The 111510-nt window shown below is 63.7% G+C and carries 112 protein-coding genes, 1 pseudogene and 1 riboswitch (1 of these 114 only partly in view); of the genes and pseudogenes, 50 read left to right on the forward strand and 63 right to left on the reverse strand.

Features of this window, described 5'->3' with window-relative positions:
- The 4 genes and pseudogenes from NEK97_RS15490 to NEK97_RS15505 form a co-directional block, all read right to left on the reverse strand.
- Positions 1 to 603: pseudogene (locus NEK97_RS15490) on the reverse strand (HNH endonuclease); the annotation flags it as partial.
- A gap of 183 nt (positions 604 to 786) precedes the next feature.
- Positions 787 to 1656: a class II glutamine amidotransferase gene (locus tag NEK97_RS15495; protein WP_257370701.1), complete on the reverse strand. Its 870-nt coding sequence runs from the start codon at positions 1654 to 1656 to the stop codon at positions 787 to 789.
- 21 nt (positions 1657 to 1677) lie between these two features.
- Positions 1678 to 3078 (reverse strand): glutamate decarboxylase, encoded by a 1401-nt coding sequence (locus tag NEK97_RS15500; RefSeq protein WP_257370702.1) that lies wholly within the window; start codon positions 3076 to 3078, stop codon positions 1678 to 1680.
- A 242-nt stretch (positions 3079 to 3320) separates the two neighbouring features.
- Complete coding sequence (locus tag NEK97_RS15505) at positions 3321 to 3650, reverse strand: hypothetical protein (RefSeq protein WP_257370703.1); 330 nt, start codon at positions 3648 to 3650, stop codon at positions 3321 to 3323.
- A gap of 360 nt (positions 3651 to 4010) precedes the next feature.
- Here NEK97_RS15505 and NEK97_RS15510 point away from each other — a divergent pair, with 360 nt between their 5' ends.
- The gene (locus NEK97_RS15510) at positions 4011 to 4808 is read left to right on the forward strand and encodes a PRC and DUF2382 domain-containing protein (protein WP_257370704.1); all 798 of its coding nucleotides are present in this window, start codon (positions 4011 to 4013) and stop codon (positions 4806 to 4808) included.
- A gap of 293 nt (positions 4809 to 5101) precedes the next feature.
- Here NEK97_RS15510 and NEK97_RS15515 read toward each other — a convergent pair whose 3' ends face one another.
- Positions 5102 to 6961, reverse strand: a complete 1860-nt coding sequence (locus NEK97_RS15515; protein WP_257370705.1) for a glycoside hydrolase family 15 protein — start codon at positions 6959 to 6961, stop codon at positions 5102 to 5104.
- 119 nt (positions 6962 to 7080) lie between these two features.
- Between NEK97_RS15515 and NEK97_RS15520 the strand changes: the two genes are divergently transcribed.
- From NEK97_RS15520 to NEK97_RS15530, 3 genes are all read left to right on the forward strand, one after another.
- Positions 7081 to 7980: an SDR family oxidoreductase gene (locus tag NEK97_RS15520; protein WP_257370706.1), complete on the forward strand. Its 900-nt coding sequence runs from the start codon at positions 7081 to 7083 to the stop codon at positions 7978 to 7980.
- A gap of 108 nt (positions 7981 to 8088) precedes the next feature.
- Entirely contained in the window at positions 8089 to 8319 is a 231-nt protein-coding gene (locus tag NEK97_RS15525) for a DUF6458 family protein (protein ID WP_235521211.1), read from the forward strand.
- 123 nt (positions 8320 to 8442) lie between these two features.
- Positions 8443 to 8727 carry a hypothetical protein gene (locus NEK97_RS15530; protein WP_235521209.1) on the forward strand — a complete coding sequence of 95 codons (285 nt, stop codon included), beginning with the start codon at positions 8443 to 8445 and terminating at the stop codon, positions 8725 to 8727.
- A gap of 23 nt (positions 8728 to 8750) precedes the next feature.
- Here NEK97_RS15530 and NEK97_RS15535 read toward each other — a convergent pair whose 3' ends face one another.
- Both NEK97_RS15535 and NEK97_RS15540 read right to left on the reverse strand, forming a co-directional pair.
- Positions 8751 to 9344 carry a histidine phosphatase family protein gene (locus NEK97_RS15535; protein WP_257370707.1) on the reverse strand — a complete coding sequence of 198 codons (594 nt, stop codon included), beginning with the start codon at positions 9342 to 9344 and terminating at the stop codon, positions 8751 to 8753.
- A gap of 30 nt (positions 9345 to 9374) precedes the next feature.
- Positions 9375 to 10253: a helix-turn-helix transcriptional regulator gene (locus NEK97_RS15540; protein ID WP_257370708.1), complete on the reverse strand. Its 879-nt coding sequence runs from the start codon at positions 10251 to 10253 to the stop codon at positions 9375 to 9377.
- 158 nt (positions 10254 to 10411) lie between these two features.
- On the opposite strand from NEK97_RS15540, the gene NEK97_RS15545 reads away from it, so the two are divergent.
- Positions 10412 to 11296: an aldo/keto reductase gene (locus NEK97_RS15545; RefSeq protein ID WP_257370843.1), complete on the forward strand. Its 885-nt coding sequence runs from the start codon at positions 10412 to 10414 to the stop codon at positions 11294 to 11296.
- Between the two features lie 250 nt (positions 11297 to 11546).
- Positions 11547 to 12914 (forward strand): serine/threonine-protein kinase, encoded by a 1368-nt coding sequence (locus tag NEK97_RS15550; RefSeq protein ID WP_257370709.1) that lies wholly within the window; start codon positions 11547 to 11549, stop codon positions 12912 to 12914.
- 55 nt (positions 12915 to 12969) lie between these two features.
- Here the strand turns inward: NEK97_RS15550 and NEK97_RS15555 are convergent, their stop codons facing one another.
- On the reverse strand, positions 12970 to 14199 hold the full coding sequence (locus tag NEK97_RS15555; protein WP_257370710.1) for a GAF domain-containing sensor histidine kinase: 1230 nt from the start codon (positions 14197 to 14199) through the stop codon (positions 12970 to 12972).
- Between the two features lie 79 nt (positions 14200 to 14278).
- Between NEK97_RS15555 and NEK97_RS15560 the strand changes: the two genes are divergently transcribed.
- Positions 14279 to 15685: an MFS transporter gene (locus NEK97_RS15560; RefSeq protein ID WP_257370711.1), complete on the forward strand. Its 1407-nt coding sequence runs from the start codon at positions 14279 to 14281 to the stop codon at positions 15683 to 15685.
- A gap of 107 nt (positions 15686 to 15792) precedes the next feature.
- On the opposite strand, the gene NEK97_RS15565 is transcribed toward NEK97_RS15560, so the two are convergent.
- From NEK97_RS15565 to NEK97_RS15625, 13 genes are all read right to left on the reverse strand, one after another.
- A complete protein-coding gene (locus NEK97_RS15565) occupies positions 15793 to 16797 on the reverse strand; it encodes a hydroxyacid dehydrogenase (protein WP_257370712.1) in 1005 nt (334 codons plus the stop codon).
- Positions 16794 to 17705 (reverse strand): carbohydrate ABC transporter permease, encoded by a 912-nt coding sequence (locus tag NEK97_RS15570; protein WP_257370713.1) that lies wholly within the window; start codon positions 17703 to 17705, stop codon positions 16794 to 16796. The genes NEK97_RS15565 and NEK97_RS15570 overlap by 4 nt, the downstream gene beginning before the upstream one ends.
- On the reverse strand, positions 17702 to 18649 hold the full coding sequence (locus NEK97_RS15575; protein WP_257370714.1) for a carbohydrate ABC transporter permease: 948 nt from the start codon (positions 18647 to 18649) through the stop codon (positions 17702 to 17704). The genes NEK97_RS15570 and NEK97_RS15575 overlap by 4 nt, the downstream gene beginning before the upstream one ends.
- 59 nt (positions 18650 to 18708) lie before the next feature.
- Positions 18709 to 20022, reverse strand: coding sequence for a sugar ABC transporter substrate-binding protein (locus tag NEK97_RS15580; RefSeq protein ID WP_257370715.1), 1314 nt, complete (start codon positions 20020 to 20022; stop codon positions 18709 to 18711).
- A gap of 135 nt (positions 20023 to 20157) precedes the next feature.
- The gene (locus NEK97_RS15585; RefSeq protein WP_257370716.1) at positions 20158 to 21255 is read right to left on the reverse strand and encodes a substrate-binding domain-containing protein; all 1098 of its coding nucleotides are present in this window, start codon (positions 21253 to 21255) and stop codon (positions 20158 to 20160) included.
- Positions 21256 to 21338: 83 nt separating this feature from the next.
- Positions 21339 to 21689: a hypothetical protein gene (locus tag NEK97_RS15590; protein ID WP_257370717.1), complete on the reverse strand. Its 351-nt coding sequence runs from the start codon at positions 21687 to 21689 to the stop codon at positions 21339 to 21341.
- The gene (locus NEK97_RS15595) at positions 21686 to 22258 is read right to left on the reverse strand and encodes an Asp23/Gls24 family envelope stress response protein (protein ID WP_257370718.1); all 573 of its coding nucleotides are present in this window, start codon (positions 22256 to 22258) and stop codon (positions 21686 to 21688) included. The genes NEK97_RS15590 and NEK97_RS15595 overlap by 4 nt, the downstream gene beginning before the upstream one ends.
- Complete coding sequence (locus NEK97_RS15600) at positions 22255 to 22839, reverse strand: RNA polymerase sigma factor (protein ID WP_257370719.1); 585 nt, start codon at positions 22837 to 22839, stop codon at positions 22255 to 22257. Before NEK97_RS15600 ends, NEK97_RS15595 begins: the two co-directional genes overlap by 4 nt.
- 46 nt (positions 22840 to 22885) lie before the next feature.
- Positions 22886 to 23491, reverse strand: coding sequence for a hypothetical protein (locus NEK97_RS15605; protein ID WP_257370720.1), 606 nt, complete (start codon positions 23489 to 23491; stop codon positions 22886 to 22888).
- Positions 23488 to 24069, reverse strand: coding sequence for a hypothetical protein (locus NEK97_RS15610; protein ID WP_257370721.1), 582 nt, complete (start codon positions 24067 to 24069; stop codon positions 23488 to 23490). Before NEK97_RS15610 ends, NEK97_RS15605 begins: the two co-directional genes overlap by 4 nt.
- Complete coding sequence (locus tag NEK97_RS15615) at positions 24066 to 24443, reverse strand: hypothetical protein (RefSeq protein ID WP_257370722.1); 378 nt, start codon at positions 24441 to 24443, stop codon at positions 24066 to 24068. Before NEK97_RS15615 ends, NEK97_RS15610 begins: the two co-directional genes overlap by 4 nt.
- Positions 24440 to 24631, reverse strand: a complete 192-nt coding sequence (locus tag NEK97_RS15620) for a DUF2273 domain-containing protein (RefSeq protein WP_257370723.1) — start codon at positions 24629 to 24631, stop codon at positions 24440 to 24442. The genes NEK97_RS15615 and NEK97_RS15620 overlap by 4 nt, the downstream gene beginning before the upstream one ends.
- Positions 24628 to 25104: an Asp23/Gls24 family envelope stress response protein gene (locus NEK97_RS15625; protein WP_257370724.1), complete on the reverse strand. Its 477-nt coding sequence runs from the start codon at positions 25102 to 25104 to the stop codon at positions 24628 to 24630. The genes NEK97_RS15620 and NEK97_RS15625 overlap by 4 nt, the downstream gene beginning before the upstream one ends.
- Before the next feature lie 199 nt (positions 25105 to 25303).
- On the opposite strand from NEK97_RS15625, the gene NEK97_RS15630 reads away from it, so the two are divergent.
- The 3 genes from NEK97_RS15630 to NEK97_RS15640 all read left to right on the forward strand — a co-directional run bounded on the left by NEK97_RS15630 (position 25304) and on the right by NEK97_RS15640 (position 26866).
- Positions 25304 to 25624: a hypothetical protein gene (locus NEK97_RS15630; RefSeq protein ID WP_235521172.1), complete on the forward strand. Its 321-nt coding sequence runs from the start codon at positions 25304 to 25306 to the stop codon at positions 25622 to 25624.
- 100 nt (positions 25625 to 25724) lie between these two features.
- A complete protein-coding gene (locus NEK97_RS15635; protein ID WP_257370725.1) occupies positions 25725 to 25928 on the forward strand; it encodes a hypothetical protein in 204 nt (67 codons plus the stop codon).
- A gap of 134 nt (positions 25929 to 26062) precedes the next feature.
- Positions 26063 to 26866: a DUF1206 domain-containing protein gene (locus NEK97_RS15640; protein ID WP_257370726.1), complete on the forward strand. Its 804-nt coding sequence runs from the start codon at positions 26063 to 26065 to the stop codon at positions 26864 to 26866.
- Between the two features lie 110 nt (positions 26867 to 26976).
- Here the strand turns inward: NEK97_RS15640 and NEK97_RS15645 are convergent, their stop codons facing one another.
- On the reverse strand, positions 26977 to 27237 hold the full coding sequence (locus tag NEK97_RS15645; RefSeq protein ID WP_257370727.1) for a hypothetical protein: 261 nt from the start codon (positions 27235 to 27237) through the stop codon (positions 26977 to 26979).
- The gene (locus tag NEK97_RS15650; protein WP_235521163.1) at positions 27230 to 27499 is read right to left on the reverse strand and encodes a GlsB/YeaQ/YmgE family stress response membrane protein; all 270 of its coding nucleotides are present in this window, start codon (positions 27497 to 27499) and stop codon (positions 27230 to 27232) included. Before NEK97_RS15650 ends, NEK97_RS15645 begins: the two co-directional genes overlap by 8 nt.
- A gap of 594 nt (positions 27500 to 28093) precedes the next feature.
- Here NEK97_RS15650 and NEK97_RS15655 point away from each other — a divergent pair.
- Positions 28094 to 28516, forward strand: coding sequence for a hypothetical protein (locus NEK97_RS15655; RefSeq protein ID WP_257370728.1), 423 nt, complete (start codon positions 28094 to 28096; stop codon positions 28514 to 28516).
- Here the strand turns inward: NEK97_RS15655 and NEK97_RS15660 are convergent.
- The gene (locus NEK97_RS15660; protein WP_257370729.1) at positions 28513 to 29217 is read right to left on the reverse strand and encodes an alpha/beta fold hydrolase; all 705 of its coding nucleotides are present in this window, start codon (positions 29215 to 29217) and stop codon (positions 28513 to 28515) included. The two genes, NEK97_RS15655 and NEK97_RS15660, sit on opposite strands and share 4 nt — an antisense overlap.
- A 191-nt stretch (positions 29218 to 29408) precedes the next feature.
- Here NEK97_RS15660 and NEK97_RS15665 point away from each other — a divergent pair, with 191 nt between their 5' ends.
- Genes NEK97_RS15665 through NEK97_RS15690 form a run of 6 tightly spaced genes read left to right on the forward strand, consistent with a single transcriptional unit; the run spans position 29409 to position 35819 of the window.
- The gene (locus NEK97_RS15665) at positions 29409 to 30932 is read left to right on the forward strand and encodes a fumarylacetoacetate hydrolase family protein (protein ID WP_374111540.1); all 1524 of its coding nucleotides are present in this window, start codon (positions 29409 to 29411) and stop codon (positions 30930 to 30932) included.
- The gene (locus NEK97_RS15670; protein WP_257370731.1) at positions 30925 to 31584 is read left to right on the forward strand and encodes a GntR family transcriptional regulator; all 660 of its coding nucleotides are present in this window, start codon (positions 30925 to 30927) and stop codon (positions 31582 to 31584) included. Before NEK97_RS15665 ends, NEK97_RS15670 begins: the two co-directional genes overlap by 8 nt.
- An 11-nt stretch (positions 31585 to 31595) precedes the next feature.
- Entirely contained in the window at positions 31596 to 33107 is a 1512-nt protein-coding gene (gene hpaE / locus NEK97_RS15675) for a 5-carboxymethyl-2-hydroxymuconate semialdehyde dehydrogenase (RefSeq protein ID WP_257370732.1), read from the forward strand.
- A 37-nt stretch (positions 33108 to 33144) separates the two neighbouring features.
- Positions 33145 to 34242, forward strand: coding sequence for a 3,4-dihydroxyphenylacetate 2,3-dioxygenase (gene hpaD / locus NEK97_RS15680; protein ID WP_257370733.1), 1098 nt, complete (start codon positions 33145 to 33147; stop codon positions 34240 to 34242).
- A gap of 3 nt (positions 34243 to 34245) precedes the next feature.
- On the forward strand, positions 34246 to 35031 hold the full coding sequence (gene hpaH, locus NEK97_RS15685) for a 2-oxo-hept-4-ene-1,7-dioate hydratase (RefSeq protein ID WP_257370735.1): 786 nt from the start codon (positions 34246 to 34248) through the stop codon (positions 35029 to 35031).
- The gene (locus tag NEK97_RS15690) at positions 35016 to 35819 is read left to right on the forward strand and encodes an HpcH/HpaI aldolase/citrate lyase family protein (protein ID WP_235521148.1); all 804 of its coding nucleotides are present in this window, start codon (positions 35016 to 35018) and stop codon (positions 35817 to 35819) included. The genes hpaH and NEK97_RS15690 overlap by 16 nt, the downstream gene beginning before the upstream one ends.
- Before the next feature lie 5 nt (positions 35820 to 35824).
- Here the strand turns inward: NEK97_RS15690 and NEK97_RS15695 are convergent, their stop codons facing one another.
- The 5 genes from NEK97_RS15695 to purB form a co-directional block, all read right to left on the reverse strand.
- On the reverse strand, positions 35825 to 36181 hold the full coding sequence (locus NEK97_RS15695) for a nuclear transport factor 2 family protein (protein WP_235521146.1): 357 nt from the start codon (positions 36179 to 36181) through the stop codon (positions 35825 to 35827).
- A gap of 69 nt (positions 36182 to 36250) precedes the next feature.
- On the reverse strand, positions 36251 to 36685 hold the full coding sequence (locus NEK97_RS15700; RefSeq protein WP_159706417.1) for an acyl-CoA thioesterase: 435 nt from the start codon (positions 36683 to 36685) through the stop codon (positions 36251 to 36253).
- A gap of 61 nt (positions 36686 to 36746) precedes the next feature.
- Positions 36747 to 37250, reverse strand: a complete 504-nt coding sequence (locus NEK97_RS15705) for a GNAT family N-acetyltransferase (protein ID WP_211710764.1) — start codon at positions 37248 to 37250, stop codon at positions 36747 to 36749.
- A gap of 181 nt (positions 37251 to 37431) precedes the next feature.
- Positions 37432 to 38094, reverse strand: a complete 663-nt coding sequence (locus NEK97_RS15710; RefSeq protein ID WP_257370737.1) for a histidine phosphatase family protein — start codon at positions 38092 to 38094, stop codon at positions 37432 to 37434.
- Positions 38095 to 38368: 274 nt separating this feature from the next.
- A complete protein-coding gene (gene purB, locus NEK97_RS15715; protein ID WP_257370738.1) occupies positions 38369 to 39775 on the reverse strand; it encodes an adenylosuccinate lyase in 1407 nt (468 codons plus the stop codon).
- A gap of 168 nt (positions 39776 to 39943) precedes the next feature.
- Here purB and NEK97_RS15720 point away from each other — a divergent pair, with 168 nt between their 5' ends.
- Both NEK97_RS15720 and NEK97_RS15725 read left to right on the forward strand, forming a co-directional pair.
- Positions 39944 to 40255 (forward strand): hypothetical protein, encoded by a 312-nt coding sequence (locus NEK97_RS15720; protein WP_257370739.1) that lies wholly within the window; start codon positions 39944 to 39946, stop codon positions 40253 to 40255.
- A complete protein-coding gene (locus NEK97_RS15725) occupies positions 40255 to 41604 on the forward strand; it encodes a hypothetical protein (protein ID WP_257370740.1) in 1350 nt (449 codons plus the stop codon). The genes NEK97_RS15720 and NEK97_RS15725 overlap by 1 nt, the downstream gene beginning before the upstream one ends.
- Before the next feature lie 12 nt (positions 41605 to 41616).
- Here NEK97_RS15725 and NEK97_RS15730 read toward each other — a convergent pair whose 3' ends face one another.
- Entirely contained in the window at positions 41617 to 42045 is a 429-nt protein-coding gene (locus NEK97_RS15730) for a phage holin family protein (protein ID WP_257370741.1), read from the reverse strand.
- Positions 42046 to 42117: 72 nt separating this feature from the next.
- On the opposite strand from NEK97_RS15730, the gene NEK97_RS15735 reads away from it, so the two are divergent.
- From NEK97_RS15735 to NEK97_RS15755, 5 genes are all read left to right on the forward strand, one after another.
- Complete coding sequence (locus NEK97_RS15735) at positions 42118 to 43236, forward strand: histidinol-phosphate transaminase (protein WP_257370742.1); 1119 nt, start codon at positions 42118 to 42120, stop codon at positions 43234 to 43236.
- A gap of 151 nt (positions 43237 to 43387) precedes the next feature.
- Positions 43388 to 44581, forward strand: coding sequence for a pyruvate dehydrogenase (acetyl-transferring) E1 component subunit alpha (gene pdhA / locus NEK97_RS15740; RefSeq protein WP_257370743.1), 1194 nt, complete (start codon positions 43388 to 43390; stop codon positions 44579 to 44581).
- The gene (locus NEK97_RS15745) at positions 44581 to 45561 is read left to right on the forward strand and encodes an alpha-ketoacid dehydrogenase subunit beta (RefSeq protein WP_257370744.1); all 981 of its coding nucleotides are present in this window, start codon (positions 44581 to 44583) and stop codon (positions 45559 to 45561) included. The genes pdhA and NEK97_RS15745 overlap by 1 nt, the downstream gene beginning before the upstream one ends.
- 54 nt (positions 45562 to 45615) lie before the next feature.
- Positions 45616 to 47229, forward strand: coding sequence for a dihydrolipoamide acetyltransferase family protein (locus NEK97_RS15750; protein ID WP_257370745.1), 1614 nt, complete (start codon positions 45616 to 45618; stop codon positions 47227 to 47229).
- 79 nt (positions 47230 to 47308) lie between these two features.
- A complete protein-coding gene (locus tag NEK97_RS15755) occupies positions 47309 to 47905 on the forward strand; it encodes a phosphatase PAP2 family protein (RefSeq protein WP_235521228.1) in 597 nt (198 codons plus the stop codon).
- Here the strand turns inward: NEK97_RS15755 and NEK97_RS15760 are convergent.
- Complete coding sequence (locus tag NEK97_RS15760) at positions 47902 to 49002, reverse strand: amidohydrolase (protein ID WP_257370746.1); 1101 nt, start codon at positions 49000 to 49002, stop codon at positions 47902 to 47904. The genes NEK97_RS15755 and NEK97_RS15760 overlap by 4 nt on opposite strands.
- Before the next feature lie 224 nt (positions 49003 to 49226).
- Here NEK97_RS15760 and NEK97_RS15765 point away from each other — a divergent pair, with 224 nt between their 5' ends.
- Positions 49227 to 50711, forward strand: coding sequence for an APC family permease (locus NEK97_RS15765; RefSeq protein ID WP_257370748.1), 1485 nt, complete (start codon positions 49227 to 49229; stop codon positions 50709 to 50711).
- Here NEK97_RS15765 and NEK97_RS15770 read toward each other — a convergent pair.
- The 3 genes from NEK97_RS15770 to NEK97_RS15780 form a co-directional block, all read right to left on the reverse strand.
- On the reverse strand, positions 50708 to 51019 hold the full coding sequence (locus NEK97_RS15770) for a hypothetical protein (protein WP_235521227.1): 312 nt from the start codon (positions 51017 to 51019) through the stop codon (positions 50708 to 50710). The two genes, NEK97_RS15765 and NEK97_RS15770, sit on opposite strands and share 4 nt — an antisense overlap.
- A gap of 170 nt (positions 51020 to 51189) precedes the next feature.
- Entirely contained in the window at positions 51190 to 51618 is a 429-nt protein-coding gene (locus tag NEK97_RS15775) for a universal stress protein (RefSeq protein WP_235521129.1), read from the reverse strand.
- A complete protein-coding gene (locus NEK97_RS15780) occupies positions 51615 to 52922 on the reverse strand; it encodes a PLP-dependent aminotransferase family protein (RefSeq protein ID WP_257370749.1) in 1308 nt (435 codons plus the stop codon). The genes NEK97_RS15775 and NEK97_RS15780 overlap by 4 nt, the downstream gene beginning before the upstream one ends.
- Before the next feature lie 111 nt (positions 52923 to 53033).
- On the opposite strand from NEK97_RS15780, the gene NEK97_RS15785 reads away from it, so the two are divergent.
- From NEK97_RS15785 to NEK97_RS15795, 3 genes are all read left to right on the forward strand, one after another.
- Entirely contained in the window at positions 53034 to 53882 is an 849-nt protein-coding gene (locus NEK97_RS15785) for an isocitrate lyase/phosphoenolpyruvate mutase family protein (protein ID WP_257370750.1), read from the forward strand.
- A gap of 95 nt (positions 53883 to 53977) precedes the next feature.
- Positions 53978 to 55042: a hypothetical protein gene (locus NEK97_RS15790; protein ID WP_257370751.1), complete on the forward strand. Its 1065-nt coding sequence runs from the start codon at positions 53978 to 53980 to the stop codon at positions 55040 to 55042.
- Positions 55043 to 55097: 55 nt separating this feature from the next.
- A complete protein-coding gene (locus NEK97_RS15795) occupies positions 55098 to 55562 on the forward strand; it encodes a hypothetical protein (protein WP_257370752.1) in 465 nt (154 codons plus the stop codon).
- On the opposite strand, the gene NEK97_RS15800 is transcribed toward NEK97_RS15795, so the two are convergent.
- Positions 55559 to 56407, reverse strand: a complete 849-nt coding sequence (locus tag NEK97_RS15800; protein ID WP_257370753.1) for a GerMN domain-containing protein — start codon at positions 56405 to 56407, stop codon at positions 55559 to 55561. The two genes, NEK97_RS15795 and NEK97_RS15800, sit on opposite strands and share 4 nt — an antisense overlap.
- A 162-nt stretch (positions 56408 to 56569) precedes the next feature.
- Positions 56570 to 57136: an NAD(P)H-dependent oxidoreductase gene (locus NEK97_RS15805; RefSeq protein ID WP_257370754.1), complete on the reverse strand. Its 567-nt coding sequence runs from the start codon at positions 57134 to 57136 to the stop codon at positions 56570 to 56572.
- Between the two features lie 96 nt (positions 57137 to 57232).
- Between NEK97_RS15805 and NEK97_RS15810 the strand changes: the two genes are divergently transcribed.
- The 6 genes from NEK97_RS15810 to NEK97_RS15835 all read left to right on the forward strand — a co-directional run bounded on the left by NEK97_RS15810 (position 57233) and on the right by NEK97_RS15835 (position 65370).
- Complete coding sequence (locus NEK97_RS15810; RefSeq protein WP_235521115.1) at positions 57233 to 57838, forward strand: TetR/AcrR family transcriptional regulator; 606 nt, start codon at positions 57233 to 57235, stop codon at positions 57836 to 57838.
- 336 nt (positions 57839 to 58174) lie between these two features.
- Positions 58175 to 59158, forward strand: coding sequence for an ABC transporter permease (locus NEK97_RS15815; protein WP_257370756.1), 984 nt, complete (start codon positions 58175 to 58177; stop codon positions 59156 to 59158).
- Positions 59158 to 60129 (forward strand): ABC transporter permease, encoded by a 972-nt coding sequence (locus tag NEK97_RS15820; protein WP_257370757.1) that lies wholly within the window; start codon positions 59158 to 59160, stop codon positions 60127 to 60129. Before NEK97_RS15815 ends, NEK97_RS15820 begins: the two co-directional genes overlap by 1 nt.
- Positions 60126 to 62279 carry an ABC transporter ATP-binding protein gene (locus NEK97_RS15825; protein WP_257370758.1) on the forward strand — a complete coding sequence of 718 codons (2154 nt, stop codon included), beginning with the start codon at positions 60126 to 60128 and terminating at the stop codon, positions 62277 to 62279. Before NEK97_RS15820 ends, NEK97_RS15825 begins: the two co-directional genes overlap by 4 nt.
- Positions 62280 to 62357: 78 nt before the next feature.
- On the forward strand, positions 62358 to 64085 hold the full coding sequence (locus tag NEK97_RS15830; protein ID WP_257370759.1) for an ABC transporter family substrate-binding protein: 1728 nt from the start codon (positions 62358 to 62360) through the stop codon (positions 64083 to 64085).
- Positions 64086 to 64323: 238 nt separating this feature from the next.
- On the forward strand, positions 64324 to 65370 hold the full coding sequence (locus NEK97_RS15835; RefSeq protein ID WP_257370760.1) for a Gfo/Idh/MocA family oxidoreductase: 1047 nt from the start codon (positions 64324 to 64326) through the stop codon (positions 65368 to 65370).
- On the opposite strand, the gene NEK97_RS15840 is transcribed toward NEK97_RS15835, so the two are convergent.
- Positions 65336 to 65836, reverse strand: a complete 501-nt coding sequence (locus NEK97_RS15840; RefSeq protein WP_257370761.1) for a hypothetical protein — start codon at positions 65834 to 65836, stop codon at positions 65336 to 65338. The genes NEK97_RS15835 and NEK97_RS15840 overlap by 35 nt on opposite strands.
- Before the next feature lie 18 nt (positions 65837 to 65854).
- Complete coding sequence (locus tag NEK97_RS15845) at positions 65855 to 67048, reverse strand: WXG100 family type VII secretion target (RefSeq protein ID WP_257370762.1); 1194 nt, start codon at positions 67046 to 67048, stop codon at positions 65855 to 65857.
- 281 nt (positions 67049 to 67329) lie between these two features.
- On the opposite strand from NEK97_RS15845, the gene NEK97_RS15850 reads away from it, so the two are divergent.
- From NEK97_RS15850 to NEK97_RS15860, 3 genes are all read left to right on the forward strand, one after another.
- Positions 67330 to 68052 (forward strand): hypothetical protein, encoded by a 723-nt coding sequence (locus tag NEK97_RS15850; RefSeq protein ID WP_257370763.1) that lies wholly within the window; start codon positions 67330 to 67332, stop codon positions 68050 to 68052.
- An 87-nt stretch (positions 68053 to 68139) separates the two neighbouring features.
- The gene (locus NEK97_RS15855; protein WP_257370764.1) at positions 68140 to 68691 is read left to right on the forward strand and encodes a sigma-70 family RNA polymerase sigma factor; all 552 of its coding nucleotides are present in this window, start codon (positions 68140 to 68142) and stop codon (positions 68689 to 68691) included.
- Positions 68688 to 69485 (forward strand): hypothetical protein, encoded by a 798-nt coding sequence (locus NEK97_RS15860; protein ID WP_257370765.1) that lies wholly within the window; start codon positions 68688 to 68690, stop codon positions 69483 to 69485. Before NEK97_RS15855 ends, NEK97_RS15860 begins: the two co-directional genes overlap by 4 nt.
- 129 nt (positions 69486 to 69614) lie before the next feature.
- Here the strand turns inward: NEK97_RS15860 and ald are convergent, their stop codons facing one another.
- Complete coding sequence (gene ald, locus NEK97_RS15865) at positions 69615 to 70733, reverse strand: alanine dehydrogenase (protein WP_257370766.1); 1119 nt, start codon at positions 70731 to 70733, stop codon at positions 69615 to 69617.
- A 209-nt stretch (positions 70734 to 70942) separates the two neighbouring features.
- Between ald and NEK97_RS15870 the strand changes: the two genes are divergently transcribed.
- A complete protein-coding gene (locus NEK97_RS15870) occupies positions 70943 to 72157 on the forward strand; it encodes a CdaR family transcriptional regulator (protein WP_257370767.1) in 1215 nt (404 codons plus the stop codon).
- A gap of 159 nt (positions 72158 to 72316) precedes the next feature.
- Here the strand turns inward: NEK97_RS15870 and NEK97_RS15875 are convergent, their stop codons facing one another.
- Positions 72317 to 73468, reverse strand: a complete 1152-nt coding sequence (locus NEK97_RS15875; protein WP_257370768.1) for a hypothetical protein — start codon at positions 73466 to 73468, stop codon at positions 72317 to 72319.
- Positions 73469 to 73470: 2 nt separating this feature from the next.
- A riboswitch (cyclic di-AMP (ydaO/yuaA leader) is annotated at positions 73471 to 73614 on the reverse strand.
- Positions 73615 to 73877: 263 nt separating this feature from the next.
- Between NEK97_RS15875 and NEK97_RS15880 the strand changes: the two genes are divergently transcribed.
- Positions 73878 to 74942 (forward strand): ATP-dependent DNA ligase, encoded by a 1065-nt coding sequence (locus tag NEK97_RS15880; RefSeq protein ID WP_257370769.1) that lies wholly within the window; start codon positions 73878 to 73880, stop codon positions 74940 to 74942.
- A gap of 61 nt (positions 74943 to 75003) precedes the next feature.
- On the opposite strand, the gene NEK97_RS15885 is transcribed toward NEK97_RS15880, so the two are convergent.
- The 5 genes from NEK97_RS15885 to ptsP form a co-directional block, all read right to left on the reverse strand.
- Positions 75004 to 75267 (reverse strand): DUF6480 family protein, encoded by a 264-nt coding sequence (locus NEK97_RS15885; protein WP_235521087.1) that lies wholly within the window; start codon positions 75265 to 75267, stop codon positions 75004 to 75006.
- A 132-nt stretch (positions 75268 to 75399) separates the two neighbouring features.
- Positions 75400 to 76203: an alpha/beta fold hydrolase gene (locus NEK97_RS15890; RefSeq protein WP_257370770.1), complete on the reverse strand. Its 804-nt coding sequence runs from the start codon at positions 76201 to 76203 to the stop codon at positions 75400 to 75402.
- Positions 76184 to 76582, reverse strand: a complete 399-nt coding sequence (locus NEK97_RS15895) for a helix-turn-helix domain-containing protein (protein WP_257370771.1) — start codon at positions 76580 to 76582, stop codon at positions 76184 to 76186. Before NEK97_RS15895 ends, NEK97_RS15890 begins: the two co-directional genes overlap by 20 nt.
- Before the next feature lie 24 nt (positions 76583 to 76606).
- Positions 76607 to 76885 (reverse strand): HPr family phosphocarrier protein, encoded by a 279-nt coding sequence (locus tag NEK97_RS15900; RefSeq protein ID WP_235521081.1) that lies wholly within the window; start codon positions 76883 to 76885, stop codon positions 76607 to 76609.
- Between the two features lie 32 nt (positions 76886 to 76917).
- Entirely contained in the window at positions 76918 to 78603 is a 1686-nt protein-coding gene (gene ptsP / locus NEK97_RS15905; RefSeq protein WP_257370772.1) for a phosphoenolpyruvate--protein phosphotransferase, read from the reverse strand.
- Between the two features lie 117 nt (positions 78604 to 78720).
- Between ptsP and NEK97_RS15910 the strand changes: the two genes are divergently transcribed.
- The 3 genes from NEK97_RS15910 to NEK97_RS15920 all read left to right on the forward strand — a co-directional run bounded on the left by NEK97_RS15910 (position 78721) and on the right by NEK97_RS15920 (position 82693).
- Positions 78721 to 79443: a TetR/AcrR family transcriptional regulator gene (locus NEK97_RS15910; RefSeq protein WP_235521078.1), complete on the forward strand. Its 723-nt coding sequence runs from the start codon at positions 78721 to 78723 to the stop codon at positions 79441 to 79443.
- A 65-nt stretch (positions 79444 to 79508) separates the two neighbouring features.
- The gene (locus NEK97_RS15915) at positions 79509 to 81545 is read left to right on the forward strand and encodes a PTS mannitol transporter subunit IICBA (protein WP_257370773.1); all 2037 of its coding nucleotides are present in this window, start codon (positions 79509 to 79511) and stop codon (positions 81543 to 81545) included.
- Positions 81545 to 82693, forward strand: a complete 1149-nt coding sequence (locus NEK97_RS15920; RefSeq protein WP_257370774.1) for a mannitol-1-phosphate 5-dehydrogenase — start codon at positions 81545 to 81547, stop codon at positions 82691 to 82693. Before NEK97_RS15915 ends, NEK97_RS15920 begins: the two co-directional genes overlap by 1 nt.
- A gap of 284 nt (positions 82694 to 82977) precedes the next feature.
- On the opposite strand, the gene cycA is transcribed toward NEK97_RS15920, so the two are convergent.
- The 5 genes from cycA to NEK97_RS15945 form a co-directional block, all read right to left on the reverse strand.
- Entirely contained in the window at positions 82978 to 84438 is a 1461-nt protein-coding gene (gene cycA / locus NEK97_RS15925) for a D-serine/D-alanine/glycine transporter (RefSeq protein ID WP_257370775.1), read from the reverse strand.
- Positions 84439 to 84599: 161 nt separating this feature from the next.
- Complete coding sequence (locus NEK97_RS15930) at positions 84600 to 85361, reverse strand: ABC transporter permease (RefSeq protein ID WP_257370776.1); 762 nt, start codon at positions 85359 to 85361, stop codon at positions 84600 to 84602.
- A complete protein-coding gene (locus NEK97_RS15935) occupies positions 85358 to 86137 on the reverse strand; it encodes an ABC transporter ATP-binding protein (protein WP_257370777.1) in 780 nt (259 codons plus the stop codon). Before NEK97_RS15935 ends, NEK97_RS15930 begins: the two co-directional genes overlap by 4 nt.
- Positions 86134 to 86499 (reverse strand): DUF1048 domain-containing protein, encoded by a 366-nt coding sequence (locus tag NEK97_RS15940; RefSeq protein ID WP_257370778.1) that lies wholly within the window; start codon positions 86497 to 86499, stop codon positions 86134 to 86136. Before NEK97_RS15940 ends, NEK97_RS15935 begins: the two co-directional genes overlap by 4 nt.
- 1 nt (position 86500) lies before the next feature.
- A complete protein-coding gene (locus tag NEK97_RS15945) occupies positions 86501 to 86830 on the reverse strand; it encodes a PadR family transcriptional regulator (protein WP_257370779.1) in 330 nt (109 codons plus the stop codon).
- 140 nt (positions 86831 to 86970) lie between these two features.
- Between NEK97_RS15945 and NEK97_RS15950 the strand changes: the two genes are divergently transcribed.
- Genes NEK97_RS15950 through NEK97_RS15960 form a run of 3 tightly spaced genes read left to right on the forward strand, consistent with a single transcriptional unit; the run spans position 86971 to position 89198 of the window.
- Positions 86971 to 87441, forward strand: a complete 471-nt coding sequence (locus tag NEK97_RS15950) for a GNAT family N-acetyltransferase (RefSeq protein WP_257370844.1) — start codon at positions 86971 to 86973, stop codon at positions 87439 to 87441.
- 42 nt (positions 87442 to 87483) lie between these two features.
- Positions 87484 to 87927, forward strand: coding sequence for a MarR family winged helix-turn-helix transcriptional regulator (locus NEK97_RS15955; RefSeq protein WP_257370780.1), 444 nt, complete (start codon positions 87484 to 87486; stop codon positions 87925 to 87927).
- A gap of 32 nt (positions 87928 to 87959) precedes the next feature.
- The gene (locus tag NEK97_RS15960; protein ID WP_257370781.1) at positions 87960 to 89198 is read left to right on the forward strand and encodes an MFS transporter; all 1239 of its coding nucleotides are present in this window, start codon (positions 87960 to 87962) and stop codon (positions 89196 to 89198) included.
- Positions 89199 to 89252: 54 nt separating this feature from the next.
- Here the strand turns inward: NEK97_RS15960 and NEK97_RS15965 are convergent, their stop codons facing one another.
- From NEK97_RS15965 to rraA, 3 genes are all read right to left on the reverse strand, one after another.
- The gene (locus tag NEK97_RS15965; protein ID WP_257370782.1) at positions 89253 to 90722 is read right to left on the reverse strand and encodes a sugar porter family MFS transporter; all 1470 of its coding nucleotides are present in this window, start codon (positions 90720 to 90722) and stop codon (positions 89253 to 89255) included.
- A gap of 326 nt (positions 90723 to 91048) precedes the next feature.
- A complete protein-coding gene (locus NEK97_RS15970; RefSeq protein WP_257370783.1) occupies positions 91049 to 92701 on the reverse strand; it encodes an MDR family MFS transporter in 1653 nt (550 codons plus the stop codon).
- A gap of 130 nt (positions 92702 to 92831) precedes the next feature.
- Positions 92832 to 93305, reverse strand: coding sequence for a ribonuclease E activity regulator RraA (rraA, locus tag NEK97_RS15975; protein WP_257370784.1), 474 nt, complete (start codon positions 93303 to 93305; stop codon positions 92832 to 92834).
- Between the two features lie 157 nt (positions 93306 to 93462).
- Here rraA and NEK97_RS15980 point away from each other — a divergent pair, with 157 nt between their 5' ends.
- The gene (locus NEK97_RS15980) at positions 93463 to 94767 is read left to right on the forward strand and encodes an MFS transporter (protein WP_257370785.1); all 1305 of its coding nucleotides are present in this window, start codon (positions 93463 to 93465) and stop codon (positions 94765 to 94767) included.
- Positions 94768 to 94824: 57 nt separating this feature from the next.
- Here NEK97_RS15980 and NEK97_RS15985 read toward each other — a convergent pair whose 3' ends face one another.
- Positions 94825 to 95970 carry a VCBS repeat-containing protein gene (locus tag NEK97_RS15985; RefSeq protein ID WP_257370786.1) on the reverse strand — a complete coding sequence of 382 codons (1146 nt, stop codon included), beginning with the start codon at positions 95968 to 95970 and terminating at the stop codon, positions 94825 to 94827.
- Positions 95971 to 96022: 52 nt separating this feature from the next.
- On the reverse strand, positions 96023 to 97147 hold the full coding sequence (locus NEK97_RS15990) for a VCBS repeat-containing protein (protein ID WP_257370787.1): 1125 nt from the start codon (positions 97145 to 97147) through the stop codon (positions 96023 to 96025).
- Positions 97148 to 97348: 201 nt separating this feature from the next.
- Here NEK97_RS15990 and NEK97_RS15995 point away from each other — a divergent pair, with 201 nt between their 5' ends.
- The 3 genes from NEK97_RS15995 (at position 97349) to NEK97_RS16005 (ending at position 100047) form a co-directional block, all read left to right on the forward strand.
- Positions 97349 to 97957: a TetR/AcrR family transcriptional regulator gene (locus NEK97_RS15995; protein WP_257370788.1), complete on the forward strand. Its 609-nt coding sequence runs from the start codon at positions 97349 to 97351 to the stop codon at positions 97955 to 97957.
- Between the two features lie 282 nt (positions 97958 to 98239).
- Positions 98240 to 99430 (forward strand): NADP-dependent malic enzyme, encoded by a 1191-nt coding sequence (locus tag NEK97_RS16000; RefSeq protein ID WP_257370789.1) that lies wholly within the window; start codon positions 98240 to 98242, stop codon positions 99428 to 99430.
- 107 nt (positions 99431 to 99537) lie between these two features.
- Positions 99538 to 100047 carry a DUF456 domain-containing protein gene (locus tag NEK97_RS16005; protein WP_257370790.1) on the forward strand — a complete coding sequence of 170 codons (510 nt, stop codon included), beginning with the start codon at positions 99538 to 99540 and terminating at the stop codon, positions 100045 to 100047.
- 76 nt (positions 100048 to 100123) lie between these two features.
- On the opposite strand, the gene NEK97_RS16010 is transcribed toward NEK97_RS16005, so the two are convergent.
- Both NEK97_RS16010 and NEK97_RS16015 read right to left on the reverse strand, forming a co-directional pair.
- Positions 100124 to 101083 carry a polysaccharide deacetylase gene (locus NEK97_RS16010; protein ID WP_257370791.1) on the reverse strand — a complete coding sequence of 320 codons (960 nt, stop codon included), beginning with the start codon at positions 101081 to 101083 and terminating at the stop codon, positions 100124 to 100126.
- On the reverse strand, positions 101080 to 102651 hold the full coding sequence (locus tag NEK97_RS16015) for a cytosine permease (protein ID WP_257370792.1): 1572 nt from the start codon (positions 102649 to 102651) through the stop codon (positions 101080 to 101082). The genes NEK97_RS16010 and NEK97_RS16015 overlap by 4 nt, the downstream gene beginning before the upstream one ends.
- A 108-nt stretch (positions 102652 to 102759) precedes the next feature.
- Here NEK97_RS16015 and NEK97_RS16020 point away from each other — a divergent pair, with 108 nt between their 5' ends.
- On the forward strand, positions 102760 to 104265 hold the full coding sequence (locus NEK97_RS16020) for a PucR family transcriptional regulator (RefSeq protein ID WP_257370793.1): 1506 nt from the start codon (positions 102760 to 102762) through the stop codon (positions 104263 to 104265).
- Positions 104266 to 104359: 94 nt separating this feature from the next.
- On the opposite strand, the gene purU is transcribed toward NEK97_RS16020, so the two are convergent.
- The 6 genes in view from purU to NEK97_RS16050 are tightly spaced (at most 16 nt apart) and all read right to left on the reverse strand, a layout consistent with a single transcriptional unit that may run on beyond the window.
- On the reverse strand, positions 104360 to 105259 hold the full coding sequence (gene purU, locus NEK97_RS16025) for a formyltetrahydrofolate deformylase (RefSeq protein WP_235521037.1): 900 nt from the start codon (positions 105257 to 105259) through the stop codon (positions 104360 to 104362).
- Between the two features lie 2 nt (positions 105260 to 105261).
- Positions 105262 to 106653 (reverse strand): L-serine ammonia-lyase, encoded by a 1392-nt coding sequence (locus NEK97_RS16030; RefSeq protein ID WP_257370794.1) that lies wholly within the window; start codon positions 106651 to 106653, stop codon positions 105262 to 105264.
- Positions 106653 to 107282, reverse strand: coding sequence for a sarcosine oxidase subunit gamma (locus tag NEK97_RS16035; RefSeq protein WP_257370795.1), 630 nt, complete (start codon positions 107280 to 107282; stop codon positions 106653 to 106655). Before NEK97_RS16035 ends, NEK97_RS16030 begins: the two co-directional genes overlap by 1 nt.
- A complete protein-coding gene (locus NEK97_RS16040; protein ID WP_257370796.1) occupies positions 107275 to 110220 on the reverse strand; it encodes a sarcosine oxidase subunit alpha family protein in 2946 nt (981 codons plus the stop codon). Before NEK97_RS16040 ends, NEK97_RS16035 begins: the two co-directional genes overlap by 8 nt.
- A gap of 2 nt (positions 110221 to 110222) precedes the next feature.
- The gene (locus tag NEK97_RS16045) at positions 110223 to 110618 is read right to left on the reverse strand and encodes a sarcosine oxidase subunit delta (protein WP_257370797.1); all 396 of its coding nucleotides are present in this window, start codon (positions 110616 to 110618) and stop codon (positions 110223 to 110225) included.
- 16 nt (positions 110619 to 110634) lie between these two features.
- Positions 110635 to 111510: the 3' portion of a sarcosine oxidase subunit beta family protein gene (locus NEK97_RS16050; protein WP_235521032.1), read on the reverse strand. The gene runs 345 nt beyond the window's last position; 876 of the gene's 1221 nt are visible here — the last part of the coding sequence; its start codon lies off the right edge, out of view; the stop codon is at positions 110635 to 110637.

The raw sequence follows: 111510 nt of genomic DNA on the forward strand, positions 1-111510 counted from the left end.
ACTGATCCGCAACCGGGCGCGGAGGAACTGTGCGGCGTTCCGGTAGCCGTCATCGAGCAGGGCCGCGTCGCTGGTCCGGATGACCGCGTGAGCGTCGCTGGCCTCACCGGCCTGGCTGGGAACAGCGTGCTCCTGGGTGCCTGGCGAGGTCTCGGTCCATCCCGTGGACCAGCCGGGGGCGGCGGAGGACTGGGCGCCTCGAGCTTCATTCCGGGTCCGTTCCACAGCCTGTGCCGCTACGACCTGCAAATACTCCAACGACCGCGAAAGCTCCTCCACCCGCCCAGCAAAATCCGCAGCCTCAACCAGCCCAAGGAGCCGTGCTTGCCCAGGAGCCGACGCCCTCAGCCACCTCAGGGCGGACGCACTGTCCTCCAATGCGTCGGCCAGTTCAGGGGTGGAGTAATTTGTATCCGCAGGATCCAAGGCGCTTAACAGCTGTGAGACCTCGGACTGCGACGCCCCCGGATCGTTGGCACGGTCCGTGGTCGCCGTCGAACCTTCGAACAGGGCCCGCATCGGGTTAGTACCAGAATCGAGCGACAAGGCATCGCCGCGGGACGAACCCGTCCGCCTCTCCACCGCCTGCCTGCTGCTTCCCATACAGGAACCCTGTCACGCCGAACCTCCCCCGGATCAGCCCCTTTCCGGCCTATGTGGAAAACCCCGACAACGAGCCCGCACCAGGAGCCCGCACCACGAGCCCGAGCCACCACCCGCGGAGGCGGCAGGTCGCCGTCGAGCGTTACAGCCGTCGAGCGTTAGAGGGGTCCAACCCGCGGCGGATTACGGCGTCTGCGAAGCCGCTGCCGTCGGTTCAAGATCCGCGAGCGTGAGGAGGTGGACGGGGTCGACGTCGAATGGCACCGTGGAGGTCACTGTAAGGTCCGCGCCAACATGGACCAGTTCGCCGGACGCCAGGGGGTGCCAACCGGGATTGTTGTCCATGGGCTCGGTAGCGAAGAGGACGTGAGGTGCTCGGGCAAGATCAGTGCTGCGGGAACTGATCCGCTTGCTCCTGGCATCAAGCGGGGCTCCGCGGTCCGGCGCTGTCGCGGGATTCCGCTTCAACATATAGAGAGGGTGGGTTGCTGGGTACCGGAGGGCCCACATGTCGGTCGCCGTGGACAGGATGAAGTTGAGGCTGAAGACGGGCAGTTCGCGCGCGATCCAGCGCACGGCCTGCACAATGCCCGCACCAACATCGCCGCCGGCCAGCCGGGTTTCTGCAGTGATCAGCGCGAAGAACCGCTCGCTGTCGGATTGCCCCAGCACCAGTCCCGCGACTCCGAGCGATGTTAGTCGCCGGTCGAGTTCGTCCAGACCGTGAAGCACTCCGTTGTGGGCAAACAGCCGGTTGTCCTGCTCGAAGGGGTGGGTGTTGACCATAGTGAGCGCACCTGTGCTCGCGTACCGGACGTGTGCCAGGAAGGTGGTGCTCTTCAGGTCGCGCGCCTCGCGGGCGAAAGCATGATCCTGCCAGGCCGCCAATGGTTGCTTGGCCATGCGGGCCTCGCCCTCGGCGTCGTACGTGCCTATCCCGGCCCCGTCCGGCTCCCGGTGGCTTTGCACCGAGAGGCTGTCCGGGGCGTCCAGCAACCAGAAGGTGGCTCGTACCGGTCGGGCTCCGGCATGGAGTCCAAAGAGACGGCACATGTGTGCCTCCTTTTCACGGGGTCAGTGATGGAATCCTTCTGCTTGCTTGTCGCCGGGCATTGGCGCGGTGAGGCTGTCCAGGTAGTCGACCTCTTTCTTCAGGTCGGCGAGGAAACTTGAGGCGAGGTCGCGCGTGAAACCGTTCCGGACCACGATCCTTTGAACCGTGATGTCACTGAGGCCGTCGGGCAGGGGATAGGCCGGCACCAGCCATCTATTCATCCGCAATCGCTCCGACAAGTGGTGCAGGTTCCAGTGCTCGGTGTGGCCGTCCTTGAGCTGCCAGGCGAAGACGGGAATGTCTGAACCATCGCTCCACAGGGTGAAGGCGTCCATGGCGCCGATTTCGTTGGACAGGTAGAGCGCGACGTCCCGGGAGGTCGCCTGAACCGACCGGTACCCTGCAAAGCCGAGCCGCAGAAAGAGGTAGTACTGCAACAGGACCTGGGCGCCGGGTCTTGAGAAGTTCAGCGCAAAGGTGGGCATATCACCACCGAGATAGCTGACGTGGAAGATCAGGTCTTCGGGCAGTGCCGCTGCGTCCCGCCAGACCACCCAGCCCAGGCCGGGGTAGACCAACCCGTATTTGTGGCCTGAGGTGTTGATGGAAGCAACCCGCGGGAGCCGGAAATCCCAGACCGTTTGTGGCTGCAGGAAAGGTGCCACCATGGCTCCGGAGGCGCCGTCGACGTGAATGGGAATGTCCAGGCCGCGGCGTTCTTGAATGTCGTCGAGGGCCTCGGAAATCAGGCGGACGGGTTCGTAGACGCCGGTGTATGTGACACCCATGATGGCTACGACGCCGATGGTGTTTTCGTCGACGTACTGGTCCAGGTCATGCCCGTCGAGCATCGGGTGTTCAGCGGAGACAGGAACGAATTTGGGCTCCACCTCCCAATAGTTGCAGAACTTTTCCCAGCACACCTGGACGGCGGAGCTGAGGACGAGATTGGGCTTGTCGGTTGGCTTCCCTGCCTCGCGCCGGGCGTGCTGCCAACGGCGTTTCAACGCCAGGCCGCCCAGCATGCAGGCTTCGGAGGAGCCGATGGTGGATGTTCCGATGCTCTTTTCCGGGTCCGGCGCATTCCACAGGTCCGCGAGCATCCGCCAGCATCGAGTTTCGATGAGTGCCGTTTGAGGGTACTCGTCCTTGTCGATCATGTTCTTGTCGAACGTTTCGGCATACAGCTGGGACGCTTCGGGTTCCATCCATGTCCCCACGAACGTCGCGAGGTTCAGTCGCGAGTTTCCGTCGAGCATCGCTTCGTCGTGGACAACCTGGTAAGCCGTGGATGGCAGGGCCTCGCCCTCGGGCATGGTGAAGCGCGGAAAGATGGTTGACTCTCCGGGCCTGCTGAACAGGGGATTGAGCTCGACGGCGTTGTTCGGCTCGCGCTGTGACGTTCGATGGGATCTGCTCATGGGCTGGCTCCTAGGGGCTCGTCCTCGGGAATGGTCCGCGCGCTGCGGAGCAATACCTGTCTGTGGCTCACGCTACCTGCGGAAGCCAGCATGCCCAAACACTGGCACGCGAACACTTGCGCCCACAATCACAGGTGCCTGGAGCGATCCGTGCGTCGGGCTTTGGCAGGCATACGAAAAGCGTCCGACGGCGGTGCTCGCCGACGGACGCTTCATGGCACGGGTGCCGCATGGGCGGCAGGCTAGTCCGGGATTTCCATCTGGAAGCCGCACTCATCGCAGTGCAGGACCCGGGTGTTGAGGTAGACCTCAAGCTCCGGATCGACGATGCGCCCGGTGGTGGCGGACAGCTGGGTCAGCTTCCCGGCGCCGGTATGCATTGGTATCCCGCAGTGCAGGAAATGCTTTCCGAACTGCAGCAGTCCGGAGGATGGGTTAGAGGTGTTGAGGACATCGGCGACGTCGGCAACCGTTGCTGCATGCGCGCGGAAGGATCCGCACTTTCTGCAGTTGTAACGGACGCGGACAAGGCCCACCGAGAGGTCTGAATGGGCGTCGATGGTGTCGACCATGAGGTGTTGATTGGTGCGGCACTTTTCGCAACTGGGTTGGCGTGCCTGGTGGGAGGAAGAAAGAGGTTGCTGTGCTGACTGAGCAGTCATTGTGGACCCTGAAGGGTTAAAGAGAGGTGGATACCTTTGGCACAAGTACAGTTTCTCCTCATCGAGCGTAAGCTCCTGCTGGCCCGGATAGCAAGCGTGGGAATACTTGGCCCGGGGCCTTGCCAAGCAAACGCTAAGCATGCTTATCATTATTTGTTCCTTGAAGTCGATGGGTTGATTCAGTTCCCCGTCGGCGTCCGGAAATCCTGCCCGGTGATGCAGCCCGCTCGGCAAATCCACAGTAAGAGAACCGCATTCCAAGGAGACATCATGCTCGCGAGGGAAAACATTGACCGCCTGATGGGCCTGAATGGAAACGTCCGCACCACAGAGGGTGACAAGGTCGGATCCATCGGCACGTTCTACACCGACGATGACACCGGCGAACCCACATGGGTCACCGTCAAGACGGGCCTTTTTGGCAGTTCGGAATCGTTCATTCCACTCCAGGAAGCCACGGTGGACGGCGATGACGTGGTAGTTCCGTACAGCAAGGACCACATCAAGGACGCGCCGAGGGTTGCCGAAGACGGGCACCTCGACCCGGGCGAGGAAGTCCGCCTCTACAATCACTACCAGCTGGATGGTGGGACCGGATTTAGCGGACGGGATGACTACGCGACCCGCGACACCAGCACAACCCGCGACACGGAGGCGGTCCGCGACTCAGGGACAACCCGCGACGACGACGGCGCAATGACACGCTCGGAGGAACGGCTCAACGTTGGCAAGGAAAGCCAGGCCACCGGCCGTGCCCGCCTGCGCAAGTACATCACCACCGAGAACGTCACCACGACCGTCCCGGTGCAGCGCGAGGAAGTCCGGGTCGAACGTGAACCGATCACGGACGGGAACTCGGGCGATGCCATGAGTGGTCCTGAACTCACGGAGAGCGAACATGAGGTAACGCTGCACGAGGAGCGTCCGGTGGTGGACAAGGAGACCGTGCCGGTGGAGCGCGTACGCCTCGAAAAGGACACGGTCACCGACGAAGTCCAGGTGGATGAGGAAGTCCGCAAGGAGCGCATCGATACCGAGGGCACGGGAACCGGCGAAACCCGCCGCTGACCACTCGTTGCTAGGCCCGCTCTGCGCCCAAAGATCACGTCGGAGGGTGCGGAGCGGGCCTCACAACACGGCTGCCCGGTAAGTGCCGCTACCGCAAAGGCGCTGGCGATGGGACGATCTTCGTATGGGCGAACAGGAGCGAGAGCAGCCCGACACGCCGTCGGGCACAGCGTCAGAGGACCGGGGAGACCCGACAACCCAGCAGATGAGGACCGTAGGGCAGCGCCGTCGGGAAGCCGAACGCAAGTTGGACCTGCACCTCGAAGAAGCCAGCCACAAGGGTGAACCGTCCGCTAGCGAAGGCGAGGATCATTCCGAAGCATAGATCCCCCGGCCGAGGTCGGATGCTTGGGATGGCCCATCGGCTGGTCGCTGCTGTGGGCCTCTCCGTGGTGCAGCTGCATGGCACTGTGGATGAGCGGGAAGTGGCTGAAAGCCTGCGGCGTATTGCCCAACTGCCGTTGGGTGCGCGGGTCCCATTCTTCGCTGAGCAAGCCAACATCGTTGCGTAGCGTCAGGAGCCTTTCAAAGAGTTCCGTAGCCTCATCCTTGCGGCCTATGCCCAACAAGGCGTCGACCAGCCAGAATGAGCAGGCCAGGAAAACGCCTTCATCGCCGGGCAGTCCGTCGTGGCCGGAATCGGTGCGGTAGCGCAGCACGAAGCCGTCCTCGGTGAGCTCCTTTTGGATGGCATCCACCATCCCGACCACTCCGGGGTGCCTGTGCGGCAGGAAGCCAACACGGGGTATCAGGAGCAGGCTCGCGTCGAGTTCCTTGCTGCCGTAGGCCTGGACAAAGGTGTTGCGGTTTGTGTCGAAGCCCTTGGCCATGACGTCGGCGTGTATTTCGCTCCGCAGGGCGGCCCAGCGGTCGTGGGGTCCCGGCAACCCGGACGTGCGCACGGCCTTGACCATGCGGTCGGCGGCAACCCATGCCATCACCTTTGAGTGGGTGAAGTGCTGCCGCGGGCCACGCATTTCCCACAGTCCGTTATCTGGCTTGTCCCAGGCTCCTTCGAGGTACTCCATCAGTGCCACCTGGATGTCCCAGGAATTGTCCACGGTGCCCGCGGGAGAAGCGGCACGCGTGAGGGAGAGGCCGTCCAACACCTCACCCCAGACGTCCAGCTGTAGCTGCGGAGCGGCTGCGTTGCCGGTGCGGACCGGCTGTGAACCTTCGTAACCGGACAGCCACGGCACGTCTGCCTCGGGGAGTCTCCTGGCGCCGTCGAGCCCGTAGACAATCTGAAGTTCAGAAGGGTCTCCGGCGATGGCGCGGAGCAGCCAATCACGCCAGGCGGCGGCCTCTTCCGTGTACCCGGCCGCGAGGAGGGATTGCAGGGTCAAAGTGGCGTCACGCAGCCAGCAATAACGGTAATCCCAATTGCGGGGACCGCCGATCTGCTCCGGCAACGACGTGGTCGCTGCTGCGACGATCCCGCCGGTGGGCGCGTAGGTCAGGGCCTTGAGGGTGATCAGGGACCTCTCGACGGGTTCCTTGTATTTGCCCGCCATTTCACTGCGGCCGATCCACTCAAGCCAGAAAGACCCGGTGGCCCCAAGGGCACGGTAGGGGTCGATCCGCCGTGGTTCCTTCTCGTGGCTCGGGGCCCAGCGGAGCACGAAAGGGACCTTGTCGCCGGCGCGGACGGTGAAGTCGCTGTAGGTCCGGCGATCCCGGCCTTCGAGCGGGGCGTGTGTTGTGAGGTAGGCGGAATCAGGGCCGGCCACCGCGCTGATGCCGTGCTTTCCGTGCCGTACCCACGGCACTACCCGGCCGTAATCGAAGCGCAGGACCAGCTCCATGTGCATGTCCACCTCGCCGGAGAGCCCCTCGACGATCCGCACCACGTCCACTGCGTCATCGCGGACCGGCATGAAGTCGATAACCCGCACGGAGCCGCCGTCGACGTCCCATTCGGTTTCCAGGATCAACGTGTCTTCGCGGTACTGGCGGCGGGTGCAGACTCCCTCGCTTGGTGTCCCGGCGGGTGCGATCAACCAGCGGCCCGCCTCGGGGGAGTCCAACAATGCCGCGAAGCACGCGGGCGAATCAAACCGGGGGAGGCACATCCAATCAATGGACCCGCTCCGCCCCACCAGCGCGGCAGTGTTCAGGTCCCCGATCATCGCATAGTCCTCAATCCTGGCCATGGAAACGATCCTAGTCCGCGCCACCCCGGCAATGACCACCACGGTGATGCGCGGGAGGGTCTGGCCTCGCGTGGGTGGTCGTGCTACCAATGACCCAGGAACTACTTCCGGGAGAATCCATGGCTGACGATCTGCCTGTCCTTGTAGTTGGCGCCACCGGTTTCCTGGGTGGCCAGGTTGTTGATGAGCTGCTCAAGCGCGGCAAGAAGGTCCGGGCCCTGGTCCGGCCGCAGTCCAGCGCGGCGAAGCTTGAGGCGAAGGGCGTGGAGGTAGTCCGGGGCGATATGCTCGACGCCGGTTCCCTGATCACCGCGATGACGGGCGTGTCCGCGGTCGTCTCGACGGCTGCCGGATATACGCGGAACGACAAGAACGCCAAAGCCATCGATACCTACGGCAACAGCAACCTCGCGGTTGCGGCCAAATACGCCGGCGTGCCGCGGTTCGTTCTCATCAGCATCGTCACCAGCGACCAAACACCACAAATCCCGCACTTCTGGAACAAGAAACTGGCAGAGGACAAGCTGGAAGAACTCGGAGTGCCATTCGTTGCACTCCGTCCCGGGGCTTTCTTCGACCAGGTGGCCACCATGGGTGGCGGCAACCCCTTCGATAGAGGGCGGCTTACGTGGCTGGGTTCCAAGGATGTGCCGCTCACGTTCGTGCTCGCCAGCGACCTTGCCGGGTATTTGGCGGAGGCGGTGGACGCCGACGTGGCTGACGGGGAGAGGATCGATATCGGCTGGACCCGCCCGGTCAGCATCCTCGAGGTGGCCTCCCTGGTTGAGAAGCACTCCGATAAGCCGGTCAAGGTCATGGCCATGCCCGAGCCCTTGCTCATTGGCCTCGGCAGGGTCACCTCAAAGGTCGTCCCGCTGGTCAGTGACATGGCCAGCATGGTGGCATGGTGGGATACCGGGAAATACGTGGCCGACACCAGCCGCCAGGAGCAGGTCTTCGGCCCGGTTCCCACCCCGGAGGAAGCAATCGCCAGGCTGGCCGCCCGCTTCGGGCGCTGAACACAGCATTCAGCAAATGCTGGTGGGAGCGGCAAAAGATAAGTATCCTGATGACACGAATCCGGCCGAGGGTGCTACCTCGCGCTGGACAAACATGAGGAGCACGTTATGAGAATCGGTTCTTCCATTGCCCTGATCGCCATCGGTGCCATCCTGGCCTTCGCGCTCGCCCCCGGACTCATCCCCTTCCTGGACCAGGTCCTGGTTGGGTACATCCTGATCGTGGTAGGCGTCATCGGCCTGATCATCTCCATTGCCATGTCCAACAGGACCCGCCGCACCGTCGTCGAGCGGCGCACGGCGCCGACGACAGTAGTTGAGCATCGTCCCGAGGTCTGAGCGGCTAAGATTCAGCAGCCGACCTTAAGGCAAGAAAGGCACGACGGCGACCTTCCGCCGTCGTGCTTTTGCTCTTGTCCCGCCGTGGACGGCAGGACCCTCCGCACAGCGTAGGCTGCTTCCATGGAGAAGACATTCGACATCGAGCCCGTGAACCAGAACGAATACCTGGTGCGCTGGAGATCTGAAGGGCAAACCGGGGAATCCCTGGTCCACACCAACCCGGAATTCCTCGCCGAAGCCGGCCTGGACGGCTTCGACGAGCAGCTGGTGGTTGAGGAAACCACCACCTATCTGGCGGAGCACCAGCCCGTGATCGACTTTCCCCAAACTGTCGACCTGGAAGAGATCGCGGCAGCCTACGGGGACTATGCGGAGCAGCTCAAAGCGCGGCTCGGGGCCAGGTAGTTGGCGGGGCCAAGGCGGTCATCTCAGGCGTCGACGTCGGCCGTCACCCGTTCGCCGTTGAAGTACTCCAACTCCCAACCGTCCGTGACGTGGTGGTGGGCAAGGTTCAGGACGGCGTTATGGACGCTGTCCAGCGTTCGGCCGATGGCGCGATTGAGCGTCAAACGGATCAGGGTGCCGTGCGCAACCACCAGGACACGCTTGCCGGCGAACTCACTGGCCAGTGACTCAAGTGCCGCCAGTCCGCGCGTGGCAGCGTTGTCGTCGCTCTCGCCTCCGCGGAAGCCGCCGGGGATACGCAGTGCCTCCAGCTCGGGGCCCGCCTGCAAGCCTTCCGCAGGCCCAAAGCTGCGTTCGATGAGGTCGGGAACGAGCCGCGAAACAGTGAGTCCCAGGCCCTCGGCGATGATCTCCGCGGTCTCGGCAGCACGGCCCAACGGCGAAGACACCACCACATCCCACTGCCGGTCCGACAATGCGGCCACCGCGTCGCGCGCCTGGCCACGACCGACGTCGTTGAGCGGGATATCGGTGGAACCCTGCAACCGGCGCTCTGCGTTCCAGTCGGTCTGGCCGTGGCGGACGAGGGCGAAAGTTGTTCGGGTCATGCTTTCCATTGTGCCTTGCGCCCAGACGGGTGGTCGAAGTCAGCTCTCCTGGACGGCGGTCTCTGTCGTCTCGCGCTGGGTGGCGGCCCAGCTGGCGAGCATTTTCAGGGCGTCTTCAGAAGGTGTGCCCGGATCGGCGGTGTAGACGTTGATGCGCAGTCCAGGGTCGGCGGGAAGTTCCATTGCTTCGTAGCTCAGGTCCAGGTCGCCGACGACGGGGTGGTGGAGCCGCTTGCGGCCGGTGCGGTGGTATTTCACGTCGTGCCGGGCCCACCGCGTGCGGAACTCTTCGCTGCGGGTTGAGAGTTCACCGACCAGGTCCGTGAGGTCTTTGTCGTAGGGGTTTTTCCCTGCTGCGGAGCGAAGGACCGCGACGACGTCGTCCGCGCTGCGTTCCCAATCTGCGAAGAACTCCTGCGCTTTCGGGTTCAGGAAGGTGAACCGGGCGCTGTTCGGCGGGGTGACCTTTTCGGCCATCATGTCCAAGTACAGGGCCCGGCCGAGTTCGTTGGCAGCAAGGACATCGCCACGGTCGTTGCGCACCCAGGCGGGCGCGGCGGTGATCGCATCGATGACGCGCTGCACGCTGGGACGCACCGTCTGCGGGCTGCGCTTGCGCCGCACCCGCGGGGAAGCGGTGGCAGCGCGGGCGAGATCAAAAAGGTGGGCCGTTTCGGCGTCGTCGAGTTTGAGCGCACGGGCGAGGGCTTCAAGGACGCTGTCGGAGGCGCCGGAGAGGTTTCCGCGCTCAAGCCGGATGTAGTAGTCGATGCTCATCCCGGCGAGCATCGCGACTTCCTCGCGGCGCAGCCCGGTAACGCGCCGGTTACCGCCATAGGCAGGCAGGCCGGCTTCCTCCGGCGTGATCCGTGCACGGCGGGAACTCAGGAACTTCCGCACGTCATCGCTCTGTGTCATGGCATCCACGCTACGCGCCCCCACTGGGACCAGGGAGGGACTGGCGGTACCCGGATCGACAGTGACTCCCGGAGCATAAGGAACCACGGTTGCATTGAAAGCACGAAACCTGCCACGGCCCTCACCCGGCCCACCTGTATACCGTGAAAGGCATGATCATGGAACTTACCCTCAATAACGGCGTAACGATGCCGGCGCTTGGTCTTGGCGTCTTCCAAAGCGCCCCTGAGCAGACAACGGCGGCCGTTGACGCTGCGCTCGCTGTCGGGTACCGGCACATCGACACCGCCGCAGCGTATGGCAACGAACGAGAGGTCGGCCAAGGCATCCGGAAATCGGGACTTGACCGTTCCGAAGTGTTCATCGAGACCAAGGTCTGGGTCAGCGACTATGGCTACGACCAGACGCTGCACGCTTGGGATAAGGCCGCCGGCAAGCTCGCAACGGGTTACCTTGACCTGCTCATCCTGCATCAGCCGGCCCCCGACCGGTTCAACAAGACCGTCGCAGCATATAAGGCACTTGAAACCCTTCTGGCCGACGGTCGGGTGCGGGCTATCGGGGTCAGCAACTTCATGCCACACCACATGGATCAGCTGCTCGACTCCACGACCGTTGTCCCTGCAGTGAACCAGATTGAGCTGCACCCGTACTTTGCCCAACTGTCCGTCCAGGCAAAGGATGCCGAGCACGGCATTCTTACCCAGGCGTGGTCACCGATCGGCGGCATCACTTTCTACCCCGGCTGGGGCGGTGAGGACCGCCGCAACGTCATGCAGGACCCGGAGATTGCCGTCATCGCTCAGGCCCACGGGAAAACCCCGGCGCAGGTCATGCTTCGCTGGCACCTGCAGCAGGGCCGCTCGGCTATCCCCAAGTCAACCAATCCGGCGCGCATCGCCGAGAACTTCGACGTGTTCGGCTTCGAACTCTCTACTGCGGAGCTCGCGGCCATCGACGCCCTCGACACCGGCGTCCGCAGTGGACCGGACCCCGACGTGGCGCGCGAAGAACGTTTCGCCATGGTCATCCCCGAAGCCTGAGAGCCACCACCCACGACGAGTACAACGGACGATGACGCCGCATTGCCCTCCCCCCTCTTACTAAGTATCCTGATTACTAATCTGGTGAACCGGATGATGCTGTTTGGGCTGGGGGTCGCTCAAGCCGCGGTTGTTGAAGCAGTCGGCGACGCGCGGCTACCGTGAAAGTTTGATTGACGGCATTACTTGGTGACGGCGGACCCCCCGGGGTTACGTGCAGCCGGGTGGGGCCTGAAGGGCGTGACAATTCGTGGGCAACAATGACGAGGCCGTGGACTCCCGCGTCCCCGATTCCATCGACGACACACTGGATGGCCGATACCAGCTGGGTCCGGTTTTGGGCCGTGGGGCCATGTCGACCGTGTACCGGGCCACAGACCTGCTTCTTGGCCGTGACGTGGCCATCAAGATCTTCCTCCCGGGCTCAGGCGACGATTCGTTCCGTGCCCGGCAGGAAACTGAGATGCGTCTCCTGGCCAGTTTTGACCACCCCGGGCTCGTGGCTGCCTTCGACGTGGGCGTCGATACACGCAACGACGAAGAGCGGGCGTACCTGGTCATGGAACTCGCTGAAGGCCGTGACCTCCGGGCCCTATTGGCCGACGGTCCGCTCACCGTCCCCGAGGTTGCCCGCATCGGGGCGCAGATCGCGGGCGCACTCTCCCAGGTGCATGGCCACGGCGTCATCCACCGGGACATCAAGCCAGCCAATATCCTGGTATCCGACGACGCCGGGCTCGCCCAAAAGGTTAAGCTGGCGGACTTTGGCGTCGCCCTGGTGGTGAACGACAGCCGCCTTACGGCAACGGGCTTTACCGTGGGCACCGCCCAGTACCTCAGCCCCGAGCAGGCGCAGGGCCTGGGCCTGACTCCCGCGAGCGACATCTACTCATTGGGGCTGGTGCTCCTCGAGTGCCTCACCGGCAAGGCTGAATACCCCGGCACCCCTATCGAGACCGCTTCGGCGCGCCTGCACCGCGCGCCGGAAATACCGGCCGGGTTGCCTGCCCCGCTGCGTTCGCTGCTGGAAACCATGACCGACATGGATCCCGGAAAACGTCCCGCCGCAGCCGGCGTAGAGCAGGCCCTTGCTGATGACGGAATCCAGGCCGGGCGCAGGACGGCGGTGCTGCCGCCTTTGCCCTCCCGGCCGCCGGTGCGCGCTGCCGAAACCAAGGTTTCGATGGCCACGGTCATGACCCTTCATAAGCGGCGGCCCAAGACTGTCTGGGGTGTCGGAGCAGCTGCGGTGACCGTGCCTTTGGCGCTGGTGCTGTTTACTCAAGGCCTGGCTCCCTCAGGTTCCACGGCAGACAACTCCCTGCCCGCAGAATCGGAAGTGTCGCAAGCGGATCCTCAGCCTGCCGCGCCGGTTGTTCCGGTTGTGCCGACGCCCGCCGGTGTCACGCCCGTCGAGGCCGACCCCGCGGCCGCCGTTCCTGCTGAAGTGGTCAACCTGCCGGAACCTGCGCCGGTCCCTGCCGTCCAGGCGCCTGCTCCCGTCCCGGCCGCAGTGCCAGGGGCAGCGACGGCGGATGAGAAGGGCAAGGATCGTGGCGGCAACAAGCCGGACAAACAAAAAGGAAACGGCCCCGCCAAGCAGCCCAAGGACCGGTAAGAAAGGCACGACGGCGGGTGTCCGCCGTCGTGCGGCCCCATCACCAGGTGCGTGGCTAGGGTTCGGCGGGAAAGCTGACGGCCACCGTGGTGCCGCCGCCCGGTGTTTCTGCGAGGTTGAGATCCCCGCCGTGTGCTTTGGCGATGTTGCTGCATGTAGCCAGGCCGAGGCCGGAGCCTGGTCCATCACCATTGCGTCGCAGGCGCACCAGGGGTTCCAGGACTTTGGCGCGGTCCTCCGGCGCGATGCCCTTGCCGTTATCGGCCACGAACACGGTGGTGCCGTGGTAGTTGGACACGCCGCTGATGCGGATCCTGAGTTCCCGCTCGGGGCTGCTGTAGTTCATGGCGTTGGACACCAGGTTCTGGAGCAGGATGCGGAGCTGGCCACGGTCCGCACGCAAGCTGATGTCTTCAACTTCCACGATTCCGGCGTGCTCCACCCCGAGGTCGCCGATGACCTCCTCCGTGACTTCCCGCAAGGAGATCTGTTCCGGCTGGATTCCGCCACCCACGCGGGAGTAGCTGAGGACGTCTTCGAGCATGCCCAGCATCCGCCGCCCGCTGGCACCAATCCGGTCCAGGTATCGTGCGGCAGTGCTGTTTGGTTCGACGTCGGGGTCGTCCTCCACCAACTCCACATAGCCAAGGATGGTGGTCAGCGGGATGCGGAGGTCGTGGCTGACCCTGCCCGCGAAACCGGCAAGCTTGGCGTTGCTGTCCTTGAGTTCGCTGTAGGTCCTGTCCAGCTGGACGGTGCGGTGCTGCAACTCAAGCAGCTCCACCACCTGCTTGGCGAGGACCTCCAGCATGCTCACCTGCTCAGGCCGCAGCTCGTTGGTCTTGTCGGAGAAAACACAGAGTGTGCCCGGGACAAAACCCGACTCTGTCTGCAGGGGCACGGAGGCATAGAAGCGTACTTTGCCGATTTCCCCGGTGACGAACGGGTTGTCGGCGAAACGCGGATCCTTGGAGGCGTCGGCCACGACGGTCCGTTCACGCGACAGGAAGACTTTTGCGCACATCGAATCTTCGCGGGAGCACACGCCCGGGTCAACGCCCCAGGCGCCGATCTGGTGCTGGTACTCGGCACTGATGATGTTCACCACTCCGAAGGGAGCGCCGCACAACTCAGTGGCGAGACGCACGAGGTTCTGCAGGGCGCTCATCACCGCAGCGTTGGGAAGCAAGGGGGAGCCTGCCTCGGGGTCCAATCCGTACTCCTGAAGTTGCAGGTCACGGCCGAGGTCGTCGGTGAAGGACAGCTGCCCCCGAACTTCCGTCATTAGAACATTCCCCCCAAGCTTCTTCAGGATTCCCTGCCGATACTACCGGGGAAATAGCCCGGATGGTTTACTAAGGGGCATGAGCGAGCAGGTCCCGGCCCAGGCCGGCGATTCCGACGCCATCGACCTCTCCCTACGGACGCCGGCAGAGCGGTCCCGTACCTTTACCGGGATCCTGGTCAACACTGCCCTGGCGAATATCACCACCAGCTATTTGTGGTTCGCGTTGACCTTCTGGGTGTACCTGGAAACCCGCAACGTCATTGCCACGGGGGTTATCGGCGGCGCCTACATGCTGTTGATCGCCCTCTCCAGCATCAGTTTCGGCACGTTCGTGGACCGATACCGGAAGCTTGCCGTGATGCGGTTCGCCGGAGCCTTCACCATGGTGATGTTTGTGCTCTCAGGCCTCATGTTCCTGGTGACACCCGAAGCGGCGCTGCTGGACCTTGCCCAGCCGTGGTTCTGGATCTTCACGGTCATCATCCTCGTCGGTGCCGTGGTGGAGAACCTGCGCAACATTGCCCTCTCCACCACGGTGACCATCCTGATCGAACCCGATCGGCGGGCCAACGCCAACGGCCTGGTCGGGATGGTGCAGGGGCTGATGTTCATTGTCACTTCCGTGCTCTCGGGCCTCTCCGTCGGCCTGTTGGGGATGGGCTGGACGGTGGTGGTGGCCATCGTCATGACCGTTCTCGCCTTCGCTCATCTGCTGAGTCTCCGGCTGCCCGAAGAAGTGCGTGCTGCTGCGTCCGATGCCCAAGGCGGCTTTGACCTGCGCGGATCATGGGCGGCCGTCATGGCGATCTCCGGGCTGTTCGCACTGATCCTGTTCTCAACGTTCAACAACTTCATCGGCGGCGTCTACATGGCGTTGATGGACCCCTACGGCCTGGAGATGTTCTCCGTGGAAATGTGGGGAACTGTCTTCGCCATCGGAGCCACGGGCTTCATCCTGGGCGGCGCGTTGATCAGCAAATTCGGTCTCGGGCAGAACCCGTTGCGGACCTTGCTCCTTGCTGTGGCAGTCATGGGCTTAGTGGGTGCCGTGTTTACGTTGCGCGAATGGGCCTGGCTCTACATTGTGGGGATCTGGCTCTACATGGCATTGGTTCCCGTGGTGGAAGCGGCTGAGCAGACCGTCATACAGAAAGTGGTGCCGCTCCACCGCCAAGGCAGGGTTTTTGGCTTTGCCATGGCCTTCGAATCCGCGGCGGCACCTGTTACTGCTTTCCTCATTGCCCCGATCGCCCAATTCTGGCTCATCCCCTATGCCCGCTCCGCTGAAGGTGCAGCCCGGTTGGAGCCGTTGCTGGGCGAGGGGACGTCCCGCGGCATCGCGCTGGTGTTCCTTGCGGCCGGCACCATCATGATCGTGGTGGCCGGAATCGCGTTCCTTACACCGGTCTACCGGAGGGTCTCCGCTTCATACGCCGGGTCCGGAGCGAAGGAGACGGAGAGCGAGAACGCGGCGAGCAATTGAAAGCCCACACCGTAGGCGACAGCCCGCTGGGCCGGACAGCAAGGGCAAGAGACGCACGACGGCGGGAGGTCGCCGTCGTGCGTTGCGTCGGTCCGCGCCCGGGTCACCTACGCCATGAAGGCGAGGTCCTCACGCCTGACCCTGAACCGCAGGGGTTCGCCGCGTGCCAGCCGCAGTGCCTCGTCGACGGCGCTCGCCGCCATACGCTCAAGCTCACTGCCCAGGGAACCCGCCACATGCGGGGTCAGCAGCACATTCGGATGGGTGTAAAAAGGGGAGTCGGAAGGCAGCACCCAGGGCGTCGTGACGTCCAGGATGGCGTACAGGTCACCCTGTTGGACCCTGGCGAGCAGCGCATCCTGGTCCACCAGTTCGCCTCGAGAGGTGTTGATGAACGTGGCACCGGGCCGCATCCGCTGCACCATCGCGGCGTCCATGAGGTTCCTGGTGGAAGGCAACGACGGCGCGTGGAGGCTCACGACGTCGGAGGTTGCCACCAGTTCGTCCAGGGTGACGCTGACGACGCCGAGGGCCGCAGCCGCTGCATCGTCCAGGTAGGGGTCCGAAACCACGACCTCAAGATCGTAGGGGGCGAGCAGCCGGATGACGTGCCGGCCGATCTTCGAAGCCCCAATGATCCCTACCTTTTTGCGATAGTTTCCCATGTCCGGAAAGAGCTGCTCGGGAAGCACCCCGGTCCGGGTGGAGTGCAGGGCCCGGGCAATCTGGAGGACCCGTTTATTGGCCAGGATGATCATGGCCACGGTGTATTCGGCCACGGGGATGGCGTTGGCGTCGGCCGCGGAGCTGACCTGGATGCCACGTTCCCAGCAGGCTTCACCAACGTGGTGTTTCACGCTCCCGGCGGCATGCAGGACGTAACGCAAACGCGGCGCGGCATCCAGGACAGTTTCGTCGATCAGGGGGCAACCCCAGCCGGTGATGAGGACATCGGCGTCAGCCAGCAAGGAACGGCCGGCCGGTGAATGGAAGTCCTGGATGGGCGCGCGGCCCAGCAGGTTGACGGAAGGTTCCAGTGGGTCCAGGCTTCGCGGCGGAAAAACGGCCCGTGCTGTGTGGACCGGCATGGCCAAGGCAACGTTCAAGTTCACTTGACGCTCCCTGCAGTGAGGCCGGATTTCCAGAAGCGCTGGAGCAGGATGAACGCCACCAGCAGCGGAAGGATGGACAGCAGCGAGCCGGTGATGACCATGGGTGTGAACTCGGGTTGGGGCAGCGCGTAGCCCTGCCAGATGGAGATGCCCACGCTGACGGGAAGCAACTTCTGGTCCTGCAGCATCACCAGGGGCAGCATGAAGTTGTTCCACACACCCACGAATTGGAACAGGGCGATGGTGACATAGCCGGGCATCATCATGGGCAGGCCCAGGGAGAAGAAGCTGCGGATGGGTCCCGCGCCGTCAACGCGGGCTGCTTCCAGGGTCTCGGCAGGGACATACGCCGCCGAGTAGACCCTGGCCAGGTACACACCGAACGGATTGCAGAGCACCGGGATGAGGATGGCCCAGATGGTGTTGGTGATCCCAAAGACGGAGGCCAGCAGGTACATGGGCAGGACGGTCGCGGTGTTGGGAATCAGCACGCCCACCAGGACGATGCCAAAGAACGAGTCCCGGCCGCGGAACTGGAATTTGTCGAAAGCGTAGCCGGCCATGACAGAGATCAGCCCACCGAGCACCGCGCCGAAGGCGGCATAGAACATCGAGTTCGCCATCCAGCGAAGGAAGACTCCGCCGTCCTGGTTCAGCACGGCGGCGACGTTGTCGAAGAATGCCGGGTGGCCGAATGCGTAAGCGGCGGTGCCGTAGAGGTCTGCCGTGTTCTTGGTGGATGCAAAGAGCAACCACACCACGGGAAGGACCATGTAGGCGCAGCCCAGGATCAGGAGTGCATTGACGGTGAACGAACTGGCAAAACCGCCGCTGCGGGCAGAACGTCGCCGTTTCAGTGGCGAAGCCGGGGCGGAAATCCCCGGGCGCGGCATCGTTGAGGTGCTCATGCTTTGTTCGTCCTTGAGCTGAAGCGGGTGACGGCCCAGGACAGCACGGCGGCCATGAGCGCGATAATGATGGAAGCGGCGGCGGCCTGGTTCAGGTTGTGCCGGTTGAACGCGGCGTCGTAGGCCCACATGTTGGGAACCCAGGTGCTGGTCACGGACGCCGTGGCCTTGGAAATAATCGACGGTTCCGTGAACAACTGAAGCGTTCCGATCACCGTGAACAGCATGATCGCGCTCAGGGCCGGGAGGATCAACGGCAACTTGATGCTCAGGGCACTCCTGATTTCACCGGCCCCGTCAACGCGGGCTGCTTCCAGGATTTCCCGCGGAACAGCCTGCAACGCGGTGAAGAGGATGATCACGTTGTACCCGGTCCATTCCCACACCGCGATGTTCACGATGGAGGGCAGAATCATCTGGTGGTCCAGGAAGTTCACCGCAACCCCTCCCGATTCCAGGGCTGAGACGATCGGGCTGACACCGGGTGTGTACAGGTACGCCCAGATCAGTGCGGCGATGACGCCCGGGACCGCATGCGGGAGGAAGACCAGCAACTGAAAGAGCTTCCTGGCCCGTGCCACGGCAGCATCCAGCAGGAGCGCGAAAGCGAGCGCCCCGCCCACCATGCACGGGATGTAGAGGGCACAGTACAGGGCGAGCCTGCCGATTCCTCCCACAAAGCTTTCCGACTGGAGGACCTGCAGGTAGTTTTCCAGGCCCACGAAGGATGTTTTGGCCTCGCTGAAGCCAAGACCGGATTTCTGCTGGGCAAAGAAGCTCAGCACCACCGCGTAGATAACGGGTGCCACCATCGCGACGGCGAATACTGCGAAGAAGGGGGTAAGGAACAGTGCCGCGGTCCGTCCTCCCGTTCCGGACATGGGGCGTTGTTTGCTGGATCCCGGGCGTTTGGCGCCTCGGACGGCAGGTACTTGGGTGACCATGGTTAATCTCCTCGCCGGTTGGTCGGCCCGGTGCTCCCGGGCCGAGCAGCCTCGCGGGCCTACTCCTTGACGGAGAGGCCGTTCTGCTTGAGTCCGTCAACGGTGGCCTTCTGGGCCGCATCCACGGCATCCCGGACTTTGCCCCCGGTGCTCAACGTGCCGTAAGCGTCCTTGAGGGCCGTGTTGGTGATGTCCCAGTTGGGACCCCACTGCCAGCCCGGTGTGATGGTGGAGTAGGCCTTATTGAAGACTTCGTAGATGTCGTTACCGAAGTAGCTGGCATCGAAAGCGCTTTGCGCAACGGGGGTCAGCCCCGGCGAGGCGAGGAAAGCGGAGCCGGTGTTGCCGCGGGCCTTGATGGCGTCCGGGCTGGTGGTCAGGTATTCGATGAACTTCGCCGCCGCAGCAGGGTTCTTGCTGCTCTTGGTGACGTTGAAGCTTGAGCCTCCGTAAAAGGCGTCCGACGGCGAACCCCAGTTGGGCACCTCCGCTGCGATCCACTGGCCCTTCTGCCCGCTGGCTTCGGTGCGCTTCTGGATGCCGGTTGCGCTCCAGTTGGCCCCCAGGACACCCACGACGGCGCCGCTGGCCAGGTCCGCGGACCACTCGTCACTGAAGGACTGCTGGACTTTGACGATTTTCTGGTCGATCAGCTTCTGCCAGTAGTCCGCTACCTTCCGCGTGGACTGGTCATTGATCCCGACCTTCCAGCTGTCCGCGTCGGTACCGAACCATTTGGCCCCGGCCTGCCAGGAGAGGGCTGCGGTCAGGGCAGCTTCGTTGGGGTTGAAGCTGGCCAGGTGGGCGTCGGGAGCCACGGCCTTGATCTTTTGGCCTGCGGCCTCGAACTCTTCCCAGGTCTTGGGCACCCCGACGCCGGCCTTCTCCAGCATGTCTTTGCGGTACCACATGATCATCGGGGCTGCGTCGTAGGGGAGCGCGTAGGTCTTTTCGTCGAACTGCACCAGGGCTTTGGTCTCATCGCTCAGTTTGTCGAGTGTTGCGGCCTTATCGATCAAGCCGTCCAGGGGCTGGAGTTGGCCGTTGCTGACGAACTGCGGCAGCTGGGGGTATTCGATGGTGGCAACATCGGGGCCGTTGCCGGCCGTGATGGCGGTGGACAGCTTTGCGTACCCTCCGCTCGCGCCGTTGGGTACGGTCTCGAAGGTGACCTTGATCTTGTCCTGGCTGGCATTGAATGCGGCAGCCACTTTGTCCATTCCTGCCAGCGATGACCAGAAAGTGACGGTGCCGGTGGGGTCCCCGGTAGGGGCGGGCGCGGATGTCGCGGCCGGGGAACTGCCGCAGCCGGTGATGAGGGCGGCGCTGGCCATGAGGCTGACCGTTCCGAGCAGAAGCTGGCGACGCTTCATTCTGTTCTCCTTTGAAGTTCACGATGCGAAGTTGCGGAGTGCTCCGGGGCACTATCGAACTAACCACCATTGAATCCACAAAAGTGAACATTGACCACGAAGTGAACAGAAGTAAACAGATAGGGAGTGCCGAAGCTACCTTCGCGTCGAGTCCCGCACCACCAGCGCGGGCGAAAGGTTGACCCGCTGAAGCGCGGACGTGCCTCCACGTCCGGCTCCGATGCGGTCCAGGCACATCCGCAAGGCCTGGTGGCCGACGTCGTACTTGGGTGGTGCCACAGCAGTCAGGGGGACTGCCCCCAAAGCCGCAATCTCGTCGTCGTACGCGATAATCGCGAAGTCCTTCGGAATCCGGATTCCCTTTTCCTGGCAGACGCTGGCGAACTGGAGCGCGTCCTCGTCGGTGTGGACTATGGCCGCCGTGACCTGCGACCCGGCACACCAGGACAGGATTCCGTCCACCATGACCCGGTGCGCCTGGGGATCGTTTTGCGCGCGCGGCATGGTGCGCACCAGGGAATCGTCCCGGGCATGGCCTGCCCGTTGCAGGGCCACGTGGAAGCCACTGATGAGCTGTGGGGCGGTGGGGCTGTCCTCGCGCAGGCAGATGGCGATGCGTTGGTGGCCCAGCTCGAGGAGGTGGTTCACGGCGATTTCCGCGCCGCGGACGTGGTCGCTGCGGACCGATTCGAGGCGGCCGTGGTCCAGGGCGTCATCGATGGATCGCTCCACCACCACCACGGGAACCTCCGCTTCCGCGAGCAGCCCCAGTGTTTCCGTGCCCGCGAGCGACTGCCCTCCGGGCGTGACGAGGATCCCGTCCACGCCGTGCTCGTAAAGCCGTTTCAGCTGGCGCCGTTCCTCCGGCCCCGAGTAGTTCGAGACCCCCAGCACCAGCCGGACGCCCGCTTCCTGCGCCGCCGCTTCCGCACCCCGGATCACGCCCGGAAAGTAGTACGACGCCGACGGCACGATCATGCCGACCGTCGCCAGCGGCCGCCTGCCGCCGGGACGCCAGGTGGTGGATCCGGCGGTACCAGGGCCAGGCTTTCCGCCGCTTGAGATGGCACCCCCGTGGACCCGCTCCAGGAGGCCCCGCTCGGCGAGGACCGCCAGGTCCCGCCTGATGGTCATCCCGGAAGTGCCGATCTTGGCGGCGAATTCCCCGGCGTTGAGGGATCCGTGAAGGGCGAGTTCCTTCAGGATGAGCTGTTGGCGATCCTCGGACAGCATGCGGGACTCCGTCCATCAAGTTCACTTGTGTTCAGTTTGTTCATTATGAACCAGAAAACCTCATCGGCGGGAGCGCGAATGCCCTAACTGCCAACTTTCACAACGGAAACCTCGACGGCGGCGGAGCGGGGGAGGAGGTGCCTCCGGATCGCGTCGGCTACTTCGCGGGCTACGGCCGGGGCCGGACGGGGACTGCTGACACCAATCCGCGCTTTGACCGCCAGAGTGCCGGCCGTGTCCGTCAGGCCAATCACGGGGAGTGGCTCGCCTGTCACCGCGGACAGCGCTGAGCCGGCTATGGATTGCCACAGCGGCTGCGCGGGGTAGACCGCGCTGACACCAGGAACGGATTGGACCACGTCCAGCAGTTCCTCGGCCAGGCCGGTGGGAGGGGTGGACGCGGATGAGCCCGCGGCGTCCAAGGGCTCGGTCATGGCTGCTCCTCCAGGACATCGGTGACGGTGATGTTGATGGCTTCGATGGCGAGTTCGGTGTGGGTGGCCAAGGTCCTGGCCAGTTCCTCCCGCAACTGGCCGGCCCGCTCCTCCATGGAGTGCCCGTAGACAACCGCTATCTCCACCTCCACGGTGGTCAGCGACCCGGGGGTGGTGACGTCGCCATGCAGTCGGCATTTGCCGGCGGCCGTGCCTGGATGTGCATCAACAACGGACCGGATCAGTGCCGAGATGGATCCTTCGGTTTCCCAGAGGGTGTCATCAGGATGGTTCGACTGCAGGGGAATGCTGCGACCCGGCCGCAGTTCCAGCCGAAGGTTATCGAGAATGGACTGCATCCAGTCATCAGTGCCTGAACCGGCGTCGGCCACGTCCGAGCTGAGGAGCTCACTGCCCAAAGCAGAGAGGTTTCGCAGGGATGCGAGGCCCGCTTGGCATTCGGGGCATGAGTCCAGGTGGGCAGGGTCAGCGATCTGCCCCGTGTCCAGGTAGGCACTCAATTCCGCCAGGCTATGCCCGCATTCGAGGGTGTCGCGGGGATTGTTCATCGCCATTCCTCCATCCTGCGCGCCAGGGTAATCCGGGCCCGGGCCAGACGGCCCCGGACACTGTCGGGGCTGATGTTCAACGTCAGCGCAATCTCCTCGTAGCTCTGGTCATTGAATTCCTTGAGCACCCAGCAGCGCCGCTGTTCCTCGGGAAGGGCTGCCAGAGCGGCCTTCAGCGCCTCCACCCGTGAGCTGCTGAGGGCATTCCCCTCGGGGTCTTCGTGCCGTGGCCGCGTGTGTTGGTCCACGTGGTTCTCCGCATCATCAAGGTCCGCGTGGTTACGGCGTTTGCGCAGGTAATCGATACTCCGGCTGCCAACGATCCTCAACAGCCAGCCCTTGACCGCAGCGGGGTCGCGAAGGCTGTCCAGCTGCTTCCATGCCTGCACCAGGGTTTCCTGGACGACGTCGTCGGCGTCTGCCAACGAGCCGGTCAATCGTCGCGCAGTGGCCCGCATCAACGGACCGTGCCGGCGGGCAAGCGCTTCGAAGGCAGCAGTGTCGCCGTCGGCCGCGCGGCCCGCCAGCAGGGCGTCGGGTACGAGGTCCAGTTGATGCTGAGCTGCGGGTGAACCAGTCACGTTCCTGCCTTCCTGTCCTCGTTGGTCTGTCCGGAATCACGTTGGCTCATTTCGCGCGCTGGGCCCCGGACGTCCGGGTGCGGGCGCCGCTGGTGATTCGCACCAGTACGGGCACCGGATGGCCCAGCCACGAATCGATCTGCCTGACCAGCTGTTCGGCTGTATCCGCCAGCTCCCGCGGCGAGCTTCCGTGACGGGCTTCCATGCGGAGCCGCAATGCTGTTCCCTGCCTGGATTCCCATGCGGAGACCGATGTGGCCAGGACGTTCCGGTTCCCGCTGAGGGCATCCTGCACCGCCGCGGAAATGAGTCCGACGTCCACCACGGTCCGCCCGTCGGCTCCTTCGGATCGTTCGGCCAGGCGTGGCGTCCGCCCCCCGCCTTGGGAAGCCAGCCATGCGGCGCTGAGTCCAGCACCGAGCAGGAGGACGCCGATTCCGGCCACCAGCCACCAGCTCCGTGCCGGTCCCGGGATGGGTGCGGTGCTTGCCAGTTGCCGAACCTGGTCCGTGAGGTTCGAGCCGATGGTCGTCCACGTGTCGGCAACTCCCGGCAGGGTACCGGCCGCGATGAGTGCGGCTCCGGCGCCCAGAAGGATGATCCCCAGGATCGCCAGCAGGATGCGGTTAAGCGCCCGATTGGTTCGTCTCATTGTCCTACCGCTCCTTCGTTCGCGACCCGGACTTTGCCCGTGACCTGCCGGTCGAGCGCGTAGGCGGCCAGTTCGCCGTCGAGCGCTGTTTTGATGGACGCAAGGTCCAATGGAACGCCCGACGTCGGACGCACCTGGACGCGCACGGAGCGTCCGCCGACGGTTGTGGTCACTTGGCCCGGTGCCAGGCCCGCAGCGAGGCGCGACGTGCTGGACACTGCGGCGGCGATGACGTTGTCGTCCACGACTGTGGCGATGCGGTCGCTGGCCAGCGCGCGCCGGGCGCGGCGGCCTTTGCCTACGGCCACGCCAAGCAGCAGGAGCCCCAGGATTCCCAAGGCGACACCGGCCGCGGTCAGCCCTGCCGGCACGGTGGAGCCGGGGAGCCCGACGAGCCACTGACGGATGTGGGCCGGGCTGGCCAGCAGCGGCCGGTCATTGAGTAGCCACAGGACGCTTTCCGCAGCCAGCCAAAGGAAAACGAGGAGCAGGATACTTGCCACAATGATCGACGGGAGGGCCCGCGAGGAATGGGTTTCGCGTCGGACCAAGCGCCGAAGGGTTCGATCCTGGGTCATTCCACTCTCCTTTCCTTGGATTGCTGGGGCTTGGCTCCCATCAGCCGGACATCGACCCGGCCAAATTCCAACCCGGTCAACTCCAGCCCCCGGGCCACCAGTTCGGTGCGCACAGCGTGGGCTTGGTCGAAGACGGTGCCGCCGCCGTCCCTACGTGGTGCCAGCAGCGGGGGAAGAGCCATCTTCACCGTGAGGTTGACGCCCAGCTTTCCGGCGTCGTCCTCCAATTCAGCCCGCACTTGGTGCGGGTCCACCCGGAATGCGCGGGCGGTGATTGCTTCCACCGTCTTTTGCAGTGCCGAACGGGCGATTCGGGTGTGTCCTGCCCTGGCCGGCGTGGTCGCGGCAGGCATGGTCCCGGCTTCCCCGCTCATGTGGAGGAGCGCTTGCCCGACAAGGCATCCAGCACCCCGCGGAGGTCAAGCTTTCCTTCGGCGGAGCGGCCGAGCACCGCCCCGATCGCCATGAACAGGGCTGTCAGCAGCAGGCCCCAGAACCCGAAAGCCAACGAAACGACAGCCAGGACCGCGCCTACGGCCAGGCCGGTGATGGTGGGGCTCATGCGACCCTCGGCTCACGCCCGGCATCATCGGCGTCTGCATCTTCAGAAGGGACATGGATGTCCGTGATCGTGATGTTGACTTCCGTTACTTCCATGCCCACCAGGTCCTCGATTGCCGTATAAACGGCGTCGCGGGCGTTATCAGCCACTTCCTGGAGCGGGTGCGGGTACTCGACGACCAGGGTGACGTCGACTGCCACTTGGGTCTGGCCAACCTCAACGCTGACACCTTGCGTGAGGTCTTTCTGGCCGACCTTTTCACGGAGCGTTCCGATAGCCCTGGCTGCGCCGCCGCCGAGGGCGTGGACGCCGGGGATTTCCTGGATGGCGATACCGGCGATCTTGGCAACGACGCCGTCGGCGACGGTGGTGGCTCCGCGACCATCCTTGCCCTTATCCGGTGCCCCTGCGGGGGTGGTGGCTGCGGCGTTCTTGGCCGGCACGTCTGCGGGGGTGTGCGTCTGAACGGTCATGGCATTGACTCCTATGCGTTGGGTTTGCGTTGGGTGCGGCGCCCTCTGCGCCGTCATGAATAAGACGTGCCGGTGCGGTGATTCCTCACGCACAGTTTTGTGTGACGTGCATCACTGCTGGTTTCTTGATGGGGAATCATGTAGTTAGATTGCCATATAACTAGCCAATCAAGTTACATCTGTCCTTGGAGGAAGCGCTATGACTGTTGCATTGACGACGGGAACGACGGCCCAAGCTCTTCCCGGGCCTGCGCAGGAGGGTGCCCCCTCCCTGTCTGCGCCATCGCGGCGAACCATGTTGCTGGACGACGTCTGGGCGGCCTCGGCTCGAGTTGAGAGCCTGCAGTGGGAAATGGACGGAGCAGAGGACTCTTTATTGCAGGCCATGAGAAGTGCGGCCGCGGCGGGAGCGCAGCTCCCCGATCTTGCGATCGCGTCAGGGCTGGGCTTCGCCGACATTGAGCGCCTGCTAAACAGCGGCCCCACTCAGGCGGGTCGGGCGGAGATCGGAAATTCTTGACCCAATCTTGAGATGACCCGGCGGGGTTCTTGAGGGCCCGGTCCGATGGTTGAAACATCAGCCAACAGAGTTGATGGAACTTCCAGGAAGGACCACCGAGATGCCTGACCAGATCATCGCCCTGTCCGTCAGTGCCGGCCCGGCGCCTGTCACGTCCAGCCCGCTCGCCGGAACGGCCGAGCCTTCCCGGCACGCAGCCGAGGTCCCGGGCCAGGCCCGGGCCGTGGTGAGCGTACGCGAGCAGTTCAACCCGCTCGGCGTGGGCCTGAGGAGTATCTGGCCTCAGTCGGTGGTCGGGTTCTAAGGCCCGCAAACGAGTCGTGGCGGGCAGGCACCAAAGGTGCCTGCCCGCCGTCGTTAATGCGGTGGCCTGGACAACGATCGAATGGCACCATGGAGTGCAGGCGATAGCTAAGGAGGCTTGTCATCAAAGAGGAGATGAAGAAGGCGGCTGATGTGGCCGAGGACGCCTCAAACTCACGTGCCTTCGAAATCGTTGCCAGAACCGGCTTTGCCGTCAGTGGACTGTTGCATCTGCTCATCGGTGTCATCGCCTTGCAACTGGCGTTCGGGCGCACGGGTGAAGCTGATGTGTCCGGGGCTGTGGCATCCCTGGCTAACCAACCTGCCGGACCGTTCCTGCTCTGGGCCTGCTTCGCCGCTTGTGCAGCGTTGGCACTGTGGCAGTTGGGCAACGCTGTCCTGGGTTACCGCAGGAAGTCCGACAATAAGCCTGCCAAGCGATTCTCCGCAGCTGGCCAGGCCCTGGTATTCGCCGCGCTCGCCGCCACGATCATCTCCTTCATCATGGGCAAAGGCCGGAACAGCCGGGAATCCACCAGCGACTGGACCCTCACGCTCCTGAAAGCTCCTTTCGGGGTTTTCCTGCTGGTCGCAGTGGGCGCGGGCGTTGCCATCACGGGCATAGTTTTCGCGGTGCGTGGCTTCAAGCAAACGTTCACGCGGGACCTGTCCCTGTCTTCCAGCCAGAGTGTGCGGAAGTTCCAAACCGGTGTTGGCGTGGTGGGCTACATTGCCAAGGGAATAGCCCTTTTCCTTGTGGGGCTCTTGGTGGTCATTGCAGCTTTGCGGGCCCAGCCCGAGCAATCCACGGGGCTGGACGGCGGCCTCAAGGCCCTCAAGGAGCAGCCGTACGGGCCATACCTTCTGGCGGCTGTTGCCGTTGGCCTTATTGCGTATGGGTTGTTCATGGCGGTCAAGGCCAGGACTTTGCGGACGTAGACCCTGGCAGAGCGCGGCCCTGACGCGTCGGGGGCCTACGGAAGAACGACCGACGTAAAGAACCCGGAGGCTGCAGTGCAGTCCTCCGGGTTCTTTGCTGTATTCAGGTGTTACGGACGGCTTGAGCCCGACGCTTCGTCGTCCGGCTCGGATGAAAACGGACGATCCTTCGGGGTGTCCTCCGTGTTGCGCTCATCAAGCTCGGCGTCAGCTGAAGGGACCGTCTTCTCGGCGTAGTCACCCTCGGTGTAGTCCCCGCCGGCGTCCTCCTTCAGCGTTTCCGGTGAAGCGCCTGCGTCGCCGTAGTCGCCCTCAACATACTGGCCGTCCAGTTCCTCGCCGTTGGCGTCCCGATTCTGGTTGTTAGCCATGGTGTGCCCTGCGGTTGGTGAGGAGTCCCCAGATCAGCAGGACGATGATGGAACCGCCGATGGCCAGCAGCCAGGTGGTCAGGGAGAAGAATTCCTGCAGGCCTGTGCCGAAGATGAGGCCGCCGATCCAGCCGCCCAGGAGGGCACCTACGACGCCCAGCAGGAGGGTTACCAGCCAGCCGCCACCCTGGCGGCCGGGAAGAATAAGCTTTGCGATAGCGCCGGCCAAAAGACCAAGCAGTAGAAAACCAAAGAAACCCATTTTTGTTCCTTCTTTCTTGTTGATGGAAATTCCATGAACATTATGAAGAGGTTCAGTTCATCGGGTGCCTGTTCCAGTGTTCAGGCACCTTAATGGGGCCCTTGAAGGCCCTTTTCAATGCGGGGATTGGAACGGTTACGAAACCCCGATGAATTTGTTAACAACGGCCAATAAAGCACTCCTGCCGATTGGGTCGGTCTTGCTGCTACACCAGTAACGCTAGCCGCTCCGCGGACTAGTAGCAAGTAACCTGTCTAATTGTCGGCACGCGCCCCCCGCCACTGGGATCCAAGGATTTGCGGGCAGGCGGCTATGAACGGAGCCTTCAACACCCTTGGCTACCCCTTGGGGTTTCCCGCCGAACCGCTTCAGCTTGGCCTGGCCGAGGTTGCCTTGGTCTCCACCTGGAGCACCCTGTTGGTGGTCTATTAATAGGTCTTCTGATCCATCTTGTCCGGCCTTGGCATAACGGCTGGATGGTTGTTTCAAATTCAGCAAATGTTCACGGATCGGCACATTAGTAATGTGCGCGTGACAGCAGGTGCGCTACCCGGCTAGTGTCGAAGGACAAACACCTCGGAAGGAGTGATTGCTGTGAAAGGGAAGGCATTGTTCGCCGTTGGCGTGGCTGTCGGCTACGTGTGGGGATCCAAGTCCTGGCCGGAGGTGTACCGCCGGCTTCGCGGGGGTACCGAGAAGGTCCTGAACAACCCCGACGTCCAGCAGAACGTCCACCAAGCCACTGAGGCCGTCCAAGAGTCCGTACCGGACATCCTGGACAACCTCTATGACGCGGGAAAGAAGCTGCTCGAGAAGGCCGAAACCCTGTTCCCGGGGATCAGTGCCCCGAAGTCAGGCCAGGATTCCAACTCCAAGCCCACTGTCACGACGGTGCCCACGATCACGTCGGACGTCATCTCGGATCCCGCATTGGATGACAGCACGGGCGCTGATTGGACGGACGAGGGCGGCGCCGCGCCGGAGGGACCTGCAACTAATACGCGACCCCGCTCCTAGTTGGAACGGTCAATGGACCGCAGGATCGCCTCGCCCAACTCCTTGGGCTTGGTGAACTGCGGCCAGTGGCCTGTTGGCAGGTCGATGTAGTCCACGTCCCGGATCCTCGCGAGCTCGGCCGTGAACGGATGCCCGGCGTCCATCCACTCCTTGAGGAGCGAGGACGGGAATTCGCAGGCGATGATAGTGGCGGGGACCTCGTAGCGCAGCGCATCGTGGAGGTGTTGTTGGTCGAACGCGACACCCCTGGGCTGGGGAATCGCGCGGGCACGGAAAGACTCGCGCAGTTCGTCGGTGAGGTCAACGAGGTCTTCCTCTTCGAAGGCTTCCCACGGCGGCAGCGGAATCTCGTCGCCGTCGTCGGGCAGTTCATCATTGATGACACCGCCCTCGCCCAAGGGGCCGCTGTCCACGTAGATGGCGCGGGCTACACGGTCCGGGCGGGCATCCGCCACGCCATGAATGATTGCCCCGCCGCCTGAGTGCCCTACCAGGATGACCTTGCCTTCGAGGGAGTCCACGGTGGAGGTAACGGCGTCGATATGTGTCTGGAGGCCAATTCCGGCGCGGCTTGAATCGGCCGACTCCAGTCCTGGCAGTGTGAGCGGATGAACTGTGTGCCCTGCTGCCACCAGCGGGGGCGTTACCTCCGCCCAGGATGAGGCGTCCAACCAGAAACCGGGTACAAGGATGATGTCCATGCCGGTACCCTACGGGAGCCCACCGACAGTATGTAAGGGGCCGCCGTTCTCCCCGCGTTGCCTCCCTCGGCCTGCATCGGAAGGTATCGGGAATAGGGGTTGACGTGCCGTGGATCACGAGCCATAGTTATCGTATACGATTTCGTACCTGATAACGCTTGATGAAGCGTGCTCGCCGAAGAGGAGGCCCCGTGACGCTGGAGTTCCGGACCCAGGAAGTCGACCAGGACATGCTGGCGCGGACGCGCAAAGTCATTGCCGTCCACATCAACTACCCCAGCCGCGCAGCCCAGCGGGGACGCACTCCGCAGCAGCCCTCCTACTTCCTGAAACCCTCATCGTCCTTGGCGCTTGGCACAGCCGGCGCCCCCGGCATTGTCGAACGGCCGGCGGGTTGCGAGCTGCTCGGTTACGAGGGCGAGATCGCCCTAATCATCGGCAAGTCCGCCCGCCGGGTAGGGCTGGAGGATGCCTGGAGCCACGTCCAGTGGGTTACCGCGTCCAACGACCTCGGCGTCTACGACCTCCGTTACGCGGACAAGGGCTCCAATGTCCGGTCCAAGGGCGGCGACGGCTTCACGCCTGTCGGTCCTGCACTGATCCCGGCGGACGCTGTGGATCCCGCTGCGCTGCGGATCCGGACCTGGCACAACAACGATCTCGTCCAGGACGACACCACGGAGGACCTGCTCTTTCCGTTCGCGCAGCTCGTGGCGGACCTCTCCCAGCTGCTCACCTTGGAAGAAGGCGACATCATTCTCACCGGCACCCCGGCCGGCGCGTCGGTCGCCCAGCCGGGAGACGTCGTCGAAATTGAGGTCACCGGCGGTGATTTCAGCAGCGGACGCCTGGTTACCAAGGTGACGGAAGGTACGACGCCGTTCGCGGACTTTGGTGCCCAGCCCAAGAACGATGACACCCAGCGGGAAGAGGCGTACGGATCGCGGGAAGCTGCGGGATTGGCCCCCGCCACGGCTGATGCCGAGACCGGGAGTGCCCTGACGCCGGAGTTGAAAGCCAAGCTCGAGTCCGTCGCGACGGCCACGTTGTCTTCGCAGCTGCGCAAGCGCGGCCTCAACAACGTGAGTATCGATGGCCTGCAGGCCACCCGCCCGGACCGCAAAGTTGTGGGCCTCGCACGGACGCTGCGCTACGTTCCCAATCGGGAGGATCTCTTCAAGACCCACGGTGGCGGGTTCAATGCCCAGAAGCGCGCCATCGATTCCGTCAACGAAGGCGAAATCCTGGTCATGGAAGCCAGGGGAGAAAAGGGTACCGGCACAGTGGGGGACATCCTCGCGCTGCGGGCCCAGGTCCGCGGGGCAGCTGCGATCATCACCGACGGCGGCGTCCGCGACTACTCCGCCGTGGCCGATCTGGAGATGCCCACCTACTTCGCCAACCCGCACCCGGCCGTGCTGGGACGCAGGCATATCCCGTGGGATACGGACATCACCATCGCCTGTGGCGGGGCCACCGTGCAGCCCGGCGACATCATCGTGGCCGACTCCGACGGCATCCTGGTGATCCCGCCGTCCATCGCCGATGAACTCGTGGATGACTGCATTCAGCAGGAAAAGGAAGAGACGTTCATTTTCCAGATGGTCCAGGAAGGCAACAGCGTTGATGGGCTGTATCCGATGAACGCCGAATGGCAGGCCCGCTACCGGGAATGGTCCGCCACGCAAAGCCCGGAAGGAGCATCCGGTGACTGAAACCGCCGTCGGAAGTAAATCCCAGCAGGCCTATGACGCCGTCAAGGCCAGGATCGTTGAGGGCACCTACACTCCGGGTTACCGGCTGGTGCTGGCGAAGATCGCCGAGGACCTGGGCTTCAGCGTGGTTCCGGTGCGCGAAGCGATTCGCCGCCTGGAGGCCGAAGGGCTGGTGAAGTTCGAACGGAACGTCGGTGCGACGGTGTCCGGAATCGACCCCACCGAGTACCTGTACACGATGCAAACCCTGAGCATCGTGGAAGGTGCCGCCACGGCATTGTCGGCTCCGCTGATCGATTCGGTGGCGATTGCCCGGGCACGTGCGGTGAACGAGGAGATGCGTGAGTGCCTGGAACACTTCGATCCCGTCCGCTTCACGGCTTTGAACCAGGACTTCCACAGCATCCTGTTCGAGCACTGCCCCAATCCGCACATCCTTGACCTCGTCCATCGGGGCTGGAACCGGCTCGCATCCCTGCGATCGTCCACGTTCCGGTTCGTCCCCGGACGCGCCCAGGAATCAGTGCGGGAACATGAGGCGCTCCTCCAGCTCATCGAGGGCGGAGCGGACGCCGACACCATCGAAAAAGCAGCCCGACAACACCGCGCCGCCACCCTGGACGCTTACCTCTCCACAGCAAAGAACCAGTAAGGACTTCAACGATGACGACCTCAGTAGAAACCAGCAAGCATTACATCCCCGAGAACCTCCCCACGCACATCCAGCACTTCATCAACGGCGAATTCGTTGACTCGGTCAGCGGCAAGACCTTCGACGTCCTGGACCCCGTATCCAACGGCAACTACGCCACGGCCGCAGCTGGCCAGAAGGAAGACATCGACCTCGCCGTCGCCGCAGCCCGCGAAGCATTTGTGAACGGTCCGTGGCCGAAGATGAAGCCCCGCGAACGTGCCCGTGTGCTGAACAAGATCGCCGATGCTGTCGAGGCCCAGGAAGCCCGCCTCGCGGAGCTGGAAACGTTCGATACAGGCCTGCCGATCACCCAGGCCAAGGGCCAGGCCCTCCGCGCTGCCGAGAACTTCCGTTTCTTTGCCGACCTGATCGTTGCCCAGTTCGACGACGCCATGAAGGTCCCGGGTTCACAGATCAACTACGTGAACCGCAAACCGATCGGCGTCGCCGGCCTGATCACCCCGTGGAACACCCCGTTCATGCTCGAGTCCTGGAAGCTTGCCCCAGCACTGGCCACCGGCAACACCGTGGTCCTGAAGCCAGCCGAGTTTACGCCGCTTTCCGCCTCCCTGTGGGCGCAGATCTTCAAGGATGCCGGGCTGCCCGACGGCGTGTTCAACCTGGTCAACGGCTTGGGCGAGGAAGCCGGGGACGCGCTCGTGAAGCACCCGGACGTACCGCTGATTTCCTTCACCGGCGAGACCACCACAGGCCAGACCATCTTCCGGAACGCCGCAGCCAACCTGAAGGGTCTGTCCATGGAGCTCGGCGGCAAGTCGCCCTGCGTGGTGTTCGCCGACGCTGATCTGGACGCAGCCATTGATTCGGCCCTTTTCGGGGTGTTCTCCCTCAACGGCGAACGTTGCACCGCCGGTTCCCGCATCCTGGTTGAGCGGGCCATCTACGACGAATTCTGTGAAAAGTACGCCGCCCGCGCCAAGAACATCGTGGTGGGCGATCCCCACGATCCCAAGACCCAGGTGGGTGCGCTCGTCCACCCTGAGCACTACGAGAAGGTCGCATCGTACGTGGAGATCGGCAAGTCCGAAGGCCGCCTCTTGGCCGGCGGCGGCAGGCCCGACCACCTGCCCGAAGGCAACTACATCGCACCCACGGTGTTTGCCGACGTCGCACCTGACGCGCGGATCTTCCAGGAAGAAATTTTCGGGCCGGTCGTGGCCATCACGCCGTTCGAGAACGACGACGAAGCCCTCGCCTTGGCGAACAATACCAAGTACGGCCTGGCGGCCTACATCTGGACCCAGAACCTGACCCGTGCGCACAACTTCTCCCAGAACGTCGAAGCCGGAATGGTGTGGCTCAACAGCCACAACGTCCGTGACCTCCGCACTCCGTTCGGCGGTGTGAAAGCCTCCGGCCTGGGCCACGAGGGCGGTTACCGTTCCATCGACTTCTACACCGACCAGCAGGCCGTGCACATCACCCTCGGCCCAGTCCACACCCCCAAATTCGGCGCCTAACGCCTCCCACCAGACCTTTCAACGAAGAGAGATTCCCATGAGCAACCCCTTTACCGGCCCCATCCCCACTCCCACGGTTCCTGCTCCGGACATTGTCCGCTGCGCGTACCTGGAACTCGTGGTCACGGACCTCGCCAAGTCCCGTGCTTTCTACGTGGACCTCCTGGGCCTGCACGTCACCGAAGAAGACGAGAACACCATCTACCTGCGCTCCTTCGAGGAGTTCATCCACCACAACCTGGTCCTCCGCAAGGGCCCGGTCGCCGCAGCCGCTGCCTTCGCCTACCGCGTGAAGTCCCCGGCCGAGGTCGACGCCGCCGAGGCCTACTACCGCGAACTCGGCTGCCGGGTGGAGCGCCGCAAGGAAGGCTTCACCAAGGGTGTGGGCGACTCCGTCCGCGTGGAAGATCCCTTGGGCTTCCCGTACGAGTTCTTCTACGACGTCGAGCACGTCGAGCGCCTCACCCAGCGCTATGACCTCTACTCCGCCGGAGAACTGGTCCGGCTGGACCATTTCAACCAGGTCACCCCCGACGTTCCCCGCGGCCGGAAGTACCTGGAGGACCTCGGCTTCCGCGTCTCTGAGGACATCAAGGACTCCGACGGCGTCACGTACGCTGCGTGGATGCACCGCAAGCAGACCGTGCACGACACCGCCCTGACCGGCGGCAACGGGCCGCGCCTGCACCACATCGCGTTCTCCACCCACGAGAAGCACAACATCATCCAGATCTGCGACAAGATGGGCGCCCTGCGCATCTCCGACAGGATCGAACGCGGCCCCGGACGCCACGGTGTGTCCAACGCTTTCTACCTCTACATCCTTGACCCGGACGGGCACCGCGTGGAGATCTACACCCAGGATTACTACACCGGCGACCCGGACAACCCCACCGTCACGTGGGACGTCCACGACAACCAGCGCCGGGACTGGTGGGGCAACCCCGTCGTCCCGTCCTGGTACACCGAGGCCTCCCTGGTCCTGGACCTCGACGGCAACCCGCAGCCCATTATTGAACGCGAAGACAAGTCCGAGATGGCAGTCACCGTAGGCGCCGACGGCTTCTCCTACACCCGCCCCGAGGGTGCGTCCGGCGAGGCCGCCGAAGGCTTCAAGCTGGGAGCTCAGGTCTAAACCATGATGGACGCGAAGACGATCGAAGCCATTGCCGACGAACTCCTTGAGGCGAACCGCAACCGCAAGCCGGTGCCGCGCCTGACCGCACGCCACCCGGAGATGACGGTGGAGGATTCCTACGCCGTACAGCAGTTGTGGCGGCAACGGAACGAGGAAGCAGGCCGGACGCTGGTAGGGCGCAAGATCGGCCTCACGTCCAAAGCCATGCAGGCCGCCACGGGCATTACCGAACCCGACTACGGAGCCATTTTTGATGACATGGTCCTCGAAACCGGGTGCTCCGTGGAATGGGACCGGTACACGCATCCGCGGGTGGAAGTGGAGTTGGCCTTCGTGCTGAAGAGTGCCTTGAAGGGGCCGGGCTGCACCATCTTCGACGTCCTCAACGCCACCGACTACGTGGTTCCGGCCCTCGAAATCCTGGACTCCAGGATCGAAATGGAGGGCCGGACCATCGTGGACACCATCTCTGACAACGCCGCCATGGGTGCGATGGTGATCGGTGGGCGGCCGGTGCGTCCCGACGCCGTCGACCTCCGCTGGGTGTCGGCGATCCTCTACAAAAACCAGACCGTGGAAGAGACCGGGGTCGCTGCCGGAGTGCTCGATCACCCGGCCAACGGGGTGCACTGGTTGGCCAACAAGATCGCCGCGCACGGGGACTCGATGAAGGCCGGAGATATCATCCTGGCGGGCTCGTTTACCAGGCCGTTGTGGGTGTACAAAGGGGATACCGTTCACGCGGACTATGGACCGTTGGGAGTTGTGACATGTCACTTCAGCTGAGCCCTACCTTTTATTCGGCCCTTGCTTCCGCCGGCCGTCCACTCGCCGGCATGTGGGTGTGCTCCGGCAGTCCATTGGTAGCGGAAATCTGCGCCGGGTCCGGGCTTGATTGGGTGCTGATCGACGCCGAGCACAGCCCCAACGGCCTCGAATCGATCCTCGCCCAGCTGCATGCCGTCAGCGGATACCCCGTCCAGGCCATGGTCCGGCCGCCGGTGAACGACACCGTGGTCATCAAGCAATACCTGGACCTCGGCGTGCAGAACCTCATGGTGCCCATGGTGAACTCGGCGTTCGAGGCGTCTGCCGCCGTTGCTGCGGTGAGGTATCCGCCGCATGGGGTCCGCGGCGTGGGATCCGCCTTGGCCCGTTCCTCGCGCTGGAACCGTGTTCCCGACTACCTTGGCTCCGCGTCGAATTCCATCAGCCTCACGGTCCAGATCGAATCCGAAGCTGCGGCATCGGCTGTGGAGGAGATCCTGGCCGTCGACGGCGTCGACGGCATCTTCCTGGGGCCCTCGGATCTAGCCGCCTCCATGGGGTTGCTGGGACAGCAGGAAAACCCGTTGGTGAGGGCCGTCGTCGAGCATTGCCTTGAAGCCGCCAAAGCGGCCGGTAAGCCTGCCGGCGTGAACGCCTTCAACCCCGATACCGCCCACGCCTACCTCGACGCCGGTGCCTCCTTTGTGCTGGTCGGCGCCGACGTTGCGGTGCTGGCGAGGGCGTCCGAAGGGTTCGCTTCAACGTTCATCCCGGTTCCCGAAACGGCCGAGCGCGAGAGCTACTGACGGGACTACTTCCGGGCCATGTACCACTCGGTGAATTCGCGGGCACGGCCGTCGTCGGCGAAGCGGATGACCCAGAGGTTGTCGTACGTGGGGTCGCCGTTGAGGTACGTGGTGAGGCCCTGGACGAACGCTGTGTCTCCGTCCTGGCCCAGGAGAGTCCATTCAAACGTCCAGTCCTCCGGCTGATCGGCCGAATCGCCGGACCAGTGCTGAACGATCTCATCATGCCCGTGCCACGGTTTCTCGGTGTTTGGCCGGTCGTAGTAGACGGCGTCCTCGGTGAACATGGCCCGGATATCGTCGGGCTCATTCGAGGTCCACGCTTGCAGGTACAGATCCATCCATGCGTTTACGTCGCTCATCCCACCGTTCTACCGTCTGCGGCCGTCGGGTTCAACGGGTTCTCCCCCGCAGTGGAGGACGCCGGCCCGTCAGTCTTCGTCGAGCGTCTCCGTCAGGTGGTGGGTTGGGATGCGGTCCCGGTCGTATGTGATTTCGGTGTAACCGTGCGGCTGGGGACGGCCATCGGCGCCAAGGTTCACGAAGACAATTTCCTCGATGGTCAAGATGGCCTGACGGGTGATCATGTTGCGGACTTCCGCGCGCATGGTCAGCGAGGTACGGCCGAAACGCTTCGCCGTCAGGCCCATCTCGATGAGGTCACCCTGGACCGCGGAGCTCACAAAGTTGATCTCCGAAATGTACTTCGTGACCGCCCGGCCGTTGCCCAGCTGGAGGATGGCATAGATCGCTGCCTCTTCATCGATCCACTTCAGCAGGCTGCCACCGAAGAGTGTGCCGTTGGCGTTGAGGTCCTCGGGCCGCACCCATTTGCGGGTGCGAAAGGTGATGTCTGCTTTTTCCATATCCCGAGATTATCGAACTGCCGCCGACTCCGCTTGATGTTGCTTAGCTACGCGGCTCCGCTCACGCCATCGCCGTGTGCGAGGCACTGTGCGAATCAAGCCGCTTGGAGTAGCAGTAGGACTCGTCGACGCCCACATACGGACCAAAATTGGGCACGGCCGCGAACCCGGCGCTTTCGTAGAAGCTCCGGCCATCCGATTGGGCCGACCCCGCCTCCGCCGCGATCACGGTGAATCCGTGGGAGTGGGCCTGGGCTTCGAGCGCCGCCAGGATGGAGCTTGCCACTCCCGAACCACGGGCATAAGGGACCACGTACAACCTCTTGATTTCGGCCGTGTTCTCGTCCAGCATCCTGAGCCCACCGCAGCCCAAGGGCTGGCCTGAGCATTTCTCATAAGCCACCACGAACACCGCAGTGTCCGCTTCCGACGGCGGTGGTCCTGGCTCATGGTCGGTGCTACCGAAACGGGAGTCCAATTCGGCTTGCTGTGCGGCCCGGAGGTCGGCGCCCACGGGGTTGGCCCACGTGACCTGCCGGATGTTGAGCCGTGGGTTGGTCTGCATTTCTGCCTCAATTCGCCGGGTTCGTCGGAGGTGTCTATGCGTCTCAAGCCTAAGGAGCGGTGGTTACCACGGTGTTTCCTGCGCGTAAGCGTCGGGAGAAATGCTGGCTGCCGCGTTGCGGGGCCCGGTCTGCACCTTTCGGAGTGGTTTTAGGGTGAAGAGCAGGCCTCGCAGTGTCAGATCAGGGTTGAAGAGCTTCGCCCGTGGGGTCCTCGGCGGTTTGGTCTGAAAGGGCCATACCGCCCACCGGCATCTGGTCCCAGTGAAGGACTTTCCAGCCGTTCTCCGGGTCGCCTTCAAGCGCGACGATTCCCGTGTTTGGGAGCTGGTGCGTTTCGGCGAACACGGTGTCGATGTCCGTTGCCCGTCGTCCCGCCCAGCAGCGGATCGCGGCACCGTGGCTGACGATCACAGCTGTCGAATGCCCTGCGGCGGCAACTTTTTCAACCGAAGCATCGAAGCGGGCGAAGAAGTCATGGCCGTTGAAAGCTCCCGGCATGCGCACGTCCAGGTCGCCGTCCGTCCAGGCAAAGACTGTGCCCATGTAGCGCATGTGCGATTCGTGGTCGCTCTTCTTCTCGAGGGCGCCGGCTTCGATTTCGTGGACGCCCTCCAGGATCTCCGGTTCCAAGCCTGTAGCCTTCGCCAAGGGTGCCACGGTCCGCTGGGTCCGCAGCAGGGTGGAGGTGTAAAGGGCCTCAATGCCTTCGCCCGCCAACGCAGCCGGCAACGCAGCCGCCTGTCGCTCCCCAAGTTCGGTCAGGCCAGGTCCAGGAAAAGCCGTGTCCAACTGGCCAGCAACATTTCCGGGGGTCTGTCCGTGCCTGATCAACAGGAGCTTCATGGCCGCTCCGCTCCTCTACGTCTAGCTGTTCGGGTGTGGACTGGCTGCGCTCCTGCCCGGTTGCTTCAAGCCAATCAGCTGCATGAGCCCGGCCAAAGCCCGACACGCCGTGTCTCGAACCCTTGGACGGGATGCTGAGGAAAACAACTGGGAAGGAGCGCTCTTCCGCCTGCCCACTGATACGCCCACGACGCGTTAAACGCCGACGGCGGGCCGAGGCACCCAGCCCCGGCCCGCCGTCGTCGTGCGTTCCGCTTTACCGCAAGTGATCCACTTACTGCAGGTGGTCCACGAGTTTGTCGGCGATGCCTGTGTACTTACCCGGGGTCAGTGCCAGCAGGCGTGCTTCGGCGTCGGCTGAGAGGCCCAGGCCTTGCACGAATTCCTGCATGCGGGCACCGTCCACGCGCTGGCCGCGGGTGAGGTCCTTGAGGCGTTCATACGGGTTTTCCATGCCTTCAACACCGGCAATGGCCTCTGCACGCATGACCATCTGGATGGCTTCGCCGAGCACTTCCCAGTTGGTGTCGAGGTCGCCTGCGAGGACTTCCTCGGCCACGTCGAGTGCCTTGAGGCCCTTGGCCACGTTGGAGATCGCAAGCAGCGAGTGCCCGAAGGCCACCCCGATGTTGCGCTGGGAGGAGGAATCCGTGAGGTCGCGCTGCCAGCGGGAAGTAACCAGCGTTGCTGCCAGGGTGTCCAAAAGGCCGTTGGAGATCTCAAGGTTGGCTTCGGCGTTCTCGAAGCGGATCGGGTTGACCTTGTGCGGCATGGTCGAGGAACCTGTGGCGCCCGCAACCGGGATCTGGCGGAAGTAGCCGATGGAGATGTAGCTCCAGATGTCCGTGCAGACGTTGTGCAGGATGCGGTTGAACCGTGCAATGTCTGCGTAGAGCTCAGCCTGCCAGTCGTGGCTTTCGATCTGGGTGGTCAGCGGGTTCCAAGTGAGCCCGAGGCCTTCCACGAACGACTTGGCGACGCCTTCCCAGTCCGCACCCGGGACGGAGGCGACGTGGGCGGCGTAGGTGCCGGTAGCGCCGTTGATCTTGCCCAGGTATTCGGTCTTGGCGATACGTGCCAGCTGGCGGTTCAGGCGGTGCGCAATGACGGCCAGTTCCTTGCCGAGCGTGGTGGGCGTAGCTGGCTGGCCGTGGGTGCGCGACAGCATGGGAACCGAGCGGTTCGCTTCCGCCATGGCCTCGATCTGCTGGACGAGGGCTGTGGCATTGGGCAGCCACACGTTCTCCACCGCACCCTTGATGCCTACGGCGTAGGAGAGGTTGTTGACGTCCTCGGACGTGCAGCCGAAGTGCACCATGGCCGTCAGGTGCTCAATGCCGATGGCGGGCAGGCGGCGGGCGATGTAGTACTCGACAGCCTTGACGTCGTGGACAGTGACGGCCTCGATTTCGGCAAGCTCGTTGACCGAGGCGGCGTCGAATTCGCTAACGATGGCGCGCAGCTTGGCGTTCTGTTCGTCCGACAGGGGACCGGCGCCCGGCAATACCGACTGGCTGGTCAGGTGGATCAGCCACTCGACTTCGACGTGAACGCGATCGCGGTTCAGGGCCGCCTCGGACAGGTAGTCGACGAGGGGCGCGACGGCGGCACGGTAGCGGCCGTCAAGGGGGCCAAGGGCGAGGGGTTCGGAAGCGAGGGACACGCGAGGGGATTCAGCCATGATGCCTATTCTTTCATGCCCGGCACGGAGGCCGGGAGTTGGTGACGGGGCTATGTGGACAGCCCTTCGGGTTATCCACATACACGACGGCGGCGCTTCCGCCAGGTGGTGCCGCTCCGTAGCGTCGTACCAACCGATCAGCCCAACCAATCAAGGGAGAACAAGGACATGAGCGTCGGCTTGATGCCTGCAGCCAACCCGCCGGTTTTCGATTCCCTGGAATGCGCGTCCCGTAGCCATGAAGTCCAGAGGCTCGCATGGCGAATCAAGGCTTGCGTTGACCAAGCAGATGCTGTCCTGGCAACACTGCGACGCGCGCAGCTGGACCACTGGCTGTCCCCGGCCGGACGCGCCTACCGGACCACTATTGCGGTGCACGCGTCTGCGCTCATGCGCGCCCGGGAGTCGTTGGATTCCGCGGCGGCCCTGGTTCTCCGGCACTCGCGGAACGTGTCCGTCTCGGGCGAGAGGGGTCCTTGATGTCCGACGCAGCTCCGGTGGGTGCCGATGAAGCTCCGAGGCCCGTGCCGCCTGCTCCCGACGGACCCCTCGCCATCAGGGGCGGTGTAGGTGGGGTGTCGTTCCAACTGGAGGAACTGCTGAGGGGCGCCAGCCAGCTTGATGATTTGGTACAACAACTTCTTCGGATCGAGGAGGAGACGCGTCGTGTCCAGGATGATTTGGAGCCCTTCCTCTACGACTCCTATGGTTCCGGCTGCGAGGCCATCAATGCGGTGGCCGATAGCCGAAAGGACGTGGGGCGAGTGCGCCAGGAACTGGTGGACGTCAGTTCCGATGTGCGGGCGAGCCACCGGGACTATGTCGAGGCGGAAGCCAAGGCCGCGCTTCCGCGGATCCTCAGCATTGAGGAGATGCGTTTGTCCAGCCCGCCCTGGCCCCCGGGCCGGGAAATGACGAGCGATCTCGCATCAGCCATTGTGCCGTTTTGGCTTGGAACGCGTGGGGCTGTGCGGAATGTCCTTGAGTCGCCGGTCGGTCCTGACATGCGCCCGAGGCCTGTGAGCGTGGAAAGAACCACCGAAACTGTGGAGAACGTGGAGCCGACCATGGGGGCGAGCCTCCGCCGGCTGGAGCAGCTCCATGCCCGGGGAGACGGCGAGATCGAGATCATCCGCCTTGGGAACAATGGCCAGACAACATGGATGGTCCTGATTCCCGGCACCCAACCCGATTCCGCGGCCACCAACCCTTTCGATATGCAGGGAATCGGGGAAGGGCTGGGTTACGACTCTGAAGCGATCATCCCGGCCGTAAGCCAAGCACTCCACGAAGCTGGTGCCGGGACTGGAGACCAGGTCGTCGCCGTGGGGCATAGCCAAGGAGGGATCCATGCCATGAACCTCGGCCAGAACAAGGCGTTCCTCAGTGAATTCGACCTCAAGTACGTGCTGACGGCCGGAGCACCCGTTGGGGGGATCACAACTGAACCTGGAATCAGTTCTCTGCATTTGGAACATGCCCAGGACTGGGTTCCCGGCACTGACGGCCGGATGAATCCGGACACGAAGGACAGGGTCACGGTAACGCTCAACAACGAGGTAAGGACGCCCGAGGGGGAAGGGCTAGGACTCGGGCCAGGGCACAACCAGGAGTACTACGCGGAAGGTGCGGATTTGGTGGGTGCAAGCCATGACGCATCCCTGATGGCCTCCACCGCGGTATTCGCTGGCGTCGTAGGGGCCGGCGGGGCAGCGAAGGTCACCCGTTACAAACTGACAAGGGCGCCCCTGCCGTTACCGTCATCGGACATAAACCCGGACGCGCCACCAACGCTCAGGGAGGCGAAAACGGCGGCCGGAGCACGGTAATCCGGCCTGTATTTAGCGTTTCCGGGCTCCAGGGATGAGTCCGGCCACCATGGAAATGATGCTGATGATGATTGAGGCCAGAATGGCGGTCCAGAAGAAGGAGTCAAGGGTGAGGTGTACTGGGGTAAAGCTGCTAAGCCAAGCCGTCAGGTACAGCATCGCGGCATTGATGACGATGGTGAACAGGCCAAGTGTCAGGATGGTCACCGGAAGGGACAGCAGCCTCACCAGGGGCCGGACAAAGGCGTTCACCACACCGAAAATCAGTCCGATGAACAAATACGCCAGGACGATGCCTGCTGTGTCTGCCCCTTGGGTCAGTCCCGCGTTCGTGGCAGCCTTCTCGGTGGCGTTGGTGGTGATGTCCATGCCATCCAACAACCACGTGGCTACCCAGAGGGCGAGCCCGTTGATCAGGACGCGAATAATGAATGAACCCATGGCCCCATGCTTTCACACGGACCTGTTAAAGGGCTCGGCATCTCCCACGGTTGGGCAAGTAGGCTTGAGGCCATGACTACTACTGACAACGCACCGGAGGGCGTAATCCCTCGTCCGGTCGTAGACAGGCTCCCTAAATACGCGGCAGGTAAACCACCAGCCCCGATTGAGGGCCTCACCAGCTACAAATTGTCGTCCAACGAAAACCCGCTGCCGCCGATTCCTGCAGTGTTGCAGGCCATTGCCGACCAGTCCGATATCAACCGCTACCCGGATCCGCTGGCCACAAAGCTCCGTAACGCCCTGGCCGGATTCCTTGACGTCCCCGCTGACGATGTTGTCACGGGTGCGGGCAGCCTTGGCGCGCTGAACCAGATCCTCGCCACCTTTGCCGGACAAAACGACGACGGGAAGCCGGATGAAGTCATCTACGCGTGGCGTTCCTTTGAGGCCTACCCCATTTGCGTAGGTCTCGCCGGCGCCGCCAGTGTCCAGATACCGTTGCTGGCAGATGGTCGGCACGATCTCGACACCATGGCTTCTGCGGTTACAGTGCGCACAAAAGTCATCCTGCTTTGCACTCCGAACAACCCCACTGGGCCGATCCTCACCGCAGAGGAAACGGAGCGCTTCATCCAATCCGTTCCTTCAAACGTGGTGGTGGTGATCGATGAGGCCTACCAGGAGTTCGTCCGCGACGGTGATGCGGTGGACGGAATCAAGCTGTACCGGAAATACCCGAACGTCGTAGTGCTGAGGACCTTCTCCAAAGCGCACGGTTTAGCTGGATTGCGTGTGGGATACAGCGTTTCAGGTCCGTCGCTGACCCAGCACCTCAGGGTTACCGCGACTCCCTTCGCTGTTTCGCAAATTGCGGAGCGCGCAGCCGTGACGTCGATCGAGCATTTCGACCAGGTTGTGGAAAGGGTACAAAGCCTTGTGGAGGAGCGCGACCGCGTTTCTGCCGGGCTGAAGGAATTGGGCTGGTTCGTCCCTGAAGCCCAAGGCAACTTCGTTTGGTTGAATCTCGGCGAAAATAGTGCTGATTTTGCGGCGTTGGCGGCGGAACAGGCGCTGTCGGTCCGAGCCTTCGCCAATGAAGGAGTCCGGGTAAGCATTGGCGAGGTTGAGGCCAATACCCGATTCCTGAATCTCTGTGCGAGTTATACAAAGGCGCCGCACGGTTCCTAGCGGTTAACAAATGCGCCTCCGTTACTTACTGCGGATAAAGTAAGGGACGAAAGCCAAAAGTATGCCCGTTCCGGAATGCATTCCGGAACGGGCATATATCCCAGCGACAGACATTGCCTGGCGCCCCGCCAACGGCAAGCAAGGAGACGGAATGGGCTCGACACAACTGCCCCCCGGGACGGAAGAAACTCTCGCGGCAACCACCGCGGCAGCGGCCGCGCCAGGCGAACCAGTCGAAATGGTTCAGTTGCTCGGGCCCGACGGAAAGCTCGGCACTGATCCGGTTTTCTCCGACTACGCCAAGCGAATTGATCCTGAGAAACTTCGCGTTTTCTACACGGACATGGCCAGAATCCGGCGTTTCGACCAGGAAGCTACCGCACTTCAGCGCCAGGGCGAACTTGCCCTGTGGGTTCCACTGACGGGGCAGGAAGCCGCGCAGATTGGGTCCGGCCACGCAAGCCAGTCGCAGGATTACATCTTCCCGACCTACCGCGAGCACGGCGTTGCGCTGGTCCGAAACGTGGATCTTGCCGAACTGCTTAAGCAATTCCGGGGTGTTTCGAACGGTGGCTGGGATCCGCGAGAGAACAACTTCCACCTCTACACCCTGGTCTTGGCCGCGCAAACCCTCCATGCAGTGGGGTACGCCATGGGTATCCAGCGGGACCAGAAGCTTGCAGCTACGCAGGACTCCACCGATTCCAAGGCTGCCGTGATTGCCTACTTTGGAGACGGTGCCAGTTCCGAGGGCGATGTCCACGAGTCCATGGTCTTTGCTGCGTCCTACAACGCTCCCGTGGTCTTCTTCTGTCAGAACAACCACTGGGCCATCTCCGTGCCCACTGAGGTCCAGACCAAGGTGCCCCTGGCCAACCGCGCCAAGGGATACGGCTTCCCTGGCATCCGTGTGGACGGCAACGACGTCATCGCAGTCCATGCCGTCACCGAATGGGCGCTCGAGCACGCCCGCGAAGGACGCGGCCCCGTGCTGATCGAGGCCTACACCTACCGGGTGGGAGCGCACACCACCGCCGACGACCCCACCAAGTACCGGGAATCCGCGGAAGAAGCGGCCTGGCGCGAGAAGGATCCGCTGGAGCGCCTGGAGAAGTACCTGCGTGCCGAGGGCCTCGCGGACGAAGCATTCTTTGACCAAGTGGACGCCGACGGCGACGAGCTGGCCAAGTACGTCCGCAGCACCACCCAGGGCCTGGAAGTACCGGACATCCGTGAAGCCTTTGCCAACGTCTATGCGGAGCAGCACCCGCTGATTGCGGAAGAACTTGCCTGGTTCGAGGAATACTCGGCAGGCTTCGAAAGCGATGAGGAGACAGCTAACTGATGGCTACCATGACCATTGCGAAGGCCATCAACGAGGGCCTCCGTGCGTCGCTGACGAAGAATCCGAAATCGCTTCTGATGGGCGAGGACATCGGGCACTTGGGCGGCGTCTACCGAGTGACCGACGGTCTCATCAAGGAATTCGGCGATGATCGTGTCCTGGATACCCCCCTGGCCGAGTCCGGCATCGTCGGCACCGCCATCGGCTTGGCGCTCCGGGGCTACTCCCCGGTCTGCGAGATCCAGTTTGACGGGTTCGTTTATCCGGCCTTCAACCAGATCACCACCCAGCTGGCCAAGATCCATTCCCGCAGCTTGGGCAAGCTCACCGTTCCCGTCGTTATCCGCATTCCGTACGGCGGCGGCATCGGCTCGATTGAACACCACTCCGAGTCTCCGGAGGCACTGTTCGCCCACACCGCCGGTCTGCGGATCATTTCGCCGTCCAATGCCCACGACGCTTTCTGGATGATCCAGAAAGCCATCGAATGCCAGGACCCGGTGATCTTCTTTGAACCCAAGCGCCGCTACTGGCTCAAGGGCGAGGTGGACGTGGAGAACGCCGGCCTGTCCGAGGATCCCTTCAAGGCGCACGTAGTTCGCGAGGGAACCGACGCCACGATCGTGGCCTACGGACCTTTGGTCCCCGTTGCCCTCGCAGCTGCCAACGCTGCCTTGGAGGACGGTCGAAGCGTGGAAGTTATCGATCTGCGTTCCATTTCGCCCCTGGACTTTGACACTGTGGAAGCTTCGGTCAAGAAGACCGGGCGCCTGATTGTTGCCCACGAAGCGCCCACCTTTGGAGGCATCGGCGGGGAGATCGCTGCGCGGATCGGCGAACGGGCCTTCCTGCACCTCGAAGCCCCGGTGATCCGGGTCGGCGGATTCCACATGCCGTATCCCGTTGCCAAGGTGGAAGAGGATTACTTGCCGGACATCGACAAGATCCTCGAAGCGCTCGACCGCTCCCTGGCTTACTAAACCGCCCTGATCCAGCCCGGCTCGCCGCTGGGTAACCGGAAATCGAGGACCACTGTGACTGTAAAGAAATTCAACCTGCCGGACGTCGGTGAAGGCCTGACCGAGGCCGAGGTCGTGGCTTGGAAGGTTAAGCCCGGCGACACCGTTGCGATCAACGATGTCCTGTGCGAGATCGAAACCGCCAAGTCCTTGGTGGAACTCCCTTCGCCCTTCGCCGGTACCGTCACTGAGTTGCTGGTGGAGGAAGGCATCACGGTGGAGGTCGGGACTGCGATCATCGCTGTCTCGGAAGGCGCTGCAACGGATGACGCTACCCTTGACGGTGCTGCGCCCCAAGGGCAGCCGACCGATGCGGTAGCGGCTGCCCAGGCCCCCGCCGCCGAGGAAGTTTTCACGCCCACGTACGGAAAGCTTGTTGCGGACGACAGTTCTGACTCAGGGCTCGCGGGCGGTCCGCTGGTAGGGTCCGGGCCCAAGGCCGACGCCGTCAAACGTCGTGCGCGCAAACGCCCGGCAGGGTCCGTGGTTCCGGCCGTAACGGTTGCCGAGAACGCGGAAGGCACCGTCCAGGACAACCAGGCGCTGCTGGCCGCCAAAGCAGCCGAAGCACCGGTCGCCCACCGCACGACGCCGGTACGCGCCGTCGTCGAACCTGTCACGCAGGTGCCGGCATCTTCGTCGCCGCAGACTCCTGCCTCCCAACCGGCCGTTTCCCAGCCCGCCGCCTCACGGGGTGCGGCCATCGGCGGAACCATCAGCGGCTTGGTCAGCAGGGTTCTGGCGAAGCCGCCTGTCCGTAAGTTCGCCCGTGACCTGGGCATTGACCTCGCTGATGTCGTCGCAACCGGACAACGCGGAGAAGTGACCCGCGAGGACCTGGTGAGCTACCAGGCGCAACGCGATGCCGAGCACGATCGGGCCGATTCCTTCTGGGGCGCGTCGAAGAAACCGCAGGACCAGCGCATAGAACGTGTGGCCGTCAAGGGCGTGCGCAAGGCCACCGCCAAAGCCATGGTGGATTCAGCGTTCTCGGCACCCCACGTGAGCATTTTCGTGGATGTGGATGCCAGCCGAACCATGGAGTTCGTCAAGAGGCTCAAGGTTTCGCGCGACTTTGAAGGCATCAAAGTGTCTCCGCTGCTCATCCTGGCCAAGGCTGTCATCTGGGCCGCGGCGCGCAATCCCAGCGTGAATGCCACGTGGGTGGAGAACGCTGACGGCAAGGGCGGTGCTGAGATCCATGTCAAACACTTCATGAACCTCGGCATCGCTGCTGCGACGCCGCGCGGGCTCATGGTTCCCAACATCAAGGATGCACAGGACCTCTCCCTCAAGGAGCTGGCGCTGGCGCTGAACGAGTTGGCCACCAAGGCGCGTGCGGGAAAGACGCAACCGGCGGAGATGCAGGGCGGAAGCCTGACGGTCACCAACATCGGCGCCCTAGGCATTGATACCGGCACTCCGATCATCAACCCGGGCGAAGTGGCAATCATCGCGTTCGGAACCATCAAGCAGAAGCCATGGGTCCTGGACGGCGAAGTGATTCCGCGCTGGATCACGACGCTTGGCGGTTCCTTCGACCACCGGGTGGTGGACGGCGACCTGTCGGCTCGTTTCATGGCAGATGTCGCCGCCATCCTGGAAGAACCGGCGCTGCTGCTTGACTGATCGGAACAGTGTGCCTGAAACGGCTACCCGCACGGCCACGACCACTGGCGGCGAGCCCGACCACGTTCATCCCCAGCTGGTGGCGGGACCGTGGCGGACCGTGGCACGGGTGCTGACGGAGGTCTTCCAACCCCCGGTCGTTGTCCTGGTACTTTTGCTGATCAGTCCAGCGGTGGAGCCCGGCTTCCCCGGGACCATATGGTTTGGCCTGCTCGGGGCTTTCTTCGTGTGTGTCGTGCCGCTGGCCTATGTTCTGGTGATGGTCAAGCTGGGCCGGATCACCGACCACCACGTCAGCGACCGGCGTCAACGACCTGCCCTGCTGCTGATGGCCTTGGTATCGGTCGTTGCGGGCCTGGTAGTGCTCCAGCTCCTGAACGGTCCGGCCAGTGTTTCCGTGATGATCATTTCACTGATCGGCGGCATCGCAGTTTTGGCGGTGGTCAGCGCCTTTTGGAAGATGAGCGGGCACGCCTCAGCCTTGTCGGCCGCGGTCGTTATCGCCGTCCTGATGTTCGGACCAGCGTGGCTGCCGCTTCTCCTGCTGGTACCGGCAGTGGGTTGGTCCCGTTTGGTGTTGCGTGCGCACACGTTGGCGCAGGTCGTTGTGGGTTCTCTGTTTGGTGCCGTTGTTATTGCGGGCCTGTGGTGGCTGTTGCGTGGGTTGATGCTTTAGTCGACCGACTCCCTGGTCACCGCCTTGCCGTTCCTGATGACGGCCAGGGGAGAAGGCCGGTCAACAACCAATTCGGGAATGGACTCTGCAGGGAACTCGAGTCGGTCCGCAGATGCGGTTCCGGTAAATTCCTTGATGGCAGGCGCATCCAACAGCTCCGCCCCGGACGTGGTGGCAATCCGGAAGCACCGCTCCAAATCGGAGTCCGTTAGAGCCCCTGTCCGGTAACCCAACAGATGCATCCGGTCCACCATGCTGCCCGTGCCAAACGGTGACCACGCATCCCGTACTCCGTCCGACCCGAGCGCAACCCTGACGCCATGGTGCTCCAGGACATCAAGGACAGGCACGGGGTCGGCCCCCAGGGCGCACGTCGCCATCCACATCCCTGCCTCAGCCATCACATCCAAGGTGGCCCCGAGCTCCGGCTGGTTGCTGTCGCAGAGGGCAAAGGCGTGCCCCACCGTGACTCGACCCTGCATGCCCTCCGCCATGGTCCGCTGCGCAATGAGCCGCAGCTGGGCCAAACCTGCAGCTCCTGTGTCGTGCAGGTGGATGTCCACGTCCCTGCTGTGCCTTCCCGCCAGGCCGAAGACAGCATCCAGATGACCGTGGACGTCGCCGTCCAGTGATTCCGGGTCGATTCCGCCTACTACGTCGGCTCCTTCTCCCAGCGAAGCCTCCATGAGTTCCACAGTGCCGGGATTGCTCAGCAAACCGAACTGAGGGAACGCGACGATCTGTACATCCAGGACTGACGATAGCCGCTCCGCTGCAGCCCTGACGCCATGGATGTTCTTCAGGCCAATCTGCGAACCGACGTCAACGTGAGCCCGCATGGCCATTGTCCCGTTGAGGACAGCTTGCCGCATCAAGGCGAAGGCGCGTTCCTCCACGCTGTCCCCGGCAGCAAGCTGTGCTTGCAGGTCATTGCGGATCAGGGTCGCCAGATCGTTCGCCGGTTGACGGGATAACCAGCCCGATCCCCAGGTCGTTTTGTCGGGGTGAATGTGTGCGTCGACAAACCCCGGCGTAGTCAGGAGGGGACCGCCGGTGGAACGGGCAGGTGACTCCGATTGAAGAGAAAGTGTGTTCATGGGACTCCTGTCGTTTGATTTCATGATGGTATACCGAAAGCTCCCGAATAAACACGTTGGCAGTCAACACCGGCACAGTTCCGCGCTTGATAGCCGTGCTCGCTCCCATTTTTCGCTCTCTCCGCAAGATTTGGCATACCAAAACCTGTACAAGTCGAGGCTGGGCGCCTACTCTAATGAACAACATTCATTTATGTGACGCAGATCGCATCGAGGAGAGCGCCATGAACACCAAACCTAAGCCTGCAGCGGAAGGGTCCTCCGGGGGACCGACCCTCAAGCGTGTCCTGGGGCTGCCATCTTTGGTGGCCTTTGGCCTGACGTCCATGGGGATACTGTCGGTCGTGGCGGTTTACGGGGCCGGAACCGAGATCAGCGACGGGCACTTGCCCGCAGCGTACCTCGCGGCGTTGGTGGCCATGTTGTTCACGGCCCATAGTTACGGCCAGATGGCCCGTCACGTCCCCGTCACCGGAGGGGCGTACGCGTACGCTTCGCGGGCTTTTGGCCACCCTGTGGGGTTCTTGGTGGGTTGGGCGATGATGCTGGATTACCTGTTTCTGCCAATGGTGAATTTCCTGCTATTCGGCCTCTACCTCAACAGCCTGTTGCCCGGCATACCCCCTCAGCTCGCCGTCCTGTTCTGCCTTCTGGCGGTGGGCCTCTTTAGCGTGATCGGAGTCGGCTGGATCAAGAGGATGAACTTCGTGGTGGTGTCCGCGTCCGTTGCGGTGATCCTGGTCTTCGTTGTCCTGGCGATCCTGAACGCGCCGAAGCTATCGCTGGAAAGCGTGGTTCGCCCCCTTAGCCTTGGCGACGGCGGGATAGCGCCGGTTATGGCGGCAGCAGCAATTGTGGCTTTTGCCTTCCTCGGCTTCGATGGCGTGTCCACTTTGTCTGAAGAAGCCCGGAACCCCAAAAGGGACGTTCCTCGGGGCATCATCCTCTCCACGCTCTTCGCTGGCCTGGGCTACACCCTGTTTTCCGTGGCCGGCAGCCTTATCGCACCGGAGTGGCGGACTATTCAGAACCTGGATGCCGCGGGAACAGAACTTATGCAGGCTGCCGGCGGAGATGTGCTGATGGTGGTGTTCGTGGTGGTGAATCTCGGCGGCTTGGTCCTGTGCGGAACTGCGGCCCAGATGAGCGTCAGCCGTGTCATCTACGCCATGGGAAGGGACGGGATCCTGCCCTCCGTCCTTGCCAGGCTCCAGCCGCGTTTCCGCACTCCATATGTTGCTGCTTTGGCGGTTTCGGCCGTCTCGCTGGTTGCCCTCTTCATCACGTTGGAGCAGGCCGTCTTCATGATCAACTTCGGGGCGCTGATTGCTTTCGCAGTGGTGAACCTGGCAACCATCAAGGTGCTGTTCTTTGACATGCGGAAGCGGGGAGGGGTGGGGACCCTGCGGAATTTGGTGTTGCCGCTGCTGGGGTTCGCCTCTATTGCCTGGCTGTGGACATCGCTTGCCTGGTTTACATACCTGCTGGGCGCGGCCTGGCTTGCCGTGGGAGTGGTTGTGCTGGTGCTTCGCCGCAGCAAGGCCGGGAATCAGCTGGCACTGGACTTCGACGACGCCATCACCAGCGACGCCATTACCGGGGACGCCATCACCAGCCACGCCGTCACCGACGGCGACGCCACTCCCGCCAGCGGCGAAACTGGCGGCAGCACGCCGTCGCAGTCGGCCGAGGGCGCAGGAATCCGCTAGAAGGCCGGGTAGTTGACCAGCAAGGCCTGGAGTTCCGTAGTGGACATGTGGTTCGCCATTTCCACGCTGATGCCCATGGCGACGGCGGCGACGGTGAGCATGGCCACGCATGCCACAGACAGGAAGCGCCAGTCCTTGCGGAAAACGCTGCGAATGGTCTCCGGCATTTCCAGGCTGGGCGAGATCATGTTGGGCGCGCTGTCCCAGGAGCCGTCGTCCAGCATCGCGATGATGCGGTCGTTGGCGCGGTCGAAGCGCATGGTGCTGATGTTGTTGCCGTGGCGGGCAAGCAGGATGTCATGTCCCACGCGTTGGCGCGGCTGCAAGGTAAGCAAGAAAATCCCCTGAAAATCGAGAAGTGAAGGTGGCACGCGCCATTGGGGGCATCTCGATTTTATAACGGTTCAGTCAGCAACCAGGCCGAAAAGACGCCAAACGCCGGGTGAGGCTCCCCACCCGGCGGCGTGATCCAGCTCGCTTACGGCTGGTCAGTCTTGGCGATGTAGACATCGCAGGGCGCCGTGTGGGCGACAGTGTTGGCGACGCTTCCCAGCACCCGGCCCAAGCCCTGCATGCGACGGTTTCCGACGACGATCAACCGGGCGTCCTGCATCTCGGCTTCCTTGACGAGTGCCTCGCCCGGCTTGCCGCGGGCGGCTGAATAAGTCACTTCAAGGCGTTCGTCCTTGAGCCGCTCTGCTACGTCGCGGGCTACAGCCTCAGCTTCGGCGGCGTCGGAAACGATCCACCTGTCGGTGCCGATCTCCACAACTTCTGTCCGGTTGCTGTCGAAGGCGCTCACGACGCGCAGGCTCGCCCCCAAGCCGATGGCCAATTGCTGGGCTGCCTGGGCCGCCCTCATTGCCGTTTCGCTGCCGTCTACTCCTACAATCACAACTCCGGTCATTGTGCTGCTCCTTCAGTGGTGGCTTCGATGGCTTCTGCCAGGACGGGGGCCAGGCGGCGGACGCCTTCGGCTATCGTATCCGGAGGCACGGCGCTGAAGGCGAGCCGAAGCTTGTTGGATGGTCCGTCGGCGGGTGAGAAGGCTGCGCCGGGGATGAAGACAACGCCGGCGTCGATCGCTTTGCCCAGCAGCGGGTAGGTGTCCACGCCGTCGGGCAGGGTGACCCAAACGAAGAACCCGCCGTCGGGCCGCGTCCATGAGAGTCCGGACGGCATGTAGGTGTCCAGCGCCGACAGCAGGGCCTCGCAGCGTTCTGCGTACAACGACCGGTACGTGTCGATTTGGCCTTTCCAGTCGTAGTCCCGGAGGTAGGCCGAGACGAGCATCTGGTTCAACGGCGGTGGGCACAGTGTTACAGCCTCGGAGGCGAGGTAGAAGCGGCGTTGAAGGTGCGCGGGTACCAGCGCCCAACCGATACGCAGGCCCGGGGCGAAGATCTTGGAGAATGAGCCCAAATAGATGACGTCGTCGGGGTTGGCTGCGCGCATCGGCGCAATCGGATGGCCGTCGAACCGCAGCAGTCCATAGGGGTTGTCCTCAAGAACGATAATATTCGAACTGCGGCATATATCGACGATGCGCTGCCTGCGTGCTTCTGCCAGCGTGATCCCGGAGGGATTGTTGAAGTTGGGGATCGTGTAGAGGAACTTGATGTTCTTGCCCTCTGCCTGGAGTGCCGCGATCCTGGCCTCCAGAAACTCCGGTACCAGGCCGTCGTCGTCCATTTCGATCGGTTCCACCTGCACCTGGTACGCCTCGAAGGTGTTCAGCGCGCCAACGTAGGTGGGGTTCTCAACCAGTACGACGTCGCCGGGGTTGCAGAAGACCTTCGTGGCGACGTCCTGGGCGGACTGGGAGCCCGCGGTGATCACCACGTTCTCGGGTAGTGCATCAGTGATGCCTTCAGCTGCCATGATCTCGCAGATTTGCGCGCGCAGTTCCTCGGTACCCTGGCCGCCACCGTACTGCAGGGCGGTCATGCCTTCTTCTGCGATGATGCGGGCTGCGGTCTGTCCAAGCTGCTCCAAGGGCAGCGACTGCAGGTACGGGTTGCCGCCTGCAAGGGACACAAGCCCGGGCCTCATCGAGATGTCGAAGACATCCCGGACTGCGGACTGCTTGATGTTGGCGGCCCGCGCGGAGAACAGTTCCTCGTGCGGGTGGGCGGCCGTGGCGGCCCGCTCAATGGCGTCGATGGCTTCAGCGGGCAGTGTTGCGCCGGCATCCAATGTTTCGTGGGTCACAGTGAAAGGATACTCCTCGAGGTTGCTAATTAGGCAACATTTGTTTTCGCCTGCCGTGCCATTTTGACGGTCGCGCTTTACGACGCGGACGCGAGGGGCTGGAATGTAGCTATGACAGCACATCGGGCATCCGTGACCAAAGCCGAACACTTCCACAAGCTCCACGACGCGGGCCCCGAGCCCTTGGTGTTGGTGAATGTGTGGGACGCGGCTTCCGCCCGCGTGGTCCAGGAAGCCGGCGCTGCGGCCATTGCCACCTCAAGCTCGGCAGTCTCCTGGAGTTTGGGATATCGGGACGGCGACCACGTGCCGTGGGGGCTGGCGATGGCAGCCGTCGGCCGGGTAGTTGCGGCCACCACTCTGCCCGTGACGGCGGATATAGAGACAGGCTATGGACGTACCGATGACGAGCTCCGGGCAACGGTCCACGCCGTTTTGGATGCAGGGGCTGTGGGCATCAACATTGAAGACTCCAGTGCCGAGCCGCTCACGGACATCAAGGAGCAGTCCCGTCGCATCGCATTGATCCGCGCAACGGCGGACGACCGTGCCATCCCTTTGTTCATCAATGCCCGCACCGACACGTACCTTTCGGGGCGTTTCAACGAGGCCGCCTACGAGGAAACCCTGCGCCGCGCCGAGTCCTACCTGACTGCCGGGGCGGACGGAATTTTCGTCCCCGGCGTCGTGGATTTGCATGTTCTGCACCAGCTTTCCAGCCGGATTCCGGCGCCCCTCAACGCGCTGGCAGGTGTCGGGGCGCCGTCGCCTTTGGAATTGCACGACGCCGGCGTCCGCCGCGTCAGTATTGGCGGCAACACCGCCAAGGCGGCGTACGCCAAGGTGGCCAAGGTCGCCACGGAAATTCTGGGTGACGGAAACTGGGCCGGCCTGGCAGGGACGCGCAGCCACGACCAAATGGACGCGTTGTTCGCGGAGGGCCCCAAGTACAGCCTGTAGTTCCGGTAGGGCAGTTGGGGCACGACGGCGGCCCCTGGCTTTAATGTCGGTCCTCGCCGGTAGCTTTGGTTCCGTGGAGGACGAGGGGAGGGTCCATGACGCGACGCAGCGTGCAGTTCTGGCGGATCGAGCAACTGAATGGTGACGAGCTCAACCGGCCGTTTCCCGCCCGGCGGGTTGCCGAGGTCTTGAAGAATGCCCAGGACGCCGGGATTGACAGGCACTTCACCAGTGCGGATGGCACGGTGTTGCTTGCCCAGACGGCGTCGATGGCACCCCATCCCGTCCTTCTCCTGGACCGGGTCCGCGACACCAACCTGCCGAGCGTGGGTGACGTGCTGGGGCGCCGCAAACCGCTTCCCCTGGCACCTGGCGACCACCTTTTGGAGACCACATATTTCGCATTCCTCAAACGGAATGTCATCGCGGTCCTGACCAGTGGCAACGGTCCACGGGCGGCCCGGATGGCCGAGTACCTGGAGGGCATGCTGGGGTTGGAACCCGGCCTTGTTCCGGTGGTCAGGGAGGATATCGAGGAAATCCTTGCCCGGCTTGAGGTGAGCCGGTTCGAGTTTGCCCTTCCCGCGGAACGGTTGTCCGGAAAGCTCATGGAAGGTGAATGGGCTGACGTGCTGGACAGCGCCTCGCGCCTCATGAATGAGGGCACGTTCCGGATTTCCCTGAGCGTCGGCAGGTCAGGCAAGGCTGAGGACAAGCAGAGGATCCGCGACCGCATTCAGCAACTGATCGACCTCTTCCGCAGGGCTGGATCAGTGGAGCACTTCGATTATGTGGTGGCTGAGGGCAAGGATTCGCTGACGGGAGACCGGGAAGTGGTGGACCTCTTGAAGGAAAGGTTCATCTCGCATGTCGAGGTGGACCCGGATGTGTTCAACGATCCCCAAAAGTCGGTGGCGGAAGCCATTGCCATCCTCAACAAGCAGGCACGGGACAACGAGCCCTTCTTCGCAAGGACGTTGCCTGAACTCAAAGGGCCGGCGGACGCAGGCCTCGTCCCTGACCTTGTCAGTGGGGGCCTGTCCGCGATGCGCGCTGCCCTCGCCGACGTCGAAAGCCGGGACGTCGAAAACCGGGAAGCCGAAAGCCCGGACGCCGAGGAAAAGGCGGGCGGTGCCGGCCATGAGCTTGTTCGGGGTTGAGGTGGAGTCAACCGGTCCTCGGCGAACCGCCTGGCGATGGTTTCTGTTGCATCCCATGGCCGACTATCTTTGGGCGGCCGGGGCGGTGTCGCTGTGGTTGGGCGTAGCCCTGATCGCGGCTCACCCGCTGATGCTGGAAGATGTCGACGCCGGTGCGCGCCGGGCACTGTTCCAAACCCTGGCCACCTTGGCGGGTGCGACGGCGGGCCTGACGCTCACCAGTGTTTCCATGCTGATCAACGTGCTTGGCAAGAAGTCCGCCCCGGGGCAACGGGAGCTGCCCCTCGAGAGGCTCTCACCCCTTCATCGTCGCCAGATTGGTGAAGTGTTCCTTTTCGCCATTCCCGGACTGGGCCTGTTGGTGGTTGGTGCGCTGGTCACCGTCGTCCTTGAGGGTGATGGGCCCACGGGGCTGTGGATTCCGGAAGCGGTGGTGTTCGTCCTGGCGTTTGCCTCGGTCCTGGCCCTTCTGCGGGTGGCATGGGCACTCCGCCGGGTGTTGGCAATCGCCACTGGCTAGCGCACGCTCAGCGCCTCCGTGAGTGTCCTGCCGTTCACATAGATCTCAGCTCGCGAAGCCCCGCTGGCCGCGACGGCGGTGTGTGTCAGTTGCGCCTGGATGCGGGGCACGTCGCAGACACCTCCGGGCCGCAGCGATCCGCTGAGGTTCACCACGACGGTTGAGCCGCTCATATAGCCGGACAGGAAATGCAGCGATGAGCCAGCGAGTGCGTCGTACAGGGCTGCGTCACCGTCCACGGGCAGGCCCCCTTCAAGCAGCCGTCCCAGCGCCACGGACAGCGGGTCGCCGGGGATGGTTGCTCCACGCACCGGAACCAGGCTGTCGTTGCAGCCGAACCGCACGCCGCGGGCGCCGCCGTCGTTTATTGCAACGTAGTAGACCGCGGGACCGGCAGCGTCGGCGTCGTCCGGCACCCGGGCGGCGCGGTTCGAGGGGAGGGGGACCGGCAGCGGGGTCGCCGGGTCGGTGGAAGGCGCGACGGCGGAGCCCGGCCCGGTCGCGGCCGGCGCGGGAGTGTTGGCGGCAGGAGTGGGTGACGGGGGAGTGGCGGTGACCGGGCTGACCGGAGCTAGCGAGGGTGATGGGATGGCAACTGAAGGCATGGCGGGCACCGACGAAAATGACGGGCCCGGCGAGGCAGGGGCCGTAGGACTGACCGGCCGGGGAGGTGGTGTCACGGAAACTGTGGGCAGCGGCTCGGCGCTTTGCTGAGCGAGGGTGCCGGGACCCGTCGTGCAGCCAGCCACCCACAGGGCCAACACCACGCAGGCAGCCGCGATCGTCGTCGTACCTTTGAGTCCCCGTCCGGCATGCATGACAGCCCCGCGCTCCTGTCCGTCCACCTGTACATCCAACGTTAGGGCCGCAGGCCGCACCGCAACATGCCGTAACGGTGACGGTTCGGACAAGAGTTGATCACGCCTGCCGGGTCGTGGGCAGGTGGCCAGGTACGCAAATGCCCCCACGCCACAAGCTGCGGCGCGGGGGCATTGAAAGCGGAAAGACTAGGCGGCTGCTTCTTCGTCCTGGGCAGCTTTCAGGGGCTCGAAGATGCCCTTGATCTGCTCAACGATCTCGGCGTCGTCCTTGGGGTGGAGTTCCGCGAAGCGGATCATGGAACCCGGCACGGCGAGCTTGACGTCTTCGAGGACCTTGGCGCCGGCGATGCCGACAGCCTTGCGGGCCTCGTCCTGCGCCCACACGCCACCATACTGGCCAAAAGCGGTTCCGACGACGGCGGTCGGCTTGCCGGAGAGGGCACCGGCGCCGAACGGGCGGGACAGCCAGTCAATGGCGTTCTTCAGGGAAGCGGGAACGGTGCCGTTGTGCTCGGGGGTGACCAGCAGGATGGTGTCGGCGTCGGCTGCCGCTGCGCGCAGGGCGGCGGCTTCGGCCGGGACCTGGCCTTCGACGTCGATGTCTTCGTTGTAGAAGGGGATGTTGCCCAGGGAGTCGTGGATCTGGACGTCCACGTTCTCCGGTGCGTTCAGCTGGATGGCCTCGGCGAGCTTCTTGTTGTGGGAATCGGCGCGGAGGCTGCCGACGAGGGTAAGAACGGTGCTCTTGGACATGGTGTCTCCTTTGGGAAGCGATGTAAGCGTTGGTGCCTTCATCGATACTAAACGGACCGCAGTCCGCTTTCTATTCCCGGGTCTAGAATATTTCTTGTGAGCTTCGTCCCCCTGCAGCCGGACCTGCCTCTCGGTTCACCGCATGAGCGCAGCGATGCCGCACGGAACCGTGAGCGGCTCCTCTGTGCTGCACGCGAGTTGGTGGACGAGTTCGGGGCTGAGGCATTAACCATGGATGCCCTGGCGTGCAAGGCGAAGGTTGGCAAAGGGACGGTCTTCCGCCGCTTCGGCAGTCGCGCGGGCCTCATGATGACCCTGCTGAGCGATGCGGAGTCCGACTTCCAGCGGGCTTTCATGTTCGGGCCGCCGCCCTTGGGCCCCGGAGCCTCGCCAGCGGAGCGACTGACGGCATTCGGTGAGGGCCGCATCTACTTCGTTCTCGAAAACGGCGAACTTCTGAAGGCGGCTGGTGCTGCCACCCGGAACAGGTTCGACGTCCCCGCGACGAAGCTCTCGCATCGGCATATGGAGGTCCTGCTGCGCGAAGCCGGTATCGCCGACCCCTGGGTCATGGCCATGTCCCTGACCTATGCCTTGGACCCTGAGCGAATTGTCGATGACGTGCGGGTGCGTGGCATTTCCCCCAAGCGGCTCACCGATTCGTGGCGCGATGTCGTTGCCCGCTTGATGCGCCCTGCCTAAAGCGCCCTGCCTAATGCGCCCTGCCTAAAGCGCACTGCCTTGTAGCCGGCATCGCGGCGCCGCAAAGAAACACTAACGGTCCAATTCGTGACGCAGCCTGTACATAACAATCTGGCAGCAGGCGGGAAACTGGCCCCGCCGAAGCAAAACGTGAAGCAGTTATTGTGGTAGTTTCCTCTTGAATGTGACGCATGCCATACATGGCTGGTGATCACTGAAGGGGTGTGGGGGGGCTCAACAAACCACTACGCCAATTCGTAGCTGACGCCGGCCACAGCCGGGAACCGCGGAAGGACGAGCTTTGAGTTTTGCCACGATTCGGGGCAGCAACCCGACATGCTGAAATATCTGATGAAGCGGTCGGGAATCTACCTGATCATGATCTTCCTGACCACAAGCGCCGGCTACTTCCTGGCCGTCTCGTCGCTCAAACCAGCGGTCCTCGAGCAGGAAAAGATTCCGCGGCCCACCCCCGAACAGGTGGCAGCATCCTTCAGGGGTCTCGGCCTTGACCCCGACAAGAATGCGTGGGAACGCTACGTCGAATGGCTTGGCGGCATCGTCACCAGGTGGGACTGGGGACGAAGCCCGAACGGCGCATACGTTAACGCCGAATTCGCGGATCGCGTGCTGGTTTCCACCCGGCTCTTCATTGCCTCGATCATCCTGACGCTGATCATCGGCGTCGCACTTGGCGTCTACTCCGCAGCACGCCAGTACAAATTCCAGGACCGTGTCATCACGTCCTACAGCTACCTGGTCCACATTCTCCCGGCGCCCATCGCCTACTTCCTGGTCCAGCTTGGTGCCATCAGCATCAACGAAACCGTCGGGCAGCGCATCTTCTTCGTGACGGGAATTTCGACGCCGGGAATCGACCCCGGTTGGCCTGCTTTCGTTGACCTTGTGGCCCACTACGCCGTGCCCACCTTCGCGATGACCATCTTCGGTTGGGCCGGCTACCAGATCGCCCAGCGGCAATACCTGCTGGACAACGTCAACGCCGACTTCGTCCGCACCGCCCGCGCCAAAGGCCTCACCCGTAACCAGGCCATCACCCGCCACGCACTGCGTGTCTCCTTCATTCCCGTGGCGCAGAGCATCGCGTTCACCATCCCGGCGATCTTCACCGGCGGCTTCTTCGCCGAAGCCATCTTCGCCTGGCCCGGCATTGGTTTATGGAGCATCCAGTCCATCGGCCTGCAGGACGTGAACGTAGCCACAGCCACGTTGGCTTACGGCTCGGTGATCTTCGCGATCGGGGCTATCCTGGCCGACTTCGCCACAACACTGGTTGATCCACGGGTGAGGGTCCAGTAATGACGAACATCATCGATCCCATCGCGGAAATCGACGAGTCCCGGGTTGCTGACCAGGACGTCGTCATTGGGAAATCCCGCATCATTTTCCGCCGGTTCATGCGGAACCGGACCGCCGTCGCAGGTTTGTTCATTTTTCTGGCACTGTTCCTGTTTTCCATTTTTGGCGGGTTCCTGACCCCGTGGGACAAGGAAACCCTGGATCCGTTCAACATCGGGATGCCGCCGTCCCCGGACCACCTGCTCGGCACGACGCAGGCCGGCATCGACCTCATGGCGCTGATCGTTGATGGCACCAGGACCTCCATCCTCATTGGCCTGATTGTTGGCGGCCTTTCCGTCCTGATCTCCGCCGTGTACGGATGCACCATGGCGTTCTTCGGCGGCAAGGTCGATGCCACCATGCTGTTCATCCTGGAAGCGCTCATCATGATGCCCGCCATCCTGGTGGTAGCCGTGGCGACCAGTGGCAGCGGAGGACTCAAGAACCTCCCCAGCTGGCTTCTGCTGGTGATCGTCCTGCTCTTCTTCAGCTGGATGGGCACCGCCCGCCTGGTGCGCTCGCTGTCCATGTCGCTCATGCAACGCGACTACGTCAAGGCAGCCAGGTACATGGGCGTCCCCTCCCGCCGCATCGTGTGGCGCCACCTTGTTCCGAACATCGGCTCGCTGCTGGTGCTCGACTTCACCCGTGGCATCACGGGTGCGATCCTGGCCGAAGTGGCGTTCTCGTTCATCGGTATCGGCATCAAGCTTCCTGACGTCAGCCTCGGTGTCCTGATCGGCCAGGCCACGGGCCAGGTCTCGTCGTTCCCCTGGATGTTCTGGGTTCCGTTGACCGTCATGTTCCTGCTGACAGGCTCGCTGGCCATGATGAACGACGGTCTCCGTGACGCGTTCGACCCCAGCTCCAGTTCCATCGGACGGGCCAAGCGGACCAAGCCCCAGACTGCGAAGAAGATCACCAAATGAGCACCAACACCACTCCCGCCGAACGCCTCCGCGATGCCGGACTGTACGCTCCGGGTGACGCCGTCCTCAGCGTCCGCGACCTCAACGTCCGCTTCAACTCGGAGAACGGGGTGGTCCACGCGGTACGCGGCGTGGACTTCGACCTCATGCCCGGCAAAACCCTTGGCATCGTGGGTGAGTCCGGCTCCGGCAAGTCCGTCACGTCCATGGCCATCATGGGGCTCCTCCCCGAAACCGCGGACATCACCGGTTCCGTCCGTTACAAGGGCAAGGAACTGCTGGGCCTGAGCGATAAGGCCATGTGCAAGCACCGCGGCAGCGACATCGCCATGGTCTTCCAGGACCCGCTGTCCTCGCTGACGCCCGTCTACACGGTGGGCCACCAGATCATCGAGGCGCTCACGGTCCACAACCCCACCATGACCAAGCAGGCAAAAGAAGCCCGCGCCGTCGACCTCTTGCGGATGGTGGGCATCCCCAGCCCGAAGGACCGGCTCAAGGCGTTCCCGCACGAGTTCTCCGGCGGCATGCGCCAGCGCGTCATGATCGCCATCGCGATTGCCAACGACCCCCGCGTCCTCATCGCCGATGAACCCACGACGGCGTTGGACGTCACCATCCAGGCGCAGGTGCTCGAAGTCCTGCACACCGCGCAAGAGGAAACCGGCGCCGCCGTCGTCATGATCACGCACGACCTCGGCGTCGTGGCCGGCATGGCGGACGACATCATGGTGATGTACGCGGGCAAGCCCGTGGAAACCGGCACCGTCGAGGACATCTACTACAACCCGCGCATGCCCTACACGCTGGGCCTGCTGGGAGCCGTGCCACGCGTGGACTCCTCGGACAAGCAATCGCTGGTGCCCATCGAAGGGACGCCGCCCAACCTGGCGCAGCCCGTCATCGGATGCTCTTTCGCGGCCCGCTGCCCGATGGTCAGCGACGCCTGCCTGCACGGCGAACCGGAGCTGCTCGCGGTACCGGGTGTGCAGGGGCAGACACTTGGACACAAGGCAGCCTGCATCAAGGCCGATGAACTTTCCGGCGACGCCGATGCGCACAAGATCTTCCAGGCACCGCCCAAGCCCGTTTCAAAGTTCGACGGCGTAGCGCGCCTTGAGCGCGCAAAGGTCCTGGAACTCAAGGACGTGAAGAAGCACTTCCCGCTGCTCAAGGGTGCACTCATCAAGAAGCGCATTGGCACGGTCAAGGCCGTTGACGGGCTGAGCTTCGACATCCGCGAGGGCGAGTGCGTCTCGATCGTGGGCGAGTCCGGCTGCGGTAAGACCACCACTTTGCTTGAAATCATGGAGTTCCACCCGGACCAGGTGGGCGAGGTGGTCATTGGAGGCGTCAGCAACAAGGTAGCCACCGACCACAAAACCAAGATGGCCATGCGCAAGGAAATGCAGATGGTGTTCCAGGACCCCACGGGCGCCCTGGATCCGCGCTTCACTGTTTACGAAGTCCTGGCCGAGCCCCTGGAAAACCTGGGGATGCCCAAGGCCGCCATCAGGAAACGCATCATGGAGCTCATGAAGCTGGTGGGCCTGCAGCCGGATCACGTGAACCGCTTCCCCAACCAGTTCTCCGGCGGCCAGCGCCAACGCATCGGCATTGCCCGGGCGCTCGCGGTGAATCCCAAGCTGGTGGTCCTGGACGAGCCGGTCTCTGCTTTGGACGTTTCAGTGCAGGCTGGCGTGATCAACCTGTTGGACAAGCTCCGTGCCGAACTGGGCCTGAGCTACCTCATGGTGGCCCACGACCTTTCTGTGGTCCGGCACATCTCGGACCGCGTGGCCGTCATGTACCTGGGCAAGATCGTGGAGACCGGGGACGTGGACGATGTCTTCGACAACCCGCGCCACCCCTACACCCGGGCCCTGCTCTCCGCTATCCCTGTTCCGGACCCGAACCTGGAACGTACCCGCGAGCGCATCATCCTGCAAGGCGACCTGCCCAGTCCGCTTGACGCACCCAAGGGATGTAACTTCGCTACACGTTGCCCGGTGTTCGCCGCGCTTCCCGCAGGGAAGCAGGAGAAGTGCCTTACTCTGGAGCCGCCACTTGCTTCTGAAGGTGCACAGGACTTCGCATGCTTCTACCCGGACGGAGAAATAGATGCCGACATGCTGGTGGTGCATGCCTGACAACACATGACGCATTGACATATATCCCTGGTCTCAACTCGCAAAAATATTCCAAGTCGTAAACATGAAGGGCAAACCATGAAGAAGTACACGACGATCGGTGGCGTAGCACTCGCAGCAGCGCTCATGCTCACCGCTTGCGGCGGGGGAACGCCGTCGGGTCCGGCCTCCCAGAAGGCTGAAGCAGCGGGCGGTGACATCAGCAAGCTGATCAGCATCAATGCCAAGGAAACCAAGGACCTGGACCAAGGCGGCACGGTCACTTTGCCGACCGTGGACCTCGGACCGGACTTTAACAACAGTTCCAACGTCGGAAACAGCGCCGCGACCGCAGCTTTGCTGACTCCAGTCAATCCGGCAGGCATGAGCAGTGGCGGCATCGGCGGCTGCTGGAAGCTCGACTTCGACGGCAAGGCCGAGCCCAACAAAGACTTCTGCGAAGACGTCAAGAGCGAAATCAAAGACGGCAAGCAGACCATCACCATCAAGATCAACGACAAAGCTACGTGGAACGATGGAACGCCCATCGATGTCAGGACCTTCGAGAACACGTGGAAGATGTCCCGCGGTGAAGACAAGGCGATTGACATCGTCAACCCCGGGTCTTACCCATTTGTTGACTCGGTCAAGGCCGGCGCCAATGACAAGGAAGTCATCGTCACCACCACGCAGCCGGTCTACCCGCTGGAAGACCTCTTCTTCGGCCTGATCCACCCGGCTGTAAATACCGCCGAAATCTTCAACAACGGCTTTGCCGGAAACATGCACCCGGAATGGATGGCCGGTCCGTTCAAGGTGGAGAAGTACGACTCTACGGCGAAGACCGTCAGCATGGTGCCCAACGACAAGTGGTGGGGCCAGAAGCCCGTTCTCGACAGGATCGTGTGGAGGCAGATGGAACCAAGCGCAACCATCGCCGCCTTCAAGAACGGTGAGATTGACGCTACGGACGCTCGCTCCCTGGGCCGCTACAAGCAGCTTGAAGGAACGAAGGACGCCGAAGTCCGTCGTGGCCAGCGTCTGTTCGCCGGTGGCCTCAACATCAATGCCCAGCGGCCAGCCCTTGCGGATGTCGCCGTCCGCAAGGCGATATTCACGGCCGTGAACCGTAAAGCCCTCCGCGATGTCCAATTCAACGGCCTGAACTGGTCCGAGGAAAGCTCGGGCTCCATGATGCTCATGCCGTTCTCCGAGTACTACCAGGACAACTACCCCGTGAAGGACTCGGACCCTGATGCTGCCAAGAAGGTCCTCACCGATGCCGGTTACACCGCCAATGACAAGGGCATCATGGCTAAAGACGGCGTCCCGGTTTCCTTCAAGGTGACCTACTTTGGAGAAGATCCCACAAGGGCGGCCGTCACACAGACCCTGCAGAAGCAGCTTCAGGCGGCGGGCATGGATGTCGCCGTCGACCAGCGCGGCGACGCCGACTTCCAAAAGGTTCTGGGGTCGCGGGAATTTGACCTGACGATTTCGGGCTACACGGTTGGCGCCGACGCTACCAGCGGAGTCAAGCAGTTCTACGAGTCAACCACCAATGAAAACCAGCTCGGCGATGCTGAGCTGGACGCCGAAATCAAGCGCCTGGCAACCATCGCCGATGATAAAGAGCGCAACAAGGCCGCCATGGAGGTAGAGAAGAAGCACATGGCTAAGTACTTCTCCATGGGTACTCTGCTGAACGGCCCGGAGATCCAGTTCGTTCACACGGGCCTGGCCAACTACGGCCCGTCCCTGTTCAAGAGCCTCTCCAACGTTCCGGACTGGACCACCATCGGCTGGGAAAAGGGCAAGAAGAAGTAGCCACCCCGCTGTAGTTTCCTGAAGGCCGGGAACCACCCCCAATCTGTTGATCGGTTTATCCGGTTCGATCGGTTCGGGATTGGTTCCCGGCCTTCGCCATACCCCCAACCCTCCCTCACTTCCCTCCCCCTTGGGCCGATCCCTCTCTCACATCCCTCCCCCTTGGGCCGACCCACCCGGTGAGAGAGGGATCGCGGGAAGGGGCTGTTACGTGAGCGAGGGTCGGTAGCCTAGGGGCATGACTTCCACGCCTATCCGCACAGCCGTTGCCGGTTTCGGGCTCTCCGGCAGTGTTTTCCATGCTCCGTTCATCGCCGCCAACCCCGCGTATGAGCTCACCGTCATTGCAACATCGGACGCGGCACGCCAAGCCAAAGCGAAGGACCGGTACCCGCAGGCAAAGATCGTCGACACTCCCGATGACATTCTGGCCCTCGCGGACCACTTGGACCTCCTTGTCATTGGCACACCGCCCGCAACCCACTACCCGCTCGCGAAAGCGGCGCTGGAAGCCGGTCTGGACGTCGTCGTGGATAAACCGTTCGTGGTCCACAGCAACCAAGGCGAGGAAGTGATCCGGCTCGCGGCGAAGCTGGGTCGGGTGCTCACTGTCTACCAAAACCGGCGCTGGGACGCCGACGCCCTTACCGTGCAGAAACTGCTCGACGCCGGCATGCTGGGGACGGTGACCCGTTTCGAAGCGGGGATGGAGCGGTGGGCGCCGGCGATCGCGAAGGAATGGAAAGCCAGTGCCACGGCGGAGGACGGGGGCGGGGTGCTGTTCGACCTCGGCACCCATGTGCTGGACCTGGCTTTACGGTTCTTCGGGCCGGCGGAAGTGACTCACGCGGAGATCCGGGCCCGCCGCCCCCAGGAGAGCGCCGATGACGACGTATTCCTGGTCCTCGACCACAGATCGGGAGTGGTCAGCCACGTGACCCTCAACCTCAACAGCCAGCTTCCCGGTCCACGCTTCCGGATTCTGGGTACTCGCGGCGGTTTCGTGAAGTTCGGTGCGGACCCGCAGGAACCCTACTTGTCCGAAGGCGGGCTGCCCACCGACCCGGAGTACGGCGTCGAGCCCGCGCAAAACCATGGGACCTTGGCGGTAGACGGCGAGCGCACCACGGTCCCCACCGAACGTGGAGCGTATCCGGAGTTCTACCGGTTGCTGGCGGACAAGATCGACGACGGCGGTACGGCGTCGTCGCGCCCGTTGCCTGTTGATCCGGCTGATTCGGTGACCGTGCTCAAGCTGATTGAGCAGGCCCGGGGGCTGGTGTGATGTCGGCACTCGCAACCACCGAGTAGATCGCTTTCAGGTCGGCATTGCCCTCGCGCGGCTGGCAGCTTCCCGTCAACTGGATGACATCCGCGGCAGCGTTTTGGTCAACCACGGTGACCGCGGTGAACTGCGCCAGGGATCCAGCCTGGGGGTGGGTGTAACGGGCTTCCCGCACGTGCCAATCCCGGCCGTTGATGGTCACCGGTTCTGTACCCAGAAGGACAGCTTCGGGCAAGGAACCCAGGAACTGGTCTACCGATGCGGCAATGTCCTGCAGCCCGTACCCGGGGCGGCGACGCGAGACGGAGATGACGACGTTCGCGGTGTAATTTCCTTCCACGGCCGGTGCCATCAACGCTCCCACCGCTTCGGGCACAACGTGCTGGGTCCAACCGGCCGGTGGGTTGAGTTTGATGGTGGGGTACGCGGGGAATGCTTCGGACGGGAAAACCTGCTGCGATGTCACGGAGAGCCCTTTCGGAGGCTAGTTGTTGACGAAGTCGATGAAACCGGTGACGGAGTCCATGAACCCTTTGGGGCTGAGCGTGATCTGGCCGCCTGCGCCCAGGCCCAGCTCTGCGGTGATCTTGGCACCTGCGCCGAGCGTGAGCCCGTCCTCGTCCAAGGAGACGGTGTAGTAGTGACTCTCACCTGCGCCCGCAGCAACTGTGCCGTTGAGCGTTATTTTCTGCCCCAGCACTTCCACGTATTGGCTGCCGGTCAGCTCAGCACCCGCTCCGGCGCTGAACGCGCTGCCTGTGACGTCCTTGTTCTTGACGCTGACTTCTCCTTCACCTGCGCTGGCCCAGGCGCCTGCCCGCAGCTCCCCGCCCTGGCCCACACTGAACAGGCCCCCGGCAAACTCGGTCTCATTGTCCGTGGTGATCTTTTGACCGGCGAACCCCTCACCGCCGCCGGAGAAGAGGAAGGGGCTGCTTGCGTTGGCATGGGCGCTGGCCTCTACACCGGTCATGGCCCGGGTTGTGGAGGTGTTGGTGATCCAGCCGTCAAAGAACTCGGAGCGAACCGTGGTGGTGTTCTCGGCCCCCGCAAACGCTTCACCGTTGGCGCTGGCGTGGGGGAGTCCGAGCCCGAACGGCACGCTGGCCTCAAACTCGCCGTTGGCGCGGGCTCCCACGAACGTTTCATTGGTGACAGTGGTGTCCATGGGCCCGTATCCGCCGTTGGCCGTCCACGTCATCTGCCCGCCAGTGGATGCTTCGCCGGAGCCGCCCACTGCGATCCCGCCCGGTCCCATGGAGCCATGCGTTTCACCCGTTGCCTGGCTGTCGAAAGAACCCTCACCTTGAACTGTGACGGGGCCGTAGGTAGTGGGATTAAATGTGAAACCCAGTGTCCCTGAGCCGCTCCTGCCCTTTCCATCACCCAGCCCACGCCCCGGCCCGCCCAGGGAGGCTTGCTCCTGCTGTTCGGCATTGAGTTTCAAGGCCCGGGCGTTCTCCTTGAGGCATGCTGCTGCGGCGCCCAGCCGGCCCTGGAGATCACTGTGCCAGGCACTGCGGAAGCGGTCGGCGTCGTTGCCCCGCCAGTAGTTGCCTTGCTGGATCAATGCGTTGAGCTGCTGCCGCAGGTCACTGATCTTTTGGGCCTCAGAGTCCATTACTGCCGATAGCCGCCGGAGATCTCCGACGTCGGCGCCCACCAATCCCTGTGCCATTACCAAACCAGTCCCATCACGTATCCCCTGAACGTAGCGACATTTGAAAACCTGCAGGCCAGTTTGGCGCCAGGCGTCTCCCGAGCATAACCAGTGCCAGGCAGGGCTGCCATGGGGAGAACTGCCGGTGTGAATAAAGCCCGCCAAAAAACTTTCAGCAGGTGCGTAACCTCGTCGCAGTCCCCAGCGATGTAGGGGGTGTACGGGTCATGCCCGTGCATTGATCATCCGGCAGCGACCCAACAGCTGCCGGGGCAATCCCAAGTTTTTCGGAGGGTTTTATGTCCTTGTTCACTGTCCTTGCCACCAGCAAAGTCGCCGCGGGCGTCCTGGCCGCCGGAGCCGTGGCCGCCGGCGGAACAGGCGTAGCTGCCTTCAACGGCGCGCTTCCCCACGGTTTCCAGCAGACGGCGCATGATTTTGTTGGCGCTCCGGCCCCGGTCGACGGGAACACCGCCAAAGCAGTCACGTCCGAAGCAGCCGCCGCGACCGAAACGGCCAAGTCCAAGGTGACTGACGCCGTCGGGACCGCGCAGTCCAAGGCCGCTGACGCTGCCGATGCGGGTCAGGCAAAGGCCGCCGACGCTGTATCCGACGCGAAGGCCACAGCCCAGCGCGCCCTCGCCACCTCACCGGAGGCCTTCGGCCTCTGCACGTCATTCCTCAATGGCGGACTCAAGTCCGACACCACGGTCCAGGGCTTCAAGTCCCTGGCGATTGCCGCCGGCGGCGAGGCAAAGGTTGAGGCGCACTGCCAGGCCGTCGTCGACGCCGGTAAGGCTGCCGGTCTGAAGGTGGACGGCTCCGCGAAGGCAAACGCCGACGTCGATGCTGCCGCCACGTCCGGACTGCCGGCAACGCCCGCGGTCCCTGCCGTCCCCGCGGTTCCGGCTGCACCCGCGGTCCCCGCGGTTCCCGCCACCCCGGCTGCACCCGCAGTCCCGGTGCAGGTTCCCAGCCACGTTCCGGCCGTTCCAGGATCTTCCCTCGATTCTGTCCGCTAAGCGGACAGGGGCTACGGTTTAAAGGCGGGGCTCCTTGGCTTAGGACAAGGAGCCCCGCTACGTAACGTGGGATGGAGGCGTCCACGGGTGCTTGACCCTTTGGCTGATGAATATGTGCAGGCGGATCAGGACGACCCCGCGCTGCTCTTCACGGCTGCCTACAACAGCTACGCGGGGCCGGTCTTCGGCTACCTCCGTGCCCGGGGCGTGGACGACCCCGAAGCCGTCACGCAGGACGTCTTCCTGGCCCTCCATCCGCAACTCGAAACACTGCAAGGCGGGCTGCAAGGGGCAAAATCCCTGGTGTTTTCCATTGCCCACGCCCGCATGGTGGACTACTACCGCAAACGTGCACGAACACCCGCTTCCACGCCCTACGAACAGGACCTGGATGGCCGGCGCGCCCCCTCGGCTGAGGACCAGGCGTTCGGGCGGGACGCTGGCCTGGGGGTCTCGGACCTCCTGGAGGGCCTCGCGGACGACTACCGGGAAGTGCTGGCGCTGAGGGTCGTTGCCGATCTTTCCGTTGAGGAGACAGCGGCCATCATGGGCAAGTCGCAAGGAGCGGTGAAGCAGTTGCAGCGCAGGGCATTGGGCGCACTGAAGAAACGGGCACAACAAACGAACGGCACATCATGAGCGAACATTTTCCGCCCCGCGGGCGGCACGACGCGGAAGCGATCGACCACCTGTTGGCCGGTTCCGGGTTGGAGGGCGATGCCGGGGTCCGCGCCGAACTGCTCGAACTCCGCTCACTGGCGGCCACGGCGCCTCTGCCGTCTGAAGCCGTCCGGGCGCTGATGGTCCCGGCCCCCGCGGTGCGCGACCAACCTGCCGCGCACAACGAACCTGCCGCACACGACGAACTTGCCGCACACAACGAACCTGCCGCACACGACGAACTTGCCGCGCGGAGACGGAAGAAGCGCCGCGCCGCCATTGCCGGCCTGGCCGTTGTTGTCTCCCTGGCTGGCGGTGCTACGGCTGCGGCCGCGTCCGAGGGTGGCATCCCGGGCGCCTTCCAGCATCTTGGGGCAGCCATCGGTTCGGTGGTTTCACAGCTGGCGCCCGGCGCGGGATCCGCTCCGAAACAGGGTGGACCGGCGGGTTCGACCACTGAGTCGCCTTCCGGGGACGTCAGGCCCACTCCTGTGCAGAGCCAACCCGGCCAGGCGCCCGCTTTGCCGGAGCCAAGCGCCCATGAACGCGGTTCCCAGGCGCAACCCGGCGGGAGCGCAGCAACAAAAGCACCCAAGGTTCCCTCGCGGGGCGAGCCCGGCAATGGGGTCATTCCCACACCCCCGGCAGTACCCGTGACGCCTCCGGCCGTGGTTCCTCCCACAATCGACCCGGGAAAGCTTCGCCCATCGGACCTCCCGGTACCCGTTCCCATCCATGTGGAACCCTCACCGCCCGTCATCCCCTCGAAGTGACGGAAAATGCCAATGTTCGTCAGGAACATTGGCATTTTCTGCCATCTCGGCACGCCTTAAACCACGACGGCGGGGTGCGGCTTCGTGTGGAAGCCGCACCCCGCCGTCGGGCGGTTGTGGTTTTGCCCGTTAGGCGGAAACCAGGCTGTGCCAGTCGTTGACGAGGGGCAGGTTGTGCGCCTCGGAAACGGAGTGGTGTGCCACGTGGCCGGCGGCGATGTTGAGGCCGGCAGCCAGGGCGGGGTCGCGGTCGAAGGCGGCCTTGACGCCCAGGTTGGCCAGTGCCACGGCGTAGCGCAGGGTGACGTTGGTCAGTGCGTACGTGGAGGTGTTCGGAACGGCGCCAGGCATGTTGGCAACGCAGTAGAAGATCGAGTTGTGGACCTTGTACGTCGGTTCCTGGTGGGTGGTGGGGTGCGTGTCCTCGAAGCAGCCGCCCTGGTCCACGGCGATGTCCACCAGGACCGAGCCCGGCTTCATGCGGGCAACGAGCTCGTTGGTCACCAGCTTGGGAGCCTTGGCGCCCGGGATCAGGACGGAGCCGATCACGAGATCTGCGTCGATAACTGACTTCTCGATCTCGTAGGCGTTGGAGGCAACGGTCTTCAGGCGGCCCTGGTAGAGGGCATCGAGTTCGCGCAGCCGGTTGATGTTGATGTCCATGATGGTGACATCAGCACCGAGGCCCAGCGCCATGGCAGCGGCGTTGGTTCCCGCAACGCCGGCACCCAGGACAACAACCTTGGCCGGACGGACACCCGGAACGCCGCCCAGCAGCACGCCCTTACCGCCGGCCGGAGCCATCAGCGAGGAAGCGCCGACCACGACGGAGAGGCGGCCTGCTACCTCGGACATCGGTGCCAGCAGCGGAAGGGCGCGGCCTTCCTGCACGGTTTCGTAGGCGATGGCCGTGACGCCGGAGTTGATGAGCTCGGCAGTGAGCTCGGGCTCTGCGGCGAGGTGCAGGTAGGTGAAGAGGATCAGGCCCTTGCGGAAGCGGTGGTACTCGGCCGCGATGGGTTCCTTGACCTTCATGACCATGTCCGCACGACCCCAGACGTCATCGGCTTCGTTGACGATTTCGGCGCCGGCGATCGAGTATTCCTCATCGGTGATGCCCGAGCCGAGGCCTGCGCCGCGCTCAACCAGAACGGTGTGTCCGTGCGTGCGGAATTCGTGGACACCTGCGGCCGTGATGGCTACGCGGAATTCGTTGTTCTTGATTTCTTTGGGGACGCCGATGATCATTTGTGGGCTCCATCGTTAGCGGCCTCTTCGGCCGAAAATGTGTTGCGGGCTGTGGTTCCAGAATAAATCCGGCTGTGAGGCAGGCGACATGGAAGCCCAAGGCTACCAGTCAGCAAAAGGCCGGAAATTCAACGATCTTCTTCATATGGACTCGACATTTGTCGAGCACTCAAGCGTCAGGTGTCGCCTCCTGTTGGTACGCTTTCCAGATGCAGCAGGACGTGGAACAGATCGTAGAACGCGTCGCGTTGAAGCTCGGCCGCGGCTTGTCACTGGAAGACCTCGACGGCGTCCTCCTCGCCTACAGCTCCAACCAGTCGCACGCCGACCGCGTCCGCGTGAACTTCCTGCTCAGCAAGCGCGTCCCCACCGACGTCAGCGCCTGGCAGCTGTCCCACGGCATCTCCACGGCAGTACGCCCGGTGGTGGTTCCCGCCAACGACCAACTCGGGATGTTGGGCCGGGTCTGCGTCCCGCTACTGGTCCGCGGATTCCGGGTCGGCTACCTGTGGGTGCAGTTGGACGCTGAAGAGCAAAGCGCGACGGCGATACTCGCCGAACTGCCAGGCGTACGGGACGAACTGGACCTGTTGGCGGGACTGCTCCTCGACTCCAACACGGCCGAATCAGAGTTTCGGCGCCGCCGCGAGCAGGAGTTCCTTTCGGCCTGCAACGGCGAGTCCAACGCGGTGGCTGCCGTAGCCGGGTGGAAGGAAATCCAAGGGCGGGGTCCGTGGCAGCTGGTGACCATCCTCGACCCGGACGGTGCCGGGTCCGCCGTCGACCCCATCGCAGCAACCCTCACCCACCGCTCGGCGGCGCTGCAGTCCACGATCGGTGTCAACGCCGCCTTGTTCAGTGCCGGAACCGAGACGCATTCGGTGGTCCTGTTCCGGGAATCAGGCGGGAGGGCAGACCATGCACAGGTACTGGTGCACTACCAACTGGAACTCGCCAAGCGCGCCGGAAGGACGGTGGACCGCGTCATCCTTGGCATCAGTGAACCATTCCAGGTGATCCGGCAGATCTCCAGCGCCTACCGCCAGTCCAAAGTAGCGGCCCAGGCTGCCGCGGTTGACCTGCCGCTCGGCGAGCTCGTGGAAAGCCGAGCCGTAGGGGTTTACCAACTCTTTGATCGCCTTTTGGCGCCCGGTGGCTGGGATGACACCGGATCGGTCCACTACAGGACGCTGGAGGACCAGGACAGGAACGGCGAGCTCCTCCCGGTCCTGGAGTTGCTCTACGACAATGACGGTTCCGTCCAGGACGTCGCAGCGAAGCTCCATCTCCACAGGAGCAGCATCTACAACCGGCTGGGCCGGATCCGCCAGCTCATCGGGGCTGACCCGTTGAGCGGCGCGATCCGGCTTGAACTGCATGCGGCCCTGAAAGCACACCGCTGGGCACGGCGACCCAGGATCTAGGCGGCCTGTGCTCCCTGTTTCGGGGATCCGAGGACTAGGAACGCCTCAACCGCTGGCAGCTCCAGCGGCCCATCCTTCGCCTGAAGGTGGCGGTCCGGCTGCTGGTGCAGTACCGGCCATGCCATCCGATCGGCGTTGCCGTACGGGGTAGCCGGGTGCTCACTTCACGGCCTTCTTGGCGGCGTCCAGGATCGCGTCGAGGGCGGTCCCAGTGGATTGCGGGTTCGTTCCGGCGGTGGGGTTCCCGGTGGGGCGCGGCTTGGGAGTGGCGGTCGACGTCGGCGTGGGTGTCGGCGCGGGCGTCGGGGTGGTGGTCGGCGTCGGCGTGGTTGTCGGGGCCGGAGACGGCGCCGTGGTGACTGTATCGGCGGGCACATCGGTGGGGGCCGGGGCAGGCTGCGTCGGGACTGCCGCGGAGGCGCCCGGCGCCGGGTTAGCCGCCGACGGCGCCGCCGAAGGAACCCAAACCGGGGCCGCAAGCGAGACGTGCGGGGCCGGAACCGACGACGGCGACACCTCAGAAGGTGCCTCGGGGACGGTCGCCGGCTGGCCAGCTGCCGATGAGGATGACGCTGTTGGCGCTGCCGACGAGGCCGACGGTGAGGACGCGGTGGAATAGGAAGCCCGAGGCCCGGGCGCAGCCGAGCCCGACTCCCTGTCCCCATGGGCGCTCGCATCTTGGGCGGGGGTTTCATGGCCGAAGAACGGCAGCTCAAGGGCCTGGCCGAGACCTCCCGCTGTGAGCACCAGTCCTACAGCGCCGGCAACAACGGCCATACGCTGGCTCATCTGCTTGACCGATGCGGCCTTTCGAAGCACGGCTTGGGGTTCGCGGTTGAACGACGACGACGAGCCAAAGCCGGTCCTGGCGGGGACGGGAGTAGGTGCCGGCCCGGCAACGTCGACGATGGGGATGGCTGCCGTGGCGGGCTCCGGTGGTGTGGACTGCTGCGTGTCCGGCTTGGGTGCCGGCTTGGCAACGTCGACGATGGGGATGGCTGCAGTGGGAGGGCCCGGAGTGGTGGACCTCGGTGCCGCGGCCTGGGCGGCCTGCACTGCCGGGATCGCGGCGGTGGCCGGTTCTGCGGGTTCGGCTTCAGCCCGGGCTGCCCTTTCCCGCTCGGCTGCCCGGGCAGCCGCGCGCGTGGTGGGCTGGGCAGCAGCGGCGGGTTCCGGCGTCGTACTTGGTGCCTGAGGCGCCGTGGCTGCTTCGGTGGCGGATCCGCTGGGTTCGGCCCGACGGCGTCCGGTTGGCTTGGTGCGCTCGCGTTCGATGAGGGCGCGGCGCGGCTGATCCATGGTTGGGGACATGGTGGTTGCCTCTCAACGCCTTCGAGGTTAGCTGTCGGGTTCGGACGAGGCCGTCCGGCCGCCGAAGCGGCTTCACCCCGAGGACTTGGAAAGTCCGGGAACTTGTGGGTCCCCCGCCTCTGCCGCGGGTCTGGCGGATCCCGGATTGCGGCAGAGCTCGGCGTCAATCCGGAAGCGGCCCAGCGGAGATACGGGTCGCCCTACGACGGTACATGAGCCGGAAAGTAAAGTCACATTAATGTAACGGACGGTACGTCGAGCTAGGCGGGAGGCTCCGTGCGCCTAGGCTTCGGGGCCGGCGCGGGAGCCGGCTACTGGTGCTGGAACTCCGAGTACTGCCCCAAACACGGCCAAGATATCCACCGCCTAAGACTAGCTTCGGCGTCCGACGGCAGGGTAGACATTTCCTATGGACCTGCCAGTGATGCCGCCCGTCTCGCCCATGCTTGCCAAATCAGTTCCGGACATCCCCGATGTGGGTCACTACGAGCCGAAGTGGGATGGCTTCCGGACCATCGTTTTCAAGGATGGGGACGAGGTCATCCTGGGCAGCCGCAACGAGAAGCCCATGACGCGCTACTTTCCCGAGCTGGTTGAGGCGCTGAGGAAGAACCTCCCGGAGAAGTGTGTGATCGACGGTGAGATCGTCCTGATCGAGGGCAACAGGTTGGAATTCGAGGTCCTCCAGCAACGGATCCACCCCGCGGACAGCCGGGTCAGGATGCTCGCCGAGAAAACGCCGGCTTCCATGGTCGCGTTCGACATTCTTGCCCTGGGCGAGGAAGACCTGATGGGCAGGCCCTTCTCGGAGCGCCGGGCCATCCTGGAATCGGCCTTGGCCAGGGCCGAACCGCCCGTCTATGTGACTCCGGCGGTAACAGACCTCGAGCGGGCCAAGGAATGGTTCGTGCAGTTGGAGGGCGCGGGCCTGGACGGGGTTCTCTCCAAGCCGCTGGATGGAACCTACCAACCCAATAAGCGCGTGATGTTCAAGACCAAGCATGTTCGGACCGCGGACTGTGTGGTGGCCGGGTTCCGCTGGCACAAAACTGCGAAGGTGGTGGGTTCCATGTTGTTGGGGCTCTACGACGACGCCGGTCGGCTGCACCACGTGGGGGTGGTGGCATCGTTCCCCATGGCCAAGCGGGAAGCACTGGTTGCCGAGCTTGAGCCCTACCAGGTGGATCTCGCTGATCACCCGTGGGGCGAGTGGGCCAAGCAGGACGAGGTTGCCGGTGGTTCTCGGATGCCTGGTGCGCAAAGCAGGTGGAGCGGGGGCAAGGACTTTTCGTTTGTGCCACTGCGCCCCGAGCTTGTGATCGAAGTGGCGTACGACTATATGGAGGGCGACAGGTTCCGCCACACCACGCAGTTCCGCCGCTGGAGGCAGGACCGGACTCCGGAGAGCTGCACGTACGCGCAACTGGAGGAGCCTGCCGATTACGATCTCGGGGAGATCCTGAGCCTGCCGTAGAACGTTGCCAGCCCGCTGTTACGTTGTCGGCCCGCAACGTAACAGCGGGGTAGCGACGAAATTACTCTTCGTGTCCCTGGTCGCTGCTCATGCTGCCTTCGGCCGGCGGCGTTTCGCCCGGGGGTACCCCTCCGCCTGGCTCCAATCCCGTGACGTTGCCGTCCAGGGGATCAGGGTTGGCAGAGGCCGCGGGATCGTCGTCCTCGTCCTGGCGCATGTCCGGATCTTCGTGGATGCTGTCCGCATCGGCGGTGGTGTCGAAGGGTCCGGTCGCGCCGCTCACGCCGAAGGTTTGGGGATCGTCTTCCGGGTCATAGCTGGTCATGGTCAAACCCTTTCGTAAGCAGACTTACTATTCGCTTGCCTGGCCAGCCTAGCGTGATCCCGCCGGAGCCAACAAGGGGCACCCAACCCAGGCTCCGGCGTCGTGCCCCAGCGCCTAACTGTGCTGGGTGGCCTAACTGTGCTGTGTGGTCGCGGCGACGAAGCTGCGGATGGCGTCCGCCACCGCTTGCGGGCGCATATGCTGCGCTACGTGCCCCACTCCGGGAATCTCCACCAAGCGCCCTTGGTCCACGGTTCGGGAGAGCCGGAGCGACCAGTCGGGGCCTGCCACCTGGTCCCGGCTTCCGCGCAGGACCAGCACAGGCACCTTGATGCCGGCCAGCCGCTTTTCGGTGGGATAGCCCATCATCACCGGGAGTTCGGTGAGGTACCAGCGGAGCCCGCATCGGAAGTAGTCGGAGATGACGATCCAATTGGACGAGGGACTTTCTCGCAGGACGCCGTCCAAGGTAAGCGCCAGCGATTGCCGGAGGATACTCTTGTGCCTCGAATCCACCACCGGCCCCATCAACACCAGGCGCTGGACCCGCTCGGGCGCATGCAATGCCGCTTCGATGGCAAACTGCACACCCATGGAATGACCCACCAGGACGTACCGATCGATGCCCCGGGACGCCAAGGCTTCCGCGATGAAGGCACCATAATCCTCCACCTGGAGCTGCCTGTCCGGCTTGGCGGTCCCCGCGAAACCGGGCAGGTCGAAAGAGTAGGTTGGTGCGTGGGCGGCGAGAACGGCGTGGAGCCGCGACAAATACCGGTGCGACACCCCGATGCCATGGATCAGGACGTACGCCGGTTCGTCCCCGGAGCCAGTCGCGGGTGTCCCAGCGGTCCAATGGATCCGACCAACCAGTCCCGAAACCTCGACCTCGGCAACCTCAAACGTGGGCCGCTGCCTAATCGTTGGTTTCGTCATGGTCCTCGGACTGCTTCTTTCGCTGCGTTTCAAGCCACTCCATGATGGCTGCCTGCCGGATCCGACGATGCGTGCCCCGGTACTCCACGGGAATCTCGCCACGATCGGTCATGTTGCGCAGATACGTGTGCGAGATGCCCGCGAGCTCCGCTGCCTGGGATGTGGTGAGCATTTCCTCCACGCTGCTGACCGTCACCGTATCGCCCCGGCCCAGCCGGGCAAGGAGGTCGACGACGGCGTCCCTCGCCTGATCGGGCAGGCGGTGGACTGTGCCATCCACGAACACAGTGATGTCGTTGCTGTCCTGGAGGGAACGCGCGAGATTCCGGGCGTCGTCGGCGGGGAGGCCGGCCGTGACGCGGGGAGCTATCAGTGCCATGCCAGAAGCCTAGCCCGGAAGAACCTATTCCGCGTCCAGGTCCGTCTCCAGCAGCTTCACCAGTGCGTCCAGCGCGGCATCGGCGCCATCGCCCTCGGCCCGCAGCACCACAACGTCCCCCTTCGCTGCGCCGAGCGTCATGAGCGAAAGGATGCTGGCGGCGTCGAGCGCGTCATCGGCAGGGGCGCCCTGCATGGCAATGGTGACCTCCACAGGCTGTTCGCCGGCTGCCTCCGCGAAGAGTGCGGCCGGGCGGGCGTGCAGGCCGGAGCGGCTGGCGATGGTGGCTGTGCGTTCAGGCATGGTTTTCTCCTGGTATTCCGGACGGATAGGGGTTAAAGCCCGAGCTCTTCAAGCACGGGAAGCTTGGCGCGGACCCAGTCGCGCGCTTCGGTGGCGCTGGGAGCTGACAGGGCAAGGCGGGCCAGCTCCTGTGCTTGTTCCAGCGTGACGGTCTTCAACACGGTGCCGACTGCAGCCAAGGAGCGCGCAGTCATGGACAGCGTGGTGACACCCAGCCCGGTCAGTACGACGGCGAGGGCCGGGTCCGCGGCTGCCTCACCGCAGACACCCACCGGCTTGTTGTTGCCTTCCTGGGCTGAACCTTCCACCGTGAGCTGCACCAGGCGGAGCACTGCAGGTTGCCAGGGAGTGTTGAGCTCGGCGAGGGGGCCCAGTTGGCGGTCGGCGGCCATGGCGTACTGCGTGAGGTCGTTGGTGCCGAGGGAGGCGAACCCGACTTCGCGAAGGACGGTGGCGGATGTGAGGGCGGCTGAGGGAACCTCCACCATCACGCCCGGTGTCTTGATCCCGGCCGCAGCACACAGCGAGGCGAAGCGTCCGGCTTCGGCCGCCGTGGAGATCATGGGAGCCATGACCCAGACGTCGGCCTCGGATTCGGAAGCTGCCCGGGCGATGGCTTCGAGCTGGCGCTCAAGGACACCCGGCGTGGTGAAGTCCGTGCGGTAACCACGCACACCCAGCGCGGGGTTGGGTTCGGTGGCGTCCGTGAGGAACGGGAGGGGCTTGTCGGCGCCGGCGTCCAAGGTCCGCAGGACCACCTTCTTGCCCGGGAACGCATCAAACACGGCCTTGTACGCTGCTGCCTGCTCGTCCACGGAGGGCTCGGTGTCGCGTTCCAGGAAGCAGAATTCGGTGCGGAAAAGGCCGACGCCCTGGGCTCCGAGGCCGGCGGCTGCCACGGCGTCCTTGGCACCTCCGACGTTGGCGAGGAGCGGTACCAGGTGGCCATCCGCCGTCGTACCGTTTCCGTCGAATTCGGCGAGGGTGGCGGAGGTTTCCGCCCAGGCGGTCGCAGCTGCGCGCTGTTCCTCGCCCGGTTCCAGGGTGACAGATCCGGCCGCGCCGTCCACGTACACTTCGGAGCCGTCGGCGATCGAGTCGACGCCGTGGGCGGCAACCACTGCCGGCAGGCCGAGTGAGCGCGCGATGATGGCGGTGTGCGACTGTGGTCCGCCTCCGGACGTTACCAAGGCGAGCACCACGGCCGGATTCAGCGTCGCGGTGTCGGCGGGGGCGAGGTCCTCGGCCACAAGGATGAAGGGGGTTTCGGAGGACGGGATGCCGGGAGCGGGCACGCCACGAAGTTCGGCCACGATGCGGGCCCGCACGTCCAGGACGTCCGTGGCGCGTTCGGCCATGTAGCCCCCGAGGTTGTGCAGCATTTCGGAGACGGATGCACCGGCCTCCCAGATGGCGCGTTCAGGGGAGGAACCGGCGTTGATCAGCTTGGCTGCCGATTTCAGGAGCATGGTGTCCTTGGCCATCAGGGCCGTGGCCTCCAGGACGGCTTTGCCATCGCCTGAGGCAGTGTCCGCGCGGCCCTTGAGCTCGTCGTGGACGGATTGGGCTGCCGCCTTCAAGCCGGCGACGGCGTCTTCCGGACTCAATCCCGCGGCCAACCTTTCGCCCGACGGCGGTTCGCTCACCGGCTTGGGCATCTGGCGGACGGAACCAATGATGCGGCCAGGGCTTACCCCTACGCCTTGGAAATTCTGCACTGAATCCTCTGTTCCTGCTTGTTGGTTCAGACCCGCCGGCGACGGCACCGGGAGCCCCATAAATAACTCTTGTGAGCCACTTCATATAGCAACGCTATAGGTGCTAGGGTAGCGGTTATGAGTTTCGATGACCAGCTTCCGCCCAAAATTCGGTTGCTTCGCGCAGCTGCCGAATTGCTGGCGAATTCGGAAGGGTCAGCGGTCTCAACGCGCCAGATCACCAAGCTTGCCGGGGTCACGGCGCCCACGCTCTACCACCACTTTGGTGACAAAGAAGGGCTTTTCGACGCCGTCGTTTCCGCCGGTTTCGAAGAGTACGTGGCGGGGGAGCGGGATTTTGCACCGTCCGGGGAGCCCTTGGAAGATGTCCGGCGGATGTGGGACAACCACGTCCAGTTCGGCCTGACCCAACCCCATCTGTATCTGGTGATGTTCGGCAACATCAGGCCGGAAAGCCGCCCAGCAATCGTGGCCGATGCTGAAGCGCTTCTGGAAGAGATGCTGAACAAGGCCGCTATCTCCGGTCAGATCAACGTGCCGCCCCGCGAAGCGGCACGAAGCATCCTTGCGGCCAACGTGGGCGTCACGCTCATGCTGATCGCAGAACCGGTGGAAGAACGGAACCTCGAGCTCTCAACGATGACCCGGGATTCCATGATTTTTGCCGTCTCCACGGACACCGCCCGTGGCGCCGCAGCGGACGACTCCGGCAAGTCCTCGGTTGTTGTTGCGGCAATCGCCCTGAATGCGGCACTGCAGGCCTCGCATTCGGACCAACTATCCAGCTCTGAACTGAAGCTTTTCCTTGAGTGGCTTCACCGCATTTCCAGCAGCTCCTAAGGCTGTTCTCGCTCGATCTGTATCGACTGACCCGCGCCGCCGCGGGATACACGTTAGGAATTCACATGGCAACAGAGACAGTTGCGAAGCCCCGCACCAGCGCCCGCGTTGGTGTCCAAAAGTTCGGAACATTCCTGTCCGGCATGATCATGCCCAACATTGGCGCTTTCATCGCCTGGGGCCTCATCACGGCTTTGTTCATCAAAGTCGGCTGGATTCCGGTCCCGGAACTGGGTGGGTTCGGCACCAATGACAAGGGTGCCCCCAACGTCGGCATCGTTGGCCCCATGGTCACGTACCTCCTTCCGCTCCTGATCGCCTACACCGGCGGCCGGATGGTCTACGACGTCCGTGGTGGCGTCGTTGGCGCCATTGCCACCATGGGTGTCATTGCCGGTACGGACTCGCCCATGTTCATCGGTGCCATGATCATGGGCCCGCTGGGCGGCTGGACCATGAAGCAGATCGACCGCCTGTGGGACGGCAAGATCCGTCCGGGCTTCGAGATGCTGGTGAACAACTTCTCCGCCGGCATCTGGGGTGCAGCGTTGGCGTTGGGTGGCTTCTACGGCCTCTCCTGGGTCGTCAAGCGTTTCACGGAAGGCGCAGGCAGCGTGGTCGAATTCCTGGTCAACAACGGCCTGCTGCCGTTGACCAGCATCTTCATCGAGCCCGCCAAGGTACTCTTCCTCAACAACGCCATCAACCACGGTGTGCTGACCCCCTTGGGTATCCAGCAGTCGCTTGAACACGGCAAGTCCATCCTGTTCCTGCTCGAAGCCAACCCCGGCCCGGGCCTGGGCATCCTGCTGGCGTACATGTTCTTCGGTCGCGGCGCCGCACGGGCATCTGCTCCTGGCGCTGCCATCATCCAGTTCTTTGGTGGCATCCACGAGATCTACTTCCCGTACGTCCTGATGAAGCCGATCCTCATCCTCGCTGCCATCGGTGGCGGCATGACGGGCATCGCAACCCTGGCCATCACCAACTCCGGCCTCGTTGCTCCGGCAGCACCGGGTTCCATCATTGCTGTCATTGCCCAGACTTCACGCGATAGCTACATTGGCGTCATCCTCGCAGTTGTCCTTGCAGCGACGGTGTCCTTCCTCATTGCCTCGCTGATCCTGCGTACCTCCAAGAACAAGGGCGAGGACGATCTTTCCGCGGCCACGTCCCGAATGGAGGCCATGAAGGGAAAGAAGAGCTCGGTCTCCTCCGCACTGGTGGGCGACGCCGGCGGCCGCAGCGATGTGGCTGTACTGACCCGTCCCGTACGGAACATCGTGTTCGCCTGCGACGCCGGCATGGGCTCCAGCGCCATGGGCGCTTCGGTCCTGCGCAACAAGATCAAGGCGGCCGGCTTCCCGGACGTGAAGGTCACCAACTCGGCCATCGCCAACCTGAGTGACACTTACGACGTCGTCGTTACCCACCAGGACCTGACCGAACGCGCCCAGCCGAAGACCTCCAGTGCAGTGCACTACTCGGTGGACAACTTCATGAACAGCCCCAAGTATGACGACATCGTCGAACTCGTGAAGACCAGCAACACCGAAGGCTCTGCCGCCGGTTCAGGCCCCGCCGTCGCGGACGCTGACGGAACTGCCGAAGCAACAGCAGCCGGCGCCCATGGTGCGCACGCTGCCGAGCCTGCCGCCGACGTCGAAGGTAAATCAGTACTGCTGCGCGAAAGCGTGATCCTCAACGGCAAGGCTGGAGACCGCGACTCGGCGATCGACGAAGCCGGGCAGCTCCTGCTGGACCGTGGCGCAGTGGACATGAGCTACGTCCACGCCATGCACGAGCGCGAAGAATCGGTGTCCACCTACATGGGCAGCTTCCTGGCCATTCCGCACGGCACCAACGACGCCAAAGAGCACATCATGCACTCGGCAGTGTCCATCATCCGCTACCCCGAGGGCATCGATTGGGGCGGCAAGCAGGTGAAGTTCGTGGTCGGCGTGGCCGGCATCAACAATGAACACCTCCACATCCTGTCCTCCATCGCGAAGATCTTCACCAACAAGGCGCAGGTTGCCCAGTTGGAGGAGGCCACCACGGTTGAGGAAGTCCTGGAACTGTTCGGAAAGGTCAACTCATAGTGAAGGCAGTCCATTTCGGGGCAGGTAATATCGGGCGCGGCTTCGTGGGGTTGCTGCTCCACGAAGCGGGCTATGAGGTGGTGTTCGCCGACGTCGCGGACGCCCTGATCAGCCAGCTCGCCGAGGCCACCAGCTATGACGTCCACGAGGTTGGCGACAACCCTGCGGTGAAGACCGTGGAAGGCTTCCGGGCTTTGAACTCAGCGACGCAGGAAGCCACCGTTGTGGAGGAAATCTCGACGGCGGATGTGGTCACCACCGCGGTGGGGCCCCACATCCTGAAGTTCGTCGCTCCGGTGATCGCCCGCGGGTTGGCCGCCCGCCCCGTGGACCTGCCGCCGTTGCAGGTGATGGCATGCGAAAACGCCATCAATGCCACTGATGTGCTGCACTCCGAGATCCGGGCCGCCTGGGACGACTCCGCCGGGGACCTGGACGCCGTCGCTGTTTTCGCGAACACGGCGGTGGACCGTATTGTCCCCAACCAGGCGCCGGGCCAAGGCCTGGATGTCACGGTGGAGACGTTCTACGAATGGGTCATCGACCGGACCCCGTTCGGCGGCAACGCTCCGGTCATTCCCGGGGCGACCTTCGTGGACGAGCTTGGACCGTACATCGAGCGCAAGCTCTTCACTGTGAACACGGGCCACGCTTCCGCGGCCTACTTTGGCTACGCGGCCGGCATCGAGAAGATCTCGGACGCCATGGCTGATCCTTCGGTGGCCGCCAAAGTCCGGGCTGTGCTGGAGGAGACCAAGGAACTCCTGGTGGCCAAGCACGGTTTCGATGAGGCTGCGCAGGAGGCGTACGTGCAGAAGATCCTGCAACGCTTCACCAACCCGCACCTTCCCGACACCGTGAACCGCGTGGGCCGTGCGCCCCTGCGGAAACTCAGCCGGCACGAGCGGTTCGTTGGTCCGGCAGCTGAGCTGGCCGAGCGCGGCGTCACCCCCGTGGCACTGCTCGAGGCGATGTCCGCAGCCCTTCGGTTCGACGATGCTTCGGATGTCGAAGCCGTGGAGCTCGGAAAGCTGCTGTCCGAGCTGGACGCGGCCGCCGCCGTCGAACGGATCACGGAACTCACGCCTGCGCACCCCCTGTTCCCCGCGCTTCAGAAACTCGTGGAGGACCGCCAAGCGGAGCTCTGACGCTCTCTCATGTTCCGCCCGGTTGGGCGTGACGCTCTCTCATGTTCCACCTAAAGGCCCGGCGTCGAGCACTCACCTGAGTGTCCGACGCCGGGCCTTTCCGCGCCGGTGAGTGAGGGTTGGTGGGAAGCGGTTGGAATGTGAGTGAGGGTTGGTGGGAAGCGGTTGGGATGTGAGTGAGGGTTGGTGGGAAGCGGTTGGGATGTGAGTGAGGGTTGGAAACAGAAAAGCACGACGGCGGGCACCCAACCGGGTGGCCGCCGTCGTGCTTTCAGTGTGCGGGTTTAGCGCGCTGCCGCGGTTTCGGCGTCTGCCATCGCCTTCCATTCGGCCACGCGGGCCTGATGCAGGGGCGATTTCCGGACCACCGCGTAAGCGACACCCAGGATTGCGAACCAGATGGGCGTCACCAGCAGGGCGGTGAGTGTGTCCGGCTGCGTGGTCAGGGCCCACACCAGGAATGCGAAGAACGCGAACACCACCCACACCATCACAATGCCGCCGGGCATCTTGAACGGTGAAGCGGCGTGCTGCTCGGGCCGGCGTTTGCGGAACACGAGGTAGCTGGCCAGGATGATCGACCAGACGAACATGAAGCAGACGGCGGACACGGTGGTCACCATGTCGAAGGCAACGCCAACGTCCTTGCCCGCGTAGAGAAGCGCGACGCCGGCCAGCAGCAGGACGCACGAGAGGAACAGTGCGTTTTGGGGTACTTTGCGGCTGGAGAGCCGGCCGAAGAGCTTGGGTGCGTCGCCGTCGTTGGCCAGGCCGTAGACCATGCGTGACGTCGAGTAGATGCCGGAGTTGGCCGAGGACATGGCAGAGGTAAGGACCACGAGGTTGACCACAGTGGCGGCCATGCCGAGCCCGGCAAGGGAGAACATGGCGATGAACGGGCTTTGACCTGCCTTGAACTCGGTCCATGGGGTGACGGACATCAGGATGATGAGGGCGCCTACGTAGAAGAGCATGACGCGCAGGGGGATGGCGTTGATGGCGCGGGGGAGGTTGTGTTCCGGGTTCTTGGTTTCGGCGGCGGCTGTGCCCACCAGTTCGATGCCCACGAACGCGAAGACGGCGATCTGGAAGCCGGCCACGAAGCCCATGAATTCCTTGGGGAAGAACCCGCCGTGGCTCCAGAGGTTGGTGAAGCTGGCTGTTCCCGCGTTGGACTGGAAGCCGGTGAAGATCATGACCAGGCCCACCACGATCAGCGCAACAATGGCCACGATCTTGATGAGCGCGAACCAGAATTCGGTCTCGCCGAAGGCTTTGACGGTGGGCAGGTTCAGGAGCAGAAGGATGATGATGGTGGCCAGGCCCGGGATCCAGAGCTGGATTCCCGGCCACAGCTCGTTGGCGTAGCCTGCGATCGCGATGACGTCCGCAACGCCGGTGACTACCCAGCAGAACCAGTAGGTCCAACCCGTGAAGAAGCCTGCCCACGGGCCCAGGAGATCGCCCGCGAAGTCGCTGAAGGACTTGTAGTTCAGGTTGGACAGCAGGAGCTGGCCCATGGCCCGCATCACGAAGAAGAGCATGAAGCCGATGATCATGTACACGAAGATCACGGAGGGGCCGGCAACCGAGATGGTCTTGCCGGAGCCCATGAAGAGGCCCGTTCCGATGGCGCCGCCGATGGCCAGGAGCTGGATGTGGCGGTTGCTGAGCGAGCGTGACAGGTGGGGCTCGCTGTCCCTGCTTGAGGAGCGGAGTCGCCCCTGTGTTGTCTGGTCGGACATTAGTTCAAGAACCCTTCGAAGGACCCGCCATAATAGTGACGGCCGTTACAAATGTGTTCGATAAAGCTATAGCTAATGTCTGACCAATTGCGAATCGGTCTGCATGGCGAAAGCTCCCCTGATGAGAAAGGGAGCTTAGGCCGTTGTTTTGGTTGCTCGGATCAGGCGATTTGGCGCTTGTAGGCCGCGGTGGCAAATACGTAGGCGAGGACCAGGATTCCCAAGCACCAGGCCAAGGCGACCCAGATGTCGCTGCCCACCGGGCGCTGCGCGAACAGATCCTGGATGGTGTTCACAATCGAGGTGACCGGTTGGTTCTCCGCGAACCAGCGCACCGGTCCCGGCATGGTCTCCGTGGGGACGAAGGCCGAGCTGATGAAGGGCAGGAAGATCAGCGGGTACGAGAAGCCACCGGCGCCATCCACCGACTTGGCGGACAGGCCCGCGATGATGGCGATCCAGGTGAGCGCCAGGGTGAACAATGCCAGGATTCCTATCACGGCGAGCCACTCCAGCACGCTGGCTGAGGTGCGGAACCCCATGAGGAGCGCCACCAGCACGATGATCACCAGTGAGAGTCCGTTGGCAACGAGCGAGGTCAGGACGTGCGCCCACAACACCGACGAGCGTGCGATCGGCATGGACTGGAATCGCTCGAAGATTCCGCTCTGCATGTCGGTGAACAAGCGCACCGCGGTGTAGGCGATGCCTGAAGCGATGGCTATCAGCATGATGCCCGGGAGCAGGTAGTTGACGTAGTTCCCCGTATCGGTCCTGATGGCGCCGCCGAAGACGTAGACGAACAGCAGCATCAGGGCGACGGGTGTGATCGCGGTGGTGATGATGGTGTCCACGCTGCGGAAAATGTGCCGCATGGACCGCCCCAGCAGGACAGAGGTGTCTGCGAAGAAGTGGATGTTCATGACCTGTCCTTTACTGAATCATTGCTGCCTGTGCCCACGAGCGCCAGGAAGATGTCCTCCAGGCTGGGCTGCTTCTCGACGTATTCGATCTTGGCCGGCGGAAGGAGCTGCTTGAGTTCGGCGAGCGTGCCGTTGGCGATGATGCGTCCCTCGTGAAGGATGGCGATGCGGTCTGCCAGCTGCTCGGCCTCGTCGAGGTACTGGGTGGTGAGCAGGACAGTGGTGCCCTTGTTGGCAAGGTTCTTGACGATCTGCCACACCTCCAGTCGGGCTTCCGGGTCGAGTCCGGTGGTGGGCTCGTCCAGGAAGATCACCTTCGGGTTGCCGATCAGGCTCATGGCGATGTCCAGCCGGCGACGCATACCGCCGGAGTACGTTGCCACCTTGCGGGGCCCGGCCTCGGTGAGGCTGAACTGCGCCAGGAGCTCGTCCGCGATCTGCCCGGCGTTCTTCAAGTGCCGCAGCTTCGCCACGAGCACCAGGTTCTCCTTGCCGGTCAAGACCTCGTCCACTGCGGCGAACTGACCGGTGAGGCTGATGGACTGCCTCACCTGGAGCGACTCGGCGGCGACGTCGAAACCCTCGACGGCGGCCGTTCCGTCATCCGCTTTGAGCAGCGTGGACAGGATCTTCACCATGGTGGTCTTGCCCGCGCCATTGGAGCCGAGAAGGGCGAAGATGCTGCCTGACGCTACCTCGAAGTCCACCCCGCGGAGAACATGGAGATCTTTGTAGGATTTCTCGATACCCTGAACGCGGATTGCAGTTGATGTCATGACTCTGCCTCTTTCGCTTTGTTGACCGCCTTCTGCAGGCGCTCGCGTTCCTTGTCAATCCAGCGCTTTCCGCCGTATGCCTGGGCGAAGGACTCGGCGAACTCCACCGGATCTTCGCCGACGATCTCGCTGACAGGTGTGCCGTCGACGGCGGCGCGCTCCCACAGGTCTGCGAAGTCCGTGAACATCTGGACCATGGTGTCGCCCTCGGTCACGCCGCCGTAGTACATCAAGTACCGGTTGAAGGCGGTGGCTACGGTGAGGTATGGCTCGGGCAAGGCATCCAGCCGTGCCTTGGCTTGCTTGTACTGCTTCTTCTGTTCGAGCGATCCGGTGACCAGTTCGATCCATTTTGCTGCCATGTCAGTTCCCTTCCTTGCGGAGCTGTTCAAGTCGTTCGGACAAGAAGCTCCAGGTGTTCCAGAATTCGTTCAGTTCGGTTTTGCCTTGAGCGTTGAGCGTGTACACCTTCCGGGGTGGCCCCTTTTCGGACGGCCGCTTCTCGACGTCCACCAGCCCCTTTTGTTCGATCCTGACCAGCAGCGCGTACACGGTGCCCTCAGCGATCTCGGTGAAGCCCCGCTCCCGGAGCAACGTGGTGATTTCATATCCGTACGCTGCCTTTCCGGTCAGGAGGGCCAGGACGATTCCCTCCAATGTGCCTTTGAGCATCTCGGTCATTTGCTTGCCCATCAGACACCTCCATTCGCTACTCAGTATTACTAGCTACCACTACATAGTAGAACTAGGTACCGGTACTTAGCAATACTGAGTTCCAGGGAAGATGGCATGCTGGGCTGGTGACCACAGAATCCGGTTCCGCAACCACTTTGATGACCGCCGACGTCGAGCCTGGAGTCTTCAGCCTCCGCCGCGCCCAAAAGGGCGACCTGCCGCGGATCCTCGCGCTGCTCGTTGACGATCAGCTCGGGGTCGCGCGCGAAAGCCTCGAGGATTTGGGCCCTTATGAGCTGGCTTTTGACGCGATCGACGGCGACCCTTCCCACCTTCTGGTAGTGGGCGAACTCCAAGGCGACGTCGTGGCCACTTTCCAGCTCAGCTTCCTCCCAGGGCTTTCTCGGAAGGGGTCGTGGCGGGCGCAGATCGAAGCGGTCCGGGTGTCTGATGTCCTGCGTGGCCAGGGTGTTGGTGCGTTGATGATCGAGTGGGCCATTGACCAGGCGCGGGAGCGGGGCTGCTCGCTGGTCCAGCTCACCACGGACAAGTCACGGGTCGATGCGCATCGTTTCTACGAGCGCCTGGGCTTCGTTGCGAGCCACGAAGGCATGAAGCTCGCGCTCTAGCCACTTGACTATTAGGTACCCTAACTATTAGGCTACCTAAATATGACGAGCACTTCGGATAACGCCCTTACCAACCTCGCGAAGGAATACCGCGAGGCCCTCCGTTTGGGCGTCTACATGTTCCGCCGCCTGGACCCGGAAGGCGAACTCACTGCCGCGCAGCTCAGCCTGCTCTCCATGATCCAGGACGCCGGCCTCAGGGTGGGCGACATCGCCAAGAACCTGGGGATCAAAGTCCCGAGCGCCACCGAGCAGATCATCAAGCTCGAGCGGGCAGGCCTGGTCACCCGCCAGCCCGACCCCGACGATTCCCGGGCCGTCCAAGTGGCCGTCACCCACGCCGGGAAAGCCGCCGTCGAGTCTGCCGACAAGCGGCGCAACGCCATGGTGGCCGAACTGCTACACGGCCTCAGCAGCCAGGAGATTGAGCAGCTCGCGGCCGCACTGCCAGTGATCGCCAAGCTCAACAGTTCATTCCAGAACTAACCAGAATCAACGCACCGACAAGGAGCCATTGAATGTCACGCCCGTTGGCTGACGCTTCAGCAAGCGCCGAAACAACCATCGAAAACACCCTCGAGGCTGAGAAAGCATCCCTCCTCAAACAGCCGAAGGCTGTATGGGCCACCGCCCTAGCGGCAGTTTTCGCGTTCATGGGCATCGGGCTCGTGGACCCCATCCTCCCTGCGATCGCCAAGAACCTCGAGGCGTCCACCAGCGAAGTGTCGTTGTTGTTCACCAGCTACTTCCTGGTGACCGCGGTCGCGATGTTGATCAGTGGCTTCGTGTCTTCCCGCATTGGCGGCAAGAAGACCCTGCTCATCGGTTTGGCGATCATCGTGGTGTTCGCGTCGCTCTCCGGCTTGTCCGGCAGCGTTGAACAGCTGGTGGGCTTCCGCGCCGGTTGGGGCCTCGGCAACGCGTTGTTCGTTGCCACGGCGCTGGCTGTCATTGTCGGCGTGGCCAGCGGTGGAACCGGCACGGCCATCATCCTGTACGAAGCCGCCCTTGGCTTGGGTATCTCGCTTGGCCCACTGCTGGGCGCACTCCTTGGTGGGTGGCAGTGGCGTGCACCGTTCTTCGGCACGGCAGTCCTCATGGCCGCCGCCTTCATTGCTCTGCTGGCGCTGCTGCCTAAAACACCAGCCCCGGCCAAAAAATCGCGGCTCCGCGACCCGCTGCTGGCGCTTGGGCACAAGGGCCTCCGCACCACGGCCGCCAGCGCACTGTTCTACAACTACGGCTTCTTCACCATCCTGGCCTTCACGCCGTTCATCCTGGGCATGGACGCTTACGGGATCGGCGGCGTGTTCTTCGGTTGGGGCGTCGCCGTGGCCGTCTTCTCGGTGTTCGTCGCTCCCGTCCTGCAGAGGCGCTTCGGTGCCGTCAAGGTCCTGACCGGCACGCTGGCCGCACTGATGCTCGACCTGCTCGGGCTGGGACTGGCCGCGGGGCACTCGGTGACTGCCGTCGTCGTGCTTGTCATCTTGGCCGGTGCCCTGCTGGGCATCAACAACACGGTCTACACCGAGCTGGCCATGGGCGTCTCGGATTCGCCGCGTCCTGTCGCGTCAGCCGGCTACAACTTTGTCCGCTGGATGGGTGGAGCGCTGGCTCCGTTCGCGGCGGCCCAGCTGGGCGAGCACTTCGGCCCGCAGGTGCCGTTCTTCGCAGGCGCCGTTGCCATGGTGATCGCGATCCTCGTAGCCTTCGGAGGCCGCAGTTACCTCAGTTCGCACGAGCCGCACCTGGTGTAACGCTTCCCACCAAAAAAACGAGCCCCGCGGTAATCCGCGGGGCTCGTTGTGCGTCTACTTGGTTTCGTCCGAGGTGACCGGCAGCGGCGCTACCGGCGCCCCCTTGGGAACGAACAGTGTCTCGGCCTGCTCAAGGGACATGCCGTTCGTCTCGGGAACCTTGAACATCACAAAGAAGAACGACGCCGCCGCGAACGCCGCGTACATGGCGTACGTCAGGGGCAGCGAACCTGCCGCCATGATGGGGAAGCTGAGCGTGATGGCAAAGTTCGCGATCCATTGCGCGGCCGCGGCCAGGCCCAGGGCGCGGGCGCGGATACGGGACGGGAAGATCTCGCCCAGCAGGACCCACACCAGCGGACCCCAGGAAGCCCCAAAGCTGACGACGAAGACGTTCGCAGCGACCAAGGCCACGGGTCCCCAAGCGCCGGGCAGCGAGATCTCGGAACCCGTTCCGGTTGCCGAGGAGAACGCCAACGCCATGACAGCCAGGGAGACGGCCATGCCGATCGAACCGGTCAGCAGGATGGGCCGGCGGCCGATGCGGTCCACCAGCGCGATGGCTACCAGTGTCACCAGGATGTTGGTGACCGAGGTGGCAACGGAGATGGTCAGGGAGTCCTTTTCCTGGAACCCGACTGCCTTCCAGAGCGTCGTTGAGTAGTAGAAGATCACGTTGATGCCCACGAACTGCTGCAGGACCGACAGGATGATGCCGATCCACACCACGGGGAGCAGGCCGAACCGGTTGCCGCGGAGGGAGCCCTTCTTGGTGGAAAGCTTTTCCTGCTGGATGGACTCGCGGATCTCACGGATGTGCCGTTCGATGTCGTCGCCCGGGATGAGCCGCTGGAAGATCCCGCGAGCCTGGTCTTCCTTGCCGTTAAGCACCAGGAAGTGCGGGGACTCGGGCAGGCGGAACGCGATCAAACCGTACACGGCAGCTGGGATGGCGCACGCGATGAACATCCAGCGCCACGCCTCGATGCCCAGCCACAGCATTCCACCGGCACCGCCGGCTGTGTTGGCAAGGACAGCGTCGGAAAGGAGCGCCGCAAAGATACCGGTGGTGATGGCCAACTGCTGAAGTGAAGCGAGGCGCCCGCGCACGTGGCGCGGGGAGATCTCGGAAATGTATGCGGGAGCAATAACGGAGGCCAGTCCGATGCCCAACCCGCCAACCAGCCGCCAGAAGACGAGGTCCCACACGCTGAACGCCAGGCCGGTTCCCACAGCACTCACCAGGAAGAGGAGCGCACCGATTTTCATGGCGGGGATGCGGCCGTAGCGGTCGGCTACTTTGCCGGCCAGGTATGCACCCGCGGCACAGCCCAACAAGGCAACCGCGACGGCGAAGCCCGTTACTGCCTCGCTCATGACGAACTCGTCCGCCATTGCGTCCACGGCGCCGTTAACAACGGACGAATCGAAGCCGAAGAGGAAGCCGCCCACCGCGCCGGCAACGGCCAGGCCGATCACCTTCCGCGAAACTGGGGGTGCGCCTTCGGTGCTGGAACTGGACATGGGACTCCCTTGGGGAATGGTGGTGTGGGATCGCGGTGCGGGACGTCGTCGGCTGTTCCGACGGGGACGCCGGTGCACTCGCGCTACACAGTGTGGCACGGCCCGTCACGCAAGTTCCAGTCAAGGCCTGCCAGATGACCCGTGTTCACTTTCTTAACCCAATAGGGGCTGGCTGTGAGCTGAGTGTTCCCTGATAGCTCCAAGGGGCTTGTTTCCGGGGCTGGAAACTCCTTGTTGGGTCAACTAATTGAACACAAAGCACGACGGCGGCCCTTGGGTCTGGTGCCAAACCCAAGGCCCGCCGCCGTGGAGAGCTGAATCCGGTGCTAGTGCGCCGGAACGGAATCCTTGGCCGCGGCCTTGGGATCCGTGAGCTTCTTGTTGGGTAATGCGAAGCTGATCAGGAACGCGATGATCATGAGCCCGGCCGCAGTCAGCATGACCACATCGATGGCTTGAGCAAATCCTTCGGTGATGGGCCGGGTGAGCGTGCTGTTGGCCGAATGCAACCAGCTGGTGTCGTTCAGCGAGTCGTTACTGGCGCCGTTCTTGAAGAAATCAAAAAGCTTGGCATTCGCAGGGTCTGAGGCCACGGCTGGATCCCGCATGACGGCTTGGTAGTCAGGGCTGGCCGCGGCCGTCTTCATGCCATCGGCGATCTTGTCAGCTGCCGTGCTGAACAGCATGGAGATGAACACTGCCGTGCCCACTGCGCCACCCATGGAGCGGAAGAACGCAGCCGTGGAAGTACCCACGCCCATATCTTTCGGCGGAACCGAGACCTGCATGGCAAGCGTGAGCGGCTGCATGCAGAAGCCCAAGCCGACACCGAAGAACACCGCAATCAATCCGGGAACCCACAGGCCTGTGTCGACTCCCAGTACGAAGCCCATGACGGTAGCCGCGGCTGCCAGGATCGCGGTTCCCAGGATGGGGAAGATCCGGTAAACGCCGGATGAGGAGATGGTCCGGCCGGCCGAAATGGAACCGAAGAGGATGCCGACGGTGAAAGTGATCATCATCAGGCCTGCCTCAGTGGGGGTGAGGCCCTTCACCAGCTGCAAGTACATGGGCAGCATGGCAATCGCACCGAACATGCCGATACCAATGATGAAATTCAACAGCGAAGACAAGCCGAAGGTGGTGTTGCTGAAGAGGCGCAACGGGATCAGCGCGTAGTCGCCGGCACGCTTCTCAACCAGCAGGAATGCCACGATGCCGATGACGCCGAGGCCGTAGCAGAGCCACGACCCGCCCGAAGACCATCCCCACGTGCGCCCTTGTTCAGCAACCAGCAGCAACGGAACGATGGCCAAAGTGATGGCCGCCGCGCCCCAATAGTCGATCTTCTGCTTCACATGACGGGCAGGCAGGTGCAGGTACAGGAAGACCACCACAAGCGCAGCAAGGCCGATAGGCAGGTTGATGAAGAACACCCAGCGCCAGCCATCGAAGCCGAGGATGTTGGCTGAGCCGGCGAAAGCGCCACCAATTACTGGGCCAAGAACAGAGGAAATACCGAAGACGGACATGAAATAGCCCTGGTACTTTGCCCTGTCCTTCAGCGCAACGATGTCGCCGATGATGGTCAGCGCCAATGCCAGCAAGCCGCCGGCGCCAAGCCCCTGGATGCCACGGGCAATAGCGAGCTCAGTCATGGAGTGGACCGAGCCCGCGTACAGGGAGCCAGCCAGGAACACCAGGATGGCAGTGAGGTACAGCGGCCGACGGCCAAAGATGTCGCTGAGCTTGCCATAGAGCGGCGTGCTGACGGTCGACGTGATGAGGTAAGCAGTGGTGGCCCATGCCTGGAGGGACAAACCATCCAGGTCGTTGGCGATGGTGTAGATGGACGTGGACACGATGGTTTGGTCCAACGACGACAGGAACATGCCGAGCATGAGTCCCACCATGACGGTGAGCGTCTGACGATGCGTCAGCACCTCACCGGCGGCCCGCACGGGCGTGGATTTGGACATATCTTCTCCAGAGATGGCAGAAAAGGGATTAAGCAGGATAGTTGCTTTCAGTAACTATCCTAATGCCTGTTTGATTCCCGGAGTGAGAATATTTCCTGGGCAGGGTCCGTTGTTGACGGATCCGGCGGTATCAGCGCTCCACCAGGATGCCGTCCGGGTCGCAGTAAATCATCACCCCGGGTCGAACACGAACGCCATCGATGACAAGCTCGACATCTGCCTCGCCTGCACCGGTTTTGCTGCTCTTCCTGGGGTTGCTGCCGAGGGCCTTGACACCCAGGGGCAAACCGGAGATGGCCACGCGGTCCCGGACGGCGCCGTTGATGACCACGCCGGCCCATCCGTTGGCTACGGCGTTCTCAGCGATCATGTCGCCCATGAGTGCCGTTCGCAGGGATCCCTGGCCATCGATCACCAAGACGGCTCCCTCTCCTGGTGACCCGAGCACAGTCTTGACCAAGGCATTGTCCTCGAGGCACCGAATGGTCCGCACGGGCCCACTGAAGTTCGAGCGTCCGCCGAGGTCCAGGAACTGCAGGGATATGGACTCAAGTTCTTCGCCGCGTTCGTCGTAGAGGTCGGCGGTATTAGGGTGCTCGTTCACAATGCTGCTCCTTCGTCGGTTCATGCCACAGTAACCTCCCGCGTTCCCTCCCACCGCGCACTTTTCGGGCATATGTGGATAAAGGTCAGGATGGCGGTCCGGTGTCGTCCTGCCACGCTAGGCTGAATCCAAAGATTGATATGAGGGGGAATCTTCCATGAGCCTGTCCGACCTTCCGGGCCCGGTGCCGGACCCAACCGCCGTCCACGGCTGTGCCACGACGGCACTGGCCGAACCGGTTGATCGGGTCCGGCCGCTCTGGGTTACGGGCGTAGTGCTGGTTAACCTGGGTATTAACGCTGCGTTTTTTGGTCCCCTGCAGGTGCTTCTGGGGCAACAGGCCGCGCACTTTGACGAGGGCCAGAAGGAAGCGATCCTTGCGCTGGTGACGGGGTGCGGCGCCGCCGTTTCGATGGTGGCCAACCCCTTGTTCGGCGCCTTCAGCGACCGGACTACCTCCCGCTTTGGTCGCCGTGTCCCATGGGTCCTCATGGGTGCCATTCTCGGCGCAGTCGCCCTTGTGGCCTTGGCAGGTGCTCCGAACGTTGCCGTGATGGCGTTCCTGTGGTGCCTGGTGCAGGCCGGCGCCAACGCCATGTACGCCGCAATAACGGCCGCTGTCCCTGACCGCGTTCCTGTACCCCAGCGTGGAACGGTGGGCGGCCTGGCTGCCATGGGACAAACGGTGGGCATCCTCGTTGGTGCGGTAATCGCGGCCGTCGTGGCCGGAAACTTTGCCGCCGGTTACTGGGTGTGCGCAGCGGCGCTGTTGGCCGGCGTCGTGCTTTACCTTTTCAAGAGCGACGACCAGCCCTTGCCGCAGCAGGAGCGGCCGCCGTTCAGCCTGTGGCAGTTCATCAAGGGGTTCTGGGTTTCGCCCAAACGCTATCCCGACTTTGCGTGGGCCTGGCTTACACGGCTGCTGGTCAGCACGGGCAACCATATGATCACCCTGTATCTTCTCTTCTTCCTCAGCGACATTGTGCGCCTGAAGGAGACCCAAGGGATTGAGCCTGAGTTCGGTGTGCTGGTCCTGACCGGTCTTTACGCGGTGACCGTCATCATCACCAGTGTTCTGGGCGGACGCTTAAGTGACCGGATGGGAAAGCGGAAGCCCCTGGTCATAGCGTCGTCGGTCATCATTGCCGCGGCATCTCTGATTCTTGCTTTTGCTCCGACGTGGATCGGCGGACTTGCCGGCGCGGCCGTGCTCGGAATAGGTTTTGGGGCCTACCTTGCGGTGGACTTCGCGCTCATTACCCAGGTACTGCCCACTGCTCTGGACCGCGGCCGGGACCTTGGCGTCATCAACATCGCGAATTCGCTGCCCCAAGTCCTCGCCCCGGCGATCGCCTTCGTGTTCGTTCAGTTCTGGGGCGGCTACGTCTCGCTGTACGTAGCCGCCGCAGTCATCGGGCTCCTGGGCGCCGTGTTCGTGGTGAAGATCAAGAGCGTTGACTAGGCCTGGAAGACAGCCGTTGCGCGGCGGCTCTCGGTGCGGGGTCCCACGAAGCGAAAACTAGAAGAGGTCCGTGAACCCGCCCCAGCCCCAACCAACCACTCCGGAGCCGTTCCAGCCGCCCTTGCCGTTTCCGTAATAGGCCTTCAGCTGGCCTGATCCGTCGACGGCGAAGACGTCGAAGTTTCCGTCACCGTTGATGTCTCCGGCACTGCCAATTTTGCTCAAGCCGCTCCAACCCTGACCCACAACACTCATGCCGTTCCAGCCGCCGGCGCCGTTGCCGCGGTATAGCTTCAAGGATCCTGCGGAGTCGCGTGCCAGGACGTCGACGTTGGTGTCGCCGTCGAAATCGCCGGGAGTGATGATGGTATTCAGGGCGTTCCAGCCCTGCCCGGCTACGGAACGCGGCAACCACCCTCCATGCCCGTCGCCGGGGTAGAGATAGAGGACGCCGTTGGCATCGCGTGCGAGGACGTCGTTGGTGCCGTCGCTGTTGAAGTCCCCGGGGGAGACCAGCGCCGTGAAGATGTTCCAGCCGGTGCCCACTTTGCGCGGGCCCGTCCAGCCCCCGGCGCCGTCGCCGCTGTACAAGTAGAGGCCCCCGGCGGAGTCCCGGCCGAGCACGTCGTTGTTGCCGTCGCCGTCGAAGTCACCCGGGGACAGGACCGTGGGGAAGATGTTCCAGCCGACGCCTACCGTTCGTGCGGGCTCCCAGGTGTTGTTGATGCGCGGGTACATCATCAGTGCGCCATCCGAGCGGCGGGCCAGCAGCTCGAAGGCGCTCCGGCTGGTGAAGCCGCTGGGCCGGTGGGACGCGGAGATGGGGGCAGTCTCTTCGCTGGCCACCTCCATGTTTTCGCAGGGGTAGTTTGCGACCAGGTGGGCGTCTATGGTCTTGCCGCGGTCCTCTTCGCCAAGGACGTAGTTGGGCCACGTGGGGTGGTCTGTGGCTACCTCGCCGTCGCGGGTCCAGTAGATGCGTGTGTCGGGACCGGCTCCGGCGCCACAGCCCTTATAGGCGTACGGGTCCCATGAAACTGTGAGTGTCGATCCGACGTAAGGGGCTCCGGTGATAACCGGCGGCTCCGGATCCATGGTTGCCATGGCGGGAGCCGGCGCAAACGTTGCCATGGCAACGACGGCCGCCGCGATCCCAGCCAGTGCCCGGCGCACGCCGAACGCAGGGCGTGATAAAGCACTCATTGTGTCCTCCCCAGACTTTTATGGGGTTAATGGTACCGCGGCTGGGATGTTGCTAGAAGATCGCTGTAAACCATCCGAAGCCTGCGCCGACGGCCTCCGAACCCTTCCAGCCGCTGCGTCCATCGCTGTAGTAGGCAACCAGCCGCCCCTGCTGGTCCACTGCATAAACATCGGGGAAACCGTCGCCGTTGAAGTCCCCCGCAGCTCCGATCGACTTCAACGCATTCCAGCCGACGCCGATCATCCAGGATCGGGTCCATCCTCCGGAGCCGTTTCCTCCATAGAAGTACAGGTACCCGTTGCGGTCCCGCGCCAGGACGTCCACGGTGCCGTCACCGTTGAAATCTCCCGGGGTCACCAGTGCATCCATCACGTTCCAGCCGGTCCCGACGGCGGTACGCGCCAACCAGCCGCCGGCACCGTTGCCGGGGTAGAGGTAGAGGGCTCCGCCGGGCTCGCGGGCGAGGATGTCGTTGTTCCCGTCGCCGTTGAAGTCGCCCGGGCTGACGATGGAATCGAAGACGTTCCACCCGTTGCCGATGCTTCGGGCGGGCTTCCAGCCACCGGCGCCGTCCCCGCTGAACAGGTAAAGCCCTCCAGCTGTGTCGCGGACGATCACATCGCTTTTGCCGTCCCCGTCGAAGTCGCCGGGGGAGAGGGGCAGGTTAAAGATGTTGAACCCCCAACCCACCGTTTTAGCGGGGTCCCAGGCGCCGCCTTTCCGCCCGTACAGCAGCAGTGAGCCATCGTTTGCCCGGGTCAAAAGCTCGAAGCTCCGGACAGTAAAGCCGGCTGCCCGGTTGACGTCCCCCACTGGCCTTGTCTCCGTGCTGTGCAGGGACTCGCCACCGCACGCGGTTTTGCTGGCAGTGACATGCACCGCCATGCGCGCCCCGGTGTCGTCGGGCCCCAGGTCGTAGCTTCGCGCCGTTTCGCCTGCCACCAGGAAACCGTCCCGGGTCCAATAAACAGTGAAGTCCGGCCCCTTGCCGCCTCCGCACCCGTAGAACGTGTACGGGCCAATATCTGCGGTCAGCTTCTGCCCGACGAACGCTGCACCGTTGAGGATGGGATCGGGACCGCTGGGAGCTGCCGACGCCGGTATTGCGCCAAGTGCCATGGCCGCCACAGTGGCGGCCAGCAGAGCTGCTGCCACCCGACGTCGAAATCCCTGCATGTGTTTCCTCCCGTGTACCAGACCTGTTGAGAAGTGTATGTGGGGGCGGCCACAATACGGGGGATCGGCGTGCATGCCGCGGCCTCGGGCCAACTCTCAGGAAACGGTCATTTAGCTCCCGTATCATTGATGCGATCGGCCAGCTGTGGGTCTCAACCCAGCCGGCCGTTTCCTTGTCAGCCTGCCAAGAGATCGCCGGAAATGCCCGTATCAAATTCACTGGAACCGTACTCCCTTGACCTGACCACGGGGTTGCCCCGTATGGCTGCCGCGCCCACCACACCGCGGCAGCAGCTCCGCTATGCCCGGATCCTCAGGACAGCAGCCGGCTTTGCCCAGCGGCAGTTCGATACCTTGAGCCTTTCTGACGTCGCTGCGCGCGCGGACGTGCCACTGGGCACGCTGTACCGGTACTTTCCCTCGACGGCCCACCTCATGCTTGCTGTGTACCGGCAACAGCTCCGTGAGCTCCGGGAGGGCGTCCGGCGTCGGGAAGGCAAGGGGCACGCGCTCGCTGGTTTGATGATGGAAATTTTCCACTTGAGGGTCATGCAGCCCGGCGTGGAGCACTGCCTGATCCGTCCCGCAGGCAAGGATGAGGATACGGCGCAGCTCCTGCGTGAAATCGATGCCTTATCCGAGGAAGTCGTTGGTTCGCTGAGCAAGGACACCGGTAAGGACACTGTGCGTGCCCGCATTCTGCTGCACCTGGTGAGTGGTCTCGTCCAGGCTGTCCGGTGCCGTCGGTTGTCCCTGTTTGAGGCAGAAAAGGACCTTAAGAAGGCCTGCACGCTGCTGACCGGCGATTAGCAAAGCCACCCGGTGGTCTAGACCGATACCCTCCGAGAAGCCGCTTTATGGCATGACGTGGCTCACACTTTCGGCTGGTTGAACGTTTTACTCTTGAATCGTCTCTCTTGGTATTGAATCTTGTACCCTTCGCCGTTCCCTAGGCTGGAAGCACCGAAGCGGCTAGCAGCCCCCTTACCTGCAGAAGCAACGCCGGGCCAGCCACCCTTGGCCCGCACAGCAGTTCTGTTCCTGCCCTGACATCGTGCCGTGGGACCACGGCTAGCCTGAGGAGACAACGACGTGTCCATCGAGACAATTGCTACTGACAACGACGCCATGGTACTGAGCGAAGAAGAGATCTTTGCAGCCCATGAGGGCGGCAAGCTGACCATCTCCAGCACCGTACCCCTGGACAACAAGCGCGATCTTTCCATCGCCTACACCCCCGGAGTTGCGCAGGTCAGCCGCGCAATCCACGCCAACCCGGAGCTCGCCCGCACGCACACCTGGGCAGAGCGCCTTGTTGTGGTTGTCAGCGATGGCACCGCAGTCCTCGGCCTCGGCAACATTGGGCCCAGCGCTTCCCTGCCCGTCATGGAGGGCAAGTCTGCCCTGTTCAAGTCCTTTGGCGATCTCGACTCCATTCCGTTGGTATTGAACACCACCAACGTCGATGAGATCATCGAGACCCTGGTCCGCCTCCGTCCGAGCTTCGGCGCAGTCAACCTCGAGGACATCTCGGCTCCCCGCTGCTTCGAGCTGGAAGAGCGCCTCATCGAAGCACTGGATTGCCCCGTCATGCACGATGACCAGCACGGCACCGCCGTCGTCGTCCTCGCAGCGTTGACCAACGCCGCCAAGGTGACCCAGCGCGAACTCGCTGGCCTCAAGGTGGTTGTTTCCGGCGCCGGTGCCGCAGGCATCGCCATCGCCGAAATCCTGCTGGCGGTTGGCATCAAGGACGTCATCCTGCTCGACTCCAAGGGTGTGGTGAACGCTGAGCGTGCCGACCTCGTGGCTGATCCCGGCAGCGTCAAAGCCCGGATGGCCGCACGCACCAACCCCCGTGGCGTTACGGGTGGCCCGGGCGAAGGCCTGACCGGCGCCGACGTCTTCGTGGGCGTCTCCTCCTCCAAGCTGGCCGAAGAGCACCTGAAGCTCATGAACGATCAGTCGATCGTGTTCGCGCTGTCCAACCCGGATCCGGAAGTTCTCCCTGAGGTCGCCCAGCAGTATGCAGCCGTTGTTGCCACCGGCCGCAGCGACTTCCCCAACCAGATCAACAACGTCCTGGCCTTCCCCGGCATCTTCCGCGGCGCATTGGATGCCGGCGCCCGCCGGATCACCCCGGCCATGAAGATCGCCGCTGCGAACGCCATCGCTGAACTGGCCGCCGAGGACCTTTCCGCCGACTACATCGTGCCGAGCCCGCTGGATGCACGCGTGGCCCCGGCCGTCACCGCGGCAGTTGCTGCCGCTGTAGCCGAGTAGCGTTCACCAACACAAGACCGACGACGGCGACGCCTCCCGTGCTGGGGAGCGTCGCCGTCGTTCTTTAAGTGGCAGGCGGGGCGGCCGGCCGCACCTAGACTGGGGCCATGAACGCCGAACTCATCGTGACCATCCTGTGCGGCCTGGCCATAGCAGTGGGCGTCGTTGGAACCATCATCCCCGTATTGCCGGGCAGCATCCTGATCGGTGCAAGCCTTTTGGCGTGGGCCATCTGGGGCGGCGCTGGTGGCATGGGATGGGTGATCTTTGCTGTGGGCATGCTGTTTGTGGTGTCCGGAATGGCGGCCAGTGCCGTGCTGACCGGCCGCAAAATGAAGCAGCACGGGATCCCCAACAGATCGGTGCTGATTGGCGTGCTGCTGGGTGTGGTGGGCATGTTCGTTATCCCCGTGGTGGGGCTCTTTGTGGGGTTCGCCCTGGGGCTTCTCCTCAGCGAGGTCCAACGCACGCGGAACTTCAAGACCGCGCTGCGTTCCAGCGGTGCTGCGCTGAAAGCCACCGGCATAGGGATGCTGGTGGAATTCGGACTCGCTTGCGCGGCGGCGACCACATGGATCATCGGGGTGTGGGCCGAGGCGGTCTACGGGGGCCCTTAAACACCCTCGCCGAGATGGTATTTGATGACAATCCCGCGGCGCAGGACTGTCATCAAATGCCATCCCGGCGGAAGAGTCACCGGAGGGCGGGTGCCCCGGCAGGTGAGGTGACCCGCGCCGGGCGGAATGAGGCCCCGGCCCCGGGGAACAGGGGAACATCTATCCGGGCGTGCGTGTGGATCTGGTGCACCGTGGACTTTGTATGTTCCGCTATTTCCGCAAGGGTGGTCACCCACATGCCTTCGAGGTCCTTGACCCGTTCAATCAACTGTTCCAAGGCCGCGGCCCGGGAGGGCCGGCCCGAAATGAACGGGTGGTTCGTCAGCACAAAGCAGCTGCCTTGGGAGTGGTGCGCATGCGCTTCCAGGGTCCACATTTCCAACGCCTTCGCGGGACTCTCAATGACCCCGCTGCCGGTGACTCCCGGGTAGAAGCCGTACTGCTCCCAGTCATCCAGCGCCCAGTCCACGGGGATCTCCACGATGTCCCGGGGGTCATCCTGGGCGACAGCCATGCGGTACGGGGCGTCGCCGTCGAGCAGGCTTGAATCGTAAAGGAACCCACGGTCCGCCAGCAGGGCGGGTGACTGCCAGTTCAGCTCCCACCAAGGTGCCCGGTAGCCCACCGGGCGGACGCCGGCCACCGTGGCGAGGGCCTCCAGCCCCCGGTCCAGGTATTGGGCTTCAGTAGCGGCATCGATGCCCTGCATGGGTTCGTGCATGTAGCCGTGGTGGGCGATTTCGTGGCCCCCGTCGACAATCCTGCGGACCACATCCGGGTAGCTTTCGGCCGTGAACCCTGGAATGAAGAACGTGCCTTTGATGTCCTGGCGGTCCAGGATCTGCAGTAAGCGCGGAACAGCGATCTTGGGCCCGTAGGACTGGTGGCTCATCAGGGACATCCGCTTGGTGCTGGTGGGGTCGTGAGCGATGGTGCAGGACTCGGCGTCGACGTCGAAGGTAAAGGACGCTGCTGCCTGGAAGCCCTCAGGCCAGGTGATCGGGTGGATGGAGTCGGCGAACGCGGGCTGGCTCATGCTGTGGTCCTTTCACCGGCCGGGGCGGGTTCAGGGGAAGGCGCCGGTTGGGTGGCGGAGACGTGGTTGGAGTCCGCCAGGAGGTATTTCTTATGCGCACGGGGTCCCAGGACGGCGTACGCTGCGGCGCTGGTGAGTCCGCCGGCCAGCCAGGAGAGATCCCAACCACCCAGGGCCACGGCGATGGGGCCCTGGGTCGCAGGAACAAGCCCGTACATGAACAACCAGGTGCAGAAGATACCGGCCAGGAGGGACACGATGCCTGCCCAGTTGACCACCGGGAGCCGGCGCGTTCCGATGGGGTCGAACAGTCGATCAACTTTTGCCGGCCAGCGCCTTTCCAGCCAGAAGTAGTGCACCAGCATCACGCCACCCCAAGCGGCAACCCAGGCGACCAGGCCGATCAGCCAGGCGTCCAGGACCGCGGCGAAGTCTTCCTGGAAGATGAAGAAGACAACAGCGGCCAGTGAGAAGACGCCCACGAAGAGGTTGAGCTTGCGGCGGTTGATGTTGATGTCCAGGGCCTGCGTGGCGACAGAGAACGTGTAGATGTTGAGGATGTTGGTGGCGATGGGGCCGTGCAGCACCATGAGCAGGACGGGCAGGGCCATGACGCCGAAGTTCTGGACGATCAGCTTGCCGGGGTCGATCTCGCCGCTGTTGGTGGCGAGGCTTGCGCCCAGGATTCCCAGCCAGACCACAGGGATGAATTGCCCCAGGACGGAGGCCAGGTACACCTTGCGCTTGGGAACGGACGTGCTCACAAACCGGGAGTAGTCCGCGGCGTAGGTGAACCAGGTGATACCCCAGCCGATGCCGATGGCGGTCATCACGGCACTCATGGCTGCGATCCGGTCCGAGCCTTCAAGGATATTGCCGGCAGGACCTGCGTAGCCCCAGTCGATCTTCATGCCGAACCATGCCACGGCGGACATGACGGCCAGGATGATGATGGTGGGCGGAACCGTCCACTTCTCGAAGGCTGCGATTGCCTTGTAGCCGAACCAGGCGATGGCCACCTGGGCCGCCATGATGGCCGTGGCGACGCCGATCTTCCAGGCGTAGTTCGGAGCTTCGGGGTCCACCCAGCCAAGGGTTCCGAACAATGCCATGACCAGGTCCAGGATGATCCAGGTGTTCACCGCGCACCAGCCGATCACCAGGAGTGCCTGGATGGCCGCCGGAAGGTAGTTCCCGCGTCGGCCGAAAGCCGCGCGTGCCAGGACCATGCCGGTGGCGCCGGTCTTTTGGCCCAGGAGGACAAAACAGCCGAACAGCAGCATGCCGATCAGGTTGCCCAGGACCAGGACGGTCACGGTGTCCGCGAAGCCGAGGCCCAGGTGGATGCCCAACGCTCCGAGCACCCAGTTGATCGGGGCAAGATTGGCGCCGGCCCAGATCCAGAACTGTCCGGATACTTTGCGGGTGCGGTCTGATTCGGGGATGGGTTGCAGCCAGGCTTCGCTGTCATGGCCCGGCGCCGTTGCCGGTCCTGACAGCGTTGAGCCCGGCTCGGAAGAGCCTGTTTGCGCTGAACTCGAACGCGAAGAAGAGAGGTTGTCTTGCATGGGGAGAGCCTCCGTGTGTGAAAGGGACCCCTTAAGGCTATGTGCGTCAGATCACAGCAACAAGATACGATGTGTCTGAAGAAGTGCGTCCATATCTTACGGAGTGTCATGTCCATCCTGCTTGATCAGGCTCTCAAGAGCGAAGTACTCATGAAGGCCGACCCCATCATCCTGACGCGCATGGCCGACGCACCCCAGCGTCCGGTCCGCTGGGTCCACTCAAGTGAGGTCCTGGACATTGCCCCACTGCTTCGGGGCGGGGAGCTGCTCCTCAGCGGTGGCCAGGCGCTGGGAGCCGAGTCAGCGGAACGCCGCGCGGACTACATCCGGGAACTGGCCGCCCGCGGGATCGCGGCGCTCGCATTGGAAACAGGGCCTGCCCTTCCCGCCATCCCCGCGGACATGCTGGAAGCGGCCGAAACAGCGGGCCTGCCCGTCATAGAACTGCGCCGGGTTGTTCCGTTTGTTGCCGTCATGCAGGAAATCAACTCACTCCTGGTCAGCGAATCCGTGAAACACCTGCAACGCGGCGACCAGGCCAGCCACGCCATGGCCGCCGAGCTGGCCCACGGCGGCGGACTCGATCAGCTCCTGACAGTGTTGGCTGATAGGACCGGGACCGGTGCCAGGCTGGTTTCGCCGTCGGGTGTCACGCTGGGCGCGTCCGCCGGACCCGCCCCGGGCGGTGTGGTCACCACCGTTGACGTTCCGGTTCGGGGCGTGCTGGCGGCCCGCCTTGAGCTGGTTGTGCCCGACGACGGCGACTCCGGACTCGCGCGGGTGGCGGGGGAGAGGTCGGTGGACATCCTGGGCCTTGCCTTGCTGCAACGGATGCCGCCAGGGCTGAAGGAGTTGGCAGGCATAGAGCTGATGCGCGCCATCAATTCCGGCAGCCAGGCGTGGCAACTGCGGCAACTGGGCCCGGCGTCGGGATTTCCAACGGATGGCAAGGTGGCCGCGGTGGTGATCCGTTCCACTGGAGCAGGACATCTGCGGCCGGCCGTGGATACGGTGCTCCGGGAACAGGTGCCGCACAGCGCCAGCTACGCCAACAACGCTGAGTTGATCGCCCTGGCGGCACTCCCGAATGGCCATTCCAGCCGTAGGGCTTTGGCTAATGCCTTGGCCGCCGTGGACATGCCGCCCGGATCCGTGGTGTCCGTGGGCCCGTTGGGGAGCGGGATTGACGATGCTCCGTGGTCGTTGGCGGAAGCACGGCGTGCCCTGGATCTGGCCGCCCAGGAAAGCGGCCCAAGGAACAGCGGCCCAGGGAACAGCCGCTCAGGAAACGGCGGAGTCGTGGACGCCGAGGCCTTCGCCGTCGAGTTGCTGGCCCAGGAGTCCCTGGACGCCGCAACCCGGGAAGTGTTCGTACAGCGGCAGTTGGGGGCCGTCGTCGGGCATGACCGTTTGAAACGGTCGGAGCTGCTGCGGACGCTGACCGTGTGGCTGGATACCGGATGCAACACTGCCCAAGCTGCCCGCGAGCTGCACTTGGAGCGGCAATCCATGCATCACCGGTTGCAGCGGATTTTTGAGCTCTGCGGCGGAGATCCGCGGGGAACGGGCCGGCTGGCCGCCCTGCATCTGGCAACCCGGCTGGCGCGGTTGTAACTCCCGGTGAACGCGAAATCGCGGGTCCGGTGCGAATTCGCATGTTAAAGAACAGCGAATTAGAAGCTGACCCGCGATCCCGGCGCAACAAGCCCTACTTCAGCACGATCGTCCTGTTCCCATTGAGGATGATCCGGCCCTCGCAGTGCCAGCGAACGGCGTTGCTGAGTGCCTTGCATTCGGTGTCCCGACCGGCGGCCACCAGGTCCTCGGGTCCAAACGTGTGGTCCACTTCCACCACCTGCTGGGCGATGATGGGCCCTTCGTCCAGCTCCCCGTTCACGTAGTGGGCCGTGGCACCGACGGTTTTCACGCCACGTGCATAGGCCTGGTGGTAGGGCTTGGCTCCCTTGAAGCTGGGCAGGAACGAGTGGTGGATGTTGATGGCCCGGCCGTCGAGCTTGCGTGCCAGGTCATCGCTGAGCACCTGCATGTAACGGGCCAGGACAATGAGCTCCACGTCCAGCTCATCGATGATCTCCAACAGGCGACCCTCGGCCTCGGGCTTGGTGGCAGCCGTGACGGGGACGTGGAAGAACGGAATCCCGTGCCACTCCGCCAGGCCCTGGTGATCGGTGTGGTTGGACACCACGCCCACCACGTCGATGGGCAGCTCACCGATCCTTGCCCGGAACAAGAGGTCGTTCAGGCAGTGCCCGAACTTGGAAACCATGATCAGCACGCGGCGTTTGTAGCCCTGGCGTTCCAGCTGCCAGTTCATGGCGTACTTGTCGCCCACCGGCGCAAAAGCTTCCCGCAGCGCATCCACCGTGGAGGCATCGCCGTCGGACGCGAAGTGCACGCGCATGAAGAAGTGACCCTCGGCGCGATCGCCGAACTGTTTGTTGTCGATGATGTCGCAGCCGTGATCCAGCAGGAACCCGGACACGGCGTGCACGATTCCTGGACCCTCGGGACAATCCAGGGTGAGGACGTGTTCCACGGTGGTCTCCGGGCCGGAAGGAACGGCGGTTTCAGCTTGAATGGCAGTCATGGCTAGCACTCCACTACGTTGACGGCGAGGCCCCCACGGGAGGTCTCTTTGTACTTGGATTTCATATCTGCGCCTGTTTCGCGCATGGTCTTGATGGCTTTGTCCAGCGATACCTTGTGGCTGCCATCGCCATGCAGTGCAAGGCGGGCTGCGTTGATCGCCTTGACGCTGGCAATGGCGTTGCGCTCGATGCAGGGGATCTGCACCAGCCCGCCCACGGGATCGCAGGTCAGGCCCAGGTTGTGTTCAATGCCCACCTCGGCCGCATTTTCCACTTGCTCCGGAGTTCCGCCAAGGACTTCGCAGAGTCCGGCGGCGGCCATGGAGCAGGCCGAACCTACCTCGCCCTGGCAGCCAACCTCGGCGCCGGAGATGGAGGCGTTGATCTTGAACAGGATTCCGACGGCGGCCGCCGCCAGCAGGAACCGCACGACGCCGTCGTCGTTGGCTCCCGGAACAAACTTGGTGTAATAGTGCAGCACGGCCGGGACAATTCCGGCGGCACCGTTGGTGGGTGCAGTGACAATCCTGCCGCCCGCCGCGTTTTCCTCGTTCACGGCCAGGGCGAACAGGTTCACCCATTCCATGGCCAGGAGGGGGTCGGCTGAATTCGCGCCGTTCAGGTCGGCGTCGGTCTCGGAGAGCTTCTTGAACAACGACGGCGCCCGTCGCCTGACCTTCAGGCCTCCCGGCAGGATTCCCTCGGCAGAGCAGCCGTTGTCCACGCATTCCTGCATGACGGCCCAAATGCCCAGCAGCCGTTCACGAAGTTCTTCCTCGGAACGCCACACCAGTTCGTTGGCCAGCATGACGTCGGAGATGGACATGCCTTCGCGCTCGCAGATCTCCAGGAGTTGGTCTGCCGTGGTGAACGGGTATGGGAGCACCGTGTTATCTGCCACCACTTTGTCGGCTCCGGAGACGTCGCCGTCCACCACGAAGCCGCCCCCGATGGAGTAGTAGCTGCGCTCCCGAAGGACCGTGCCGGTGTGGTCCAGGGCCCGGAACGTCATGCCGTTGGGGTGGGCGGGGAGGGACTTGCGGCGGTGCAGGACCACGTCCTCGTCCCAATTGAAGTCAACGCGGTGATTCCCGCCCAGACGTAGCTCGGCGTCCAAGGCAGCGGCGGCCACCTGGTCATCCGCTGTGTGGGTATCCACAGTTTCGGGAGAGTGGCCCTGCAGTCCCAGCACCACGGCTTTGTCTGAGCCGTGGCCCCGGCCGGTGGCGCCCAGGGAGCCGAAAAGCTCAGCCTGGACGCGCACCGTGGCCGGGAGCTGGCCGGACGATTCAAGACCGTCCGTGAACTGCTTTGCCGCGCGCATCGGGCCGACCGTGTGTGAGGAGGACGGCCCGATGCCAACAGAAAACAGGTCAAGCACACTCAGTGCCATCAGGGGACCTCGGGGGAGGCGTATTCCCTCATGGCATCCAGGAGCCAACGGCCCAGGAAGTCGGCAAACGAGGCCCGGGGAAAGATCCGGTAGGAGTCCTCGGAGGTCTTCCACAGCATCACCGGGATGTGTGCAAGTTCCGTGGAAACAGCCGTGCCCGGCTTGAAGACCCGGGGGTGCAGGTCCAGGGAGCAAGTCTTCTCCAGGACTGCCCGGGCGTGGCTGCCGGAGAGCTCGAACGTGGTGCGGTTGGCGGACAGGTCCACCACCTGGCCGGCGTCGTTGCCCAAGGCAGTGGTCAGATCGCTGACCAGGGAGCCGCCCAGGGAATCGTGGGCTTCCTCGGGAGCCACCACCAGGAACTCGGTGGGGCCGAGCCACAGGGTGTTGACGGAATCGTTGCCCGTCACCTCGCCACAAGCGGCAGGCAAGCCGCCGACGACGGACGCAACGCGGGCGCCGGCGTCGGACGTCCGGTCAACCCGGATGCCCACCATGGCCTGGTACGGGATCTCGGTGAGCGTCACTGTGCCCGGAACTGAGCCGGACGTGAACGCCTCAGCCAGGTGCTGGGCCGGGCTGCGGCGTGCACGGCTCACGGTTTCTGCGGGGGTTGCTGTTTCAGCCATCTTTGCGGGTCCCTTCAGCATCGAAAAGTACGGTTTCGCCAACAACCACGTCCACCAATTGGTCTCCCAGGGAGGCCTGGAGGGTTTCACCGATGCGGTTGCGGCCGTTTTGAATGAGGGCCAGGCCGAAGGAGCGGCCAAGCGCGGCGCTGTGGTAGCTGGAGGTCACGAAGCCTTCCATGGGGACGGGTCCGTTGGCCGGGTTGACCGGGATGCCCTTCTCCACCAACTGGGTGCCTTCCGGCAACCTCAGCGAGTGGTCCACGGGAAGGACACTGACCAGGTGCTTGCGGTCCTCGCGGCTGGCGTCCTCCCGGAGGTAGGAGCGCTTGCCGATGAAGTCCTTGGCCTTGGAAACAATCCAGTCCATGCCGGCGTCCTGCGGGGTTACCGTTCCGTCGGTGTCCTGCCCAACAATCGGGTAGCCCTTTTCGGCGCGGAGCACGTGCATGGTTTCGGTGCCGTACGGGGTGATGTTGAACTCCGCACCCGCGGCAGCAACAGCTTCCCAGGTGTTGAGTCCGTACCAGGCCGGAACGTTGATTTCGTAGGCGAGTTCACCGGAGAAGGAGATACGGCAAACACGTGCCTGTACTCCGGAGGCCAGTGTGGTTTCGCGGAACGTCATGAACGGAAAGGCTTCAGCGTCCAGGCCGCCGTTTTCGGCGAGCTGCGGGGCAACCTTCGCCAGGACTGCGCGGGACTTCGGGCCCACGACGGCGATGGTGGTCCACTGCTCGGTGACAGAGGTGCACACCACGTCCAGCTCCGGCCACTCCGTTTGGTGCCACTCTTCCAGCCAGTCCAGCACCTTCGCGGCGCCGCCTGTCGTGGTGGTCATGAAGTAGCGGTCCTCGTCCAGGCGAAGGGTCACGCCGTCGTCGAAGATCATGCCATCCAGGGTGCACATGACACCGTAGCGGGCGGATCCCGGGGCCAGCTTCTTGAACGCGTTGGTGTACACGCGGTTCAGGAATTCACCGGCGTCCTTTCCGCGGATTTCGATCTTGCCCAGCGTGGTGGCGTCCATGAACCCCACGGAATCGCGGACGGCAGCGCACTCACGCAGGACCGCGGTGTCCATGTCCTCGCTGCCCTGCGGGTAGTACCAGGGGCGCTTCCACTGTCCAACATCTTCAAACAGTGCGCCCTGGGCAACGTGCCACGGGTGGATTGAGGTGACGCGGGCGGGGTCGAACAGCTCGCCGCGCTGGCGGCCTGCCAACGCTGCGAAGGCCACGGGTGTGAACGGTGCACGGTATGCGGTGGTGCCGATCTCGCCCACTCCGGGGATGCTCTCGGCGCCGCCGAACTTCAGCGCAGCGGCGATGACGCCGATCGCGTTGACGCCGGACGTCTTGCCCTGGTCGTTCGCGGTGCTGATGGAGGTGTACCGCTTGACGTGTTCCACCGACCGCATGCCGGCACCGGTGGAGCGAAGCACATCGGCTACTGACTGGTCGCGCTGGAAGTCGACGAAGTGGTGGTGCCATTCGCCCGGCTCACCGGTCTGGCCGGGAACCAGCCAGAGCTGGCGGCTCGGTGCGCTGGCCACGGGTTCCTGCAGTTCCACCGGGGTGGTTGCCGACTCAAAGCCGGCAGCAATGGACGCTGCTGCTCCCGCGGAAATGCCCTCGGCCAGGCAGTCCTCGAGTTCAAAGGTGCCACGGCCTGCACCCACCACCTGCTGATCGCGGACCGGCTTGGCGGGAATGAAAGCTGCGAGCTCGTCGTCCCAACGCAGCTTGCCTTGGCGCTGGCTGTGGAGGTGGACCACCGGGCTCCAGCCACCGGAAACGGCGAGCAGATCGGCAGCCAGCTGTTCGACGCCCGAGGTGAGTTCGCCGTCGTCGTTGATGCTGCGGACGGTGACGCCATTCAGGCGGCCGTTCTCATCCGCGGAGGTGTCCGCCACGGCGCTGCCGATCAGGACCCGGATACCGGACTCGACGGCGGCAGCGGCCTTTGCGCTGATCTGCGGACGGGCGTCCACGACGGCGGCAATCGCCACGCCTGCTGCCTTCAGGTCCGCGGCAAGCGCGTAGGCGGAGTCGTTGGTGGTGCTGATGACCACCCGCGAACCGGCGGCGACGGCGTACCGGTTGAGGTACGTGCGTGCAGCGGAGGCGAGCATGATGCCCGGACGATCGTTGTTCTCGAACACCAGGGGACGTTCGTGGGCGCCGGGGGCCAGGACAACCTGCTTAGCACGGATGTGCCAAATACGCTGGCGGGAGACTCCCGGGGCTGCCGGAACGCTCAGGTGGTCCGTGCGGTTCTGGGCTGCGATGAAGTAGTTGGAATCGTAGGAACCGAAAGCGGTGGTGCGGTTCAGCACCGTGCATTCCGCGCCCGAGACCAGCTCCGCTTCAACGTCCGCAACCCATTCCAGGCCCGGCTTGCCCTCAACAGCGTCGGCCAGGCCTTCAGCGGTGGAACCCGAAAGCAAGGCGCCGCCGAGCTCGGGCTGGTCGTCGATGAGGATGACGCGGGCGCCGGTGCGGACGGCCTCGCGGGCAGCTGCCAGGCCGGCAATGCCGCCGCCAACTACCAGGACGTCGGTGTGGACGTACTTTTTGTCGTACTCGGCCTTGTCCTCGTTAGGATCCAGCTTGCCCAGACCGGAGAGGAGCTCAATTTTCATGCCGTCCACCAAAGACACTGCCGTGGCGGGAAGCATGGACTCGGCTACGTGGCCCGGGAAGCGCGGCGCGATCTTGATCAGGGCGTTGGACTCTTCCACGCCGGCGGCCATGATGCCGCGCGGGCGGTCCTCGTAAAGGGAGTTGCCGGCGTTGATGTGGCCGTTGGCCAGTAGCGCCGATGCGATGGTGTCACCCGGGTGGCCAGTGAATTCCTGGCCGTCCACGGTGAAGCGCCAGGAGATGCTGCGATCGATGCGTCCGCCGGTGGCGAGGCGTGCGTTCTTGCTGGTCACTTCTAGACTCCTTCCGAGGAGGTGGGTGCGGTGGTGGCGGCGCCTGTGGTTGCGGCGCCGGGGGCCAAACCGGGTTCCTGGCCGAACTCGCCGGTCTGGCTGAACTCGCCCGGTTTGTCTGCCTGGAGATCGGGACGTTGCTGGCCCATCGCGTAGATCGAGTGGATGTCGTAGCTCACGGTGTCCCGCAGCATGTTGAACCACTGGCGGCACCCGGTGCTGTGGACCCAGCGCTCGGCGAAAGTGCCCTTGGTGTTCTCGCGGTAGAAGAGGTACTCGGCCCACTCGCGGTCCGAGAGCTCGTTGGGGTTTTCCGGGTAGGCGATGTGCGCCTGTCCGCCGTAGTGGAATTCGGTTTCGTCGCGTGGCCCGCAGTTGGGGCAAGAAATGAGGAGCATGTCTGTCCTGTCCTGGCTAGTGGGCCACGGCTGCGGCGCCGTGTTCGTCGATCAAGGCGCCGGTCTCGAAGCGTTCCAGCGCGAACGGCTTGTTCAGCTTGTGCGGCGCACCGGTGGCGATGGTGTGCGCGAAGGTCAGGCCGGCTGCAGGGGTCCCCTTGAAGCCGCCGGTTCCCCAACCACAGTTGACGAACATGTTCTCCACGGGGGAGAGGCCCACAATCGGTGAGGCGTCCAGGGTGGTGTCCACAATGCCGCCCCAGGTCCGGAGCACGTGGGCCCGGGCGAAGATCGGGAAGAGCTCCACGGCTGCTGCCATCTGCTCCTCGATCACGTGGAACGAGCCGCGCTGGCCGTAGCCGTTGTAGGAGTCAACGCCGGCGCCCATCACCAGTTCGCCCTTGTGGGCCTGGGACACGTAAACGTGAACGTGGTTGGACATGACCACCGTGGGGTGGACGGGTTCGTGCAGTTCGGACACCAGTGCCTGGAGCGGGTGCGACTGGATCGGCAGGCGGAAACCGGCCATTTCCGCCAGGACCGAGCTGTGGCCGGCGGCGCAGAGGCCTACCTTTTCGGTGTTGATGGTGCCGCGGGTGGTCTTGACGCCGGTGACGCGGTTGCCGTCCTTGATGAAGCCGGTGACTTCACAGTTCTGGATGATGTCCACGCCGAGTTCATCGCACTTGCGGGCAAAGGCCCAGGCCACGTGGTCGTGCTTGGCGATGCCTGCACGCGGCTGGTACGTGGCGCCCATAACGGGGTAGCGGATGTTGTCGCTGATGTTCAGGATGGGGCAGAGTTCCTTGACCTGCTGCGGGTCGAGCCACTCGGCATCCACACCATTGAGCCTGTTGGCACCAACGCGGCGGACACTTTCACGGACATCGCC

The sequence above is a fragment of the Paenarthrobacter sp. UW852 genome, assembly GCF_024608385.1.
Taxonomy (GTDB): Bacteria; Actinomycetota; Actinomycetes; order Actinomycetales; family Micrococcaceae; genus Arthrobacter.

Coding starts and splice junctions, on each gene's coding strand:
- NEK97_RS15540 (WP_257370708.1), bottom strand. CDS start 10,253: ATGACACAGAGCGATGACGTGCGGAAGTTCCTGAGTTCCCGCCGTGCA.
- NEK97_RS15590 (WP_257370717.1), bottom strand. CDS start 21,689: ATGACCGAGCCCTTGGACGCCGCGGGCTCATCCGCGTCCACCCCTCCC.
- NEK97_RS15530 (WP_235521209.1), top strand. CDS start 8,443: ATGGAGAAGACATTCGACATCGAGCCCGTGAACCAGAACGAATACCTG.
- NEK97_RS15570 (WP_257370713.1), bottom strand. CDS start 17,705: ATGAGCACCTCAACGATGCCGCGCCCGGGGATTTCCGCCCCGGCTTCG.
- NEK97_RS15990 (WP_257370787.1), bottom strand. CDS start 97,147: ATGCAGGGATTTCGACGTCGGGTGGCAGCAGCTCTGCTGGCCGCCACT.
- NEK97_RS15965 (WP_257370782.1), bottom strand. CDS start 90,722: ATGTCCAGTTCCAGCACCGAAGGCGCACCCCCAGTTTCGCGGAAGGTG.
- NEK97_RS15955 (WP_257370780.1), top strand. CDS start 87,484: ATGACGAGCACTTCGGATAACGCCCTTACCAACCTCGCGAAGGAATAC.
- NEK97_RS15615 (WP_257370722.1), bottom strand. CDS start 24,443: ATGAGCGGGGAAGCCGGGACCATGCCTGCCGCGACCACGCCGGCCAGG.
- NEK97_RS15880 (WP_257370769.1), top strand. CDS start 73,878: ATGGACCTGCCAGTGATGCCGCCCGTCTCGCCCATGCTTGCCAAATCA.
- pdhA (WP_257370743.1), top strand. CDS start 43,388: ATGGGCTCGACACAACTGCCCCCCGGGACGGAAGAAACTCTCGCGGCA.
- NEK97_RS15825 (WP_257370758.1), top strand. CDS start 60,126: ATGAGCACCAACACCACTCCCGCCGAACGCCTCCGCGATGCCGGACTG.
- NEK97_RS15625 (WP_257370724.1), bottom strand. CDS start 25,104: ATGACCGTTCAGACGCACACCCCCGCAGACGTGCCGGCCAAGAACGCC.
- NEK97_RS15935 (WP_257370777.1), bottom strand. CDS start 86,137: ATGACATCAACTGCAATCCGCGTTCAGGGTATCGAGAAATCCTACAAA.
- NEK97_RS15640 (WP_257370726.1), top strand. CDS start 26,063: ATGAAGAAGGCGGCTGATGTGGCCGAGGACGCCTCAAACTCACGTGCC.
- NEK97_RS15620 (WP_257370723.1), bottom strand. CDS start 24,631: ATGAGCCCCACCATCACCGGCCTGGCCGTAGGCGCGGTCCTGGCTGTC.
- cycA (WP_257370775.1), bottom strand. CDS start 84,438: ATGTCCGACCAGACAACACAGGGGCGACTCCGCTCCTCAAGCAGGGAC.
- NEK97_RS15815 (WP_257370756.1), top strand. CDS start 58,175: ATGCTGAAATATCTGATGAAGCGGTCGGGAATCTACCTGATCATGATC.
- NEK97_RS15760 (WP_257370746.1), bottom strand. CDS start 49,002: ATGAACACACTTTCTCTTCAATCGGAGTCACCTGCCCGTTCCACCGGC.
- NEK97_RS15910 (WP_235521078.1), top strand. CDS start 78,721: ATGAGTTTCGATGACCAGCTTCCGCCCAAAATTCGGTTGCTTCGCGCA.
- NEK97_RS15835 (WP_257370760.1), top strand. CDS start 64,324: ATGACTTCCACGCCTATCCGCACAGCCGTTGCCGGTTTCGGGCTCTCC.
- NEK97_RS15950 (WP_257370844.1), top strand. CDS start 86,971: ATGACCGCCGACGTCGAGCCTGGAGTCTTCAGCCTCCGCCGCGCCCAA.
- NEK97_RS16015 (WP_257370792.1), bottom strand. CDS start 102,651: ATGCAAGACAACCTCTCTTCTTCGCGTTCGAGTTCAGCGCAAACAGGC.
- hpaH (WP_257370735.1), top strand. CDS start 34,246: ATGATGGACGCGAAGACGATCGAAGCCATTGCCGACGAACTCCTTGAG.
- NEK97_RS15560 (WP_257370711.1), top strand. CDS start 14,279: ATGAGCGAGCAGGTCCCGGCCCAGGCCGGCGATTCCGACGCCATCGAC.
- NEK97_RS15940 (WP_257370778.1), bottom strand. CDS start 86,499: ATGGCAGCAAAATGGATCGAACTGGTCACCGGATCGCTCGAACAGAAG.
- NEK97_RS15520 (WP_257370706.1), top strand. CDS start 7,081: ATGGCTGACGATCTGCCTGTCCTTGTAGTTGGCGCCACCGGTTTCCTG.
- NEK97_RS15930 (WP_257370776.1), bottom strand. CDS start 85,361: ATGAACATCCACTTCTTCGCAGACACCTCTGTCCTGCTGGGGCGGTCC.
- NEK97_RS16030 (WP_257370794.1), bottom strand. CDS start 106,653: ATGGCACTGAGTGTGCTTGACCTGTTTTCTGTTGGCATCGGGCCGTCC.
- NEK97_RS15700 (WP_159706417.1), bottom strand. CDS start 36,685: ATGGAAAAAGCAGACATCACCTTTCGCACCCGCAAATGGGTGCGGCCC.
- NEK97_RS15695 (WP_235521146.1), bottom strand. CDS start 36,181: ATGAGCGACGTAAACGCATGGATGGATCTGTACCTGCAAGCGTGGACC.
- NEK97_RS15960 (WP_257370781.1), top strand. CDS start 87,960: ATGTCACGCCCGTTGGCTGACGCTTCAGCAAGCGCCGAAACAACCATC.
- NEK97_RS15575 (WP_257370714.1), bottom strand. CDS start 18,649: ATGGTCACCCAAGTACCTGCCGTCCGAGGCGCCAAACGCCCGGGATCC.
- NEK97_RS15535 (WP_257370707.1), bottom strand. CDS start 9,344: ATGGAAAGCATGACCCGAACAACTTTCGCCCTCGTCCGCCACGGCCAG.
- NEK97_RS15720 (WP_257370739.1), top strand. CDS start 39,944: ATGAGCGTCGGCTTGATGCCTGCAGCCAACCCGCCGGTTTTCGATTCC.
- NEK97_RS15585 (WP_257370716.1), bottom strand. CDS start 21,255: ATGCTGTCCGAGGATCGCCAACAGCTCATCCTGAAGGAACTCGCCCTT.
- NEK97_RS15545 (WP_257370843.1), top strand. CDS start 10,412: ATGGAACTTACCCTCAATAACGGCGTAACGATGCCGGCGCTTGGTCTT.
- NEK97_RS15595 (WP_257370718.1), bottom strand. CDS start 22,258: ATGAACAATCCCCGCGACACCCTCGAATGCGGGCATAGCCTGGCGGAA.
- NEK97_RS15850 (WP_257370763.1), top strand. CDS start 67,330: ATGTCCTTGTTCACTGTCCTTGCCACCAGCAAAGTCGCCGCGGGCGTC.
- NEK97_RS15945 (WP_257370779.1), bottom strand. CDS start 86,830: ATGGGCAAGCAAATGACCGAGATGCTCAAAGGCACATTGGAGGGAATC.
- NEK97_RS15985 (WP_257370786.1), bottom strand. CDS start 95,970: ATGAGTGCTTTATCACGCCCTGCGTTCGGCGTGCGCCGGGCACTGGCT.
- NEK97_RS15875 (WP_257370768.1), bottom strand. CDS start 73,468: ATGTCCCCAACCATGGATCAGCCGCGCCGCGCCCTCATCGAACGCGAG.
- NEK97_RS15525 (WP_235521211.1), top strand. CDS start 8,089: ATGAGAATCGGTTCTTCCATTGCCCTGATCGCCATCGGTGCCATCCTG.
- NEK97_RS15610 (WP_257370721.1), bottom strand. CDS start 24,069: ATGACCCAGGATCGAACCCTTCGGCGCTTGGTCCGACGCGAAACCCAT.
- purU (WP_235521037.1), bottom strand. CDS start 105,259: ATGACTGCCATTCAAGCTGAAACCGCCGTTCCTTCCGGCCCGGAGACC.
- NEK97_RS15795 (WP_257370752.1), top strand. CDS start 55,098: ATGGCCGACTATCTTTGGGCGGCCGGGGCGGTGTCGCTGTGGTTGGGC.
- NEK97_RS15775 (WP_235521129.1), bottom strand. CDS start 51,618: ATGACCGGAGTTGTGATTGTAGGAGTAGACGGCAGCGAAACGGCAATG.
- NEK97_RS15895 (WP_257370771.1), bottom strand. CDS start 76,582: ATGGCACTGATAGCTCCCCGCGTCACGGCCGGCCTCCCCGCCGACGAC.
- NEK97_RS15870 (WP_257370767.1), top strand. CDS start 70,943: ATGCAGCAGGACGTGGAACAGATCGTAGAACGCGTCGCGTTGAAGCTC.
- hpaD (WP_257370733.1), top strand. CDS start 33,145: ATGAGCAACCCCTTTACCGGCCCCATCCCCACTCCCACGGTTCCTGCT.
- NEK97_RS16045 (WP_257370797.1), bottom strand. CDS start 110,618: ATGCTCCTCATTTCTTGCCCCAACTGCGGGCCACGCGACGAAACCGAA.
- NEK97_RS15510 (WP_257370704.1), top strand. CDS start 4,011: ATGCTCGCGAGGGAAAACATTGACCGCCTGATGGGCCTGAATGGAAAC.
- NEK97_RS15860 (WP_257370765.1), top strand. CDS start 68,688: ATGAGCGAACATTTTCCGCCCCGCGGGCGGCACGACGCGGAAGCGATC.
- NEK97_RS16010 (WP_257370791.1), bottom strand. CDS start 101,083: ATGAGCCAGCCCGCGTTCGCCGACTCCATCCACCCGATCACCTGGCCT.
- purB (WP_257370738.1), bottom strand. CDS start 39,775: ATGGCTGAATCCCCTCGCGTGTCCCTCGCTTCCGAACCCCTCGCCCTT.
- NEK97_RS15730 (WP_257370741.1), bottom strand. CDS start 42,045: ATGGGTTCATTCATTATTCGCGTCCTGATCAACGGGCTCGCCCTCTGG.
- hpaE (WP_257370732.1), top strand. CDS start 31,596: ATGACGACCTCAGTAGAAACCAGCAAGCATTACATCCCCGAGAACCTC.
- NEK97_RS15900 (WP_235521081.1), bottom strand. CDS start 76,885: ATGCCTGAACGCACAGCCACCATCGCCAGCCGCTCCGGCCTGCACGCC.
- NEK97_RS15710 (WP_257370737.1), bottom strand. CDS start 38,094: ATGAAGCTCCTGTTGATCAGGCACGGACAGACCCCCGGAAATGTTGCT.
- NEK97_RS15805 (WP_257370754.1), bottom strand. CDS start 57,136: ATGTCCAAGAGCACCGTTCTTACCCTCGTCGGCAGCCTCCGCGCCGAT.
- ald (WP_257370766.1), bottom strand. CDS start 70,733: ATGATCATCGGCGTCCCCAAAGAAATCAAGAACAACGAATTCCGCGTA.
- NEK97_RS15580 (WP_257370715.1), bottom strand. CDS start 20,022: ATGAAGCGTCGCCAGCTTCTGCTCGGAACGGTCAGCCTCATGGCCAGC.
- NEK97_RS15890 (WP_257370770.1), bottom strand. CDS start 76,203: ATGACGAAACCAACGATTAGGCAGCGGCCCACGTTTGAGGTTGCCGAG.
- NEK97_RS15690 (WP_235521148.1), top strand. CDS start 35,016: ATGTCACTTCAGCTGAGCCCTACCTTTTATTCGGCCCTTGCTTCCGCC.
- NEK97_RS16005 (WP_257370790.1), top strand. CDS start 99,538: ATGAACGCCGAACTCATCGTGACCATCCTGTGCGGCCTGGCCATAGCA.
- NEK97_RS16035 (WP_257370795.1), bottom strand. CDS start 107,282: ATGGCTGAAACAGCAACCCCCGCAGAAACCGTGAGCCGTGCACGCCGC.
- NEK97_RS15705 (WP_211710764.1), bottom strand. CDS start 37,250: ATGCAGACCAACCCACGGCTCAACATCCGGCAGGTCACGTGGGCCAAC.
- NEK97_RS15820 (WP_257370757.1), top strand. CDS start 59,158: ATGACGAACATCATCGATCCCATCGCGGAAATCGACGAGTCCCGGGTT.
- NEK97_RS15980 (WP_257370785.1), top strand. CDS start 93,463: ATGAGCCTGTCCGACCTTCCGGGCCCGGTGCCGGACCCAACCGCCGTC.
- NEK97_RS15995 (WP_257370788.1), top strand. CDS start 97,349: ATGCCCGTATCAAATTCACTGGAACCGTACTCCCTTGACCTGACCACG.
- NEK97_RS15515 (WP_257370705.1), bottom strand. CDS start 6,961: ATGGCCAGGATTGAGGACTATGCGATGATCGGGGACCTGAACACTGCC.
- NEK97_RS15630 (WP_235521172.1), top strand. CDS start 25,304: ATGACTGTTGCATTGACGACGGGAACGACGGCCCAAGCTCTTCCCGGG.
- NEK97_RS15660 (WP_257370729.1), bottom strand. CDS start 29,217: ATGGACATCATCCTTGTACCCGGTTTCTGGTTGGACGCCTCATCCTGG.
- NEK97_RS15785 (WP_257370750.1), top strand. CDS start 53,034: ATGACAGCACATCGGGCATCCGTGACCAAAGCCGAACACTTCCACAAG.
- NEK97_RS15845 (WP_257370762.1), bottom strand. CDS start 67,048: ATGGCACAGGGATTGGTGGGCGCCGACGTCGGAGATCTCCGGCGGCTA.
- NEK97_RS15765 (WP_257370748.1), top strand. CDS start 49,227: ATGAACACCAAACCTAAGCCTGCAGCGGAAGGGTCCTCCGGGGGACCG.
- NEK97_RS15735 (WP_257370742.1), top strand. CDS start 42,118: ATGACTACTACTGACAACGCACCGGAGGGCGTAATCCCTCGTCCGGTC.
- NEK97_RS15555 (WP_257370710.1), bottom strand. CDS start 14,199: ATGACGGAAGTTCGGGGGCAGCTGTCCTTCACCGACGACCTCGGCCGT.
- NEK97_RS15645 (WP_257370727.1), bottom strand. CDS start 27,237: ATGGCTAACAACCAGAATCGGGACGCCAACGGCGAGGAACTGGACGGC.
- NEK97_RS15970 (WP_257370783.1), bottom strand. CDS start 92,701: ATGTCCAAATCCACGCCCGTGCGGGCCGCCGGTGAGGTGCTGACGCAT.
- NEK97_RS15635 (WP_257370725.1), top strand. CDS start 25,725: ATGCCTGACCAGATCATCGCCCTGTCCGTCAGTGCCGGCCCGGCGCCT.
- NEK97_RS15790 (WP_257370751.1), top strand. CDS start 53,978: ATGACGCGACGCAGCGTGCAGTTCTGGCGGATCGAGCAACTGAATGGT.
- NEK97_RS15650 (WP_235521163.1), bottom strand. CDS start 27,499: ATGGGTTTCTTTGGTTTTCTACTGCTTGGTCTTTTGGCCGGCGCTATC.
- NEK97_RS15915 (WP_257370773.1), top strand. CDS start 79,509: ATGGCAACAGAGACAGTTGCGAAGCCCCGCACCAGCGCCCGCGTTGGT.
- NEK97_RS15495 (WP_257370701.1), bottom strand. CDS start 1,656: ATGTGCCGTCTCTTTGGACTCCATGCCGGAGCCCGACCGGTACGAGCC.
- NEK97_RS15725 (WP_257370740.1), top strand. CDS start 40,255: ATGTCCGACGCAGCTCCGGTGGGTGCCGATGAAGCTCCGAGGCCCGTG.
- NEK97_RS16020 (WP_257370793.1), top strand. CDS start 102,760: ATGTCCATCCTGCTTGATCAGGCTCTCAAGAGCGAAGTACTCATGAAG.
- NEK97_RS15885 (WP_235521087.1), bottom strand. CDS start 75,267: ATGACCAGCTATGACCCGGAAGACGATCCCCAAACCTTCGGCGTGAGC.
- NEK97_RS15505 (WP_257370703.1), bottom strand. CDS start 3,650: ATGGTCGACACCATCGACGCCCATTCAGACCTCTCGGTGGGCCTTGTC.
- NEK97_RS15605 (WP_257370720.1), bottom strand. CDS start 23,491: ATGAGACGAACCAATCGGGCGCTTAACCGCATCCTGCTGGCGATCCTG.
- NEK97_RS15500 (WP_257370702.1), bottom strand. CDS start 3,078: ATGAGCAGATCCCATCGAACGTCACAGCGCGAGCCGAACAACGCCGTC.
- NEK97_RS15830 (WP_257370759.1), top strand. CDS start 62,358: ATGAAGAAGTACACGACGATCGGTGGCGTAGCACTCGCAGCAGCGCTC.
- NEK97_RS15745 (WP_257370744.1), top strand. CDS start 44,581: ATGGCTACCATGACCATTGCGAAGGCCATCAACGAGGGCCTCCGTGCG.